The sequence below is a fragment of the Peribacillus sp. Hz7 genome (assembly GCF_042136355.1).
In the GTDB taxonomy this organism is placed as follows: Bacteria; Bacillota; Bacilli; order Bacillales; family DSM-1321; genus Peribacillus; species Peribacillus asahii_A.
Genome location: NZ_JBHHJV010000008.1, coordinates 1 through 115,343 on the forward strand (window position 1 = coordinate 1; position 115,343 = coordinate 115,343).

At 39.1% G+C, this 115,343-nt stretch carries 113 protein-coding genes, 12 tRNA genes, 2 pseudogenes and 3 riboswitches (1 of these 130 running past the window's edge); of the genes and pseudogenes, 95 read left to right on the forward strand and 32 right to left on the reverse strand.

Annotated elements, in window-relative coordinates; genetic code table 11:
- Positions 1–31 precede the first annotated feature (31 nt).
- The 13 genes from ACE199_RS12365 (at position 32) to ACE199_RS12425 (ending at position 2,410) form a co-directional block, all read left to right on the forward strand.
- Positions 32–105, forward strand: a tRNA-Met gene (locus tag ACE199_RS12365).
- 3 nt (positions 106–108) lie between these two features.
- Positions 109–185: transfer RNA gene (locus ACE199_RS12370), tRNA-Asp, on the forward strand.
- Positions 186–207: 22 nt separating this feature from the next.
- Positions 208–280: transfer RNA gene (locus tag ACE199_RS12375), tRNA-Phe, on the forward strand.
- A gap of 34 nt (positions 281–314) precedes the next feature.
- Positions 315–398 (forward strand) — tRNA-Tyr (locus ACE199_RS12380).
- Between the two features lie 13 nt (positions 399–411).
- Positions 412–485, forward strand: a tRNA-Trp gene (locus tag ACE199_RS12385).
- A 12-nt stretch (positions 486–497) separates the two neighbouring features.
- Positions 498–573 (forward strand) — tRNA-His (locus ACE199_RS12390).
- A 14-nt stretch (positions 574–587) separates the two neighbouring features.
- Positions 588–659, forward strand: a tRNA-Gln gene (locus tag ACE199_RS12395).
- A 6-nt stretch (positions 660–665) separates the two neighbouring features.
- A tRNA-Cys gene (locus ACE199_RS12400) sits at positions 666–739 on the forward strand.
- Positions 740–748: 9 nt separating this feature from the next.
- Positions 749–822, forward strand: a tRNA-Gly gene (locus tag ACE199_RS12405).
- Between the two features lie 4 nt (positions 823–826).
- A tRNA-Ile gene (locus tag ACE199_RS12410) sits at positions 827–903 on the forward strand.
- 17 nt (positions 904–920) lie between these two features.
- Positions 921–995 (forward strand) — tRNA-Asn (locus tag ACE199_RS12415).
- A 189-nt stretch (positions 996–1,184) separates the two neighbouring features.
- Positions 1,185–1,940, forward strand: a complete 756-nt coding sequence (locus ACE199_RS12420; RefSeq protein ID WP_375350053.1) for a threonine/serine exporter family protein — start codon at positions 1,185–1,187, stop codon at positions 1,938–1,940.
- Between the two features lie 11 nt (positions 1,941–1,951).
- Positions 1,952–2,410, forward strand: coding sequence for a threonine/serine exporter family protein (locus tag ACE199_RS12425; protein ID WP_375350054.1), 459 nt, complete (start codon positions 1,952–1,954; stop codon positions 2,408–2,410).
- 102 nt (positions 2,411–2,512) lie between these two features.
- Here the strand turns inward: ACE199_RS12425 and ACE199_RS12430 are convergent.
- A pseudogene (locus tag ACE199_RS12430) lies at positions 2,513–2,668 on the reverse strand (sodium:solute symporter family transporter); the annotation flags it as partial.
- A 132-nt stretch (positions 2,669–2,800) separates the two neighbouring features.
- Here ACE199_RS12430 and ACE199_RS12435 point away from each other — a divergent pair.
- The 5 genes from ACE199_RS12435 to ACE199_RS12455 all read left to right on the forward strand — a co-directional run bounded on the left by ACE199_RS12435 (position 2,801) and on the right by ACE199_RS12455 (position 7,688).
- Positions 2,801–3,781, forward strand: a complete 981-nt coding sequence (locus tag ACE199_RS12435) for an efflux RND transporter periplasmic adaptor subunit (RefSeq protein WP_375350055.1) — start codon at positions 2,801–2,803, stop codon at positions 3,779–3,781.
- 1 nt (position 3,782) lies between these two features.
- On the forward strand, positions 3,783–4,520 hold the full coding sequence (locus ACE199_RS12440) for an ABC transporter ATP-binding protein (RefSeq protein WP_375350056.1): 738 nt from the start codon (positions 3,783–3,785) through the stop codon (positions 4,518–4,520).
- Positions 4,462–5,640: an ABC transporter permease gene (locus tag ACE199_RS12445; protein WP_375350198.1), complete on the forward strand. Its 1,179-nt coding sequence runs from the start codon at positions 4,462–4,464 to the stop codon at positions 5,638–5,640. The genes ACE199_RS12440 and ACE199_RS12445 overlap by 59 nt, the downstream gene beginning before the upstream one ends.
- Positions 5,641–5,782: 142 nt before the next feature.
- Positions 5,783–6,454, forward strand: coding sequence for a response regulator transcription factor (locus ACE199_RS12450; RefSeq protein WP_127762710.1), 672 nt, complete (start codon positions 5,783–5,785; stop codon positions 6,452–6,454).
- Between the two features lie 10 nt (positions 6,455–6,464).
- On the forward strand, positions 6,465–7,688 hold the full coding sequence (locus tag ACE199_RS12455) for a sensor histidine kinase (RefSeq protein ID WP_375350057.1): 1,224 nt from the start codon (positions 6,465–6,467) through the stop codon (positions 7,686–7,688).
- A gap of 37 nt (positions 7,689–7,725) precedes the next feature.
- On the opposite strand, the gene ACE199_RS12460 is transcribed toward ACE199_RS12455, so the two are convergent.
- On the reverse strand, positions 7,726–9,384 hold the full coding sequence (locus ACE199_RS12460) for a glutamine--tRNA ligase/YqeY domain fusion protein (RefSeq protein ID WP_375350058.1): 1,659 nt from the start codon (positions 9,382–9,384) through the stop codon (positions 7,726–7,728).
- Between the two features lie 297 nt (positions 9,385–9,681).
- Here ACE199_RS12460 and purU point away from each other — a divergent pair, with 297 nt between their 5' ends.
- Entirely contained in the window at positions 9,682–10,581 is a 900-nt protein-coding gene (gene purU, locus ACE199_RS12465; protein ID WP_375350199.1) for a formyltetrahydrofolate deformylase, read from the forward strand.
- On the opposite strand, the gene ACE199_RS12470 is transcribed toward purU, so the two are convergent.
- From ACE199_RS12470 to ACE199_RS12480, 3 genes are all read right to left on the reverse strand, one after another.
- Positions 10,578–11,240, reverse strand: a complete 663-nt coding sequence (locus ACE199_RS12470; RefSeq protein WP_375350059.1) for an SIMPL domain-containing protein — start codon at positions 11,238–11,240, stop codon at positions 10,578–10,580. The genes purU and ACE199_RS12470 overlap by 4 nt on opposite strands.
- Before the next feature lie 125 nt (positions 11,241–11,365).
- A complete protein-coding gene (locus tag ACE199_RS12475) occupies positions 11,366–11,560 on the reverse strand; it encodes a YwbE family protein (protein WP_375350060.1) in 195 nt (64 codons plus the stop codon).
- Positions 11,561–11,638: 78 nt separating this feature from the next.
- Positions 11,639–13,162 carry an FAD-dependent oxidoreductase gene (locus tag ACE199_RS12480; RefSeq protein ID WP_375350061.1) on the reverse strand — a complete coding sequence of 508 codons (1,524 nt, stop codon included), beginning with the start codon at positions 13,160–13,162 and terminating at the stop codon, positions 11,639–11,641.
- 306 nt (positions 13,163–13,468) lie between these two features.
- Here ACE199_RS12480 and ACE199_RS12485 point away from each other — a divergent pair, with 306 nt between their 5' ends.
- Positions 13,469–14,638, forward strand: coding sequence for an Alp7A family actin-like protein (locus ACE199_RS12485; RefSeq protein WP_375350062.1), 1,170 nt, complete (start codon positions 13,469–13,471; stop codon positions 14,636–14,638).
- 8 nt (positions 14,639–14,646) lie between these two features.
- Positions 14,647–15,192: a hypothetical protein gene (locus ACE199_RS12490; protein WP_375350063.1), complete on the forward strand. Its 546-nt coding sequence runs from the start codon at positions 14,647–14,649 to the stop codon at positions 15,190–15,192.
- 50 nt (positions 15,193–15,242) lie between these two features.
- Here ACE199_RS12490 and ACE199_RS12495 read toward each other — a convergent pair whose 3' ends face one another.
- A complete protein-coding gene (locus ACE199_RS12495) occupies positions 15,243–16,538 on the reverse strand; it encodes an NCS2 family permease (protein WP_375350064.1) in 1,296 nt (431 codons plus the stop codon).
- 275 nt (positions 16,539–16,813) lie between these two features.
- Between ACE199_RS12495 and ACE199_RS12500 the strand changes: the two genes are divergently transcribed.
- The 8 genes from ACE199_RS12500 (at position 16,814) to ACE199_RS12535 (ending at position 24,084) form a co-directional block, all read left to right on the forward strand.
- Positions 16,814–18,298 carry a DEAD/DEAH box helicase gene (locus ACE199_RS12500; RefSeq protein ID WP_375350065.1) on the forward strand — a complete coding sequence of 495 codons (1,485 nt, stop codon included), beginning with the start codon at positions 16,814–16,816 and terminating at the stop codon, positions 18,296–18,298.
- A 17-nt stretch (positions 18,299–18,315) separates the two neighbouring features.
- Positions 18,316–19,221 carry a phosphotransferase gene (locus ACE199_RS12505; RefSeq protein ID WP_375350066.1) on the forward strand — a complete coding sequence of 302 codons (906 nt, stop codon included), beginning with the start codon at positions 18,316–18,318 and terminating at the stop codon, positions 19,219–19,221.
- A gap of 159 nt (positions 19,222–19,380) precedes the next feature.
- Positions 19,381–19,725 (forward strand): lmo0954 family membrane protein, encoded by a 345-nt coding sequence (locus ACE199_RS12510; protein WP_127762302.1) that lies wholly within the window; start codon positions 19,381–19,383, stop codon positions 19,723–19,725.
- A gap of 20 nt (positions 19,726–19,745) precedes the next feature.
- Entirely contained in the window at positions 19,746–20,369 is a 624-nt protein-coding gene (locus ACE199_RS12515; protein WP_375350067.1) for a PspA/IM30 family protein, read from the forward strand.
- Between the two features lie 96 nt (positions 20,370–20,465).
- A complete protein-coding gene (gene liaF, locus ACE199_RS12520) occupies positions 20,466–21,203 on the forward strand; it encodes a cell wall-active antibiotics response protein LiaF (protein ID WP_375350068.1) in 738 nt (245 codons plus the stop codon).
- Positions 21,200–22,246, forward strand: a complete 1,047-nt coding sequence (locus tag ACE199_RS12525; RefSeq protein WP_375350070.1) for a histidine kinase — start codon at positions 21,200–21,202, stop codon at positions 22,244–22,246. Before liaF ends, ACE199_RS12525 begins: the two co-directional genes overlap by 4 nt.
- The gene (locus ACE199_RS12530) at positions 22,239–22,871 is read left to right on the forward strand and encodes a response regulator transcription factor (protein WP_375350071.1); all 633 of its coding nucleotides are present in this window, start codon (positions 22,239–22,241) and stop codon (positions 22,869–22,871) included. The genes ACE199_RS12525 and ACE199_RS12530 overlap by 8 nt, the downstream gene beginning before the upstream one ends.
- 25 nt (positions 22,872–22,896) lie before the next feature.
- Positions 22,897–24,084 carry a class I SAM-dependent methyltransferase gene (locus ACE199_RS12535; RefSeq protein ID WP_375350073.1) on the forward strand — a complete coding sequence of 396 codons (1,188 nt, stop codon included), beginning with the start codon at positions 22,897–22,899 and terminating at the stop codon, positions 24,082–24,084.
- Between the two features lie 139 nt (positions 24,085–24,223).
- On the opposite strand, the gene ACE199_RS12540 is transcribed toward ACE199_RS12535, so the two are convergent.
- Positions 24,224–25,771 (reverse strand): ABC-F family ATP-binding cassette domain-containing protein, encoded by a 1,548-nt coding sequence (locus ACE199_RS12540; protein WP_375350074.1) that lies wholly within the window; start codon positions 25,769–25,771, stop codon positions 24,224–24,226.
- 243 nt (positions 25,772–26,014) lie between these two features.
- On the opposite strand from ACE199_RS12540, the gene ACE199_RS12545 reads away from it, so the two are divergent.
- The 5 genes from ACE199_RS12545 (at position 26,015) to ACE199_RS12565 (ending at position 31,089) form a co-directional block, all read left to right on the forward strand.
- On the forward strand, positions 26,015–27,019 hold the full coding sequence (locus ACE199_RS12545; RefSeq protein ID WP_375350075.1) for a DctP family TRAP transporter solute-binding subunit: 1,005 nt from the start codon (positions 26,015–26,017) through the stop codon (positions 27,017–27,019).
- A 97-nt stretch (positions 27,020–27,116) separates the two neighbouring features.
- Positions 27,117–27,593 carry a TRAP transporter small permease gene (locus ACE199_RS12550; RefSeq protein ID WP_375350076.1) on the forward strand — a complete coding sequence of 159 codons (477 nt, stop codon included), beginning with the start codon at positions 27,117–27,119 and terminating at the stop codon, positions 27,591–27,593.
- On the forward strand, positions 27,590–28,870 hold the full coding sequence (locus ACE199_RS12555; protein ID WP_375350077.1) for a TRAP transporter large permease: 1,281 nt from the start codon (positions 27,590–27,592) through the stop codon (positions 28,868–28,870). The genes ACE199_RS12550 and ACE199_RS12555 overlap by 4 nt, the downstream gene beginning before the upstream one ends.
- Before the next feature lie 18 nt (positions 28,871–28,888).
- On the forward strand, positions 28,889–30,331 hold the full coding sequence (pdxR, locus tag ACE199_RS12560; protein WP_375350078.1) for a MocR-like pyridoxine biosynthesis transcription factor PdxR: 1,443 nt from the start codon (positions 28,889–28,891) through the stop codon (positions 30,329–30,331).
- A gap of 143 nt (positions 30,332–30,474) precedes the next feature.
- Entirely contained in the window at positions 30,475–31,089 is a 615-nt protein-coding gene (locus ACE199_RS12565) for a PH domain-containing protein (protein ID WP_375350079.1), read from the forward strand.
- A 144-nt stretch (positions 31,090–31,233) separates the two neighbouring features.
- On the opposite strand, the gene ACE199_RS12570 is transcribed toward ACE199_RS12565, so the two are convergent.
- Complete coding sequence (locus ACE199_RS12570) at positions 31,234–31,776, reverse strand: recombinase family protein (protein WP_375350080.1); 543 nt, start codon at positions 31,774–31,776, stop codon at positions 31,234–31,236.
- 184 nt (positions 31,777–31,960) lie between these two features.
- On the opposite strand from ACE199_RS12570, the gene ACE199_RS12575 reads away from it, so the two are divergent.
- From ACE199_RS12575 to ACE199_RS12590, 4 genes are all read left to right on the forward strand, one after another.
- Positions 31,961–33,424 (forward strand): SulP family inorganic anion transporter, encoded by a 1,464-nt coding sequence (locus tag ACE199_RS12575; RefSeq protein WP_375350081.1) that lies wholly within the window; start codon positions 31,961–31,963, stop codon positions 33,422–33,424.
- Positions 33,425–33,600: 176 nt separating this feature from the next.
- Positions 33,601–34,326 carry an ABC transporter ATP-binding protein gene (locus ACE199_RS12580; protein ID WP_252287790.1) on the forward strand — a complete coding sequence of 242 codons (726 nt, stop codon included), beginning with the start codon at positions 33,601–33,603 and terminating at the stop codon, positions 34,324–34,326.
- Positions 34,323–35,375, forward strand: coding sequence for an ABC transporter permease (locus ACE199_RS12585; RefSeq protein ID WP_375350082.1), 1,053 nt, complete (start codon positions 34,323–34,325; stop codon positions 35,373–35,375). The genes ACE199_RS12580 and ACE199_RS12585 overlap by 4 nt, the downstream gene beginning before the upstream one ends.
- Positions 35,376–35,407: 32 nt before the next feature.
- Positions 35,408–36,076 (forward strand): TetR/AcrR family transcriptional regulator, encoded by a 669-nt coding sequence (locus tag ACE199_RS12590; protein ID WP_375350083.1) that lies wholly within the window; start codon positions 35,408–35,410, stop codon positions 36,074–36,076.
- An 80-nt stretch (positions 36,077–36,156) separates the two neighbouring features.
- On the opposite strand, the gene ACE199_RS12595 is transcribed toward ACE199_RS12590, so the two are convergent.
- Both ACE199_RS12595 and ACE199_RS12600 read right to left on the reverse strand, forming a co-directional pair.
- On the reverse strand, positions 36,157–37,164 hold the full coding sequence (locus ACE199_RS12595) for a bile acid:sodium symporter family protein (RefSeq protein ID WP_375350084.1): 1,008 nt from the start codon (positions 37,162–37,164) through the stop codon (positions 36,157–36,159).
- Positions 37,165–37,307: 143 nt separating this feature from the next.
- The gene (locus ACE199_RS12600) at positions 37,308–37,724 is read right to left on the reverse strand and encodes a DUF6306 domain-containing protein (RefSeq protein ID WP_375350085.1); all 417 of its coding nucleotides are present in this window, start codon (positions 37,722–37,724) and stop codon (positions 37,308–37,310) included.
- Between the two features lie 119 nt (positions 37,725–37,843).
- Here ACE199_RS12600 and ACE199_RS12605 point away from each other — a divergent pair, with 119 nt between their 5' ends.
- From ACE199_RS12605 to ACE199_RS12615, 3 genes are all read left to right on the forward strand, one after another.
- The gene (locus tag ACE199_RS12605; protein ID WP_375350086.1) at positions 37,844–38,551 is read left to right on the forward strand and encodes a Crp/Fnr family transcriptional regulator; all 708 of its coding nucleotides are present in this window, start codon (positions 37,844–37,846) and stop codon (positions 38,549–38,551) included.
- A gap of 48 nt (positions 38,552–38,599) precedes the next feature.
- Positions 38,600–40,792, forward strand: a complete 2,193-nt coding sequence (locus ACE199_RS12610) for a DNA topoisomerase III (protein ID WP_375350088.1) — start codon at positions 38,600–38,602, stop codon at positions 40,790–40,792.
- Between the two features lie 165 nt (positions 40,793–40,957).
- Positions 40,958–42,937 (forward strand): methyl-accepting chemotaxis protein, encoded by a 1,980-nt coding sequence (locus ACE199_RS12615; protein WP_375350089.1) that lies wholly within the window; start codon positions 40,958–40,960, stop codon positions 42,935–42,937.
- A 151-nt stretch (positions 42,938–43,088) separates the two neighbouring features.
- On the opposite strand, the pseudogene istB reads toward ACE199_RS12615, so the two are convergent.
- Both istB and ACE199_RS12625 read right to left on the reverse strand, forming a co-directional pair.
- Positions 43,089–43,835: pseudogene (gene istB, locus ACE199_RS12620) on the reverse strand (IS21-like element helper ATPase IstB).
- 155 nt (positions 43,836–43,990) lie between these two features.
- Positions 43,991–44,353: a winged helix-turn-helix transcriptional regulator gene (locus tag ACE199_RS12625; RefSeq protein WP_119116290.1), complete on the reverse strand. Its 363-nt coding sequence runs from the start codon at positions 44,351–44,353 to the stop codon at positions 43,991–43,993.
- Positions 44,354–44,476: 123 nt separating this feature from the next.
- Here ACE199_RS12625 and ACE199_RS12630 point away from each other — a divergent pair, with 123 nt between their 5' ends.
- From ACE199_RS12630 to ACE199_RS12655, 6 genes are all read left to right on the forward strand, one after another.
- Positions 44,477–45,592 (forward strand): S-(hydroxymethyl)glutathione dehydrogenase/class III alcohol dehydrogenase, encoded by a 1,116-nt coding sequence (locus ACE199_RS12630; protein WP_119116289.1) that lies wholly within the window; start codon positions 44,477–44,479, stop codon positions 45,590–45,592.
- Positions 45,593–45,596: 4 nt separating this feature from the next.
- Entirely contained in the window at positions 45,597–46,430 is an 834-nt protein-coding gene (gene fghA, locus ACE199_RS12635) for an S-formylglutathione hydrolase (protein WP_375350200.1), read from the forward strand.
- 156 nt (positions 46,431–46,586) lie between these two features.
- Positions 46,587–48,845, forward strand: coding sequence for a bifunctional glutamate--cysteine ligase GshA/glutathione synthetase GshB (gene gshAB, locus ACE199_RS12640; RefSeq protein WP_375350201.1), 2,259 nt, complete (start codon positions 46,587–46,589; stop codon positions 48,843–48,845).
- A gap of 387 nt (positions 48,846–49,232) precedes the next feature.
- Positions 49,233–49,583, forward strand: a complete 351-nt coding sequence (locus ACE199_RS12645; protein ID WP_375350090.1) for a DUF6568 family protein — start codon at positions 49,233–49,235, stop codon at positions 49,581–49,583.
- A 590-nt stretch (positions 49,584–50,173) separates the two neighbouring features.
- Entirely contained in the window at positions 50,174–50,806 is a 633-nt protein-coding gene (locus ACE199_RS12650; RefSeq protein WP_375350091.1) for a TetR/AcrR family transcriptional regulator, read from the forward strand.
- A gap of 76 nt (positions 50,807–50,882) precedes the next feature.
- On the forward strand, positions 50,883–52,385 hold the full coding sequence (locus ACE199_RS12655; RefSeq protein WP_119116286.1) for a 4-hydroxyphenylacetate 3-hydroxylase family protein: 1,503 nt from the start codon (positions 50,883–50,885) through the stop codon (positions 52,383–52,385).
- A 439-nt stretch (positions 52,386–52,824) separates the two neighbouring features.
- On the opposite strand, the gene ACE199_RS12660 is transcribed toward ACE199_RS12655, so the two are convergent.
- Positions 52,825–52,898 (reverse strand) — tRNA-Arg (locus ACE199_RS12660).
- Between the two features lie 121 nt (positions 52,899–53,019).
- Here ACE199_RS12660 and ACE199_RS12665 point away from each other — a divergent pair.
- Entirely contained in the window at positions 53,020–53,205 is a 186-nt protein-coding gene (locus ACE199_RS12665) for a hypothetical protein (RefSeq protein ID WP_375350092.1), read from the forward strand.
- Between the two features lie 72 nt (positions 53,206–53,277).
- On the opposite strand, the gene ACE199_RS12670 is transcribed toward ACE199_RS12665, so the two are convergent.
- From ACE199_RS12670 to ACE199_RS12685, 4 genes are read right to left on the reverse strand one after another with little or no spacing between them, the layout of a single operon-like run.
- Positions 53,278–54,108, reverse strand: coding sequence for an energy-coupling factor ABC transporter ATP-binding protein (locus tag ACE199_RS12670; protein WP_375350093.1), 831 nt, complete (start codon positions 54,106–54,108; stop codon positions 53,278–53,280).
- On the reverse strand, positions 54,108–54,896 hold the full coding sequence (gene cbiQ / locus ACE199_RS12675; protein ID WP_375350094.1) for a cobalt ECF transporter T component CbiQ: 789 nt from the start codon (positions 54,894–54,896) through the stop codon (positions 54,108–54,110). The genes ACE199_RS12670 and cbiQ overlap by 1 nt, the downstream gene beginning before the upstream one ends.
- Complete coding sequence (locus ACE199_RS12680) at positions 54,880–55,188, reverse strand: energy-coupling factor ABC transporter substrate-binding protein (protein WP_375350095.1); 309 nt, start codon at positions 55,186–55,188, stop codon at positions 54,880–54,882. Before ACE199_RS12680 ends, cbiQ begins: the two co-directional genes overlap by 17 nt.
- A gap of 1 nt (position 55,189) precedes the next feature.
- On the reverse strand, positions 55,190–55,933 hold the full coding sequence (locus tag ACE199_RS12685; RefSeq protein WP_375350096.1) for an energy-coupling factor ABC transporter permease: 744 nt from the start codon (positions 55,931–55,933) through the stop codon (positions 55,190–55,192).
- Between the two features lie 257 nt (positions 55,934–56,190).
- A riboswitch (cobalamin riboswitch) is annotated at positions 56,191–56,385 on the reverse strand.
- A 260-nt stretch (positions 56,386–56,645) separates the two neighbouring features.
- A riboswitch (cobalamin riboswitch) is annotated at positions 56,646–56,831 on the forward strand.
- Positions 56,832–56,975: 144 nt separating this feature from the next.
- Between ACE199_RS12685 and ACE199_RS12690 the strand changes: the two genes are divergently transcribed.
- The 27 genes from ACE199_RS12690 (at position 56,976) to ybaK (ending at position 81,245) form a co-directional block, all read left to right on the forward strand.
- Positions 56,976–57,350 (forward strand): (2Fe-2S) ferredoxin domain-containing protein, encoded by a 375-nt coding sequence (locus ACE199_RS12690; protein ID WP_375350097.1) that lies wholly within the window; start codon positions 56,976–56,978, stop codon positions 57,348–57,350.
- Positions 57,351–57,378: 28 nt separating this feature from the next.
- On the forward strand, positions 57,379–59,037 hold the full coding sequence (gene cobJ / locus ACE199_RS12695) for a precorrin-3B C(17)-methyltransferase (RefSeq protein ID WP_375350098.1): 1,659 nt from the start codon (positions 57,379–57,381) through the stop codon (positions 59,035–59,037).
- A gap of 20 nt (positions 59,038–59,057) precedes the next feature.
- A complete protein-coding gene (locus ACE199_RS12700) occupies positions 59,058–59,990 on the forward strand; it encodes a sirohydrochlorin chelatase (RefSeq protein WP_375350100.1) in 933 nt (310 codons plus the stop codon).
- Positions 59,987–60,757, forward strand: a complete 771-nt coding sequence (cobK, locus tag ACE199_RS12705) for a precorrin-6A reductase (RefSeq protein WP_375350101.1) — start codon at positions 59,987–59,989, stop codon at positions 60,755–60,757. The genes ACE199_RS12700 and cobK overlap by 4 nt, the downstream gene beginning before the upstream one ends.
- Position 60,758: 1 nt before the next feature.
- Positions 60,759–61,409, forward strand: a complete 651-nt coding sequence (locus tag ACE199_RS12710) for a precorrin-8X methylmutase (RefSeq protein ID WP_127762271.1) — start codon at positions 60,759–60,761, stop codon at positions 61,407–61,409.
- Positions 61,410–61,411: 2 nt separating this feature from the next.
- Positions 61,412–62,545 carry a cobalt-precorrin-5B (C(1))-methyltransferase gene (locus ACE199_RS12715; RefSeq protein WP_375350102.1) on the forward strand — a complete coding sequence of 378 codons (1,134 nt, stop codon included), beginning with the start codon at positions 61,412–61,414 and terminating at the stop codon, positions 62,543–62,545.
- Entirely contained in the window at positions 62,508–63,722 is a 1,215-nt protein-coding gene (cbiE, locus tag ACE199_RS12720; RefSeq protein ID WP_375350203.1) for a precorrin-6y C5,15-methyltransferase (decarboxylating) subunit CbiE, read from the forward strand. The genes ACE199_RS12715 and cbiE overlap by 38 nt, the downstream gene beginning before the upstream one ends.
- A complete protein-coding gene (gene cobI / locus ACE199_RS12725) occupies positions 63,715–64,422 on the forward strand; it encodes a precorrin-2 C(20)-methyltransferase (protein ID WP_375350103.1) in 708 nt (235 codons plus the stop codon). The genes cbiE and cobI overlap by 8 nt, the downstream gene beginning before the upstream one ends.
- On the forward strand, positions 64,422–65,201 hold the full coding sequence (gene cobM / locus ACE199_RS12730; RefSeq protein WP_127762268.1) for a precorrin-4 C(11)-methyltransferase: 780 nt from the start codon (positions 64,422–64,424) through the stop codon (positions 65,199–65,201). The genes cobI and cobM overlap by 1 nt, the downstream gene beginning before the upstream one ends.
- Positions 65,198–66,322, forward strand: a complete 1,125-nt coding sequence (locus ACE199_RS12735; protein WP_375350104.1) for a cobalt-precorrin 5A hydrolase — start codon at positions 65,198–65,200, stop codon at positions 66,320–66,322. Before cobM ends, ACE199_RS12735 begins: the two co-directional genes overlap by 4 nt.
- Before the next feature lie 206 nt (positions 66,323–66,528).
- Complete coding sequence (locus ACE199_RS12740; RefSeq protein WP_375350105.1) at positions 66,529–67,908, forward strand: cobyrinic acid a,c-diamide synthase CobB; 1,380 nt, start codon at positions 66,529–66,531, stop codon at positions 67,906–67,908.
- Between the two features lie 3 nt (positions 67,909–67,911).
- Complete coding sequence (locus ACE199_RS12745) at positions 67,912–68,553, forward strand: NAD(P)-binding protein (RefSeq protein WP_375350106.1); 642 nt, start codon at positions 67,912–67,914, stop codon at positions 68,551–68,553.
- Positions 68,550–69,326, forward strand: a complete 777-nt coding sequence (gene cobA / locus ACE199_RS12750; RefSeq protein WP_375350107.1) for a uroporphyrinogen-III C-methyltransferase — start codon at positions 68,550–68,552, stop codon at positions 69,324–69,326. Before ACE199_RS12745 ends, cobA begins: the two co-directional genes overlap by 4 nt.
- Before the next feature lie 16 nt (positions 69,327–69,342).
- Positions 69,343–69,906, forward strand: coding sequence for a nitroreductase family protein (locus tag ACE199_RS12755; RefSeq protein WP_375350108.1), 564 nt, complete (start codon positions 69,343–69,345; stop codon positions 69,904–69,906).
- A 25-nt stretch (positions 69,907–69,931) separates the two neighbouring features.
- A complete protein-coding gene (locus tag ACE199_RS12760) occupies positions 69,932–70,468 on the forward strand; it encodes a cob(I)yrinic acid a,c-diamide adenosyltransferase (RefSeq protein ID WP_375350109.1) in 537 nt (178 codons plus the stop codon).
- Between the two features lie 17 nt (positions 70,469–70,485).
- Positions 70,486–72,009 carry a cobyric acid synthase gene (locus ACE199_RS12765; protein ID WP_375350110.1) on the forward strand — a complete coding sequence of 508 codons (1,524 nt, stop codon included), beginning with the start codon at positions 70,486–70,488 and terminating at the stop codon, positions 72,007–72,009.
- A gap of 51 nt (positions 72,010–72,060) precedes the next feature.
- A riboswitch (cobalamin riboswitch) is annotated at positions 72,061–72,233 on the forward strand.
- Positions 72,234–72,355: 122 nt separating this feature from the next.
- Positions 72,356–73,324 carry an ABC transporter substrate-binding protein gene (locus ACE199_RS12770; RefSeq protein WP_375350204.1) on the forward strand — a complete coding sequence of 323 codons (969 nt, stop codon included), beginning with the start codon at positions 72,356–72,358 and terminating at the stop codon, positions 73,322–73,324.
- The gene (locus ACE199_RS12775) at positions 73,290–74,351 is read left to right on the forward strand and encodes a FecCD family ABC transporter permease (protein WP_375350111.1); all 1,062 of its coding nucleotides are present in this window, start codon (positions 73,290–73,292) and stop codon (positions 74,349–74,351) included. The genes ACE199_RS12770 and ACE199_RS12775 overlap by 35 nt, the downstream gene beginning before the upstream one ends.
- A 1-nt stretch (position 74,352) precedes the next feature.
- The gene (locus tag ACE199_RS12780) at positions 74,353–75,822 is read left to right on the forward strand and encodes a heme ABC transporter ATP-binding protein (RefSeq protein WP_375350112.1); all 1,470 of its coding nucleotides are present in this window, start codon (positions 74,353–74,355) and stop codon (positions 75,820–75,822) included.
- Positions 75,819–76,787 carry an adenosylcobinamide-phosphate synthase CbiB gene (cbiB, locus tag ACE199_RS12785; protein ID WP_375350113.1) on the forward strand — a complete coding sequence of 323 codons (969 nt, stop codon included), beginning with the start codon at positions 75,819–75,821 and terminating at the stop codon, positions 76,785–76,787. Before ACE199_RS12780 ends, cbiB begins: the two co-directional genes overlap by 4 nt.
- Positions 76,762–77,847 carry a threonine-phosphate decarboxylase CobD gene (gene cobD, locus ACE199_RS12790; protein WP_375350114.1) on the forward strand — a complete coding sequence of 362 codons (1,086 nt, stop codon included), beginning with the start codon at positions 76,762–76,764 and terminating at the stop codon, positions 77,845–77,847. The genes cbiB and cobD overlap by 26 nt, the downstream gene beginning before the upstream one ends.
- Complete coding sequence (locus tag ACE199_RS12795) at positions 77,820–78,395, forward strand: bifunctional adenosylcobinamide kinase/adenosylcobinamide-phosphate guanylyltransferase (RefSeq protein WP_375350115.1); 576 nt, start codon at positions 77,820–77,822, stop codon at positions 78,393–78,395. Before cobD ends, ACE199_RS12795 begins: the two co-directional genes overlap by 28 nt.
- A complete protein-coding gene (cobS, locus tag ACE199_RS12800) occupies positions 78,392–79,183 on the forward strand; it encodes an adenosylcobinamide-GDP ribazoletransferase (RefSeq protein ID WP_375350116.1) in 792 nt (263 codons plus the stop codon). The genes ACE199_RS12795 and cobS overlap by 4 nt, the downstream gene beginning before the upstream one ends.
- Entirely contained in the window at positions 79,135–79,758 is a 624-nt protein-coding gene (locus ACE199_RS12805; protein WP_375350117.1) for a histidine phosphatase family protein, read from the forward strand. Before cobS ends, ACE199_RS12805 begins: the two co-directional genes overlap by 49 nt.
- Complete coding sequence (locus tag ACE199_RS12810) at positions 79,710–80,135, forward strand: bifunctional adenosylcobinamide kinase/adenosylcobinamide-phosphate guanylyltransferase (RefSeq protein ID WP_375350118.1); 426 nt, start codon at positions 79,710–79,712, stop codon at positions 80,133–80,135. The genes ACE199_RS12805 and ACE199_RS12810 overlap by 49 nt, the downstream gene beginning before the upstream one ends.
- Positions 80,136–80,150: 15 nt before the next feature.
- Positions 80,151–80,741, forward strand: a complete 591-nt coding sequence (locus tag ACE199_RS12815; protein WP_375350120.1) for a cob(I)yrinic acid a,c-diamide adenosyltransferase — start codon at positions 80,151–80,153, stop codon at positions 80,739–80,741.
- A gap of 30 nt (positions 80,742–80,771) precedes the next feature.
- Positions 80,772–81,245: a Cys-tRNA(Pro) deacylase gene (gene ybaK / locus ACE199_RS12820; RefSeq protein ID WP_375350121.1), complete on the forward strand. Its 474-nt coding sequence runs from the start codon at positions 80,772–80,774 to the stop codon at positions 81,243–81,245.
- A gap of 153 nt (positions 81,246–81,398) precedes the next feature.
- On the opposite strand, the gene tatC is transcribed toward ybaK, so the two are convergent.
- From tatC to ACE199_RS12840, 4 genes are read right to left on the reverse strand one after another with little or no spacing between them, the layout of a single operon-like run.
- The gene (gene tatC, locus ACE199_RS12825; protein WP_375350122.1) at positions 81,399–82,133 is read right to left on the reverse strand and encodes a twin-arginine translocase subunit TatC; all 735 of its coding nucleotides are present in this window, start codon (positions 82,131–82,133) and stop codon (positions 81,399–81,401) included.
- Positions 82,134–82,192: 59 nt separating this feature from the next.
- Entirely contained in the window at positions 82,193–82,417 is a 225-nt protein-coding gene (locus ACE199_RS12830; protein ID WP_375350123.1) for a twin-arginine translocase TatA/TatE family subunit, read from the reverse strand.
- Positions 82,418–82,447: 30 nt separating this feature from the next.
- A complete protein-coding gene (locus ACE199_RS12835) occupies positions 82,448–82,990 on the reverse strand; it encodes a RidA family protein (protein ID WP_375350124.1) in 543 nt (180 codons plus the stop codon).
- Positions 82,991–83,046: 56 nt separating this feature from the next.
- Positions 83,047–84,675, reverse strand: coding sequence for a flavin monoamine oxidase family protein (locus ACE199_RS12840; protein WP_375350125.1), 1,629 nt, complete (start codon positions 84,673–84,675; stop codon positions 83,047–83,049).
- Positions 84,676–84,992: 317 nt separating this feature from the next.
- On the opposite strand from ACE199_RS12840, the gene ACE199_RS12845 reads away from it, so the two are divergent.
- The 3 genes from ACE199_RS12845 (at position 84,993) to ACE199_RS12855 (ending at position 88,172) form a co-directional block, all read left to right on the forward strand.
- A complete protein-coding gene (locus tag ACE199_RS12845) occupies positions 84,993–86,111 on the forward strand; it encodes a PRK06851 family protein (protein WP_375350127.1) in 1,119 nt (372 codons plus the stop codon).
- Between the two features lie 169 nt (positions 86,112–86,280).
- The gene (locus tag ACE199_RS12850; protein WP_375350129.1) at positions 86,281–87,483 is read left to right on the forward strand and encodes an MFS transporter; all 1,203 of its coding nucleotides are present in this window, start codon (positions 86,281–86,283) and stop codon (positions 87,481–87,483) included.
- 260 nt (positions 87,484–87,743) lie between these two features.
- Entirely contained in the window at positions 87,744–88,172 is a 429-nt protein-coding gene (locus tag ACE199_RS12855; RefSeq protein WP_375350130.1) for a MarR family winged helix-turn-helix transcriptional regulator, read from the forward strand.
- Positions 88,173–88,198: 26 nt separating this feature from the next.
- Here ACE199_RS12855 and bshB2 read toward each other — a convergent pair whose 3' ends face one another.
- From bshB2 to pdxK, 3 genes are all read right to left on the reverse strand, one after another.
- Positions 88,199–88,867, reverse strand: a complete 669-nt coding sequence (bshB2, locus tag ACE199_RS12860; RefSeq protein WP_375350131.1) for a bacillithiol biosynthesis deacetylase BshB2 — start codon at positions 88,865–88,867, stop codon at positions 88,199–88,201.
- A gap of 18 nt (positions 88,868–88,885) precedes the next feature.
- Positions 88,886–89,233 carry a YojF family protein gene (locus ACE199_RS12865; protein ID WP_375350133.1) on the reverse strand — a complete coding sequence of 116 codons (348 nt, stop codon included), beginning with the start codon at positions 89,231–89,233 and terminating at the stop codon, positions 88,886–88,888.
- 79 nt (positions 89,234–89,312) lie between these two features.
- Positions 89,313–90,140, reverse strand: coding sequence for a pyridoxine/pyridoxal/pyridoxamine kinase (gene pdxK / locus ACE199_RS12870; RefSeq protein WP_180319805.1), 828 nt, complete (start codon positions 90,138–90,140; stop codon positions 89,313–89,315).
- A gap of 157 nt (positions 90,141–90,297) precedes the next feature.
- On the opposite strand from pdxK, the gene ACE199_RS12875 reads away from it, so the two are divergent.
- The 3 genes from ACE199_RS12875 to ACE199_RS12885 all read left to right on the forward strand — a co-directional run bounded on the left by ACE199_RS12875 (position 90,298) and on the right by ACE199_RS12885 (position 91,914).
- A complete protein-coding gene (locus tag ACE199_RS12875; protein ID WP_375350134.1) occupies positions 90,298–90,978 on the forward strand; it encodes a uracil-DNA glycosylase in 681 nt (226 codons plus the stop codon).
- A 272-nt stretch (positions 90,979–91,250) separates the two neighbouring features.
- Positions 91,251–91,529, forward strand: coding sequence for a YwdI family protein (locus tag ACE199_RS12880; protein WP_375350135.1), 279 nt, complete (start codon positions 91,251–91,253; stop codon positions 91,527–91,529).
- A 19-nt stretch (positions 91,530–91,548) separates the two neighbouring features.
- Complete coding sequence (locus ACE199_RS12885; RefSeq protein ID WP_375350136.1) at positions 91,549–91,914, forward strand: DUF423 domain-containing protein; 366 nt, start codon at positions 91,549–91,551, stop codon at positions 91,912–91,914.
- Positions 91,915–91,959: 45 nt separating this feature from the next.
- Here ACE199_RS12885 and gerQ read toward each other — a convergent pair whose 3' ends face one another.
- Entirely contained in the window at positions 91,960–92,517 is a 558-nt protein-coding gene (gene gerQ / locus ACE199_RS12890; protein WP_375350137.1) for a spore coat protein GerQ, read from the reverse strand.
- Between the two features lie 301 nt (positions 92,518–92,818).
- Positions 92,819–93,568, reverse strand: a complete 750-nt coding sequence (gene hemQ, locus ACE199_RS12895; protein ID WP_375350138.1) for a hydrogen peroxide-dependent heme synthase — start codon at positions 93,566–93,568, stop codon at positions 92,819–92,821.
- 285 nt (positions 93,569–93,853) lie between these two features.
- Here hemQ and pta point away from each other — a divergent pair, with 285 nt between their 5' ends.
- Together pta and lipL are read left to right on the forward strand one after the other, a co-directional pair.
- The gene (gene pta / locus ACE199_RS12900) at positions 93,854–94,825 is read left to right on the forward strand and encodes a phosphate acetyltransferase (RefSeq protein WP_127762247.1); all 972 of its coding nucleotides are present in this window, start codon (positions 93,854–93,856) and stop codon (positions 94,823–94,825) included.
- 45 nt (positions 94,826–94,870) lie between these two features.
- Positions 94,871–95,710 (forward strand): octanoyl-[GcvH]:protein N-octanoyltransferase, encoded by an 840-nt coding sequence (gene lipL / locus ACE199_RS12905; protein ID WP_375350139.1) that lies wholly within the window; start codon positions 94,871–94,873, stop codon positions 95,708–95,710.
- A 413-nt stretch (positions 95,711–96,123) separates the two neighbouring features.
- Here the strand turns inward: lipL and ACE199_RS12910 are convergent, their stop codons facing one another.
- A complete protein-coding gene (locus ACE199_RS12910; protein WP_127762245.1) occupies positions 96,124–96,447 on the reverse strand; it encodes a hypothetical protein in 324 nt (107 codons plus the stop codon).
- Positions 96,448–97,062: 615 nt separating this feature from the next.
- Positions 97,063–97,779 (reverse strand): RsfA family transcriptional regulator, encoded by a 717-nt coding sequence (locus ACE199_RS12915; protein ID WP_375350140.1) that lies wholly within the window; start codon positions 97,777–97,779, stop codon positions 97,063–97,065.
- 324 nt (positions 97,780–98,103) lie between these two features.
- On the opposite strand from ACE199_RS12915, the gene ACE199_RS12920 reads away from it, so the two are divergent.
- The 3 genes from ACE199_RS12920 to ACE199_RS12930 all read left to right on the forward strand — a co-directional run bounded on the left by ACE199_RS12920 (position 98,104) and on the right by ACE199_RS12930 (position 100,373).
- Positions 98,104–98,325 (forward strand): YuzB family protein, encoded by a 222-nt coding sequence (locus ACE199_RS12920; RefSeq protein WP_127762243.1) that lies wholly within the window; start codon positions 98,104–98,106, stop codon positions 98,323–98,325.
- 197 nt (positions 98,326–98,522) lie between these two features.
- Entirely contained in the window at positions 98,523–99,836 is a 1,314-nt protein-coding gene (locus ACE199_RS12925) for an HD domain-containing protein (protein ID WP_375350141.1), read from the forward strand.
- 27 nt (positions 99,837–99,863) lie between these two features.
- Positions 99,864–100,373: a YwgA family protein gene (locus tag ACE199_RS12930; protein WP_127762241.1), complete on the forward strand. Its 510-nt coding sequence runs from the start codon at positions 99,864–99,866 to the stop codon at positions 100,371–100,373.
- Between the two features lie 141 nt (positions 100,374–100,514).
- On the opposite strand, the gene ACE199_RS12935 is transcribed toward ACE199_RS12930, so the two are convergent.
- Entirely contained in the window at positions 100,515–100,700 is a 186-nt protein-coding gene (locus ACE199_RS12935) for a 2-hydroxymuconate tautomerase (RefSeq protein WP_119116240.1), read from the reverse strand.
- Positions 100,701–100,821: 121 nt separating this feature from the next.
- Here ACE199_RS12935 and ACE199_RS12940 point away from each other — a divergent pair, with 121 nt between their 5' ends.
- A complete protein-coding gene (locus ACE199_RS12940; protein ID WP_252292115.1) occupies positions 100,822–101,487 on the forward strand; it encodes a site-2 protease family protein in 666 nt (221 codons plus the stop codon).
- 29 nt (positions 101,488–101,516) lie between these two features.
- Positions 101,517–102,029 carry a YwhD family protein gene (locus ACE199_RS12945; RefSeq protein ID WP_375350142.1) on the forward strand — a complete coding sequence of 171 codons (513 nt, stop codon included), beginning with the start codon at positions 101,517–101,519 and terminating at the stop codon, positions 102,027–102,029.
- Between the two features lie 217 nt (positions 102,030–102,246).
- Here ACE199_RS12945 and ACE199_RS12950 read toward each other — a convergent pair whose 3' ends face one another.
- Positions 102,247–104,304: a transglycosylase domain-containing protein gene (locus ACE199_RS12950; RefSeq protein WP_375350143.1), complete on the reverse strand. Its 2,058-nt coding sequence runs from the start codon at positions 104,302–104,304 to the stop codon at positions 102,247–102,249.
- Positions 104,305–104,513: 209 nt separating this feature from the next.
- Between ACE199_RS12950 and speE the strand changes: the two genes are divergently transcribed.
- The 4 genes from speE to argS all read left to right on the forward strand — a co-directional run bounded on the left by speE (position 104,514) and on the right by argS (position 108,662).
- The gene (gene speE, locus ACE199_RS12955) at positions 104,514–105,341 is read left to right on the forward strand and encodes a spermidine synthase (RefSeq protein WP_127762238.1); all 828 of its coding nucleotides are present in this window, start codon (positions 104,514–104,516) and stop codon (positions 105,339–105,341) included.
- A 172-nt stretch (positions 105,342–105,513) separates the two neighbouring features.
- Complete coding sequence (speB, locus tag ACE199_RS12960) at positions 105,514–106,392, forward strand: agmatinase (protein ID WP_252292106.1); 879 nt, start codon at positions 105,514–105,516, stop codon at positions 106,390–106,392.
- A gap of 156 nt (positions 106,393–106,548) precedes the next feature.
- Positions 106,549–106,995, forward strand: coding sequence for a YwiB family protein (locus ACE199_RS12965; protein ID WP_119116236.1), 447 nt, complete (start codon positions 106,549–106,551; stop codon positions 106,993–106,995).
- A complete protein-coding gene (argS, locus tag ACE199_RS12970; RefSeq protein WP_375350144.1) occupies positions 106,992–108,662 on the forward strand; it encodes an arginine--tRNA ligase in 1,671 nt (556 codons plus the stop codon). The genes ACE199_RS12965 and argS overlap by 4 nt, the downstream gene beginning before the upstream one ends.
- A 107-nt stretch (positions 108,663–108,769) precedes the next feature.
- Here argS and uvsE read toward each other — a convergent pair whose 3' ends face one another.
- Together uvsE and cls are read right to left on the reverse strand one after the other, a co-directional pair.
- Positions 108,770–109,726 carry a UV DNA damage repair endonuclease UvsE gene (uvsE, locus tag ACE199_RS12975; RefSeq protein WP_375350145.1) on the reverse strand — a complete coding sequence of 319 codons (957 nt, stop codon included), beginning with the start codon at positions 109,724–109,726 and terminating at the stop codon, positions 108,770–108,772.
- Between the two features lie 463 nt (positions 109,727–110,189).
- Positions 110,190–111,392, reverse strand: a complete 1,203-nt coding sequence (cls, locus tag ACE199_RS12980; protein WP_375350146.1) for a cardiolipin synthase — start codon at positions 111,390–111,392, stop codon at positions 110,190–110,192.
- 293 nt (positions 111,393–111,685) lie between these two features.
- Here cls and ACE199_RS12985 point away from each other — a divergent pair, with 293 nt between their 5' ends.
- The 3 genes from ACE199_RS12985 to ACE199_RS12995 all read left to right on the forward strand — a co-directional run.
- The gene (locus ACE199_RS12985; RefSeq protein WP_127762234.1) at positions 111,686–113,818 is read left to right on the forward strand and encodes a heterodisulfide reductase-related iron-sulfur binding cluster; all 2,133 of its coding nucleotides are present in this window, start codon (positions 111,686–111,688) and stop codon (positions 113,816–113,818) included.
- A 193-nt stretch (positions 113,819–114,011) separates the two neighbouring features.
- Positions 114,012–115,202 carry an acetyl-CoA C-acetyltransferase gene (locus ACE199_RS12990; protein ID WP_375350148.1) on the forward strand — a complete coding sequence of 397 codons (1,191 nt, stop codon included), beginning with the start codon at positions 114,012–114,014 and terminating at the stop codon, positions 115,200–115,202.
- A gap of 29 nt (positions 115,203–115,231) precedes the next feature.
- Positions 115,232–115,343, forward strand: the start of a protein-coding gene (locus ACE199_RS12995) for a 3-hydroxybutyryl-CoA dehydrogenase (protein ID WP_375350149.1). The gene runs 740 nt beyond the window's last position; only the first 112 of its 852 coding nucleotides appear in the window; the start codon lies at positions 115,232–115,234; the stop codon falls past the right edge of the window.

A 115,343-nucleotide genomic window follows, 5' to 3' on the forward strand; every position in this document is an offset into this window, starting at 1 on the left:
AGCATAAACTAAATAGAATCATTTTTACTGTCGCGGGGTGGAGCAGTCCGGTAGCTCGTCGGGCTCATAACCCGAAGGTCGCAGGTTCAAATCCTGTCCCCGCAATATGGTCCGGTAGTTCAGCTGGTTAGAATGCCTGCCTGTCACGCAGGAGGTCGCGGGTTCGAGTCCCGTCCGGACCGCCATATTATTTATCTTAAATGTTTTGGCTCAGTAGCTCAGTCGGTAGAGCAAAGGACTGAAAATCCTTGTGTCGGCGGTTCGATTCCGTCCTGAGCCATCTTCTTATTTACCCTTATCTTATAAGGCAATATGGAGGGGTAGCGAAGTGGCTAAACGCGGCGGACTGTAAATCCGCTCCTTCGGGTTCGGCAGTTCGAATCTGCCCCCCTCCACCATTTTATTGTTTATAGGGGTATAGTTTAAAGGTAGAACTAAGGTCTCCAAAACCTTCAGTGTGGGTTCGATTCCTACTACCCCTGCCAATTATAATTATGGCGATTGTGGCGAAGTGGTTAACGCATCGGATTGTGGTTCCGACATTCGTGGGTTCGATTCCCATCAGTCGCCCCATTTCATTTTACTGTTGGGCTATAGCCAAGCGGTAAGGCAGCGGATTTTGATTCCGTCATGCGAAGGTTCGAATCCTTCTAGCCCAGTCAAACGGCAGCATAGCCAAGTGGTAAGGCAGAGGTCTGCAAAACCTTTATCCCCGGTTCAAATCCGGGTGTTGCCTCCAATTTCATATGCGGGTGTAGTTTAGTGGTAAAACCTCAGCCTTCCAAGCTGATGATGAGGGTTCGATTCCCTTCACCCGCTCCAATATGGGCCTATAGCTCAGCTGGTTAGAGCGCACGCCTGATAAGCGTGAGGTCGGTGGTTCGAGTCCACTTAGGCCCACCATTTATATTTTTTATTGTTCCGCAGTAGCTCAGTGGTAGAGCATTCGGCTGTTAACCGAACGGTCGTAGGTTCGAGTCCTACCTGCGGAGCCATTTTTATATTTAATAAGTAATTAATCCTAGTAAGGATTATTTTTTTTGCTTAATGCATAGTAGGGAATCGGCCTTTTTAAAGAAGTGCTGATTCCTTTTTTGTTTTATAATTTTATGAATTGTAAATATACGTTATGATGTAGAGAGGTTTGTATATAATAATTGGTAATTATATAATGGAGAGATTAGATGGAAAATCGAAGAAGTTTAAACAGCATTATAGATGTATGTTTACTAGCAGGGAAGATTATGTTGGAGAATGGGGCAGAGACAAATCGGGTGGAGGATACGATGATTCGGATGGCGACTGCATTTGGATGTAAGGAGTCTCAAAGCTTTTCAACACCAACAGGGATTATTTTTTCATTAGATGGCGATTACCCTATTTCTAAGGTAATTCGAATCTCTCAACGATCCACGGACTTACATAAGGTAACGCTGGTGAATAGCATTTCGAGAAGTATTACGAATAAAGAGTTAACAGTAAGAGAAGCATATATCAAACTGAAAGAATTAGAAAAGGCTAATGTGGCTTACCCTCTTTGGATTCAAATTTTTGCAGCGTTTATTTCAAGTGGCTGCTTTACTATTATGTTTAATGGACAGTGGAATGATTTTATTTGGGCTTGCATAGCTGGCGGCTTAGGATTTGCGTGTTTACTTCATTTACATCGACTATTGGAAGTAAGGTTTTTTGCTGAATTTATTGCTTCTTTTGTAATTGGTGTATTAGCGTTTTGGTTTATGTACATAGGCCTTGGTAGTGAGTTAGATAAAATTATTATCGGCGCTGTGATGCCGCTTGTACCAGGGCTGTTAATTACAAATGCTGCTCGAGATTTAATTGCCGGGCATTTAGTTTCAGGTTTAGCGAAGGGAGCCGATGCAGGCTTAACTGCTTTAGCAATTGGAGCAGGAATTGCCGTTGCTTTCGTTATTCTATGAGGAGGGAAAGGGTGTTTGAACAGGTTGTAACTAGTTTTATTGCCTCGGCTGCTTTTGGCGTTCTCTTTAATGCCCCAAAGCAGTCTTTAATAAAATGCGGGCTTGTTGGTATGATCGGATGGGTTTTATATTATGGGCTGGTTGAGATAGAATATGATAGTATTTTTGCTACTTTAGTGGCAGCTTTTGTTGTTGGGATTATTAGTCAGTTTTTTGCAAAAAGATATAAAATGCCCATTATTATTTTTACCATTGCAGGCATTATTCCGCTTGTGCCGGGCGGCTTGTCCTATGATGCGATGAAGCATTTTGTTGAAAATGATTACAATGTGGCTGTTCAATTGGCTGCGAAAGTATGTATGCTGGCTGGAGCAATTGCGATGGGGATTATTTTTGCAGAAGTAATGAATCAATTAATGATTAAATATAATAGAAGAAAACAAAGTGAGAAAGGGGCTCCGTTGAAATAACGGACCCCTTTCTCTATTACAGTGTATGGATACTCAATACTTAGTAATAATTTTATAAGTGTGCCTGTACTAACAAGCTAGGCAATCATGTACAAATAGAAATACAATATACCGAACAAGATAGGCAACTAAGTAACTAATGCTGTAGAAGAATCCATCAAAATCTAAAGGCGCTATTATTTCTGCGATACCTAAAAATGAAGCAGCCGATATGTAATCCCCAGCAATGGCTTAACCATTTTGTGCACTTGTTAATCCAGCACTATCTCTAGGTTTCTACTACATAATCATATGATAAAAATGATTAATATAAAGTAATTCCTTTAAGGAAAACTTAAGGATTTTAAGAGATACTCTGTTCAACGAGGGAATGTTGAAAGGAGCTTATCTATGAGAAAGTGGATAATACTAGGTTTGATTTTAATTCTAATAATAGGTGGAAGCACTTGGTTTCTTATAGGGAGAGATAGTGAGCCTACAGTGGCAAAAGCGATAACGACCACGGTTCAAAAAGGTGATTTACAAGTTAGCATTGATGGTTCAGGCTCAGTAGAAGCGGCGAATAGTGAAGATGTAATAGCTTCTGTAAGCAGCGAAGTAGATGAAGTATTAGTGGAGAGAAATGAAATTGTCGAAAAAGGGGATGAGTTGATTACTTTCACCGATGGAAGTGATCCAATTACTGCACCGTTTGCTGGAACAGTTACAACAATCGATGTAGAGGCAGGAGATCGAGTGGCAAGTCAGGATGTAGTTGCCCATGTGACAAATTATAAAAAATTGCAAACGGTAATTAGTGTAGATGAATTAGATGTTTCGAGTGTTAAAAAAGGACAACAAGTTGAATTAACAGCTAGTGCATTTGAAGATGAAAAATATACTGGACAAGTAGAAACGGTAGCCAAAGAAGGAACATATGAAAATGGTGTATCATCTTTTGATGTAACGATTTCAATTGATAAACCAGGTGATTTAAGAGTAGGAATGTCTACCGAAGCAAAAGTTTTAACAAAGAGTGCAGAAGATGCTCTGTATGTACCAATTGAAGCTGTTCAATTAGATGGAGAGGAACGATATGTGAATCTAGCAACATCAGACTCTGAAGATGCATCGACTACAAAGCAGGTAGTGGAAACAGGTATGAACAACGAGAAATATATTGAAATAACTTCTGGACTTAAAGAAGGAGACATAGTGTCTTTACCTATCACGATTTCAAATGATAGTAGTACTAGTGGAAAAGACGGTATGAAAGGTATACCTGGAGGAGGAATGCCGAGCGGTGGTATGCCAAGTGGAGGTCCAAGTGGAGGAGGAATGCCAAGTGGCGGTTCCGGTGGCCCAAGTGGTGGTTTAGGAGGAGAGAGATAATATGAAGAATCCTCTCATTGAAATCAAAAACATGTGTAAATTCTACGAATTAGGAGGAGAAACAGTTCATGCCTTACAAGAGGTTTCCTTGACAATTCATAAGGGTGATTTTGTTTCCATTATTGGTCCATCTGGGTCCGGGAAATCTACGTTTATGAATATGATAGGCTGTCTAGATCAGCCTGATTCTGGACAATACTTACTGGATGGAAAAGATGTAAGTGATATGAAAGATCATGAACTGGCTGCAATTCGCAATATAAAGATAGGCTTTATTTTTCAAAACTTTAATCTCTTGCCGAAATTAACGGCTGTAGAAAATACAGAGCTTGCCCTTGTTTATCGTGGCGTAGTTGTAAAAGAACGAAGACAAAAAGCAGAAGCATGCTTAGAAAAGGTTGGTTTATTAGAACGAATGCATCACCTGCCTTCTCAGTTATCAGGCGGGCAACAGCAAAGGGTCGCGATTGCTCGTGCCCTTGCTGGCGATCCGCCCGTATTGCTTGCCGATGAACCGACGGGTGCATTGGATAGTAAAACAAGTAAAGAAGTGCTTCAAATGTTAAAAGACTTAAATCAAAAAGGGCAAACGATTATTTTGATTACACATGATTTGGAAGTAGCAAAAGAAGCAACTAGAGTTGTTCGAATCCATGATGGACAGTTATTTGAAAATGGAGGTGAGTGGCTTGAATCTAGTAGAAGCAATGAAGATGGCGATGCGAAGTATCAAAACTAGTAAAGTTCGTTCCTTTTTAACGATGCTGGGGATTATTATTGGTGTTGCCTCCGTCATTATTTTAGTTTCAATTGGTCAAGGTTCCTCACAATCTGTTAAAGATCAAATTGGCAGCTTAGGTACGAATTTATTGACAGTCAGTGTAACGGACACCGATGCGGTAGAGTTAACCGATCAGACAGTAGCTTCATTTAAAGAATTAAGCGGCATTGAGGATGTTGCTCCGGTTATTACGGGGCGAGTATCGGCGAAAAATGGAGAGAATTCTACGCAGGTCTCGATGACAGGAACGAATTCAGCTTATTTGTCTGTTCGGGATTTAGAACTTAGTCAAGGGAGATTCCTGGCTGATATGGATGTTGAGTTACGGCAAAAAGTGGTTGTACTTGGATCTGATACAGCGGAAACCTTATTTCAGAATCAGAATCCAATAGATCAGGCCATTCAAATTGGAGGCACATCTTATCGTGTAATTGGTGTATTGAAATCGGTTGGGACATCGATGGGAACAAGTGGTGATGATGTGATTATTACTCCAATTTCCACAGCAAAGCGAACAACGGGCAGTACAACAATTAGTACGGTATATTTGAAAGCAAAAAGTGAGGATGCAGTAGAGCGGGCTATGTATCAGGTACAGGGGACAATGACGACAACATTTCCTAATCAAAGTGATAACTATTCTGTATCCAATCAAGAAGATTTAATGGAAACGATGAGTTCCGTTTCAGACACAATGACTTTGATGCTTGGAGGGATTGCGAGTATTTCATTGCTTGTTGGTGGAATTGGCATTATGAATATCATGCTTGTGTCAGTTTCGGAGCGGACAAAGGAAATTGGAATTAGAAAAGCGATTGGTGCGAATCGCACATCGATTTTGCTTCAATTTTTAATTGAATCTGTTGTGTTAAGCTGTTTAGGTGGATTGATTGGCATTGGCCTAGGATTGGGTATTGTTAAATTGATTGCTATTTTCTCCAGTTTGACGATTCATTTTTCTTTCACTATCACCCTGCTTAGCTTTCTATTTTCTCTATGTATTGGTGTCATCTTCGGCGTATTTCCAGCGAACAAGGCATCTAAGCTCCGCCCAATTGAAGCACTTCGCCATGAGTAATAAGAAAAGGGAAAGCGCCTTGGTCAGTTTTACTTTATTAATCAGTAAGCAGGCTTTAGCTAGTCTGCTTTCTTTTGTATAGGGGAAGAGCTACAATAATGTCACAGCATCTGTTGGAAAATTTGTGAGGAGGGGAGTTATGTTGAAGGTATTAGTTGTAGAAGATAATGCTGCACTGCTACAATCAATTAAACAAATTTTAGCCGATGAGTATGAAGTAGATGCAGCGGACAATGGTGATGATGGTTTATTTATGGCACAGCAAAATATTTACGATGTGATTCTTTTAGATGTGATGCTGCCGGGGATGGACGGATTTGAAATTGTTCAACGAATGAGGAAAGAGAAGATTAATACGAGTGTTCTTTTTTTAACAGCAAAGGATGGATTGGAAGATCGCGTACGAGGATTAGAAATGGGCGGCGATGATTATTTAGTGAAGCCATTCCAAGCACCTGAATTAAAAGCGAGGATTCGCGCTCTTTTAAGGAGAAGTGGTATTCTATCATTAGAAGCGAACATCACATATCGCGGCATCGAACTACAGGGAAAAGAAAAGGACATTCTCGTAGATGGCGATTCGATTAAGTTGACGATGAAACAGTATGAATTACTTGAATATTTAATTCAAAACAAAGGGAAAATTTTGACTCGTGAACAAATTTTTGATCGTATTTGGGGGTTTGACTCGGATACGACCATTGCCATCGTCGAAGTGTTTGTACATCATTTACGGAAAAAACTTGAACCATACCAGTATCATAAAGATATTCAAACGGTTCGAGGAGTCGGTTATATGCTAAACCAAGCTTAAGGGGACGAATATGTTTCAAAAGACACGGCTTCGTTTAACGATTTTAAATTCGATTGTTTTTATTATTATTATTATTCTACTAAGCAGGATTATTTATTTTTATACGGAAACACAAGTATATCGTGAGGTTGATGAATCGCTTCTGCAGCAAATGGATCGAGGAAGGTTAAAGTTGCCTCCAGGAGAATTTTTATTAGGGCCTGGCCCGAGTGTGATTATTTGGAGTCCTGAACAGACGATTTTAGAGCCGCGATTAAGTGATGATAACTTCTTTAAAGTAAATGAGAATCAGTTTTATCCAGCCCAATTTGATGAAATTGAAGAGATTCGGGTTCAAGGAGCAACGTATCGGGCCTTGTCTACAAAGGTAGATACAGAATATGGGAAGATGACCATTCAATTTATTCGAAATGTGGATGCGGAGCGGGTAATGTTGGATCAGTTATTCATGATTTTGTTAGTGGGCGGTGGTTTAGGCAGTTTAGTCGCTATTGCAGCAGGTTACTTTTTGGCAGGAAGGGCACTTATCCCCATTAAAAAATCATGGGAACAACAACAACGCTTTGTTTCTGATGCTTCACATGAAATTCGTACACCACTTGCCGTTATCCAATCAAGAACCGATTTGCTCTTTCAATCACCAAATGCCACGATTCAAGAAAAAGCGGTCGATGTTTCAATCATTTCAAAAGAAGTACGCCGCTTAAATAAATTAGTGAACGGATTACTGACATTGACGAGAACAGACTCTAATCAAATGGAAGTGAAAAAAGCCAATTTCTTTTTAGACGAGTTGATTGCAGAAATTGTAGAACATTATGCAGATATTGCATCTTTTCAGGAAAAAATGATGACGAAATATATACCAGAGCAGATTGTTTTTCTAGGTGATAAAGAACGTATTCATCAATTGCTCGTTATCCTAATTGATAATGCGTTAAAGTTTACTCATGAAGGCTGTGAAATTCATCTTTCTTGTACGAAGAATGCTTCTTTCATTCAGCTTGTAGTTGAAGATAATGGGCAAGGCATTCCGCAAGCTGACATTTCAAAGATTTTTGATCGTTTTTATCAAGTGGAGCAATCGCGTACAGCTAATGAAGGCTCTGGACTGGGTCTATCGATTGCGAAATGGATTGTAGAGACTCATCAAGGAACAATTAAAGTAACGAGTGAAGAAAATAAAAAAACGCGGTTTGAAATAAACTTCCCGCGAAATCAGAAGAATAAATAAGGAACCTGCTGACAAACAGGTTCCTTTTCTTATGCACTTAGATTTTAAATGAGCTTTTTAATTCAACAATTTGGTTAAAGACGATGTGGTCAGCTGTTGAAAGCTTCGGATCGACATTATAGTAACCATGACGGAAGAATTGATATTTAGCTTGTGGTTGAACGTCTTTCATATTTGGCTCCACAAATCCTTGGAAAACTTCTAATGACTTTGGATTGACTAGCTCTAAGAATGTTTTTTCTTCTTGCTCTTCATCCTCACCATTTTCATCTAAAATTAATGGTTGATAGTTACGGAATTCAGCTGGTACAGCATGAGTAGCATCTACCCAGTGTAATGTCCCTTTTACTTTACGGCCTGTAAAGCCTGATCCGCTCTTTGTTTCTGGATCATATGTGCAATGAAGTTCTACTACATTGCCATCTTGGTCTTTAATCACTTCTTCACATTTAATGAAGTAAGCGTGCTTTAAACGCACCTCATTTCCTGGGAAAAGGCGGAAGTATTTCTTTGGTGGATTTTCCATAAAGTCATCTTGTTCAATATAAATTTCACGAGAAAACGGAATTTGACGAGTCCCCATTTCTGGAACTTCTGGATTGATTTCTGCTTCTAACCATTCCACTTCTCCCTCAGGATAGTTCGTAATCACCACTTTAAGTGGTTTGATAATCCCCATTGTTCTCGGTGCTTTTAATTTTAAATCTTCACGGACAAAGTGGTCGAGCATTCGGCTATCCACCGTTCCCGATGTTTTGGCTACACCGATTTCATGACAAAATGCACGGATCGCTTCCGGTGTATAGCCACGTCTTCTTAACCCTGAAATGGTTGGCATACGAGGGTCATCCCAGCCATCCACGAATTTTTCATCGACAAGTTGCTTTAACTTACGTTTACTCATAACGGTATTTGTTAAGTTGAGGCGCCCGAACTCATATTGACGCGGCACGCTCGGCATTTCACAATTTTCAACTACCCAGTCATAGAAAGGACGTTGATCCTCAAATTCTAACGTACAAATAGAGTGAGTAACACCTTCAATAGCATCTTCAAGAGGGTGAGCAAATGCATACATTGGGTAAATGCACCACTTGTTACCTGTATTATGATGTTCTGTATGGCTAATACGGTAAATAACAGGGTCACGTAAGTTAATATTCGGTGAAGCCATATCAATTTTTGCACGAAGGGCTTTTTCACCGTTCGCAAATTCTCCGCTGCGCATTCTTTCAAATAGTTCAAGGTTTTCTTCGATTGTACGAGTACGATAAGGGCTATCTTTTCCCGGCTCTGTTAGCGTTCCGCGATATTCACGGATTTCATCTGCATTTAAGTCATCGACGTAGGCTAAGCCTTTTTTTATAAGTAAAATGGCTCTTTCATACATTTCGTCAAAGTAATTAGATGCAAAGAATAAGTTATCCCAATCATAGCCGAGCCATTTAACATCTTCTTTGATAGAGTTTACATATTCGATGTCTTCTTTTACTGGATTGGTATCATCAAATCGTAGATTCGTTTTGCCGTTAAACTCATCTGCAACACCGAAGTTTAAAATAATAGATTTAGCATGACCGATATGTAAATAGCCGTTCGGTTCTGGAGGGAATCGTGTGATGATATGATTATGTTTTCCAGATTCTAAATCTTCTTTAATGATATTTCTGATAAAATTCGAAGAGTTATGTTCCAACTAATTCGACCTCTTTCATTTATATACTTCTTTTAATTTTACCTGTATATGTACCATAAATACAGACTTTTTTCCACGTTTGACTGTTGAAGGAGCAATTTGGCCATGATTTTGTCGTATGGTAGACATTCCTTTCTCTGTCTCTATTTTACCCATTTTTAGTGGTGTTAAAATTAAGAAAAATCTAAAATTTCACTCCCTATAAACAAGCAGTAAAGAACGATGTATAGTTACTTTCCCTCTATGACCATATTGAAGTATAATGTATCAATAACAAGAGAAGGGTAGTTGGGGAAAGTGAGTAACTTTGTGCAAGAACAATTACGAGCATATCGTGAAAAAAATGAAAATATCGGTCGTTTAATTATAAAGTGTCCAGATCGACCAGGCATTGTCGCGACGGTCACAGCGTTTCTAAAAGAGCATGATGCAAATATTGTTGAACTAAGTCAGTATTCCATGAATCCTGAAGGCGGCACATTCTTTACGAGAATTGAATTTGAATGTCCCGATTTGAAGAAGCAGGCGGAAAAGTTGGAACAGGAATTCCAAGAAGTAGCTGACCAATTTTCAATGGATTGGAAGTTTAATTATGTAAGTGATTTAAAGCGGGCAGCCATTTTTGTATCAAAAGAACCGCATTGCCTGCTGGAGTTGCTTTGGGAGTGGCAAAGCGGCGATTTAATGCTGGATATTGCGCTGGTTATTAGCAATCATGAAGATGCAAGAGAAACGGTTGAAGCGCTGCAAATCCCTTATTATTATATTCCAGCTAATAAAGACATTCGTAAAGAAGTAGAAGAGAAGCAGTTGAAATTATTACAAGTGTTTGAAGTTGATTTAATTATTTTAGCTCGCTATATGCAAATTCTAACACCAGATTTCGTGGCGGCTCATCCAAATAAAATTATTAATATTCATCATTCATTCTTGCCTGCTTTCATCGGTGCAAGACCGTATGAGCGTGCTTACGATCGTGGTGTGAAGCTAATTGGAGCGACTTCTCATTACGTAACCAATGATTTAGATGAAGGTCCAATTATTGAACAAGATATCGGCCGTGTGAATCACCGTGATTCAGCTGAAGATATGAAAAAAGCAGGGCGTACAATCGAACGCCGAGTGCTTGCTCGTGCTGTTAAATGGCATATTGAAGACCGTGTGATTGTTCACGGTAATAAAACGGTTGTCTTCTAATAACTATATTCAACTCGCAAGGTTGCTGTAATAGTGAGCTCTCCTGGTTTAAAAGGTGTTGATATGGTACTTTCCTTTGCATAGGTGCTTGCTTGCAAAACTATAGGTGGGCGAGCCGCTGATAGTTCTTCAATCTGAACGGGGAGCGGATGTAAGGACGTTCCTAATGTCTCAGTTAATGTAAGAGCTTTTTTATGGGCATTTTTTAAGGCTAATGATAGTGCTTGGTTATAATAGGCGTCTGGATTGGACAAGGAAAAATGGACACTAGAAACAGAATTGGCTCCTTGTTTGACAGCCGTATCGACAATTGTACCAACATGTTCAATATCATTTGTTTTGATTTGAATCATATGGAGAACTTTGTACTTATGAAAGATCTCTTTACCGTCTACGTAATTGTATTGAGGGTCGATTCGATAGTCACTCGTTTTGATGTTGTTTTCAGGGATGCCCATCTTACTCAAAGCATCTAGAATTTGTGCAATCGTTTGAGAATTTTCTTGCTGTGCAATTTTCGGATCTACATTTTCAGTCACAACGCCAAGTGTAATAATGGCTTGGTCCGGGGCTATTTGTAATGTTTCTTCACCCGTTACTTTGACTATTTGCTGATTGGAACGATTTGGAGTAGGGGAAAAGGGATTGATAGGATTCATTCTTGTCACCAACCTTTTTAAAAATGCTATTAAACATTGTACGAAACGGTTGCAGAAAACATGACCTAATAAAAAGTAAAAAGGATGAATGCGTGTAGAATGATGCATTCATCCTTTTTTGTTTTTTAATGGTGAATCACTTGCACGCGTCCGACCTGTCCATCTGCTAGCCTGACTTTAATTCCATGCGGGTGGGTGCTTGATTTTGTTAAAATGTCCTTTACGATTCCCTTTGTTCGTTTGCCAGTGCGTTGGTCAGCTTTTAAAACGATTTCAACGGATAGCCCAGGGGTGATGTCTTTTCGATTTTGTCCGTTCATGTTTAATCCTATCTTTCCTCTTGTTTTCTGCTTTAATTAGGCAGTACCTTAAGTATAAACGAAAAAAATCGGATTGCATTATTCATTCTGTAACTTCTTCAATGGCTCGACAGCAGGTCCATTTAATACTTCTCCCTCAATTGAATAGCGTGAACCATGACAAGGGCAATCCCAAGTGCGTTCCCCACTGTTCCAACTTACTTCACAGCCCATATGGGTGCATGTTGAATCGACGATATGAAGCTTGCCGTCGGGGTCCCGATAGCAGCCTGCCTTCCGCCCGTTAAAATTGATAATTGCTCCTTCATCATTCATTAAATCCTCTGAAGTTGTATAGGCATAAGTGAGTTTTCCGCCAATGAGATGTTTTGCGACATCTAGATTGTCTTTTATCATATTACCCCAGCCTTTTCCACGGGAAGGGCTATATAATTCTGCATATCGATTTGGTTGCTCTAAAACGTAATCGGCTAGTATTTTTGCAGCAATTGTTCCATTGGTCATCCCCCATTTTGCATAGCCGGTTGCAATAAGCACATATGGATATCCATCGGTTACGGGACCAACAAATGGCAGATTATCAGGTGTAACAATATCTTGTGCTGACCAACGATATGGAATTTCTTTTACACTTAAATACTGCTCACTGAAGTCTTGGAGAGCAGCATAATGTTGATAGGTTGGCATGCCTTGCCCCGTTTTATGACTTTCGCCGCCAACTAAAATCAGCTTTTCCCCGTTCATTTCTGTATAGCGAAGCGACCGAGCAGGACTGTCAGCACTATAGTACATTCCATTCGGGAAGTCTTCTTCTAATTTAATACCGAGTATATAGGAACGTTCTACATGCACTCGGGCAAAGTATAATCCTTTTTCATCATTAAATGGAAAATGAGAAGCAACAATGATTTTATTCGCCGATAACTTATGTCCATTTCTTAATAAAATGGTTATTTTGCCATAATCGACAATTTTCATGGCAGTTGTTTGTTCATATAACGCACCTCCGTTTTCTAAAATAGAAGGGATGAGCGCCGTTAAGTATTTTAATGGATGAAATTGAGCTTGATCTTTCATGATGAGTGCAGCTTGACAAGGGATGGAGAAGGGGATGGAATCTACATACTCCCCATCAATACCAAGCTCTTCATAAGCTGACAGTTCACTTTTGATTTGTTGAACAGATTGCTCTGTGTTGCCATATACATAGGCATCCTGTGAGCTGAAATCGCAATCTATTGAATGCTTTTCAACTAACTCCTTTATGTAATCGATTGCTTCGCGATTTGCCTCATAATAGAGTTTTGCTTGATCGACGCCGTGCTGTTGAATTAATTGATGATAAATTAGACCATGTTGAGCGGTGATTTTTGCCGTCGTATGTCCAGTTGTTCCAGTGAGAATATTACCTGCCTCAATGAGTGTTACTTTCTTACCCTGTTGAGTCAGTAAATAAGCCGTAGTAATCCCTGTAATACCACCTCCGACAATTGCGATATCGGTTTCTAAGTCTTCTTCTAGTTTTTCAAATGTTGGAATTGTAGTTGAATCAAGCCAGTATGGTTCCGGGGTTTTCGGTAATTGTTGTTCAGAATCAGCCATCAAAATATTCCTCCATTGTTCGTAATATAGTCATGTATTATTCTTTCCAAATGATTCATTTTTAATCGATGTATACTTTTTTGTATACATGTATACGAGTGTTGTAAACATGTGTACAAAAACGTAAACATGTAAACGAAATTTGTAAACTTGTAAACATGTATACAGACTTCGTTTACAAGTTGATATGGCGCGATGTGTACATAAAAGTATACAAATCGGTCTAATGTTCCATAGACAATATGTAAAATATTACCTATAATAATAGTAGTTTGATTATATTTTCATAGAAGGGAATGTTTACGAATGAGTACTAGAGTTGCCGCAATAGATGTAGGAAATGATGCCGTTAAAGCGCTTTTTGGAAAGCTAGACTCTGAATTGTATATCCCAAATGTGATTGCTAGAGATATTGAAGACCGTCCGATTATTGGGATTGAAGACCTCAATGAAAATAACCCGTTAGATGGACTTCATATCAGACTCCATTCTCCAGCACTCCAAGCAAATAATGTGATTTATCGTGTTGGCTATTTAGCGACGAAAAGTGATAATCCAACTGAGCTGGATATTGGAAGTAGTAAATCTGAAGAAGATCAGACATTAGTTATGCTGTTTTCTGCTCTTGCATTAGATGCTGTTCAGCAAGCGAATACAGGTGTATTTAAAGTAAACAAATCCGTAGTAGAAGCCAATTATACGCTCGGAACAGGCTTGCCCCTTCGTGAGGTAAAGGAAGGAAAAGACGTTGGCTATCGTTCGAAGCTGTTAGGTTCTGTTCATCAAGTTGAATTTTTAGTGACACCTAAATATCAGGGGATGAAGGTAAACCTTAAATTTGACGAGGTAAAAGTGTATCCGGAAGGCTTTGCTGCTTATATTAATCTAGTTATGGATAATGAATTAAAGGTTATTAACCGTGATTTAATTGATAAACAAATTTTGATTCAGGATATCGGTGGACTATCTACAGATATTGCTGTAATCAAAAACCGAAAAGTAGATGATGATAAAGCAAGAGGTTTTAACTTAGGAGTTGCCGAGGCATTAGAAGCTATTCGTGAAGAGATTCGTAAAAAACATGGCGTAGAATTAGATAGCCGTCGTGATGTCGTTGAAATTATTACAAAGAAAAACGATCGCAATCATATTATGGTGCGTGGTAGCCGAACAAGTGTGCATGATATTGTCGATCGTATTTTAGGAGAACTAGCTAAGAAGCAGTACCGCCATCTGCGTAATGTTTGGCAGAAGAATTCGCAAACGGAAATTTGCTATTTTGTCGGTGGTGGTTCCCTTGTATTAAAAGAGTATTTGAAAACGTTGAATAATAGTTTTGATGGGTATAATATTGATTTCTTTGAAGATGAAAAGGAAAGCGTTTGGATGATGGCTAACGCTTACTATAAGCTTATAGCTGATTTTCATCGTCGTGAAGAAGCTAATAAGAAAAAAGTCGTTACAAATAATAAATAGGTGGCCATATGAGAAAACTAACCTCTGCCGAAATTAAGAGGGGACAAGCGATTACTTTTCGTATTCCTTCAGATACGCCAGATTATGCATTAAAACAGTTACAAAGATTAAAAGAAACAGAGGGGCGTAATTTTTCAAGTAAAGTGGCTCAATTTGTTTTATCTGGGGTGGGGAATAGCCCGCATCAAGATAAGGAGTTCGTTACGCTGCCGTTGCCGCAACGCCTAAGTAAGGCGCAGCGGGATTGGCTAAAGCACGCTCATTCAGAAGCATTGCTCGGTAATATTCTTTACGAGCTTTTGGAGAATCCAATGCGTACGACGGCCTTGCTTTCAGCCTTAAATGGCGGCGAAATGGATGTTCCTGAGCCTCCTATCACTCCTATACGGCGTGAAGCAGAGCGTGAATTGGCGGTTGCAGAGATGCCGGATATCGTCATTGCTCCAACCGTTGAAAATGTGCAAGAGAATGAACCGGAGCAACCGGAGCATCTGGATGTAGAAGAAGGTTTGGATGATCTTCTAGGTGACTTTTTAGCGCAAATGAATAGATGAAAAAAGCTGTGATTTAGCTTAGGGATAACTAATCTAGATCACGGCTTTTATTATGCTAGGAAAATAAGATGATATAAAAATAACACTGCGAAAAGATAGAGGAGCGGATGGACATTACGAGCTTGTCCCTTTGCGATTTTCATAATCGGATAAGCGATAAAGCCAAGTGCAATCCCGTTTGCAATGCTAGAAGTAAGCGGCATAGCTACGACAATTAAGAAGGCAGGGAATGCTTCATCAAACTCTTTCCAATCGATTTCTGAAATGCTTCTAATCATTAAGCTACCGACAATAATTAAGCTTGGCGATGTAATGGCAGCAACATTGGAAACGGCGCCAACGAGCGGACTGAAAAAGGCAGCAACGGCAAATAATATAGCTACCACTAATGCTGTTAACCCTGTTTTGCCACCAGCTCCAACACCAGCCGAAGATTCAACAGAAGCAGCGGTTGGGCTCGTACCAAACATTGAGCCAACGGTTGCACCGATTGAATCAGCAAAGAAGGCACTACCTGGTTTTTCTAACTTTCCTTTTTTCAGTAGCCCTGCTTGACCGATAATGCCGAGTAGAGCGCCTGTTGTATCAAATAACATGACAAGTAAAAAGGAGAAAATAACTCCGTATAAGCCAAACTCAATCACATCACTAATGGATTGAATCGGATTGTAAACGAGTACGCCCTCAGGCAAGCTAGGTAAAGACATAAAACCATTTGTAAACTTTAGTTGACCTGTGAAAAACGCAATAATAGCGGTAATAATCATTCCGATAAAAAGAGCACCTTGTACATTGAGTGTCATTAAAACGAGAGCAATGACAAGTCCAATTAACGTTAGGGCAACACCAGGATCACTAAAATTTCCGATTGTTACTAAGTTAGAGTCGTGACTTGTTACGATACCAGATAATCGCAAGCCGATGAACGTAATGAATAAGCCAATACCGGCACTAATAGCATGTTTTAAATTATTGGGAATCGCTTCAATTAATCTAGTACGGAAAGAGGTCAGAGAAATTAGTAAGAAGATAATTCCTGTCACAAAAACAGCTGAAAAGGCAATCATGTAAGAAATATGATGTGTCCCAAGCACAGAATAAGCAAAGTAAGCATTTAATCCCATGGCCGGGGCAATAACGATTGGATAATTAGCTAAGAAAGCCATGCATAAGGTTCCAACCAAAGTTGCAATAATCGTTGCGGTAAAGGCTTGATTAAAAGGAACACCAGCATCTGCGAGAATCATCGGATTGACGATAATAATGTATGCCAACGTAAGGAAGGTTGTGATTCCAGCAAGCACTTCCGTTTTGACATTTGTGTTGCGTTCTTGAAGTTTAAACATGCTTTCGCTCCTTTTTATATACAGAAAACTCCTTGCTTTTGGGCAAGGAGGAGGTCACTACTCTCACTTAGAGTAAACACTCGGTATGTATGGATTGTTCGTGATACAAAACATAATAAATTATAGTAGAAAAACAAAGAAAGAACAATAGTTGATTTCATAAAGAAGCTAGCGAAAATATTGGATGAGGAACGTTTTTTAACAAAGGAGAAATGATATACTAACAAAAACAGCTTTCGATGAAGTGAAAATTAAAGAGAGTAGGCATTTATACAATGAAATCATTTAACGAACTTGGCATGAGTTCAGCAGTTGAATACATATTACAAAAACAAGGAATTGAACGGCCGACACCGATTCAGGAACGAGCAATTCCAGAAGTGATGGAAGGAAGAGACGTCATTGCAAAGGCTCAAACTGGAACAGGTAAGACGTTGGCTTTTTTACTTCCGATTATCGAACAGTTAGATGTGCAGGCAGAGAATATTCAAGCATTGATTGTTACCCCAACAAGAGAGCTTGCATTGCAAATTACGGCAGAAGTTCAGAAATTTGCTGCGGATATTGAGCATCTTACGGCGTTAGCGGTGTATGGAGGACAAGATGTCGAGCAGCAATTGAAAAAGCTAAAGCGAACGATTTCCATTGTGGTTGCAACACCAGGACGACTGTTAGATCATGTGCGAAGAAGAACGATTGATTTATCGCAAGTCAAAACACTTGTATTGGATGAGGCTGATCAAATGCTTCATATTGGCTTCTTACCAGAAGTCGAGGATATTATAGAAAATCTTCCAGCAGAGCGGCAGACGCTTCTTTTTTCAGCAACGATGCCAGAGCAGGTGCAATATTTAGCGAAACGATTCATGAAATCACCTCTTACTGTTGCGGTTCAAACAGAGCAAGTGACAGTTAAACAAATTCGTCAGCTTGTAATTGAGACGACAGACCGAGCTAAGCAAGCTACTTTAATAAAAGTAATGCGAGAAGAGCAGCCTTTTTTAGCTATGATTTTTTGCCGAACAAAGCGCCGCGTATCGAAGCTGAATGAGGCTTTAAAAGAAGCTGGTTTTCTTTCAGATGAACTTCATGGTGATATTTCACAGGCTAAACGTGAGCGTGTGATGAAGAGCTTCCGTGAAGCGAAATTGCAATATTTGGTGGCGACAGATGTAGCAGCACGGGGTCTGGATGTAGAAGGTGTCACACATGTATTTAATTATGATATTCCAGAGGATGCAGAGAGTTATATCCACCGAATTGGACGAACAGGACGAGCTGGGGAACACGGCTTAGCCATCACATTTATTGCAACAAAGGACGTGAAGCAATTAGAGGAAATTGAATCTGCCATTTCTATGAAAATTGACCGGAGAAAAATAGAAGGTGTGACGATGTTCCAACCAACTGAAGTCGAGGAAAAAAGGAGTCGCAGAAGCGGGCGCTCTTCAGAAAGCCGCGGTCATTCTAGACAAGAGGACAGAGAACGAACTCGACGCAGTTCAAGAAGGGAAGGAGCACGAGATGAACGAGGGCGTGATCCGCGAAGAGTCGATACAGGGGAAAATCGTGGGGAAGACTCAAGAAGTGGAAGAGGACGCGACTCGAGACGAATGGACACAACGGGTGAAAGAAGTCGTACGGCTAGAAGCGGCGGCTCAAGAAGAAGTGACAGCGGCCGCCGTTCGACGGGGCAGTTAGGTTCTCGCAGTGATTCCTCTTCTCGTGCATCCAGAGGAAGGAACGATCGTAGAAGGTAAGTAAGGAGGGGGAATCAATGGAAAAGCCGTGGTTGGCGGATTATCCAATATCATTAGAGAAAGCGAAACGATTAATTAATCAGCAATTTCCTGAGGTGCATATTCGTGATATCCGACTTTTAGGAGAAGGGTTTGACAATACAGTTGTTCAAGTGAATGAGTATGTATTTCGCTTTCCGCGTCGTGAGTTAGCGATGCAATTAATTGAAGTTGAAAATCAACTGTTGCCATTGATTGTTGGGCGAGTACCTTTAGAGATTCCAGAGCCGCTTTTTTTCGGAAAACCGAGTGAGAGCTTTCCTTATTCTTTTACAGGATACAAAATGATAGGCGGAAGGACACCATACCGAGAGTCTTTGGAGGATAAGGTTGCCTCTGCACAGAAATTGGCTTGTTTTCTTAAAGTATTACACGATGTGCCAGTCACTCAAGCAGCGAAATGCGGCGTAACCTTTGATCAGAGAAGAAGATTAGATCTTCCATTCCAAAAGGTTAAGTTGTTGGAAAATGCTAAGCTTGTTAAGCGTTTAGGATATGCAGAGCAAGCTAATCTAGTATTCAATTATGCGGCTTCTGTACAAGGTATGAAACAGACCAGACATATATCGTTTGTTCATGGGGATATTCATATTCGGAATGTTTTACTAGATCATAGCGGTGTTCTAACAGGTATTATTGATTGGGGAGATGTCCATCTCGGTCATCCAGCGGTCGACCTTTCTTTTATATACAGTTATTTCCCTAAGCAAGCACGCGAAGCCTTTTTTGATATATATGGTGAGATTGATGATGAAACGGAGAAACTAGCAAGATTTCGAGCTATATTTATGCTTGTTACTTTATTTATATATGCAATTGATCGTCATGATAAGCCGTTGATAGAGTTAATTACAGAGGGGCTGCGGCTTGCTATTGAAGACTAAGAAGTGTCTGATTCTTTTATAAGGAATCAGACATTTTTTTATGATTGAACTAGTCTTATGACAAGCTAAGCCTCAAGTCTTATTCCAAAATATAGCTTAGGCTCATTATGAACTCTTCGAAAACTAGATAAGATAGAGACAAGAAAGGAGGACGTGAAAATGAAAAAATTTGGTTTATTCCTTGTAGGCTTAATTGCTTTGATGGTGGTGTTAGCGCATGTCGGACCGCTTATTAGCTTAGCGCTTTGCTTGGTCATTTTATACTTTGGCTTCAAGCAATATGTGAAGGCTGAGTCAAAAGGAGCAAAGATTTCCTGGGCAATACTTTCAATTATTATGCTTATGGTGTCCATTTCTCACTTCCCAGCAGTAATAGGGCTTGTAGCAGCATACATTTTGTATCTTGTGTATAAGAAGTGGAAGGAAGAGGATGAAGTAGTGGTTGAGCAAGCAGATCCGTTTATGAATTTTGAAAGACAATGGCAAGAATTAAATAAAAAATAATAGAGAAGGAGCGAATAAATATGGGCTTATTTTCAAGAATCAAGGCAACGGTTGAGGCAGATTTTCATGAGTTATTAGATAAAAAGGAGCAGAAGAATCCGATTGCGATGTTGAATCAATACTTGCGTCAATGTGAGCAGGAAACGGAGAAGGTTCGCAAGCTTATCGAACGTCAATCGCTTTTACAAGCAGAGTTTACGAGGGAATATAAGGAGGCGCAAAACCTAGCTGAAAAGCGTAAGCGCCAGGCTGAGATTGCAAAACAAGCGGGTGAGGCAGAGTTAACGGAATTTGCGACGCAGGAAAGTCTTCAATATGAACAGCGTGCGCTGCATTTACAAGAAGCATTGCGACAAGCAGCGCAGCAATTGACGGAACTTGAGAGAAAATATGAAGAAATGAAACATAAGCTAAAGGACATGCATATTAAGAGAATGGAATTAATGGGGCGGGAGAATATCGCTCGAGCTAATCATCGAATAAACCAGGTCTTATCTGCCGACGATCGTTATACACAACCGATAGCTAAATTTGAAGAAATGGAACTTTATTTAGAGCGCATTGAGCAGCAGGTAAACACTAATTATCATCGTCACACGATTGATGCTCGCATTGCTCAGCTTGAAAAGGAAAATAAACAATAAGAAAGCCATTCAATTTCTTATTGTTCTCGTGGTATTCTTAAAAGGCGTAGGTTTCTACGCCTTTTAACATCTGATGAAATGAAGGAGGGAAGGCCAATGTTTCATAAAATGAAAACAGATTATATGAGTTGGATTTTTCTGATTGGACTAGTGTTATTGATTGTCGAGATTTCATTTTTTGGCGGCGGCTTACTATATTCCCTCGCTTTTTCAATTGGATGCATCTTCGTTGGTAAGAAGTTCTTCAAACGGACATTAGGGAAAATTGTGTTTATCCTTGGAATGATTATGACGGTCGCAACCGTTTTAAATATGATGGTATTTCGTTTCTTTCTCATGGTGCTTCTGATTTATTGGTTACGTATGTATTATAAATCGAAAAAAAATCCGCAGTGGATGAAGCCAGCTTTTAATGAAATGAATGAGGGAATGACGAAAGAGAATCTCGTGAAAGTAGATTTTCTTTTTCAAAATAAATGGTTTGGTCATCAACAAACACCTGATACGGTATATGAATGGAATCCTGTGAATATCCAAACGGGTTTTGGGGATACGGTAATTGATTTAAGCCAAACACTTCTTCCGAAAGGGGATGCGGTTATTTCGATTCGCTGTTTGGTAGGGAATATGCAAATCCTTGTTCCATATGGAGTAGAAGTGCGTGTTCATCATTCTGTTATGGCTGGAAGGGCAACCATCTTTAATCAAGCTTATGGGGAGCGAATTTTTAACCAAATTGTCTCTTATCAAACGGAAGAGTTTACCGAGGCTAAACAAAAAGTGCATATTACGACAGCAGTCATCGTCGGCGATTTAGAGGTGAGACGCGTATGAGTATGATGACACGCCAAATTTTATCTGCTTTAGGTGTCTCTTTCGTATTGTCGATTGTCGTACCAGCGCTCGTTTTTCTCGTTTTTCCTTTAGATCATTGGCAATTACTGTGGGAGAGACGGGTAATGGATCTTCCTTTTGTTATCTTTGTCCCTATTATGATGATGGGAGCAGGCATTATATATGGTGTTTTTTCCGGTTTGTATTGGAAGCGCCAATGGAAGGAGCTAGATGAACAACTTTATTTACTCCAGCAAGGCCGAGCATCGCAAAAAACTCCAGTCTTTTCTCTTCAAGAACTGAGGCGGATGGCTGAGCGAATTGGGCATGTGCAGAAGCAAATGAATGAACAAGTGAAGCTCTCACAAAAAATGGCCAATGAAAAAGCGGTGGATCAGGAAAAACAAATTCAAGAAATTATCTCCCGAGAGAGAAATCGCTTAGCGAGAGAGCTCCATGATTCTGTTAGTCAGCAATTATTTGCAGCATCGATGCTGATGTCGGCCATTACAGAATCGCATGCTGATACCGAGTCGACAGAAAAGAAGCAGTTGAAATTAGTCGAAGGGATGATTCATCAATCTCAGCTTGAGATGCGTGCATTATTGTTACATTTACGCCCTGTTGCCTTACATAATAAAACATTGCAGGAAGGGGTTCAGGAATTGCTCGTTGAATTAACACAAAAAGTACCGATGGAGATTGCGTGGAAGCTGGACCCCGTTATCTTAGACAAAGGTATTGAAGATCACCTCTTTCGCATTGTTCAGGAATCTGTTTCCAATACATTACGTCATGCGAAAGCGAATTCACTTGAAGTGTTATTGATGAGTCGCGATGAGTTGCTTATTTTGCGTATTGTGGATGATGGAGTAGGCTTTTCTGTTGATGAAGCAAAAGCAGGGTCTTATGGTTTGCATAATATGTACGAGCGCGCCGTGGAGATTGGCGGAACGATGAAGATTGTGAGTGTGCCAAATCAAGGTACACGGCTGGAAGTGAAAATTCCATTTATGCATGTGGGAGATGAAGAAAATGATTAAAGTATTGTTTGTCGATGACCATGAGATGGTAAGAATAGGAGTAGCCGCCTATTTATCTGCACAAAGTGATATCGAAGTGGTAGGTGAGGCGGATAATGGACGCACAGCAGTGGATATGGCAATCGAATTGCGTCCTGATATTATCCTGATGGACTTGGTGATGCCGGAGATGGATGGGATTGAAGCGACAAAAGTTATTTTAGAAAAATGGCCGGAAGCGAAAATTATTATTGTAACAAGCTTTTTAGACGATGAAAAAGTGTATCCAGCCCTAGAGGCCGGAGCAACAAGCTATATGCTGAAAACATCGAAAGCAAGCGACATTGCCGATGCTGTTCGGGCTACGTATCAGGGGCAAAGCGTGCTGGAGCCGGAAGTCACCGGAAAAATGATGGAAAAGCTCCGTCGCCCTAAAGCTCAAGCATTGCATGAACAATTAACAGCACGAGAAATGGAGATCTTATTATTAATGACACAGGGAAAAACAAATCAAGAAATTGCAGATGAATTGTTTATCGCATTAAAGACAGCGAAAGTTCATGTGAGCAATATATTAAGTAAGCTTGAAGTACAAGATCGTACACAAGCTGTCATTTATGCATTTAAGCACTCGTTAGTTCAATAGATACGAGTGCTCTTTGGAGGTTTTTATGGAAATTTCATATGTACATACAGTGCAACAGATTGGACAAGCGCTTGAAGAAGCATCGATTCCTTATCAATTTATCGGTCAAGCCGCTTTAGTCGTTCAGCAAGTCCGCTTACATGATTATAGTGAGATTGAAGTAGCCGTTCAATGGGACTTGTTTAAAGAAGCGTGTGATACATTACACGCTTATTCATTGTCTAATATCGAAAAAACAGTGGAACGAGCCGTAGCTCACTTGGAGCAAGAGCATATTTCCATAAGGGTCAGTTGTTTATTTAATACAACCATTAAAACAGACCCGTACCGAATTTCGTATCGTTTCGATAATCAGGAGCTTTGGTGCCGTTCTCTATATAGTTATTTATATGATGAAGAAATGGCCGCTTATGAGAAAGAAATTCATGACTATTTAATGAAAGAACAGCAAGGATTTACAGCCAAAAATGAACAAGCGTGGAATCAGAATAATTACATCGCTTTAGTGAATCGATACGGCGAGCCAGCAGAGCTTGCTGAAAAGATTATGCAAAATCTAAAATGGCGCTTACATCCATTTTATAAATATTTGCATGACGTGCAGGGAAAGAAAATCACTCATTTAATGGGGTCAAATGGAGTCAAAGCTGTTGCGCTTTCTCTTTTAGGAGCAGATGTGAAGGTGGTTGACTTTTCAAAAGAAAATGCTACGTTTGCTAATGAATTAGCAACAGCTGCAAATGTCGATATAACGTATGTTGTTTCAGATATTTTATCTTTACAAGAAGAGCACCTTAACAGCAATCAAGATATTGTATTAATGGAACTTGGTGTTCTGCATTATTTAATTGACCTACATCCGTTATTTGAAAAAGTGAAAGCGATGTTAAAGCCGGGTGGTTTGTTTGTTCTGCATGAATTTCATCCAATTTCGACAAAACTGATTACGTCTACAGGTAAAAAACATAAAGTCACGGGGAATTACTTCACACCGACAATGGAGAAAAATCCTGTTGCGTTTACAAAACATATGCCAGATGATGCAAAAGAGACACTGGCACAAGTGGTACAAAGAAAATGGACAATTGGGGAATTAATTACAGCTGCCGCTCAGTCAGGGCTTGTCATTAAAGTGTTAGAAGAAGAACCGAATCATAAGCTGCATGATATTGGATTACCGAAAACCTATACACTAGTCGCTGAGCGTGCTTAAGATTGCGCTTTAATCGACGACTTTTTCTGATTTATCGACGCAAATTCCATTTTATCTACTGAAATCATTCATTTATCAATAACTTTTACAATTTATCCACGAAAGAGGGCTGTCCATCAAATGGACAGCCCCTTTTTACTTATTGATTTGACCATTCCTCTACATCCCATACTTTTGTGACCCAATCTTCATAGAAGTCAGGCTCGTGACAGACAAGGAGGATGGTTCCTTTATATTCTTTCATCGCCCGTTTTAATTCTTCTTTAGCAACAACATCTAAATGATTAGTCGGCTCGTCAAATAGAAGCCAGTTACTTTCTGTGAGCATTAATTTACAAATACGGACCTTCGCTTGCTCTCCACCGCTTAGTTGATTCATCGGACGCATAATATGTTCGTTTTTCAGACCAACACGAGCGAGAATAGCACGGACTTGCGGTTGATCTAAGTGTGGGAAGGCATTCCATACTTCATCAATCGGTGTTGTGCTGCCAGCTTTTACTTCTTGCTCGAAATAAGATGGGAATAAGAAGTCACCGAGTTGTCTTTTTCCGCTAAGCGGCTCAATTTTACCAAGAATCGTTTTTAATAATGTCGATTTACCAACACCATTACAGCCAACTACAGCAATTTTTTCCCCGCGTTCAATATTCATTGTCAGGTTTGGTAGAAGAGGGCGGTCATAGCCAATTTCTAAATTTTCCCCTTCAAATACATAGCGGCTGCTAGCACGTGATTCTTTAAAATCGAATGTTGGTTTCATCGCTGTTTCCGGGCGATCAATACGTTCGATTCGATCCAATTGCTTTTGACGGCTTTTTGCACGACCAGTTGTTGAGTAGCGCGCTTTATTTTTCGCGATGAAGTCTTCTTGCTTTTTAATAAACTCTTTTTGCTTTTCATAGGCATTAATATGTTGATTTTTGTTGATTTCTGCAAGCTCTAGGAATTTCTCATAAGTCGCAGTATAACGCGTTAATTTTGAAAATTCTAGATGGAAAATGACATCAACAACACCGTTCATAAACTCTGTATCATGCGAAATTAATAGAAACGCATGTGGATATTCTTTTAAATAGCTGCTTAGCCAACGAATATGTTCAACATCTAAGTAGTTCGTTGGTTCGTCCAATAGTAAAACTTCAGGTTGTTCTAGTAATAGTTTTGCCAATAAAACTTTCGTGCGCTGTCCGCCGCTTAGTGCAGAAACATCACGGTCAAGGCCAATAGCGTCTAGTCCTAAACCACGAGCGGCATCTTCAATTTTTATATCAAGATTATAAAAACCGCCAGCCTCTAGTTTATCTTGAATAATGCCCATTTCTTCAAGCAGTGTTTCCAATTCCTCAGGTGTAGCGGTCGCCATCTTTTCCGTTACTTCATTCAGCGCCTTTTCCTGCTCAAAAAGAGGAAGGAAAGCATCTCTTAATACGTCACGAATGGTTTTTCCTCTCGATAATACAGTATGTTGATCAAGGTAGCCATATTGTACGCCAGGTGTCCATTCAACGCGGCCTGTATCGTGAATTAATTGACCTGTAATAATATTCATCATCGTTGATTTTCCAACGCCATTTGCGCCAACTAATCCAACGTGTTCACCGGCTAACAGCCGAAAAGAAACATCTTTAAATAATGTACGATCGCCAAAGCTATGGCCTAATTTATCTATAGAAAGTAAGCTCATTCTGTTTGTGAACCTCCTAAATAATATGCAAAATCCCTACGAATTATCATACTAAAATATATAGTAGATTACTATCTAAACTAGGAAGTTATATATGGAAATAAAATTAAACTGTTATAGTACTGCGTTAGTAAACTGTAACTGTATAAGTCCAATTGAAAAATTGGTTATATCCAATGTTATTTTTTTATAATATTCTAAATATTAAGTGAAAGCGTATGCAAAAGAGGGGGAAACAAAAGAATGAAAAAGTATATGAAATGGGGAGCGGCTGCGTTGCTTGCACTTGGCCTTGCAGGTTGCTCTAACAGTAGCAGCGGAGAAAAGGATGATCAATTAAATGTGAAGGTAAGTATTTCTGTATCTGAGCAAGATACTTGGGGGCAAGGTGTTAATAAATGGGCCGAGCTTGCCAAAGAAGAATCTGATGGAAAAATTAACATTAAATTATATGCAAATGAATCTCTTTCGAATGGTAACCAACCTAAAGGTTTAGAGGCTGTTCAAAATGGTTCAACAGAAGCTTCTATTCACTCCATGATTATTTATAACGTACTAGATCCAAAATTTGCAGCACCTTCGTTACCTTGGTTAATTCCAAATTATGAGCAAGCAGATAAAGTAATGAATGGTGAAGGTGGAGAAAAATTAAAAGAGTTAATTCGCAGTAAAGGGATTGAGCCTTTAGCATTTGGTGAAAACGGATATCGTCAAATTACGAATAGTGAACATGCAATTGAAACACCCGAAGATTTAACAAAATTAAAAGTTCGAACACCTTCCATGGAGGCAATGGTTGATACATATAAGCAATTCGGTGCAGATCCAACGGTTATGAACTGGTCAGAAGTGTTTACTTCTCTTCAACAAGGTGTAATTGATGGACAAGAAAATCCACTGCCAATTATTCTGAATAATAAATTATCTGAGGTTCAAGAGTATTTAACAATTTGGAATTACATGTACGATCCGCTTGTATTTGGTATTAATAAAGAGCTGTATGATGGCTTAGATAAAGAAACACAAAAAATTCTAAAAGAAACAGCTGAAGAAGCTGCACAATACCAAATTCAATTAAATCGTGAAAAGGATAAAGAAATTCTAGCTGAGTTAAAAGAGCAAGGCATGAAGGTAACAGAATTAACACCGGAGCAAATTGCTGCTTTCCAAGAGAAATCTGCTCCAGTTATTGACCAATATGAGAAAGTAATCGGGAAAGAATTCTTAGATGCGTTCCGTGCTGAATAAGACCTTAGCAATGTAAGCAGCTTGTCGAAAAAGTACTCGGAAGGAAGCAAATTTCCTTTCGGGTCTTTTCTTATTTAACCAAGATGGGGGAAGTACAGTGAAAATCTTTGTTAGGCTAGAGGAGTGGTTGTTAGCTATTTTAATGATTGTCATTTCTGGGTTGACGATGGCTAACGTATTATCTAGATACTTTTTAAATACGTCGCTTTCAATGACAGAAGAGTTAACAACAAATTTATTTGCTTATGCAATCTTTATCGGAGCGTCTTTACTTGCCAGAGAAAAAGGGCATTTGGGTTTTAGTTTATTAACAGATTATTTGCCGCCAAAATTGCAAATAATTGTCGCTATCTTAATTGGTTGTTTAACAACTGTATTCTTTATTGTTCTGTTTTGGTTTGGACTAGAAATGGTGATGCAGCAATATGAATATCAGCAAAAAACGCCAGCTTTAGGATTAGATGAATGGATTATGGGTTTATCAGTTCCACTCGGTTCCTTTCTATGCGTTCTTCGTTTCTGGGAAGGGTGTATCTTGGAAATTAAAACGATTAGAGGGAGAATGAAGTCATGAGTGCAACAGCGATTTGTTTATTTGCCAGCTTTTTTATATTATTATTTTTAAATGTACCAATAGCGGTTGCTCTTGGGTTATCCACGGTTATTACAATGTTTGCGTTTGAATTACCGTTACCATCTTTACCGTCTACGATGTTTTCATCGATGACCAAATTTACATTACTTGCAATTCCTTTCTTCTTTTTAGCGGGATTGATTATGGAGAGAGCCGGAATTTCTAAACGTTTAATTGCCTTTGCTCAAGCAATGACGGGCCATTATCGAGGCGGCATGGCAATTGTGGCCGTTATTGCAGCTACTTTCTTTGCTTCCATGTCAGGTTCCGGTCCAGCAACAATGGCTGCTGTCGGTGCGATTGTCATTCCAGCTATGGTAAAGCAAGGATATCGACAAGACCAATCAGCAGGATTACTTGCAACGGCTGGTGGGATGGGGATTGTTCTTCCGCCAAGTATTGCTTATGTTGTTTATGGGGTCGTTGCAGAAGTTTCAATTGGTAAATTATTTATTGCAGGTATTGTTCCTGGTTTATTAATGGGTCTGTTTTTGGCGATTACTGGATATGTAATAGCGAGAAAGCATGATATTCCAACATTACCGAAGGCAAGCCGTCAAGAAAGATGGAAAGCGTTCAAAGAGGCTTCTTGGGGGTTAATGGCACCTTTAATTATCCTAGGTGGGATTTACTCGGGCTTATTTACACCTACTGAATCAGCGATTGTTGCTGTATTTTATGGTTTATTTGTTGGTTTATTTATTTATAAAGAATTTAATTTAAAACAAATTCCAGGTTTATTAATTGAGTCTGCGAAGAATACATCTATGATTATGCTAATCGTTGCAGCGGCTTCTTCTTTTGCTTGGTTGCTTACAGTAGAGGGAATTGCTGAAGAAATGGCTAACATGCTAATGGGATTTGCCGACAATAAATATACGATTCTATTAGTAATTACAATTATTTTACTGATTGCAGGGATGTTTGTTGATGCTATTTCTGCGTACTATATTTTCCTGCCAATCTTTTTACCGATTCTTGTAGCGATGGAAATCGACCCTATTCATTTTGGTGTGCTAATGACATTGAATTTAGCGATTGGTTTAGTAACGCCGCCTGTAGGATTAGATTTATATGTGGCCTGTGGATTGACAGGACTCTCCTTAAAACAGGTTTCAATAGGGGTTATTCCATTCCTTTTAGTTGCAATGGTCGTTTTACTTTTAGTTACTTATATTCCAGCTCTGTCATTATGGCTTCCAGGTTTAATGGGTTAAAACAGAAGGGAGGCTCTCATGACTGTATTTTGGCAAGATATTCAACTCAATAGTGAGCACAAGCTTCCGTTATATAAACAAATATCTGAGCAAGTTGAAAAAATGGTCTATCAAGGCAAGCTGAAGCCAGGTACTCGTTTGCCATCAGAAAGAAAATTGGCAGATTACTTGCAAGTGAGTCGAATGACGATTACATTGGCTAATGAAGATATGAAAACGAAGGGGATTATTCGCAGTCAACAGGGGAGCGGGACTTTTATTATGCGTGGGCCGCGCCGAGGGAGAATTAGCGCTAAGACTAAGTGGCAATCCAACTTCGTGTATGAAACAGATACGATGAATCACGGATTAGAAGCGATTATAAAGTTTGGACAAAACTCAGAATCTATTCAGTTAGCAAGGGCAGGTACTGCTCCTGAGATTCATCCTGGTATTGAGATAAGCGAGTGTTTAGCCGAATGTTTACGAGAACATCCAAAGCTTATACAACTCCCCTCTCCTACACAAGGATATGGACCGCTGCATTCCTATATGCTGGAATGGCTAAAAGAAAGCGGATTATATCCGAAAAAAAGTGAAATGATGATTGTTTCTGGAGCGATGCAAGGATTGGATCTTATCAGCAGACTGTTTTTAGGTCCAGGAGATTATGTCATCGTCGAAGAGCCGGGATTTCAGGTTGCTTCTGATGCCTTTACTGCAAGCGGAGCGGAAATTTTGAGAATAACGTTAGATAAGGAAGGAATTAAATTAGATAATTTAGAACAGTTACTAAGGAACTTTCCTGTGAAGTTTATCTATCTAAATCCTACTTTCCATAATCCGACTGGGATCGTGATGTCACAACAACGAAGAAAAGATTTATTAACTCTTGCTAAAAAGTATGATGTCCTACTAATAGAAGATGATCCAACAAGTTTACTTTATTACGGAAAAAAACCAGCTCCTCCGTTAAAGACGATGGATGAGGATGGCATGATTATTTATCTTCGATCATTCTCAAAATACTTATTTCCAGAACTTCGTGTAGCAGTGGTCGTTGCACCAGAGGGGATTATTGCAAACCTAACGAAAGTTAAGCAGCGTATTGATTTACATAGTAATGTTTTAACACAAGCAGCCGTGTATACATTCTTATCTGAAGGGCGTTTAGCTCCTCATTTACAACGCGTCAGAAAGGCGTATAAGATAAGGGTAGACATGGTTCAGGAGGCTTTTAGTAAATCAAAAGCGGTTAGTGTGCAAATACCGGAAGGCGGCATTTTTGCATGGTGCAAGTTAGAGCATGGACTTTCCTCGGAAAGGCTCCTCGACTTAGCTCTGCCTGATGTATCGCTTGTTCCAGGAAATTGGATGAGCGGGACAGGAATGTATGAAAATTACTTCCGTTTGGCGTTTACAAATCCATCGCTTGAGCAATTGAAACGTGGCTTGAACAAGATTGTGGACATTATAGATTGAGAAGATATGAAAACATGAGTCTGAATGAGGCTCATGTTTTTTTATCATTCATATAGAGCATAACCCTACTAAAACACCATATAAATGTATATGGGTTGTTGGTAAAATGAAGGAGATGAAAAGAATAAGGAGGCACTTATACAATGTTTAAAAAAATTGCTGCGGATGCGTTAGGTCTATCTGATATTGGTAAAATTATTTCCCCTTCTGATTACGATAAAACAGATGCTGATGATTATGTCATGCATGAAGATAACGAAAAAATCTACTTTTTAATTAAGACGAAAGCGGATGAATATTGCTTTACAAACTTAGCGCTTATTCATGTGGATGGAGCAAGTGCGGTTTCTTCGAAAAGAACATTGAAGCGCTACCCATATTCGCAATATGCCATTTCTAATGTGCTTCTTGAAACAGCCGGAAAAATTGATATGGATGTAGAGATTAAATTTACAATCGGCAATGTTCAATTTGATATCGATGTACGCAAAGATCAAATTGAACAGCTGAAGGATTTATATAAATCACTGCTGCGTATTGCTGAAATCACTTATGAGAATAAGATTTACTTAGAAATGGGTTCACGAAGCTTAGATAAAGCGGTGAGTATTCTTCAAAACTCAAGAACAGATGATAACAAATTAGCTGATACGTACAAAGAGTTAACCGACTTTGGCTTTACCTGGTTAACATCGGTTCATGAACAGTATCATTTAAAAGATTTTGGAGATGTGTTTGAGAAGTATATTAATAACTAATTGAAAAAAGACACCATTCGAGTGAGGTTATGAACTTCAACTCAACATGGTGTCTTTTTTATTCATCAATATCAACGAGAGGGAGCAGGTTATACTTTTTAGCTTTTGCTAAAGCTTTCGTTTGAGAAAGGAAGACAAATGATTTCAATTTTCTAGATAACGATATAGAGTTGACTTACTAATCCCTGTTTCAGCTTTAATCTCAGCCAGACTATATTTTTTACTTTGATACATAATAATAGCACGTGTTACATTTTCGTCAGGCTTTCTTGGTCTGCCTGGGGTAGCTCCTTTTTGCTTCGCTCTATCTATGCCTTGTTTAGTTCTTTCGCTAATTACGTCACTTTGAAATTCCAAGAGGTGCTTCGCGATTTCATTAAAACTGTATCCTGAAGTTCTGCTTGTATCGATTCCTTCTGAAATAGAGTGAAGGTGAGCTCCTTTAGCAGCGATTACATCTAATACTTCCACTAAATGACGTGTGGAATCAGCAATAGTGAAAAGCTTGGTAATGACTATTTTGTCACCTTGATTGAGATGATCTAGCATATGATGTAATTGCACTCTTTTTTTAGCTGAGGAATGCTCTTCTAAAATGATAGTTTGACAATTGATCTCTGTTAAATAGCTATGTTGCATTTCACAGTTTGGATCTTCTTGGGAAGGCCTCATATACCCGATTAACATTGTATATTCTCCTAACAATCCTTTGTTTAGTGTATCATATCATAAAAAATTTCTTTAATAAAAATTTCCCAAAATAGTTCCTTTTTGGGGCGTGTGGTGATAAACTCATTCTATCAATTATCGATTCTTGACTTTTAGGAGAAGTAAAAGTCGAAAAAATCTACGTGAGGTGTAAATAACTAACATGACAGAAAAGTTGAAAAAAGAATGGTTTTCAAATATTAGAGGAGATGTTCTTTCTGGGATTGTTGTGGCATTAGCATTAATTCCGGAAGCTATTGCCTTCTCCATTATCGCAGGAGTAGACCCCATGGTTGGGCTGTATGCTTCTTTTACTATGGCAGTTATTATTGCATTTGCTGGCGGAAGGCCGGGAATGATTTCAGCTGCAACCGGGGCCATGGCATTATTAATGCTCCCTTTAGTAAAGGAACATGGATTGAACTATTTGTTCGCAGCAACCCTTTTAACAGGAATTATTCAAATTATTTTTGGTGTATGTAAAATAGCTAAATTGATGAAATTTATTCCGAGAGCGGTCATGATTGGTTTTGTTAATGCCTTAGCTATTTTAATTTTCATGGCACAGGTGCCTCATTTTATTGGAGTTTCCACTATGACATATGTTTTTGTCGCCATTACATTAGTGATTGTATATGTAGTGCCTAAATTTATTAAGTCCATTCCGGCTCCGTTAATAGCGATTATTTTATTAACCATTATTGAGATTTATTCAGATGTGGAGCTGCGTACGGTTGGCGATTTAGGTACGATAACACAATCATTACCGACGTTTTTTATACCAGACGTACCGTTAACATTTGAAACGTTGAGCATTATTTTTCCGTATTCTATTGCTTTAGCTATTGTAGGTTTATTAGAGTCTTTACTGACGGCTTCAATCGTTGATGATATGACGGGGACGGAAAGTGACAAAAATAAAGAAGCTAGAGGACAAGGTATTGCGAATATCGTGACTGGTTTCTTTGGAGGAATGGCAGGTTGTGCGATGATTGGGCAGTCTGTCATTAATGTAAAATCAGGTGGACGCGGCCGTTTATCTACTTTTATTGCAGGTATATTTTTAATGTTTTTAATCATTGTATTAGGCGATGTAGTCGTGCAGATTCCAATGCCTGTTCTAGTTGGAATTATGATTATGGTCTGCATTGGAACATTTGATTGGTCTTCTTTCTCTTATTTAAGAAAAGCACCAAAAAGTGATGCAGTAGTCATGCTAGCTACGGTATCTATCGTAGTAGCCACGCATGATTTATCAAAAGGTGTCATTGCAGGTGTTATTTTAAGCGCTATTTTCTTTGCAGCTAAAATTTCTAAGATTAAAGTAACGAAACGTAACGTAAATCAAAACTTAGTATTTGATGTCGAAGGTCAATTATTCTTTGCTTCTGTTGAAGGCTTTGTAGACTCGTTTGACTTTACCGTTAAACAGTCCAATATCATTATTGACTTCTCAAACTCTCATATATGGGATGACTCGGCTGTAGGAGCGATTGATAAAGTCGTGATGAAATATCAAGAAAGCGGCAATGCAGTAACGATTAAGGGGCTAGATGCGATTAGTCAAAAGCTTGTAGATAAACTATCTATATATGATGATTCTCATGCAAATTTAGGTACACATTAATCTTTCATAGGGAACAAAGCGACAAAACCACCGATTAATTATCCGGTGGTTTTGTTTATGATTTGGATTATACTTAGTCATAAATAAAAGGAATTCATTGTTATTGATGCGAATAAAATACGTAGTAAAGTTAAGGTAAGTAATCAATCACTTTTTTGTGAATGGAGGTATGATATATGAGTATCAGCATTGCAATCGAACAAGTTAGTAAACGTTTCGGTAAAAAAGTGGTCTTACATGAGATTGATTTACAGATTGAGGAAGGTCGAATTTATGGATTTATTGGTCCCTCAGGTGCAGGGAAGACAACGTTAGTAAAAATGATTGTTGGCATGGATATGCCTGATTCTGGAACCATTCACGTATTAAATGAAAAAGTGCCTAATCTAGCACTGCTGCAAGAGATTGGCTATATGGCTCAAGCTGATGCCTTATATGCAGAGCTAACAGGGAAGGAAAACCTTACATTCTTTGCTTCTCTGTACAAATTGAATAAGACAGAAATGAAGAATCGAATCGCCTACGCAGCAGAATTAGTGAACTTAACAAATGAATTAAATAAAAAAGTATCTGCTTACTCAGGGGGAATGAAGCGTCGGCTATCTCTTGCCATCGCCTTGATTCAAGATCCAAAAATTCTTATCTTAGATGAACCAACGGTAGGAATTGACCCGGAGTTAAGATTAAGCATTTGGAATGAATTATTACGTTTGAAGGATGAAGAAGGGAAAACCATTATCGTGACTACACATGTTATGGATGAAGCGGAAAAATGTGATTTTGTAGCAATGGTAAGAGATGGTGTCATTTTAACAAGAGGTACACCGCAAGAATTAAAGACGTATTACGGAGCAGACAATTTAGATAAGGTATTCTTACAAGCGGGGAGGAGCCATTCATGAGAATAGCGGCGTTAGTCAAAAGAATTTGTCAACAAATGCTTCGAGACAAACGAACTTTAGCTTTGTTATTTGTTGCGCCATTAATCATTCTAACGCTTATGTATTTCTTATTTAATGGCAATACGGTTGACCCTAAATTAGCGGTAGTAAATGTAGATCATAGTCTTGTAAATGTATTAGAAGAAGCAGATATAAACGTGAAACAGTATGAGAAAGCTGATAAGGAAACAATCGTGGAAGACGAACTGGATGGTTTGCTGAAAATGAAAAATGGAAAACTAGAATTAACATTACTGAATCGTGATCCAACAACATCTAAAGCTTTACAAATGAAAGTGAACCAAGCCGTATTACATGCACAATCAAAGCAAATGGGTCAACATGCTGCATCAGTTAATTTGCCGCAAAACAGTATCGATACCAAGTATGTTTACGGGAACAGTGAAACGGAATTTTTTGATGTATTAAGTCCTGTTTTAGTGGGTTTCTTTGTATTCTTTTTTGTTTTTCTAATTTCCGGGATTGGATTGTTAAAAGAGAGAACAACTGGTACATTGGAACGGTTGATGTCAACTCCTATTCGAAGAGGGGAAATCGTAGCGGCATATTTGGTCGGTTATGGGATATTTGCGGTTATTCAAACCGTTATTGTCGTGCTATTTTCTATTCATGTATTAGATGTGGTTATGGCAGGGGCTGTTTGGAATGTCATCCTTATTAATTTATTGTTGGCACTAGTCGCTCTTTCTTTAGGAACGTTGCTATCTACCTTTGCTGCGTCTGAATTTCAAATGGTACAGTTTATTCCTATTGTTGTGATTCCACAAATCTTTTTTGCTGGTATTCTCCCGCTTGATGGCATGGCGGATTGGCTGCAAGCAGTAGGCAAAGTTATGCCTATCTACTATGCGGCAGGTGCTTTGAAGGGCGTCATGTATCAAGGACTAAGTTTAAGTGAAATTAGCGGGAATATATTTGCTCTAGTTATCTTTGCTGTCATCTTTATTATTCTCAATATATTCGCATTGAAAAAGTATCGTAGGTTATAATTAAGTCCAGAGGATAAAGGAAGTGGTCTTAATTGTCTAAAGAAAATCTATTAGATGCAATCATCGCCCAAACGAAATTGTCAAAGAAGCAAACTACTAAACAACGAAAAATCGTTGAAACCGCCGTTAAATTATTTGCTGAAAAAGGGTATGCCAATACGTCAACAAGCGAAATAGCAAAATCCGCTCAAGTAGCTGAGGGTACAATTTTCCGCCATTATGGAACGAAGGATAATTTATTGCTTTCGGTTATTCTCCCGTTTATCAAAGATGCACTGCCTACTATGGCAGAAGCGACTTTTAGCGAGATTATGATCAAAAATGCAGCTTGCTTTGAAGACTTTTTAAAAGCTTTGATCAAAAATCGACTCCTTTTTATTAAAGAAAATAAAGAAATATTTCAAGTGGTAGTTAAAGAGTTATTATATAATGATGAATTGAGAAAAGAGTTACAACCTTACTTTTTCGAAAATATTATGCAGCACATCAGCAAAGTTATTACGATGTTTAAAGAACGTGGTGAGCTCATTGACATACCAAGTGATACACTCTTAAACATGATATTCAATGTTGTCGGCAGTTACTTCGTATCACGTTTTGTATTACAGTTTGCTTATTCGGATATGGATGAAGAAGCAGAGGTCGAAAATCTAGTTCGATTTATTATGGATGGAATAAGAAAACCAAGCCAGGGGATGTAATTTCCTTTGGCTTGGTTTGTTTGGGATAAAAGTTAATAGTAAATGGCGAGTCTATCAAGCCCATTTGAAAAGGCTGTAACTTAGTCTATTCTTTTTTCTTTTTGTTCATTTCGATTTTTTAGAATGGCTCTTTTCCTGATTTGGTAGCTTTCCCACTTCTCTGATAATGGCTTCCACGCAATCGCAATAAGAGCTCCTAAAAATGTATTTGTAATCATATTTGCAACAGCTGGTACAGCGGCAATCGGACTAATATGGTGCATAGCAAGGATGGAAGCAAGCGCTGTATTACAGATTCCAAACTCATAAAACATCGAAATTCGGTCTGATTTTGGCATGTTGAAAAAGATTCCGTATATATATCCAAGAATCATTGGAATCATAATTTGCAAAAATACACAGAAAAAGATAAGTGGAAGTAGACTAATATTTTTCTCTAAGATGCCTTGTGCACTCGATACAATTGCTAAATTAATAATAATGATTGCAACAGATGAGAGATACGGTAAAATTGGTTTCACTTTTACGGTATAGTGCTCCCATTTGTATTGAATGAATAGTCCAAGTGCAATAGGAACTAATACGACAAGCACCATTTGTTTAAACATTGATAACGCATCAATCGGAATCGTACTATTGATAGTAACTTTCATAAGCAAGGGTGTTAAAAACGGTCCAATTAACGTATCAACCGCCGACATCATAATACTAAGCGCTAATGTTCCGCCTGCCATAAATGTGTATAAATTAGCAGTTGTCCCACTCGGAACCGCTCCTGCAAGCAACACGCCCGCTTTTAGTTCGGGATGATTGGCAAAAAACAATGTTGCTAACAGAAAAGAAATCCCGAGTGTGATGGTCCATTTCCCCAATACACCGAGAAATGCATTTTTCGGTTTGGATATTACTTTCTTCAGGCTATCAATGGACAGCGTTAGCCCCATTGTAAACAAAATAAAAGCTAAGGCAAAAGAAGGCCATTCTCGAATAGGAATAAAAGTATCAGGAAAGAAGTAGGCCGACACAGAACTACAAACAATCCATAATGGTAGAAGTGTAACAATTATAAAATGTAAAAAGCGTCTCATTATAACCTCTTGTTCCTCTTTTCTTCAGCTCGATAGGAACCGATAATTTACAATATTTCTCTTATTATCTCGTGATTAGAACAAAAAGGCTAGAGCCAATGTAAGATATTGGTCTATATAAATGACGCATGTTTAGTTAACGCTTATTTCCTTGTTAAATAGTTATCTAATTCATTAATATTTGTGTGGTGTTTCTCTTTCATTTCTTGTAAAAATAGTTCTGTATCAGGGTGGATATCATAAGCAAGGGCTTCATCAATTTTTCGTGCGACCCATGCTTGACCTTTGTTGAGGAGAGTTAGTTTTTCTTGTAGAGTCTCAAGAGCAATCACTTTATCAGCAAATGCGCCTGTTTGTTTGCTCGGAGTACCGCCTTCGCGTAAGATTGCTTGGTGGAGACCAGCACAACTCCAAGCTTCGTCTTTTTTTACTTGTTTATATTGAGCGTCCAGCTCTTCTGATTGGTGTTTTTCTAGAAGGTAATTGGCGGTCTGTACACCAGCTCGTTCAGCTTCGAGTAATGCATTTAAGAGATCAAATAATGCTTGCTTTTTGTTCATGATTCTTCCCCCTTACAATTTTTAGGATTAGTATGTTAAGTTAATTATAAGCTTTTATCATCGTTTTATAGTGATGTTTATCATTGCGAGCGGGTGGTAAGTTACAAGGAGAGATTACTATGCAGGCTAATATGAATAGAGGCGGCCTCCTTTCACAAGAACTATTTCAATTATTAGAAGAAATCGGGACAATTAAAAAAATTGAAAAAAATACATATTTATTTCAAGAAGGGATGGAGGCCAATGAATTGTATCTGATTAAATCCGGTATGGTTCATTTGCATCATCTAACAATGGAAGGAAGAGAATTGACACTACGAATATGTAAGCAACATGATCTGATAGGAGAACTCATTTTGTTCGCAGAACATGCAAAATATATATTAAGTGCCAAAGTAATAGCGGATGGCGAGGTACTGATGATTCAGAAAGATCAGCTTGAAAGAAAATTGAGTTTGGATGGGAAGTTAACATTTGAATTTATGAAATGGTATAGTGACCATGTAAGAAACATTCAATCGAAACAAAAGGATCTTTTGTTAAACGGCAGAAAGGGTGCTCTTTATTCGACATTGATCCGTTTGGCAAATAGTTACGGAGTCGAGCATCGTGATGGCATGTTAATCGATATGTTGTTAACAAATCAAAATTTGGCTGACTTTTGCGCGTGCACTCGCGAAAGCATGAATCGGATGTTAATTGAATTAAGAAAGCAGGGCATTCTTTCTTATAATAATTCTGGAAAAATTGTTATCCATGATATCAATTTTTTACGCGAAAGAAATGGATGCGACAGTTGCCCAATTGAGAAATGTAGTATTAATTGAAATATGAGATAATCAAGCCGTGAGCTTTAAATGGAAAGGATGTTTTGATTGAGTAAAACAGTTGTTCTAGCCGAGAAGCCATCGGTCGGAAGAGATATAGCAAAAGTCTTGAAGTGTGGGAAAAAAGGAAACGGTTATTTTGAAGGAGACAAGTATATCGTTACATGGGCGCTAGGTCATTTAGTGACTCATGCGGATCCGGAAACTTATGATGACAAGTATAAATCATGGCGTTTAGAAGATTTACCGATGCTTCCGTCACCTTTAAAATTAGTAGTCATTAAGCAAACAGGTAAGCAATATCAAGCAGTTAAAGCACAATTGAATCGAAAAGATGTAACTGAGGTAGTTATCGCAACCGATGCAGGACGTGAGGGAGAACTTGTAGCACGCTGGATTTTGGAAAAAGCAAATGTGAAGAAGCCGATTAAGCGTCTGTGGATTTCTTCTGTTACAGATAAGGCTATTAAAGAAGGATTTAATAAGCTAAAAAACGGCAAAGAATATGAGAATTTATATGCGTCTGCTGTTGCTCGTGCTGAGGCAGACTGGCTTGTTGGGATGAATGCTACACGTGCGTTAACGACGAAGCATAATGCTCAATTATCGTGCGGCCGTGTCCAAACGCCAACGCTTGCAATGATTGCTGCGCGAGAAGAGGAAATTAAGAAGTTCGAGCCGAAGCCGTATTATGGAATTACAGCAATGGCAGAGCCTAAGCTAAAACTAGTTTGGCAAGATGCTAAAACGAATGATTTTCGTACATTTGACCGAGAAAAGGCGAGTCAACTTGTCGCTCGTTTGCGAAACGAACAGGCGGAAGTTGTCGAGGTGAAAAAAACGCATAAAAAGAACTTTGCCCCGCAGCTCTATGATTTAACAGAACTGCAAAGAGAAGCGAATAAGAAATTTGGTTATTCAGCAAAAGAGACATTATCGATTATGCAGCGTTTATATGAAAGTCATAAAGTACTGACATATCCGCGAACTGATTCACGTTTCTTATCATCTGATATTGTTGATACATTAAAAGAAAGATTGCAAGCGGTGAGCATTAAGCCTTATGCGCCAGTCGCAACAAAAATTTTGCGCCAGCCCATTAAAGTAAATAAATCATTTGTTGATGATAGCAAAGTTTCGGATCACCATGCGATTATTCCAACAGAGCAGACACCGCTTCCGGGAAAATTAAGTGATAAAGAATCAAAAATTTATGATCTTGTGGTGAAACGATTTTTAGCTGTTCTTCTCCCTCCTTTTGAATATGAGCAAACGACAATTAAAGCAAAAATAGCGGATGAAATCTTTGTCGCAAAAGGAAAAGTTGTGTTGAAATCTGGTTGGAAGGAAGTATATGATCATCAATTTGAGGATGAAGAAACCAAGGATGATGTAGCTGAACAGTTGCTGCCTGCTCTGCAGCAAGGGGCTAAACTAACAATTACTTCAGTGAAACAAACAGAAGGTGCAACGCAACCACCAGAACCATTTAATGAAGGAACATTGCTATCGGCGATGGAAAATCCAGCACGTTTCATGGCAGGTGAGAGTAAGGATTTAATTAAAACACTTGGTGAAACAGGCGGGATTGGAACGGTTGCTACTCGTGCAGATATTATCGAAAAGTTATTTAAAAGCTTCTTAATTGAAAAACGAGGAAAAGGTCTTCATGTGACATCAAAAGGGAAGCAACTGCTTGAACTAGCACCAGAGGAATTGCGTTCGCCGGCACTTACCGCTCAATGGGAACAAAAATTGACGGCAATCGCTAAAGGAAAGCTGCCAAAACAGGCGTTTATTAGCGAAATGAGAACATATTCGAAAGAAATTGTGGATGAGATTAAAGGAAGCGACAAAAAATTCAAGCATGATAATGTAACCGGCAGCAAATGTCCAGAGTGTGGAAAGCTGTTACTTGAGGTCAACGGAAAGAAAGGAAAAATGCTTGTCTGCCAAGACCGCGAGTGTGGATATCGAAAAGGGGTTTCACGTGTAACCAACGCACGCTGCCCGCAATGTCACAAAAAAATGGAAATGCGGGGGCAAGGTGAAGCCCAGACGTTTACTTGTAAATGCGGCTTTCACGAGAAGTTATCGTCCTATCAAAAACGAAAAGGACAAAATAAAAATCAAAAAGTATCTAAACGTGAAGTATCGAATTATATGAAGAAACAAAATAAAGAGGAACCGCTAAACACAGCCTTGGCGGATGCGTTAGCAAAGTTAAAATTTGACGAATAGATAGAAAAAGGTGGAGCGTGTAGCTTCATCTTTTTTAGTGCAAACGACCTACTTTTTTGATGTAATTTCCCATGATTGAAGGTCATTTAATGTTATAATGATTCGCATGTAGTATTTTTTTAGAATACTTTTGTAATAACTAACATCAAGGTGGGACTTTACATAATGAAATTTGTGAATAAATGGTTTACTGTGTCCGTTCGGCGCCAAATACTTGTTCCATTTCTAAGTTTGCTAGTAATTAGCTGTGTTCTTATTTCCTTTTTTAGCTATCGAAATGTCATTAAAGTAGCGACAAGTGAACAAACAAGGGCTACGGCGGAACAAGTTCATGCATTAAATACTTCCTTTGAACTCTTTTTTGAGCATATGGAATCAACAGTTAATCGACTTGCTGCGAAAGATGAGTTAGATGATATTTCAAAAAAACGTTCTATTATATTGAAAGAATTAGAACAAACAACAGAGCACAATCATGCAATCGGTAGCTCATACTTTGGTATTGAACAATCTGGCAAGGTACTCATCTATCCTAAGGCAGATTTAGGGGCTGATTTTGATGTACGTACAAGAACGTGGTATCAATTAGCACAGAAAAATCCAAATCAGTTGGTCTGGACAGAGCCTTATAAGGATGCACGTACGGGAGATATGATAGTCACATTAGCCAAAAGTGTGGATGATGCAGGGGTTGTAGGGATTGATATCACACTGGCGACTTTAACGGAAATGATTAACGAAACAAAATTAGGTGAATCAGGATTTGCCTTTTTACTTGATCAAAATGGATATTATATGGCCCACCCTGATGCAGCTAAAGTGACAGAGGATTTTTCAAAAGATTCACTGTATGCAGCGATGGGTGAAAAAGAAGGATCGTTCATTGGAAACTATTATGATGAAGAGAAGTTAATTGGTTATGTGACAAATGAAACAACGGGATGGAAGATTGTTGGACTAGTAGATAAAAGCGAGATTGTTGGACGTGCCAATGTCATTCTTATACCAAACTTACTTGTACTGGGCATAATTATTTTAGTGGCTATTGCGCTTGCTAGTCTAGCTAGTCGCTTTATTACGCGGCCCATTAAGCAGCTTAGAAATACAGTAAGAAAAATGGCAGAAGGAGATTTTACCGTTAAAGTAGATGTACAACGCTCCGATGAAGTAGGGGACTTGGCCCGAAGCGTAAATACAATGAGTGAATCCGTTCATCAGGCACTTACTAGAGTAGAACAAATATCTGATCAAGTCGCTCATTCTTCAAAGGCTCTTGCCACAAGTGCAGAGGAAACTAGCGCAGCTTCTAATGAAGTAGCGGTAACAATGGAGGAAATTGCTTCAGGAGCAACGAATCAAACGGAGATTATTCAGGTGAATGAAGGGGCTATTCAACGTGTTACACGGCATATTACATCAATTGATCAATATGCACAGAAGGTAGCCGTTGATTCGAAAATGATGATCGAAGTGTCAGAAAGTGGAAGACAGACGGTACTTGAAATGAAGCAGCAGTTTGAGGAAACAACAAAAAATGCCGATACGATGAGCCAAGCTGTTCATTCATTGGATGCTCGTTCCCATGAAATTAGCAAAATTATTAATACAATTACGAATATTGCTAGTCAGACAAATTTATTGGCCTTAAATGCAGCCATTGAAGCTGCTCGGGCAGGGGAGCATGGCAGAGGCTTTGCTGTTGTAGCTGATGAGGTGAGGAAATTAGCAGAGCAGACTGACCAGTCGACAAAAGAAATTACCAATATTATTAGTACTATGCAGGCTGATACATCTCATACTGTACATCTAATTGATTTAACAAATACACAAATTCAACATCAAGGAAAAGCAGTAGCTGAAACAGAAGAAGCCTTTTATTCGATTGCAACGATGATTCAAGAAACATTTAGTAAATTCACGCATATGACTAGTTCCTTACGAGATATGATTGTTCAATTAGAAAAGACAATGGAAAACTCCGAACAATTAATTTCCATTAGTCAAGAAACAGCCGCTGGTACAGAAGAAGTGTCTGCGTCAATTGAACAAACAGCGGCTTCGATGGAGCAATTAAATCACTTAGCAAGTGATTTAGAGGACATGTCCCATCATCTTTATAATGAAATTAAAAAATTTAAGATATAAATCATCTTTGTGAGACATATGTTTATATGGAAACCCAGGATCAAAACAGCCCAAACCTTATGAATGAAAGGTTTGGGCTGTTTTTTAGCGTCCCAGATGTAACCGTCAAGCGAAAATAACAGTTTTGCTCGTTTGAAATGAACACTTTTGCTTAAAATACATGCTGTCTATTTTTCATTCGATAGCTATCACCGTTCATATGAACAATTTCTACTCGATGTAACAGACGATCTAGAATAGCCGTTGTTATCCCTTCATCGCCCATCAATTCACTCCATTGCTCAGGACTCTTATTCGAGGTTAATATAATTGAACTTCGTTCATATAGGTGATTAATCAGCTGAAAGAATAGATTTGCTTCGCGTTGATCCATCGCCATGTACATCAAATCATCGATGATCACTAAATCAGAAGCCTGTAATCGTTTTATCTGTACCTGTGACTTATGCGCAAATTCTTGTGTTTTCAATAGCTGAATTAGTTCTCCCATCGTTATGAAATACACTTGAAACCCTCTTTGAATTGCCTCTATGCCTAGCCCTACAGCTAGAAATGTTTTTCCTACACCAGGTGGTCCTAAAAATATTAAATTATATTGCTTTTCTAACCAGCTGAATTCTAGAAGCTGCGTTAATTGTCGTTCTGTTAGGGCTGTTTGTTCTTCTATATTAAAATCTTGAAGTGTTTTGATAAAAGGGAAACGAGCCCATTTCATCCGTCTCTCAATACTTTTAGCCTCTCGTTTATTTAATTCAAATGTTGTGATTGCTTCTAAAAACTCTAAATAAGTTCAGGATGTTTTTTCAGCTTCGCGAAGGAGCTGCGGAAGCTCCTCTGCCGTTTCAGCTAATCGTAGTTGACGGAAGTGTTCTTGTAACTCTTTAACGGTTTTATTCATTGGGTACGTCCTCCTAAAATACTTGTATACGTACTAAGAGAGCGCGTCGTTACCTTAAGTTTCATGTTAGAGGTTGGCACAACCGTATTCTTTTTGGTATTCATTACAGAATTGGTGCTTGACTTCTTCAAATTCAGAATCGTTTGTGCAGTTTGTTATTCAACTGATGTTTTATCAGCATTTTCTTTCAAAAATTCTCTAAAATTATCTCCCCAATCACAAATGGAAGTTACAACGGGTTCTAGGAGTAAACCAATTTCACTTAGTTGATACTCCACTTTAGGAGGTACAACCGGGTATACAACTCTAGTAATTATTTTATCTTCTTCTAATTCCCTTAATTGTCTAATTAACATACGTTGATTGACATCGGGAAGGTATTTTTGTATTTCACTTAACCTTAATGGAGACTGTTGGAGTAAACACCATATAATCGCTATTTTCCAGCGTCCACCTATAACTGATAAAGCCAAATCTTTGCTAGTGAAAAAAGTTTTTTCTTTATGATGAATTACCATATATTACTACCGCTTTCTATTGATATTTTGTTTATAGTGACAAAAACGTCAGTATTGTTCAATGAATTATAGTATGTAATTATGGAAAAGTAAATTAGAAAACAAAAGAAAGAAGGGGTTCATTTGAAAAGTAAAGCTGCTGTTGCATTTAAACCAGGAGAACCACTTAAAATTGTAGAGATAGATGTAGAAGAACCAAAGGCAAAAGAGGTATTAGTAAAAATACTGTATACATCAGTCTGTCATACAGATGCTTTTACATTATCAGGCGATGATCCGGAAGGCGTATTTCCTGCTGTACTAGGTCATGAAGGTGCTGGTGTTGTCGTTGCTGTAGGGGATGAAGTGACTTCAGTAAAACCAGGGGACCATGTTATTCCGCTGTACACGGCTGAATGTGGAGAATGTAAATTCTGTCGTTCTGGTAAAACAAACTTATGTAGTGCCGTACGAGAAACTCAAGGAAAAGGTTTAATGCCTGATGGAACAACTCGCTTCTCTTATAATGGAGAGCCTATTTATCATTACATGGGAACAAGTACATTTAGTGAATATACAGTCGTTCCTGAAATCTCTTTGGCAAAAATTGACCCAGAAGCGCCACTTGATAAAGTTTGTCTATTTGGATGCGGTGTTACTACAGGGATTGGCGCTGTACACAACACAGCAAAAGTGGAAGAAGGGGCTGTAACAGCCGTATTTGGTCTTGGAGCTATTGGATTAGCTGTTATTCAAGGATTGGTCCAAGCAAAAGCAAGCCGAATTATTGCTGTAGATTTAAATGAGGATAAGTTTGAATTAGCTAAAAAAATGGGAGCAACTGATTTTGTAAATCCTTCTAAATTTGATAAACCAATTCAAGAAGTCATCATTGAAATGACGGATGGAGGAGTAGATTATAGCTTCGAGTGTATTGGAAATGTTGAAGTAATGAAGTCTGCTCTTGAATGTTGTCATAAAGGTTGGGGTGAAAGTACTATTATCGGTGTAGCAGGCGCAGGTAAAGAGATTCATACTCGTCCATTCCAATTAGTAACGGGTCGGGTATGGCGTGGATCAGCCTTTGGAGGAGTTAAAGGAAGAACCCAGTTGCCAGGAATGGTTGAAGATTATATGAATGGTGAAATCGATTTAGATTCGTTTATCACACACCACTTAAACTTTAAAGACATCAATGAGGCATTTGATTTGCTTCATAAGGGAGAGTCAATCCGTACGATTTTAACATATGGAGAGTGAAAAAGTGAGTCTTAAACTTATTGAAAAACATCGCTCTTTCGGTGGAGAACAATGTAAGTACAGCCATTATTCAGAAGTCTTACATTGTGATATGACATTTAGTATCTACTTGCCGTCAAATAAAGAAATGAAAAAGATCCCTCTTATTTGGTGGCTATCTGGTTTAACTTGCACAGATGATAATTTTAGTCAAAAAAGCGGATTTCAGAGATTGGCTGAAAAATATCAAGTGGCAGTCATAATTCCAGATACTTCACCACGTGGAGAAAATGTTGCTGATGATGAATCGTGGGATCTTGGACAAGGTGCAGGTTTTTATTTAAATGCCACACAAGATCCATGGGCAAAGCACTATAACATGTACACGTATATAGTAGATGAATTAACAGCCATTGCGTCCACTTTAGTACCTCATTTTTCAGGAGCAGAAAGTATAATGGGTCACTCCATGGGAGGTCATGGTGCTTTAGTGATTGGTATGAAAAATACTGCCAGATTCAAAGCGATTTCTGCCTTTTCTCCTATTTCAAGTCCGAGTCAAGTCCCATGGGGAATAAAAGCTTTCTCAACTTATTTAGGTGAAGATAAAGCTTCTTGGAAAGAATGGGATGCTTCAGAACTGGTCAAAGAAGCATGTCTTCCACCTATTCTCATTACGCAAGGAACTCAAGATGATTTTTATCCAAAACAATTAGATGAAACTTATTTTTTAAAGAATGCTCAGGAAAATAATGGAGTAGTTAACTACAATAAGGTTGAAGGATATGATCACAGCTATTTCTTTATTGCTACTTTCTTAGAGGAACATTTCGCTTTTCATATGGAGTACTTAAGATAATTCTTTTGTACGAAAAATATCCACATTGTAATTGAATGTGGATATTTTTGATAACTGCATGTTGTTGTATTTTAAAGTTTATTATCTAAAAATAAGAAATGGTTTGAAGAAGGGGTGAGCTAATTGGGGGTTATCGTTAAAACGGATTTTAAAAAAATGTTAGTCAATGACCGTGTTAAACGATACTTATTAAAAGCCCGTTATGGGATTGAAAAAGAAAGTAAACGAGTTGACTTATCAGGAAATTTAGCTAAAACAGATCATCCTAAAAGTATTTCGCTGCGAGATGATCATCCGTATATTCAGCGGGATTTTTCAGAATTACAGATGGAAATAATCACACCTGTTACTGAGACATTAGAGGAACTGTTTGATTACTTAGCAGCGATCCATGATGTTGCTTATCGTTCTATGGGTGAGAATGAAATGCTTTGGCCATTAAGCATGCCGCCACAGTTACCAGAAAAAGACGAAGATATTGTGATTGCGAAATTGAAAAATGCTGAAAATGTTCGATATCGTCAATCTTTATCGAATTCTTATGGCCGTCGTAAACAAATGCTTTGTGGTGTTCATTTTAACTTTGAATTTGGCGATGAGTTCATTCAAGCGTTATTTAACACACAATCGGAGATTAAAGATTATCAGCATTTTAAAACAGAGATTTATCTAAAAGCCACAAGAAACTATTTACACTATCGATGGTTCGTCACTTATTTTTATGGAGCTTCTCCTAGTAGTGAAAAGAATTTTTTTGAAGAAGATTCGTTGAATGAGGCAGTAAGAAGCATTAGAAGCAGTAAATATGGTTATACGAATTCGGATGATGTTCAAGTGTCATATAGCAGTATACAGAATTATGTATCAGATCTTTCTTTGATGGTTAAAAGAGGGCTTCTATCAGCAGAAAGAGAATTTTATTCACCTGTCCGTTTAAGAGGCGGACATCATGTTTCAGATCTAGAGGATCACGGTATTAGTTATATTGAATTGCGAAATATAGATTTAAATCCTTTTGAAAATTATGGAATTAGCTATGAACAAGCAGAATTTCTCCATCTTTTCTTACTTTATTTACTATGGAAAGATGAAGGGGAAAATTGTGATGAGTGGGTAAAAATGGGGGACTTTTACAATGATATCGTGGCTCTTGAGCATCCATTAGAGCCTACACAATTTGAAATAGAAGCTAAAAATATGATTGATGAGATGGAACAGTTAGCAGCAATTTTAAATTTGACGATTTCAGATACGTTATTTGTTCATCTGAGAGAAATGCTAATGGACCCAAGCAAGACTTTAGCTGGAAGACTATATAAAGAAAGTGAAAAAAGCAGTCAAGGTCAATTGGCTACGTCGATTGCTAAAGAAAATTATAAAAAATCATGGGATAAGCCATATCAATTAGCAGGATTTACGGACATGGAGTTGTCCACTCAGATTTTAATGTTTGATGCGATTCAACAAGGAATCCAAGTAGAAATCTTGGATCGACAAGATCAATTTTTGAAGCTGAAATTAAAAGATCATGTTGAATATGTGAAAAATGGGAATATGACAAGTAAAGATAATTATGTATCCACTTTAATTATGGAAAATAAAACAGTAACAAAGAAAATTCTTCAGCAACATGGATTCCGTGTGCCAAAAGGTGAGGAATTTCAGACGATTGAACAGGCTTTACGTTCCTATGATCTCTTTTCCACCAAACCTTTTGTTGTGAAGCCGAAAACAACAAACTATGGATTAGGAATATCGATCTTCAAAGAAGGCGCCAATTACGAAGATTATCAAAAAGCCATTACACTAGCATTTAAAGAAGACCCTTCTATATTAGTAGAAGAATTTCTTAATGGAACAGAATATCGATTTTTTGTATTAAATGATCGAGTTTATGCTGTTTTATTAAGAGTTCCTGCGAATGTTAAAGGTGATGGTAAACATACAATCGAAGAGTTAGTCATGCAAAAGAATCGTGACCCGTTAAGAGGAAGAGACCATAGGACACCTTTAGAAAGTATACAATTAGGTGAATTGGAGAATCTTATGCTTAAAGCTCAAGGATATCGAACGGATTCAATTCCAGAGAATGATGAAATCATCTATTTGCGTGAAAACTCTAATATTAGTACAGGTGGAGACTCGATTGATGTGACAGATCAAATTCCTGATGATTATAAAAAAATAGCAGTGGATGCGGTATCCGCACTTGGAGTTAAAATTTGTGGTATCGATTTGATTATTGAAAATACCGAAGTTCCTGCTGCTAATAAAAATGCTTACGGAATTATTGAAGCGAACTTTAATCCATCCATGTATATGCATATCTATCCATATAAAGGAGAGTCTCGACGTTTAACTATGCATATCATACATTATTTATTCCCTGAACTATTGCAAAGTCAGTCAAATTAGGGGTACCACTAGCAAAATGTGGATTTACAACGTTAAGCTGTTGAGTAACAATAAAGTTATTTAATGTTCAAATCTCAAATATGCATAACCCCGTTCTGAGTAAGGTCGGGGTTAAAATAATATTGTTTAAATACTGTGTATCATACTTTCTGACACTTAAAAATATAACAATGAAATCGTTTAAATATATATTACTCCACAATAAGCGATTCTTTTAGAAAGAATTTATATTTTTACGTTTCAGTCTCTTAATATTTTGATTGAGATTAATTTTTGTGTTTTACATCAATTTTTGATAAGGTTCGACATTCAAACATGTAAGCATAATTTATTTGAGCATTTACACATTGTTGTATAATAATGACATTAGAGAAAGGAGATTGAGCGATGATTGCTACTTATGAAGAAAATGTAGCTAGTTTTGATAAAATTGATTCCGAAAAAGCACAGAAATTGGTAAAAGGGGAAGGCGAAGCTGTTATCTATATTGGTAAGGCTGTATGTCCTTATTGTCAAAAATTCATTAAAAAACTAAAAAAAGTTGCTGAAGAAACTGATACTCATATCTATTATGTCAATAGTGTGGAAAAATCTGATATGGAAGGTATTACGGCCTTCCGTAATGAATACGACATTCCAACGGTTCCTGGTTTCATCTTTACTAATGGTGACACAGTAAACGTGAAATGCGATTCATCCATGCCAGAAGAAGAAATCAAAGCTTTTATGAATAAATAATTCAATTGCAAAGCGACAAGTGTCTGGCACTTGTCGCTATCAGCTTAGGAGGCACTGTTGATTTTCAGATTCCGGTATGTAGAAACTGTTTATAAATTCTGTTAAAAGGGTAATTTCGATACTTTAACCGGGTGTTAAGTGTAAAAGTCCCTAATATTTTCCCGTAAAATGCTTTAGACTTCTATATTTTAGTCTTTTCTTTTCTTGTCCCTCTTTTTCTATTTAGTAAAGTAAGGATAATAAAACAACAAATTACGTTATTTTTTATTTGAAAGTATAAATAGCCTGAGGGATTTATGAAGAAGAAAAAATAATTATTAGTAGTATTATCATTTTTTAATAGGCATTGGCTATGCTTTATTTGAAATATCAAATTCACCAATGTTTTAGTCTTTTGGAGGTCTTGTAGGAAAAGTTGAGACTACAGAAAAGTGTTGCATTACCCAAGATAGGATAGTATATTTCATTTAATAATCTAGTTTTTCTGTAAATTTATTGACAAAAAATAGAAAAGGTATATATAATTTAAAAAACTGACTAATCAGTTAGTTTGGCTGAAAGGCTCCAATTCACAGCAAAGAGGGAATAAAATGAGCGAAACACAGACAGAGGAATACATCGTAGCAACTTCAGTAAAAAATCCGAAACGAGTTGAGAAGAGAAGAGCTGAAATTATCGATGCAGCTGTAAAGATTTTTTCAGAAAAAGGCTATCATGCAACAACGACAAAGGAAATAGCAGAAGCAGCAGGAATGAATGTTGGGACGATGTTTCAATATGTAAAAACCAAACAAGATATTTTGTATCTTGTGTGCTGCCATATTCATTCATTGATTGAAAAAGCTTTATATGCTGCTACTTCAGAGAACTCTAATCCGCTAGAAGCGATTAAGAAAGATATGACTGCTCTATTTGAGATTGTCGATCAAGTTTCGGATTATGTTGTCTTAATGTATCAGGAAACAGCATCTTTAGATAAAGAGGCAAGAAGGTCGTTCCTTCAAAGGGAGCAAAGGCTGCGCAATCATCTTGAGAAACAAATTCAAAGGGGAATCGATTCAGGCGTTTTTAAGGTTTCACAGGAATCAGTATTTCTAATAGCAGATGATATTCTTGTTCAATCACAAATGTGGGCATTCAGAAGATGGTCATTAACAAACAAGTTCACCATAGAAAAATATATAGCGACCAGAAGTGAACTATTAGAAACTCTTTTAACATAAAGAGTTCTTTTACACACAAAAAACGACCAACTAGTCAGTTTTATTTTTAATAAAATCGAGAGGGGAATTTTAAATTATGAAACTAATGAATGGAATGGAGTATGTTGAGAGTTTAAGAGAGTATAATCCTGATATACAGGTGAAGGGGAAAAAGGTGACAAGTGTAGCGGATGAGCCATTATTTAAACCAGGAATTAACGCAGTAGCCGTAACATATGAACTAGCTCATATAGATAAACACAAAGATATCATGCTTGCAACGTTACCAGATGGTACGAAGATTAACCGTATGAATGCACTCGATTTCAGTACAGACGATTTATTAAAAAAGCTTGAAGCGACACGATTAATCTGTAAATGGACAGGGTGTGGGCAGCGTTATCTTATGCATGACGCCCTAGGTGCTTTAGCTGAAATTACAGCGATGATGGATGCTGAAAAGAAAACAGATTATTTTTCTGTATTAAAAGGTTATCTCCACCATGTTCAAAAATATGATTTAACCTGTGGAACGGCTGTTACAGATCCAAAAGGAGACCGTAGCAAACGACCTCACGAACAAGAGAATCCGGATTTATATGTACGTGTTGTTGAAAAAAATCATAAAGGTATTGTGGTGCGCGGGGCAAAAGCGAACATCACAGGAGCACCGTATATGCATGAATTTATCGTGCTTCCAACCCGTGCTATGAAAAAAGAAGATGTAGATTATGCCGTATCTTTTGCTGTACCTGTTGATGCGCCAGGTCTTCGAATGATTGCTAAACCAGCAGGAAGACCGGATGACGCAGAAGCGCCTTTTAGCTCAAATTACGGTCAATCAACCGCACTTATTATATTTAATGATGTATTCATTCCATGGGATAAAGTTTTCTTATGTGGTGAATGGGAATACACAGGTAAATTAGCGGAAGCCTTTGCAAATCACCATCGTCAATCCTGTATTGGAGCTCGCGCCGGGCTTGGAGATATGATTATTGGTGCCTCTGCCTTAATGTCAGAGTATAACGGTGCTCCTCATAATGAAGTCAGTCACATTCGTAGAAGCATGGGAGAACTCATTCGCATTACAGAAGGATTTTATGCAACAGGGGTAGCCGCAGCTGTTTATGGTCATAAAACGATGGCGGGAAATTATGTACCTGACTCAGTTCAATCCAATATCGGTAAATGGATGCTAGCTGAGCAAGTTTATGATATTTTCAGAATCGCACATGAGATTAGTGGTGGAATCGTAGTAACAGCACCAACAGCAGAGGATATGGCGTTACCAGAGTCGGGAGATTTAATTAACCGTTACTTAGGCGGTAAGCACGGTGTTACAGGAAATGAACGTATCCAAATGGCACGCTTTATTGAGGATTTAACGGCGTCTAAAGAAGGTGGCTTCTATTCTGTCATAAGTCTTCATGGCGGTGGTTCACCAGAGGCTATGCGTATGTCAACCGTTCGTAATTATGATTTTGAAAGTCAAAAAGAGCATATCCTTCATAAGCTGAAGTGTTTTGCGAAATTAGAAGGAACGTGTAAGGATTGTGTAACATGTGTCAATGACGAGCTCTGTGAACAGGAATGTTAGTCAGAAATCGTAATTGAGAGGCATTGACATACAAAGGGGAAAAACAGACGGTATTGTGCGGGTTGATGTGCAGGGGAAACTGGTGTATGTAAATAATGGTTAACTTACGCTTGTTTAATACTTATTTTAGGTAACTAAACTAATAAGGATGGTTCATCCTCAACTAATGGGGCTTAAGTTAAACAATAAATGATAGAGAATGTCGTAAATTTCCAGTTCTTTATTTAGTTTCAATTAGAATACTATTTCTTGCGTGAATTGACCTAATATTTACGATTTTTTTGCACATCAAAACGTACTCCCTTTTTAGTTGAAGCATCCCTTTTTATATTTTCAGCAAGTTCTCGGCAATATGCCTGTTATCCATTTATCATGATTTTTATATACAACAGAAACCCCTTAATTAATTAAATTAATTAAGGGGTTTCTGTTGTATGAGCGTCCCAGATAGGAATTGAACCTACGACCTACAGCTTAGGAGGCTGTCGCTCTATCCTGCTGAGCTACTGGGACATATAAAAGAGTCAATGTATTCATTATATTCCTAAGGTGAAAAATTATCAATTGAACGACTGCTCCAATTGTAAAGATAGATTATAATAATAGAAATTAAATATTGAATAGGATGGTTGAAATGACATTTCGAGAGCGAAAGGGGAAGCATAAGCATAAGCAGAAGCGAGCTGCTAAAAAGAAATCGAGTGAAGGCTCTTGGTGGGATATTGTAGTTGAAGTGTTGTTCTATGTACCAGAATTATTGTTAGTACCTTTTCGATTAGTGTGGTGGGGAATCCGAGGCTTGATTAGATGGATTTGGTAGATAGGTAAGGTTTCTTCTCTATGTAAGAATATTCTTCATTCCAAAGAAAAAGAGACTGTTAAAACAGCCCCTTCATTTCAGTAACTGGAACAATTCTTCTTTGCTGCGGGGCATCGGTCCTTCATCCCGAAGCAGCTGTTTTGTCAGCAATTGTTGTGCCGTTTCAAATACCCACGGTTTTTCTAAATGAGCTTGATTCAGTAATGCTTCGTTATGAAAAACGGTTACAGGGTCGCCGTGATACAAAATTTCACCATCGCTCATGACAATGATTTCATCTGCCCATTCATAAGCAAAGTGAACATCATGAGTGGAAAGAATAATCGTTTTGTCTCCTTGATGAATATCGCGGAGAATGTGCATGATTTGCTTTGAATAATAGGCATCTAAGCCTGCGGAAGGTTCGTCTAAAATGAAAACTTCCGGATTCATCGCTAATACCCCGGCAATAGCGACACGTTTTTTTTGTCCTAAGCTTAAAAAATGAATGGGGCGATCTTGCAGAGCGGTCACCTCTGTTTGCTCCATTGCCCATTCTACTTGCTTGTGTACTTTTTCCTGTGACCAGCCTAAATTCATTGGTCCAAAGGAAATATCTTGTCGTACATTGCCGGAAAACAGCTGTGAATCAGGGTCCTGGAACACAATACCTACTTGCTTTCTTAATGTCATCAAGAACTTTCGATTATACCGCACCTGTTCTCCCTTAAATAAAATAGAACCTGTTGTGGGCTGTAAGATTCCGTTTAAATGCTGAAATAAGGTGGATTTACCGGCTCCGTTGTTCCCTAATAGAGCAATTTTCTTCCCTTTTTTAATGGTGAGAGAAAGATTTTTTAACGCTGTTGTGCCATCGACATAGCGATGGGTGAGCTGGTCGATTTTGAAAAAAAGCTCGTCCATTATAAAGTCCCTCCAAATAATAGATAGACCGCCACGATACTAGCGATAAGGGTCGTAATAATTAGCCAATTTACAGCTGAGTACTGATAGTTGTCGTCTATATACATAATGTCCTCTGTGTATCCACGTGAATCCATTGCGATTGTCAGCTCTTTCGCTCGTTTAAAGACGTGAATAAACAAAGAAGAAATTAACAACCCAATCGAATGCAGCCATTTTTTCGTTGTCATATAGCCAAGTCTAGAATTTTGGGCTTGATAAATATGTATGGCCGTTTCTAAAAACACGAAAATAAAGCGATACGTAATTTCTATTATTTCAATGAGTAATTGCGGTATCTTCAGTTTACGCAGCACTTGAAGAATCGCATTAACGGGTGTTGTTAGCGTCAAAAAGTATAAACAGCTTATACTGCTCAATACAACAAGAATGAGCTTTGTTGCTATTTTAATATTATTTTCCGTTATGAATAATTTCCAGTAGCCAAATTCTACAGACCATAGTACATGAGGCGTTGTAGTTTCGATACTAGCAAAGGAAATGACAATTGTTAATATTCCTGATAAAAGGAAGAACCCTGGAAGAAGCAGCAATTTAATATAATAACGAAGCGGGATTTTTGCCCCAAAAATGATAAAAGCACTCATCACAGTGAAGGTGATGAGTGAAACAATCGTGTCTTTTACAGTTAAAGCAAACAGGAGAAGGAATAGCGCGAATGTCATCTTCTCTACTGGGTGAATATGCTTTAGACGATTGAAATAGGCATATTTATCGATTAACAACATGTTTAGATGGACTTTCTTCTTTTTTTGATTTATGTTTTCCTCTTGCATACCCTATAAAGTAGCCGATGAATCCAGCTCCAATTGCTGCTTGAAGAACGAATAATAAGCTTTCAATTTCCCCGCTTGGCGGCTCCCAGATGTTAGAGAACCAAGGTTCATAGCTTGAATTGATTTCGCCAATGGCTTCTTCTGCTTCGCCATCAGCTCCGCCAAACTCAGCTCCTTTTTGAATAAACAGAGGGAAAATCGCTAGGATGACTACTAATCCGAGCAGTAATAGATTTTTTTTCATCTTAACGGGCCTCCTTCGTTAGAACGCGCAGTGCTTTCAATTCGCTTACATTATATTTTTTTAAGAAGTTCATAACAATAACAGTTAATAGACCTTCACTGATTGCTAATGGAATTTGTGTTAACGCAAAGATTCCAGCGAATTTAGTGAAAGAAGCCATGAAACCGCCAACTTCAGAAGGGAATGCTAAAGCAAGTTGAACAGACGTCATGACGTATGTTCCTAAATCGCCAAGTGCTGCTGCTAAGAAAACAGCCACGGAAAAAGACCAGCCAGCTTTTGTTGCGCCTTTATATACAAGATAGGCGATAATCGGTCCAACAACGGCCATGGAAAAAGCGTTCGCTCCAAGCGTTGTTAATCCTCCATGAGCAAGTAATAAAGCTTGAAATAATAAGACGATTGATCCGACGATACTCATTGCAAATGGTCCAAACAGCACCGTACCTAAGCCAACTCCAGTAGGGTGAGAACAGCTTCCGGTAACGGATGGAATTTTCAGTGCGGATAGAACAAAGGCAAAAGCCCCTGACAAACCAAGCATCATTTTTGTTTCAGGGTTTTCTTTGATGCTTTTACGAATAGAACGGAAACCAAGAATTAAAAATGGGAGGGTAACCGCCCACCAGAAGATCGCCCATTCAATAGGGAGGAATCCCTCCATAATATGCATAGCGGAGGCTTTATTAGGAACGAAAAGCAATAATGCGATAAAATAAAGAACTTTCCAATTCAATGTTTTCATACATGTCTCCTTTTTAATCTTTGTTATTTTAGAAAAACAATCGGCAGCGTTTTACGTACTTTTTTGCCGCTGCCATCACCTCCTCATTTGTTATCCGCGAAGAACGTGAGAGTGTGTCTGAGCTTTGTAAAATTATGTACAAAACAAAAAAGCACTTCTTTCATCCTTGAAAGAAGTGCATAACTGAATAGTAGCAGGACTGTGAGTAAAAAACACTCACTAGCTATATATCCGTATCCCCATCCTCGTAGGTTGAAACAGTTTTCCCCTTTATGGCAGGTCTCCTGGCTCTGGATCATGACATCATTACAACCTTCCCATCTTAGAGTAGACAGTGGTTCTTACGTGAGTAATGATGCTCCCCATTACAGTGGCGGGACCGCGCCGGACTTACACCGACTTCCCTTTTAAGCCAAATATCAAAATTTAGCACCGTAAAGTTTATAAAATTTTAAGATTTCTAGCATAGTGTACCATGAGAAAATCGCTTCTTCTAGAAAAAAATTTTTTATGATTGTATTTCATAAGTAAAATATAGAAAAATATTGATTTTTTTAGAAAAAATGGAACAATAAGCGGAAAATCCTTGCTGGATTATTTCCCCTATACAGGTTAGATTTATACGTAAGTTGTAATTATCTATTTAAAATTTTAAAAAGATGGTATATGATAGGTACAGTTTTACGAATTGAGAGAATATTGTTATTAAACAATTGAATATAAATTTAAAAGTGCCCAAAGTGTCATGCTAGGGATAATAGGGAAATCGGTGAGAATCCGATGCAGCCCCCGCTACTGTAACGCTGATGAAATTGTCAACACCACTGGTGCAAACTGGGAAGGGACAAGAGTAAAGAGAAGCGTAAGCCAGGAAACCTGCTTTTAAGTGAAAAAGTAATACTTTTCGGAGGGAAGGGTAGAGGCTGTTGAATATAGAGCGGCATGTTTATGCTAGTTCATTTTATTTTTTAGCTTTTTAAAAAACCTTAACTCAAGAGAGTTAAGGTTTTTTTATTCTCTTCTGCCTAATAGGAGGAACTATATGACAACTTGGAATTTGAAAGGTACAAAGTCTCATCTGCTGATCTGTAATGGAAGTAGTTGTATGAGAAAGGGCGGCGAAGAAGTGACACAAGCCGTTCGTGACGAAATTAGTTTACTAGGATTGGATGAAGAGATTCATACGACAAGAACTCGTTGCAATGGACGATGCAAAGATGCTTGTATCGTCATTGCCTATCCAGAGGGTAATTGGTATCGAGTTGATTCCCCTGAAATTGGCCGCCAAATTGTTCGGGATATGCATGAACCAAGCCTTGAAACGCACAAAGTATATCAATTTGTGAACGGAGAAATGTCACCTAATCCAGCATCTGCTGCTATCGTAGGAGTTTCAAAGAAAAAAGTAGAATCCTAGATTACGGATTACGAAGGGGGATATTTGTATGGAGCAAAAAGGGAAATTATTTGTTGTTGGATTTGGTCCAGGGGATTTTAAACATATTACAACACGAGCTGTGGAAGCACTTCAAGAAAGTGATTTTATCATCGGTTACAAAACATATGTGGAATTGATTCAAGATTTATTAACCGATCAAGCGATTATTAGTACCGGAATGACAGAAGAAGTATCGCGTGCACAAGAAGCGGTAAAACAAGCGGAAAACGGCAAGAAAGTAGCCGTTATTTCAAGCGGTGATGCAGGGGTTTATGGAATGGCAGGCCTTGTTTATGAGGTCTTGATTGAAAAGGGATGGAAAGAAGCAACAGGTGTTGAAATTGAAATTATTCCTGGGATTTCAGCGATTAATTCCTGTGCATCATTACTTGGGGCACCTGTTATGCATGACTCTTGTACGATTAGTTTGAGTGACCACTTAACACCGTGGGAGCTGATTGCGAAACGAGTTGAAGCAGCGGCACAGGCGGATTTTGTTATTGCGCTTTATAATCCGCGCAGTGGTCGTCGAACAAGACAAATTGTTGAAACACAGCGGATTTTACTGAAATATCGTTCGCCAGATACACCAGTAGGGCTAGTGAAAAGCGCGTATCGCGAGCGTCAGGAGATTACCATTACGAATTTAGCAGAAATGTTGAATCATGATATTGGAATGCTGACAACCGTTGTAATCGGGAATTCATCGACATTCTTATATGACAATAAAATCATTACGCCTCGCGGCTATCAAAGAAAGTATACATTGGGTTCAGAAAAGCAGCCGTTAAAACCGCATCAACGCTTGAAAAAAGAAGCAGAGCCATGGGCGATGGATCAAGAAACAGGACTTACGCAAGGCTCTTATGGAGAAGCCGCTGTTGGGTTGCTGACGAAAGCGCCTGAGAAGAAGAGTACGAGCACTTCTTACGAGGTAGCGTTGGAAGCTTTATCGAGAGTATCTGATCAAAGTGTGGCTAAGCCAAGAACTTCATCGTTCGTTCAACAAAACATAGAATCCATATTTGAACTAGCGGTTAGCCCGGGTGTTGCGAATAAGCAATTTACACCGCAGCAAATGATGACACTAGCACAAGTTGTTGGTGAAAAAGGAACGATGGAATATACGCCGAATCATAAAATCGTATTAAAAATCCCGACGACTGAACCAGATTTAATTACAGAGAAACTGCAATCCGTTGGCTTTTTACTGTCTCCAATTGGCGATGTTGTGACGTTAAAAGCGTGTGATTTCTGTGATGGAGAAAAAGAAGAACCAATTCCTTATGCGGATGAATTGCAGCGTGTACTTGGTGGAATGGAGATGCCGAAAGAATTAAACATCGGGTTTAATGGATGCGGGATGGCTTGTTATAGTGCGGTCATGGATGATATCGGAATCGTCTTCCGCAGAGGGAAATTTGACTTATTTGTAGGCGCCAAACCAGTTGGACGAACAGCTCATCCAGGTCAACCCGTTGCGGAGGGAATTGAGCCAGATCGCCTTGTTGAATTAATTACGAATATTGTGGAAGAGTACAAGCAGAACGCACATCCTAATGAACGATTATTTAAATACTTCAAGCGTGCGAAAAAGATTCAAGGTTTTCAATATCAAGACATTGCACCAAAGATTCACATAGAGCCAGCACCATGTGAGGATTAATGAATAGGGGGAAATAGTGAATGAAAGCAGTATTGTTTGTTGGACATGGAAGCCGATTAGAGGCTGGAAATGAAGAGGTTCGTATTTTTGTAGACAAGATGATTCCAACAATGGATGAAGGCTTAATCATTGAAACATGTTTCCTGGAATTCGCATCACCTAATATTTCACAAGGGATCGACAATTGTGTGAAAAGAGGAGCGACAGAAGTTGCTGTTATTCCAATTATTTTGCTGCATGCGGGTCACTCGAAGCTGCATATCCCTGCGGAAATTGAGGATGGAAAGACTAAGTATCCAGAAGTGAAATTTACATATGGACAAACGATTGATGTTCATCCAGCAGCATTAGAGATCTTAACCGATCGTTTGGAAGGCATCGGCTTTGATACAAATGCGGAACATCATGACACAGCTGTTTTATTAATTGGCCGCGGTGGCAGTGATGCCGATGCGAATAGTGATTTTTATAAAATTACTCGTTTGCTTTGGGAGAAATTGAATGTGAAATGGGTGGAAAGTGCTTTCATGGGTGTTACGACACCACTTGTCGATGAAGGGATTGAACGCTGTATCAAGCTTGGTGCCAAAAAAGTGGTTATGCTGCCATACTTCTTGTTTACAGGTATCTTAATGGAGCGAATGGCTAAGATGCTAGAAGGCTACCAGGAGCAGTATCCAAATCATGAGTTTGTGTTAGCGGATTACTTTGGTTATCATCCGAAGCTTCAAACGATTTTAAAAGAGCGTGTAGCAGAAGCATTGGAAGGAACATCAAGAGGAACTCAAGATTTAGAAAACTATCGTTTGTATGTGGAGGAGCATGGTGACGCGCATCATCACCACCACCATCATGACCATGATCATCATCATCATCATGACCACGATCACGATCACGACCATGACCACGACCACGACCATGATCATGCACACGAGGTGGAGGCATCAAAATGATTTTGTTCTTGGCGGGCACAAGTGATGCAAGAGAATTAGCTATTGAGATACAGAAAGCTGGTTTTCCGGTTCTAGCAACAGTCGTGACAGAATCAGCAGCGAAAAGTTTGCAAGATGCAGGGATTGATACTCAAATTGGACGATTAACAGGCGCGGATATGGCGGCGTTAATTACAGAAAAAGGATTTCAAGCGGTCGTCGATGCGAGTCATCCATTTGCAGAAGAGGCTTCAAAAAATGCGCTTCAAGCAGCAAAAGAGGCAAACGTTCCTTACATTCGCTATGAACGAGAAAGCCAACGATTCCATGATGACCAATTAACGGTTGTTAGTGATTATGCGGAGGCGGCTAAGCTTGCTGCAGAGAAGCGAGGCGTGATTATGCTAACGACAGGTAGTAAAACATTAGAGATTTTTGCAAAAGAATTAATAGGTTTAGAGAATACTAGATTAATTGCAAGAATGCTGCCGCGTATCGACAATATGGAAAAATGCGCAGAGTTAGGTGTCGAGCAAAAAAATATTGTTGCGATACAAGGGCCGTTTTCAAAGGAGTTAAATAAAGCACTATATGATCAATACGGTGTCACGTTAATGATTACGAAAGAAAGCGGAAAAGTTGGCTCGGTCGATGAGAAGCTGGAGGCCGCTTTGGAGTGTGGCATTGAAACGATTATGATTGCTCGTCCAAATGTGAATTATCAAAATGTGTATTCGAACTTTGAAGATGTGATTAACAATTTGAATAAACAATTAGGGGGAAAATAAAATGGACTTTAAAACAGATTTCAAACCGTTAACAGTTGATCCTGACAAAATTTATGATTATAGCTTTGCCATGATTGCAGAAGAAATGGGACCACATAATTTCTCAGAAGACGAGTGGAAAATTGTTCGACGTATTATTCATGCATCAGCAGACTTCGAATTAGGAAGAAGCGTTATTATTCATCCTGATGCGATCCGTGCAGGAATCGAAGCGATTCGCAAAGGACGTCATGTTATTGCGGACGTACAAATGATTGAAAGTGGTACAGGGAAAAAACGTTTTCAAAAATATGGCGGAGACCTGCATTGCTATATTGCAGACGAAGATGTCACAATTGAAGCCAAAAAACAAAATACAACACGCGCGATTATTTCGACGCAAAAAGCAGTACGTGAAAATGAAGGCGGCATTTATGCAATCGGAAATGCGCCAACTGCTTTATTAGAACTAATTCGTTTAATTAAAGAAGGAATCGCAAAGCCAGATTTAATTATTGGAATGCCTGTAGGTTTCGTTTCCGCTGCAGAATCAAAAGAGGAGTTAGCTAAAATTACTGAAGTTCCTTTTATTACGAACGTTGGTCGGAAAGGCGGAAGTACGGTTACGGTTGCGGCATTGAATGCGATTTCTCTTTTAGCTGATCAGGTATAATCATGCAAAAGAAGGCGAAAAAAGATCCATCGGAAATGAGACATGGCTATACGACAGGAGCTTGCTCAACAGCAGTAACGAAGGCGGCATTAACCGCTTTAATTACTGGTGAGGCGCAGGAAACTGCAACGATTCATTTACCGATTGGACGGAATGCGACTTTCACGATAGAAAAATGTGAAATGGGCAAAGACTCCGTGAGCTGTGAAACGATTAAAGATGCAGGCGATGACCCAGATGCGACTCATCAAGCACTGATTGTTTCAACCGTGAGCTGGACGGATACACCGGGCATCATTTTGGACGGAGGAGTCGGGGTTGGTCGGGTGACGAAGCCTGGTCTTCCTGTTCCAGTCGGTGAAGCGGCGATTAATCCAGTGCCGCGCAAAATGATTTTAACGACTGTAGAGCAGACGTTAGACGAATTTCAGATTAATAGAGGTGTGAAAGTTGTGATTTCTGTTCCGGCCGGTGAAGAAATTGCGAAGAAAACATTAAACGGCCGACTAGGAATTATCGGTGGCATCTCGATTTTAGGGACAAGAGGCACCGTAGTTCCTTTTTCTAGTTCTGCCTATATGGCGAGTATTGTGCAAGCTATTAGTGTGGCCAAAATGGCAGGCTGTGAGCATCTCGTTTTAACGACAGGCGGACGCAGTGAGAAATATGCAATGGGACTGCTATCTGAGTTACCAGAGGAAGCTTTCATTGAAATGGGTGACTTTGTCGGCTTCTCTCTAAAGCAATGTAAAAAACAAGGAATTAAGAAGGTCACGCTCGTTGGGATGATGGGAAAATTCTCAAAAGTGGCGCAAGGTGTGATGATGGTTCACTCAAAAAGTGCACCGATTAATTTTGAATTCCTTTCGAAGCTGGCACGTGATGTTGGGGCTAGTGAAGAGCTTGTGGCAGAAGTAGCAAGCGCGAATACTGCTTCTCAAGTCGGTGAGCTAATGGCTGAGACAGGCCATGATGCCTTTTTTGATCATCTTTGTGAAGCGTGCTGTTACTCGTCATTACACCATATTAAAGGTGGAATAGAACTGGGAACAGCGATTTATTCGATGAAAGGACAATTACTAGGAAGGGCTGTTGGCATTGACTCAATCGATGAAATTAATTGGAATCGGGGATAACGGACAAGAAAGCTTACTGCCGCAATATGCACAATGGATTGAAGAAAGCGAAGTGCTTGTTGGCGGTGAGAGAGTACTATCTTTCTTCCCGAATTATCAAGGAGAGAAAGTTGTCGTTAAAGGCGGTTTGAAAGCGCTTGTAGAGAGATTACAAGAAGAAACGCGTCCAACGGTTGTGCTAGCTTCAGGTGATCCGCTTTATTACGGAATTGGCGGTTATCTTTCTAGCAAAATAAATATAGAAGTATATCCATATGTAAGCTCTGTGCAACTTGCTTTTTCAAAAATGGGTGAAAGTTGGCAAGATGCTTATGTAACAAGTGTTCATGGTCGGAGTATGAAAGGACTGGCACAGCGAATCGATGGCAAGGCAAAGGTAGCGTTGCTGACAGATGCTGAGAATAGTCCGAATCGTCTTGCCGAATATCTCCTCTCGTTCGGGATGACCGAGTATCGTGCATTTGTTGCCGAAAACCTGCAAGGGGAAAATGAAAAAGTAGGCTGGTATGAACTCCAAGACATGGTGAATCACGAGTTTTCGCCATTAAATGTTGTGATTTTGAAAAAAGTGGCGGATGGTCCAAGCTGGTCGCTAGGTATTGACGATGAAGAGTTTTCACAACGGAAGCCAGATAAAGGGCTGATTACAAAAAAGGAAATTCGCGTATTAAGTTTATATGCGTTAAACCTCAAGAAAGATAGCATTGTTTGGGATGTTGGAACATGTACTGGTTCAATGGCGATTGAAGCAGCAAGACTAGCTCCAGAAGGGCAAGTATTTGCTGTTGAAAAAAATGAACCGGATTTAGAAAATTGTTTGCAAAATCAACGCAAGTTTCGTACCGATTTAACAGCCATTCATGGAAAAGCACCGCAAGGGCTTGAAACTTTTCCGGATCCGGATGCGATTTTTATTGGGGGAACGGGCGGCGAAATGGTTGATTTAATCCAAACATGTTGTCAGCGCTTGAAAGAAGGCGGAAGGATTGTTCTCAATGCCGCGACCATTGAGAATTTATACCGAGCGAATGAAGCTTTCGTACAATCGGGCTTTCAAACATCCATTATGCATGCACAAATTTCCCGGAGCAAGCCAATCCTAGGCATGAATCGTTTTGTTCCGCTGAATCCAATTTATATTATTACGGCACAAAGAAAGGAAGAAACGAATGAATAATCTCGGCACATTATATGGTCTTGGCGTTGGTCCAGGAGATCCAGAATTAATTACAGTTAAAGCGTTTCGTGTAATTCAAGAGTCACCGGTTATCGCTTATCCACGGAAACGTAAAGGCAGCAAAAGCTATGCACATCGAATTGTTGAAGTATATATTCGCCCTGAAGAAAAAGAAATGCTTGGCCTTGTTTTCCCAATGACAAAAGACCAAACGATCTTAGATCGTGAATGGAATGCAACGGTTGAGAAGGTTTGGGAGAAGCTGCAGGAAGGGAAAGATGTGGCTTTTGTAACGGAAGGCGATCCACTTTTATATAGTACGTTTATTCATATGATGAAATTGATGCAGGAATTGCACCCTGAAGTAGACATTAAAACCGTGCCAGGCATTTCATCCTTTAACGGTTCTGCTTCAAGATTAGGGATTGCTTTAGCTGACGGCGATGATCATGTGGCAATTGTTCCTGCTCGTGATGATTATGAAGCGATGAAAAAAGCGCTTGAAGATCATGACGCGGTTGTATTTATTAAAGTGGCGAAAGTAATAGATTTAATGATTACGGTTTTAAAAGATTTAGACCTTTTAGAGAAAGCCTCTGTTGTAACAAAGGTAACATCTGATGAAGAAGTGATTTGGAAGGTTAGTGAGCTAGAAGGCGTTGAGCTTGAATACTTAACATTAATGGTGGTGAGAAAATAATGAAGAAGATTTATATTGTAGGAGCAGGCCCGGGAGATCCAGATTTAATTACAGTAAAAGGCTTAAACATTCTTCAAACAGCAGATGTTGTTTTATATACGGATTCGTTAGTCAATGACGAATTAATTGCCAAGGCAAAGCCAGAAGCAGAAGTATTAAAAACAGCTGGCATGCACTTAGAAGAAATCGTTGATGTAATGGTAGACCGTGTGAATGCAGGTAAAATGGTTGCTCGTATTCATACAGGAGATCCAGCTATGTATGGAGCGATTATGGAACAAATTGCGCTTTTGAAGAAAGAAGAAATCGGATATGAAGTGATTCCAGGTGTGAGTTCGGTATTTGCTTCTGCTGCGGCAATCGGTGCGGAGTTGACGATTCCCGATTTAACACAGACGCTTATTTTAACAAGAGCGGAAGGACGTACGCCGGTTCCTGAGTTTGAGAAGCTAAAAGATTTAGCAAGTCACCATTGTACAATTGCGCTTTTCTTAAGTGCCACGTTAACAAAGAAAATTGTCAAAGAACTGCAATCGGCTGGTTGGAAAGATGAAACACCAGTTGCTGTGATTCAGCGTGCCTCATGGCCAGACCAAAAAATTGTTCGTACGACATTAGTGAATCTAGATGAAGATATGCGCAAAAACGGAATTCGTAAACATGCGATGATCCTAGCGGGATGGGCATTGGATCCACATATTCACGAGAAAGATGAATATCGTTCAAAACTATACGATGCGAGCTTTACACATGGATTCCGTAAAGGAATTAAATCATGATTATCGAATTGCAAGAAGGAATTCAGCCTGTTGTTGTCCAAAAGAATTCTTATGCGATTGTAGCGATTACGAAGCACGGTGTTGAAATATCTCGACGTTTACATACGATGTTTGCTAATTCAGATTTGTACTATATGAGCAAATTCGAAAAAGGGGATGAGGAGCAGAGGCATATCCAACTGTTTTCAGGCAGTGTGCGGATGCTGCTCCCTACGCTTTTCAAACAATATAAAGGCATTATTATGATTATTTCCCTCGGTGCCGTTGTCAGAATGATTGCACCGATTTTACAAGATAAAAAAACAGATCCAGCTGTTGTGGTCATTGATGATCGAGGAGAAAATGTTATTAGTGTTTTATCCGGTCATCTTGGCGGCGCTAATGAACTAACGCGAGAAGTGGCTGCTGCTTTAGATGCAAGAGCAATTATTACGACTGCTTCTGATGTGCAAAAAACGATTCCTGTTGATTTATTCGGCTCCCGATTTGGTTGGGTATGGGATTCGGCCGAAAAACTAACGCCTGTAAGCGCATCTGTTGTAAATGAAGAGCATGTTGCGATTGTCCAAGAATCAGGTGAGCGTAATTGGTGGATGCACGATACCCCTATTCCAGAATCTATTATTAGCTATCCTTCTATTGCTGAGGCAATCGAAGCGAAACCGAAAGCTGCGTTAATCGTGACTCATCGTTTGTTAACGAAAGAAGAGGAAGTCATTTTAGAAAACGGGATTGTCTTTCGACCAAAAACAGTTGTAATTGGTATGGGGTGCAATCGCGGAACGTCAGCAGAAGAAATTGAGCAAGTGATTGTGGATACGCTAGTAGAACTTCATATTTCTATTAAAAGCGTGAAGGCGCTTTGTACCATTGATTTGAAAAAAGATGAAGCGGGCTTACTGGAAGTTGTAGAGAAATATGGCTGGGAGTTTGTGTATTATCCACCAGTTGAATTAAATACAGTGACGATTGAAGCACCGTCTGATACTGTATTTAAATATACAGGTGCTTATGGAGTGAGTGAACCAGCCGTTCGCTTATATTCAGGAGCAGAGCAATTAGAGCTTGTAAAGAAAAAGTCAGGCAATGTCACGATTTCTGTCGGAGTTATTTCTTTTTAAAAAAAGCTATGTTAATGAATATTGTTGATAAAGCGATTTTTGACTTATTTCGTGTGAGACCTTGGTCTCACACGTCTTTCAGCTACAACAGGGTTATGTAATAAAGTCTTAAAATAAGAAATGATAAACTTTCAAGGCGTTTTGTGTCTTATACTTGTTGCTGATTATGGGCACCTTGCGCTTTTCTTAAATGGAGGGACCTTTGTATGAGTACAAGAAGATTAGTCATTGCTGGGACTGGCAGTGGAGTTGGTAAAACGACATGTACAATCGGCATCATGGCTGCTTTGCAACAAAAAGGCTATACTGTGCAAGGGTTTAAATGCGGACCGGATTATATTGATCCTTCTTATCATACTGCGGTTACAGGCAGAATCTCACGAAATTTGGATAGTTGGATGTTTGAACATGATACGGTACGTGAAATGGTAGCACGAGCAAGCAAAGGAGCCGATATTTCTATTATTGAAGGAGTCATGGGCTTCTATGATGGGAAAAGCCCGTTAGAGAATACAGGCTCAACGGCTGAGATTAGCATGATTACAGAAAGCCCAGTCCTGCTTATTGTAAACTGTGCTAGTATGGCGCGTAGTGCAGCGGCGATTGTAAAAGGTTTTCAAACGTTAGCGACTGGCCCGAATATTGTCGGTGTGATTGCCAATCAAGTTGGCAGCGTTGGACATTACAATATTGTAAAAGCTGCCATCGAGCAAGAGTGCAATGTCCCTGTACTTGGCTACATGAAGAGGGAGCAGGATATCGATATTCCTAGTCGTCATTTAGGGTTAATTCCAGCCATTGAACGAGGCGAGTTAAACCCGTTTTTTGAAAAGCTGGCAAACCTTATTTCGGAAACAATTGATGTGGATCGTCTATATGAATTAGCGGAAACGACGGAAATTGTAGAAGAGCCAACAGGTTTATTTGAGCAGCGTGAAGATCAAGGGGTTTGTATTGCAGTTGCTAAAGATGCAGCATTCAATTTCTATTATCAAGAAAACCTTGAATTATTAGAAGCTCATGGAGCAAAATTGACGTATTTCTCTCCATTAAAGAATGAGGAAGTTCCTGCTGAAGCGGATGGTTTGTATCTTGGGGGAGGTTTCCCGGAAGAGTTTGCAGCTGAGTTAGCTCATCATGAACGTGCAAAAGCATCGATTCAAGAAGCTGTTACGAGCGGTATCCCAACGCTCGCTGAATGTGGCGGCTTTATGTATTTAACAGAATCGATTGCGAGTACTGAAGGTATGGAGTATCCAATGGTTGGACTTATTCCAGGGAAAATTACGATGCAGAAGAAGCTAGCGGCGTTAGGCTATCGGGAAATATTCGGAACAGAAGGGAATTTCTTAATTGACCCGAATCAACAAGCAAAAGGTCATGAATTTCATTACTCTACGTATGAACGAACGGAAGGTTTGCCATATGCGTATGAAACAAAGGGTCGTTTTGGCAAGAAACAAGAAGGCTATTTAAAAGAAAACCTTGTCGCGGGCTATACACACTTCCACTTTGCTTCCAATCCAGAAATTGTTGAGCGTTGGATTCAGGCGTGTGTCCATCATAAGCGTAAGGTAGTGAAGTAGAACATGGTGAATTACTATCCAGCCATGTTGAATCTTTCAGGAAAAAAAGCAGTTGTGATTGGTGGTGGAGCGGTCGCAGCTCGAAAGATTTTGACGTTGTTAGAAGCGGATGCTGAAGTCACGGTTATCAGTCCGAACCTCCATGAAAGCATTATGGAAGTGTTTATAGCAAAAAAAATCATCTGGAAGCAAAAGCGATTTGAGCCGGATGATTTGCAAGGTTTCTTCTTAATTATTGCGGCTACTAATCAATCGGCGATTAATGTGCAAGTGTATGAGTCTACGAACGATCATCAATTAATAAACCTTGTTGACCGTCCTGATTTAAGTAACTTTATCGTACCCGCTTCGCTTCGAAGAGGGGCGCTGACGATTTCGGTCTCTACTTCTGGAGCAAGTCCAGGATTAGCCCGAAAAATTAAGCAAGATCTTGCGAAGGAGTATGATGAAGTATACGAAGAATATCTGCTGTTTCTCGAACAATCGCGAAAAAGAGTGATAGAAGAAGTTGCGGATAGTACAATAAGAAGACACATATTACAGGGTTTGCTTGAATCACAATTTTTGGAGTTGACGAGGCAAGCCAATTACAAAGAACGAGAAGCGCGTTTACTACAATTATTGACAGGAGAGATTGCGCCATGAGTCAAGGGAAAGTCTATTTAGTTGGTGCAGGCCCGGGTGATCCAAAGCTGCTTACAGTTTATGGGCTTGAATGTATTCAAACTTCGGATGTAATTGCTTATGACAGGCTTGTTAATCCGAAATTATTAGAATATGCAAAAGAGGGAGCTGAGCTAATCTTTTGCGGAAAATCACCAGGGAGACATCATTTTATTCAAGATGAAATTCATACCCTTTTAGTGAATAAAGCGCTAGAAGGAAAAACGGTGACCCGTTTAAAAGGGGGAGATCCGTGCGTGTTTGGGCGAGGTGCTGAAGAGGCAGAAGTATTGGCTGAGCATGGAATCGAATATGAAATTGTCCCTGGTATAACAGCAGGCATTGCGGCTCCTGCCTATGCGGGCATTCCTGTCACACATCGCGAGCATGCATCAAGCTTTGCAATTGTAACCGGGCACGGTCGTGATAGTAAAGGCCAAGACCATCTGAATTGGTCAGCGCTTGCAACAGGTATCGATACAGTGGCCTTTTATATGGGTGTTGGCAACTTAGCGTATATTTGTAAACAATTAATTGACCATGGAAGATCAGCTCAAACACCTGTTGCTGTCATTGAATGGGGAACGACGGACAAACAAAGAACGGTTACTGGAAACCTCGAAACGATTCATGATTTAGTCGTACAGGAGAATATTCAAAACCCAGCGATGGTTCTTGTCGGTGAGGTTGTTCAATTACGTGACAAAATTAAATGGTACGAAAAAATAATAGAAACAGAAACGGTTACACCTTAAAAAGGAGAGATACGACTTGTCGATTATTCAAGCACTGAAAGAGCGGCGCGCGATTCGTAATTATGAGGACATTCCAGTCGAAGAGGAGAAAATTCAGCAGTTATTAGAAGCTGCGACATATGCACCGAATGATCGTCTGCGTGAGCCTTGGAATTTTTATGTGATTAAAGATGAAGCGAAAAAGCGTTATGAAGCATTAGCACAAGAATATTTGCAAGAACGCTTTCCGACTAAGCCTCATTTAGTAGAAAGCTCGCTAAAAGTCGTGACATCGACACCGGTCGTCATTGTTGTAACGGCAGATCAGGTTCCGGATGATTCAGATGCCTCTCACGATAATGTATTTGCAGTATGTTGTGCGATTCAATCGATGTGGCTTGCAGCTGGAGAGCTTGGTCTAGGGTTTGTTTGGCGTACAAGAGGAGTCGGTCTTGTTCATGACGAAAGAATGCATCGGTTTATTGGGTCGCCAGAAAATCAAAAGGTAGTAGGGACAATTTTTATCGGGTATCCAAAAGCCGATCAAGAAGTGCCAGCGACGAAACGAACTCCTTATACCGAAAAAACCGTTTGGCTCTAAATCATAAGGAAAAGAGGAGATTGAGATGGCACGCCAAGGACTGTTCTTGATTTATACAGGTGAGGGAAAAGGAAAAACAACGGCCTCACTTGGTGTGACGCTTCGGGCCATTGGCCGAGGAATGAACGTGAAATACTTGCAGTTTATTAAATCGCCAGAGCGCACATATGGCGAGGCATTGGCACTTCGGAAATTAGGTGTTGAAATGGAGCAATTAGGCATCGGGTTTACATGGACGAAAACACCAGAAGAACATCGAGCAGCTCTAAAGCAGGCTTGGGCAAAAGCGAAAGAAGCGCTTCAAAATCCTGAAACGGATTTGCTTGTATTAGATGAACTCAACAATGCATTAGCGATTTCTACATTTCCAATCGGGGATGTCCTACCGCTTGCAGAAGTGGTGGAAGCGATTCGTAACCGCCCCTCTCATATGCATCTCGTTGTAACAGGGAGAAGTGCAGCGAATGAATTAATCGAACTTGCTGATCTTGTGTCTACGATTGATGCGACGAAACATTACTATGAAAGCGGAATTCCTGCTGTAAAAGGATTAGAATTTTAAAGAAGCGAGGTATGTTTATGACTGCAAAAGCAATTATGATTCAAGGAACATCCTCTGATGTAGGGAAAAGTGTCATTTGTACAGCCTTCTGCCGAATTTTTTCTAATGATGGATTACGTGTTGTGCCCTTTAAATCACAAAACATGGCGCTGAATTCATTCGTGACATCAGATGGCGGTGAGATTGGACGAGCGCAAGGCGTTCAAGCGGAAGCAGCACGTGTCGTTGCGACAACCGATATGAATCCCATTTTATTAAAACCAAAGCAAGATATGGTGTCAGAAGTGATTGTTCATGGTAGACACTTTTTAGATATGGATGCGAGAAGCTATCGTAACAACTTTGTCCAAGAAGCGATGCCAATCGTGGAACAATCCGTTCGTAAGCTGCAACAATCCTATGATGTAATCGTTTTAGAAGGGGCAGGCAGTCCAGCAGAAATTAATTTGAAAGATCGAGATATTGCTAATATGCGAATGGCTCATTTGGCAGATGCAGCGGTTATTTTAGTTGCTGATATCGACCGCGGAGGCGTATTTGCTTCTATTGTCGGAACGCTAGCACTCTTAGATGAAGCGGAAAGAAAGCGTGTTAAGGGCATTATTATTAATAAATTCCGTGGTATGCGTGAACTGCTGGATGACGGAATCCGTTGGGTTGAGCAGGAAACAGGCATCCCGGTCCTCGGTGTTGTTCCATATATTGATGTCAATATTGAAGCGGAAGATTCCCTTGCCCTTTCTTCATTACGTTTTAAAAAACCAAAGCAAAATGAATTTGCGATTGATGTAGCGATGATTCGTCTACCTCGTATTTCTAACTTTACGGATGTGGATCCACTTTTTGATGAACCGGATGTTGGTGTGCGCCTCGTTAGTTTAGTAAAAGAGCTTGGCGAGCCAGATCTATTAATTATTCCGGGTACGAAAAATACAATCGGTGACTTAGCGTGGTTGAAAGAGGAAGGATTTGACCGGGCCATTTGTGAACTTCATGCAAAAGGAAAGCGAGTTATCGGTATATGTGGCGGTTTTCAAATGCTAGGATGTGAATTACTAGACCCTGATGCAGTAGAAGGCAGTGGTGAAAGTGCGATTGGCCTTTCTTTGCTTCCAGTGAAGACCGTTTTTAATAAAGAAAAGAAAACAAAGCAAATGACAGGTCGTCTTGTTCAAGCAATCGGATTAAGTGAGATGACACTTTCAGGTTTTGAAATTCACCTTGGAAGAACAAAAATTGATGCTGCCAAAGCAAGTCCTTTTTTATTATTAGAAGATGGCCGCGAGGATGGTGCCATATCGAATGATGGGCGTGTCATCGGCACGTATTTTCACGGTGTGTTTCATAATCGTCAATTTACGAGAGAACTAGTTAATCAAATTCGTAAACAAAAAGGGTTGCCGGAAGTGCAGGAAACGGTTAAATCGGATGCCGAGAGACGAGAAGAGGCTTATAATTTGCTTGCGAATCATGTAAAGCAACATATTGATATGGAACGCGTGTATCAGCTAATAAATCCTGAATTTTCCTTCGAATCATAAAAAAGATTATCTCCTATCCATCTTTAGTGTATAATCAAGCATAATGAACTATACATATGAAACGGATAAGGTGTCTACATTGACTTAAAAGGGAAGTTGGTGAAAATCCAACGCGGTCCCGCCACTGTTATTAGAAGTTTACAGCGAATGCCACTGTAGGTTTATGGGAAGGTGTTGTAAACGGTTTCTAAAAGCCAGGAGACCTGCCTATCCGAACACTTATAATACCTACGCGGATAGGAAAGTGTATGGCGGATATCCATTTATACATAATAGCCATGCAAACATCTCTTATCCTGTAGGAGGTGTTTTTTCTATGTTCAAAAAAGCAAAATGGGGGATAAGCATGAAAAAATTATCTAGTTTGTCAGCTTTGTTAGTACTTTCGGTAGGTCTTATGGCAGGATGTGGTGATTCTTCTAAAGAAGAAAATGCTTCAACTTCTAAAGGGAATGAGCCAACTGCTACTCAAGCTTTTCCGGTGACAATTAAGGATGCTGCGGGTGAAGAAGTGACAATTGAAAAAGAGCCGAAAAAAATTGTTTCCCTTATTCCGAGCAACACAGAAATTGTTTTTGAACTAGGGGCAGGTGACAATGTTGTCGGTGTTTCAGATAACGATAATTATCCAAAAGAGGTAGAGAAGATTGAGAAAATCGGCGGCATGGAGATGAATACGGAGAAGGTGATTGCAATGGAGCCGGATTTAGTGCTGGCTCATGCCTCTAATGCTCATAATGGAAGCGAAGGAATTAAACAATTAAAAGAAGTAGGTATTCCAGTACTAGTCGTTAATGATTCACAAAACTTTGAACAGGTCTATGAATCCATTGAAATGATTGGTCAAGCAACAGGTGAAAACGAAGCAGCAGAGGAACTTGTTCAAGATATGCAGGAAGATTTAAAAGAGATTGAAGAAAAGGCGAAGGCTGTGACAGAGCAGGACCGTAAGAAAGTGTTGATTGAAGTATCGCCAGCACCTGAAATTTATTCTCCGGGTAAAAATACATTTATGAATGAAATGCTGCAAATGATTGGAGCAGATAATGTAGCAGGAGATCTTGAAGGATGGGCTAAAATTGATGAAGAATCAATGATTGCTGCTAATCCAGATGTAATCGTTACGACTTATGGATACTACACAGAAGATCCAGTTGCCCAAGTGAAAAGCCGCAGCGGGTGGGAAGATGTTACAGCGATTAAACAGGAACAAATCTATGATGTGCATTCTGATTTAGTTACTCGTTCTGGCCCACGTTTAGTAGAGGGAGTAGAGGAACTTGCTGAAGCAATCTATCCGGAAATCTTTAACTAATAATAAACCTTTAGCTTATATTATTGCCGTTAGTTTTCTACTATTCTCGATGATGGTAGGGATTTCAATTGGTTCAGTTTCAGTTCCTTTTCTCACATTATTTCAGATATTAGGTAAGGAAGTATTTCATTTACCCATTGCAGCACAACCAGATACGATGTTTACGAATATTGTCATGAATATTCGCTTGCCGCGTGTGTTGTTAGCGGGCTTAGTAGGGGCATCTCTCGCTATTGCGGGAGCTGCCTTTCAAGGTTTGTTGCGCAACCCGCTTGCGGATCCATATACATTAGGGGTCTCTTCAGGCGCATCTGTTGGAGCCGTTGCGACGATTTTTCTTGGACTTTCTATACCTGTTTTAGGTAGCTTTACACTTCCGATATTGAGCGTAATCTTTTCGGTCGTCACGATTTTTTGTGTACTTCTTTTTGCTAAAAAAATGGATCGATCGATGAAGGTTGAAACGATTATTTTAACAGGGATTATTTTTAGTTCATTTTTAAGTGCGTTCATTTCGCTCATGATTGCGTTAACAGGTGAGGAATTACGTCAAATTATCGGCTGGCTCATGGGGAGTGTGTCGATGCGCGGTTGGAACTATATTGTAATTATCCTGCCGTTTTTCGTTATCGGTTCACTGATTTTAATGATGAATACTCAGGAACTAAATGCCATGACATTTGGGGAAAATCGGGCGAAGCATTTAGGTGTGAATGTACAAAGACGGAAGTTAACCATTTTAATAGCAGGTTCTGTTTTAACCGGAGCTGCTGTTGCTGTATCAGGGACGATTGGCTTCGTGGGTCTCGTTATTCCTCATATTATTCGGCAAATTTGGGGACCAGATCATAAACATTTATTGCCGTTATCGTTACTCATCGGCAGTGGTTTTTTAATATTAGCTGATTTGGTCGCAAGGATGATTATATCACCATCTGAATTGCCAATTGGTGTTATTACGTCTTTAATTGGTGCGCCAGCATTTGCTTTAATTTTACTAAAAAGAAGAAGGCAAGGGGAGAGATAAGATGCTTGAAGTAACGGGGTTATCGGGTGGGTATTATAATCACCCTGTCTTAGATTCGGTTTCTTTTACGGTAAATAAAGGGGAGTTGTTTGGAATACTCGGCCCAAATGGAAGCGGAAAAACAACACTTCTAAGCATGTTAAGCGGCGTGTTAGCTTATGAAGCCGGTACAATTAAAATTAAAGGCAAAAGTCTAAAGGAATATTCAGCAAAGCAATTAGCACAAGTGATTGCCGTTTTACCACAGCATTCTTCGCTTGCGTTTTCTTATACGGTGAAAGAAACCGTTTCACTCGGTCGATATGCCCATCAAAAAGGCCTATTTCATTCATGGTCAGACGAAGATGAAGCCGTTGTTCAGAAAGTAATGGAACAGACAGGGGTAGCTGATTTTAGCGATTATCAGTTTGAACAGTTATCTGGGGGAGAACGACAACGTGTATTGTTAGCTCAAGCACTTGCTCAAGAACCAGAAATTTTATTTCTAGATGAACCAACGAATCATCTCGATCTTTCCTATCAAAAAGGGTTGCTCGATTTAATGAAAAAGATGGCGCTGGAGTATGAGCTAACGGTCATTGCTATTTTTCATGATTTAAATTTAGCTGGTTTATATTGTGATCGTTTAATGCTGCTTGAAAAAGGCCAAGTAAGGGTAAACGACATTCCAAATGAGGTGCTAAAGCAAGAACGAATTCAGCAAGTATATCGAACAGAGATTGAAAAGCACCCACACCCAGCGATTCCAAGACCGCAAATGTTTATTGTCCCCGATCAGCATGATTCAGAGAAAGAATCGTGTGTGATTAATGGGGAATATTTAAAGGTTTCAGATGAAATGATTCAATTGCATGCCCCAATTCCACTGCGAACGATGTCTTCAGGAGTGACCGGTTCTGGAACAGGATGGCATCAGGCATTTGTGAATCGTCATGTGTCTCATACATATAGCTGTGAGAATCATGTAGAAGAAATGACGGATTATTTACGAAGTTATGGATTTGAACCGAGTGAAACAGTTGGCATGATGACAGCTGTTTTTTTAGAAGCGGTGTCTTATCGGTTTTTACAGGGAGAAAACTTCTCAATCTTTGTCGTTGTGACGGCGGGAGTCGGGAACGCAGTTGATGCTTCGCTTGCTGATCAACATTCAGATGCGCCAAGGCCAGGAACGATTAATACGTGGATATTTATCAACGGTCACGTAGCTGAAGAAGCATTCATTCATAGCATTGTCACGGCAACAGAAGCGAAAGTAAAAGCCTTACATGAACTTGGCGTGAAAGATCCAGTTACAAATACCTGGGCAACAGGAACATCAACAGATAGTATATTAATCGCCGCTACACAGCGAGGAGAGAGGCTTCAATATGCGGGTACAATTACGCCGCTCGGAAAGCTGATTAGTCGAGGTGTATACGATTGTACGGTTGAAGCAATTGAAAGAAATGAGCGGGTGAAGCGAACATGATACTAACTCATCTATATGCTATTACATTGGCGTTTTTCCTCGATGTATTGATTGGGGATCCTCCTAAGTGGCCGCATCCAGTCAAATGGATAGGGACGCTTATTAGCCGATTAGATCAAAAGTTAAATACAGGTCATTATAAGAAACAAAAAGGCATGGTCATGCTAGTGATTGTTTTGCTGCTAGCATTTGGATTAACGGTTGCGATTACCTATTTGGCTTATCAATTACATATGATTGCAGGAATCATTGTGGAAGCGATTTTAATTTTCACAACGATTGCTCAAAAAAGTCTTCGTCAGGCAGGGATGGACGTATTTCGTCCGCTTGTAGAGGGAGATATGTCAGAAGCTCGTTTAAAGCTTTCTTATATTGTTGGTCGTGATACGGATCAGCTGGATGAAGGTGAAATTGTTCGCGGAACGGTTGAAACAGTCGCCGAAAATACGAGTGACGGTATTACAGCTCCCTTATTTTGGGCTCTTATTGGCGGGGCTCCGCTAGCGATGGTGTACCGAGCGATTAATACATGCGATTCGATGGTTGGTTATCGCAATGATAAATACGGAGAGTTCGGCTGGGCATCTGCTAAGTTAGATGATGTTGTGAACTGGATACCGAGTCGACTAACAGGTTTTTTAATGTTGCTGGGTTATCCGTCACGCTATCATCAGTGGAAAAGGCGCTGGTTGATATTATGGACAGATGCAAAGCGTCATCCAAGTCCAAATAGCGGATGGACAGAAGCGGCAGTGGCTTCTCTTTTAGGTATTCAATTGGGCGGTCGTAATGTGTATAAAGGCGTGGTTTCTTATCGTGCAAAAATGGGGCAGCCTCTTGTTCCATTAAAAGCCATTCATATTCGTAAGACAATCTCTATTATGCATTTCGCGTCGGTGCTTTTCTTAATACTGCTTTGGTTAGGGGGCTTGATTTATTATGGCATTACCAACTCATGGAGCTAATCCGCATTACTTATATGAAGCGCTTGGAATGGACATGCCTTCATCCTATGTCGACTTTAGCGCGAACATTAATCCTCTAGGCCCTCCTTCTAGCTTACAAGAGCATTGGTCTCGTCTGTTTAACAGCATAATTCACTATCCAGATCCGCATGCTGTGGAGTTGACAAAACTTTTAGCTTATAAAGAGCAGCTTTCGGAACATTCTATTCTGGTTGGGAATGGCGGTGCAGAAATGATTACCCTTGTTGCGCGTTTGTTAGCGGGCAAGAAGGTGCTGATTATTCAGCCTGCTTTTGCTGAATATGCAGAAAGCTGTTACGCTGCGGGCTGTGATGTGAGTTTTTATCAGCTGCAAGAACCGAATTGGGAGTTACATATCGAGTCATTGCGTCCGTATTTGCAAAAAAATGATGCTGTTTTTTTATGTACACCAAATAATCCTACAGGTATTTCCTTCGCGAGAGAATCGGTTCGTGAACTCATTGTGGAATGTGAACAAGCGAACTGTATGGTTGTCATTGATGAGGCATTTTATGATTTTACAGAAGATTCTTTTACCTATGCACCACTTCTTGCTCAATATAAGCATGTTATGATTTTACGTTCGTTAACGAAAATTTTTGCCATTCCAGGTTTACGTTTAGGCTATTTATTAGCAGATGCAGAAATGATTCAGCAATTAAAACCGTATAAACCGCATTGGAGTGTTAATGCTATTGCACTAGAGGCAGGGAAGCTCTGTCTTGCTGAAGAGATATATGTAGAGAAAGCAAGGGCGTATATCCATGAGCAAAAACAGAAACTATTTTCGTTTTTTGAAGAATATCAGTTTGATGTTTCTGATAGTTCCATTAACTTTTACCTATTAAAAGATTCAAAAGTTAAAGATTCAACGGCGATGTTGAAATTTTTATTAAGCCGGGGGATTATCCCGCGCCACACGTATAATTTTCCAGGATTAGATGGGAGATGGCTTCGTTTCGCGATTAAAAGTAAACGGGATAATGAAGTATTGATGGAGGGATTACGTGAATGGCGAAAGCAGCACTCTACTTTATAACAGGTGGCGTCAGAAGTGGAAAGAGCCGCTTTGCCGAACAAACTGCGCAGGAATGGGCTATAGAGCAACATGCCGCTCTTCATTATTTGGCATGCGGACGAGTATTTGATGCTGAAATGGCAGAGCGTGTAAATAGACATCAAGAGGATCGTGAGAACAGTCCGATTCCATGGAAAACATGGGAATTACCTACTGATATTGAGAGAATAGTAGAGGGAATCAATCAAGATTCTGTCGTTTTATTAGATTGTTTAACAACGCTTGTGGATAATGAATTATTTACACCGCAAAAGCCGCTTGAAGCGGAGTTTTTAGAAGAGACTTTCATAAAAATTATGAAGGGTATTGAAGAAATTCAGCGTCATGCTGCTTGTTTGATTATTGTAAGCAATGAAGTGATTCAAGAACCAATTTTCCACAACGAATTTTTGCATACATATGCGAAAATGTTAGGCTTGCTTCATCAAGGCATTGTAGAACGTGCTGATGCAGCGTACATGGTTGAATGGGGGATACCGGTCATGAAAAAAGGAGGCACACGAATATGAGTGCAATGATTGGGTTTCTAATCAACCTGCAATTTTTTACGGTTATTCCGCTGAAAAAAGCACTGCCAATGGAGAAACCATTTATCCATCGCGCAATTCAAACATTTCCTTTAGTAGGGGTGTTACTCGGCCTGGTGATGGGAGCTGTTTTATATGCAATGGTTGAATGGACTCCGTTTTCAACGCTTTCAATCGCTTTTGTTCTTTGGTTATTAACGATTGTGTTAACCGGTGGTCTGCATCTGGACGGCTGGATTGATACGAGCGATGCGTTTTTTTCCTATCAGGATAAAGAACGACGTTTAGAGATTATGAAAGATTCGCGTACAGGTGCTTTCGGTGTCATTTCGGTTATTGTGCTGCTCGCTATGCGTTTCTTATTTATTTATGAGATTGTTGACCGCCTAACGATTTGGAGTTATTTTCTCATCATTATTATGCCGTTTTTAAGCAAGTGTGTGATGGGCTATTTGCTTTGTAAAATGCCGCTGGCTAAACAAGAAGGCCTAGGGGCTTTTTTTCAAAGTGCTGCCCGCAAAAATAGTCTGTACGTTTATTGGTTATATTTACTGGCAAGTGCTGTAATAGCCTTTGTATTAGGAACGAAACTCGGTATTTTATTAATGATTCTTATGATAGCAACCGGTTTATTTTTGCTATTTCTTAAGAAGAAAATTGTGCAATGGTATGGCGGAATCACTGGGGATGTATTAGGTGCATCAGTGGAAGGAGTGGAATTATGGTTATGGTTCATTCTATGGCTATTACATTACTTCGTCACGGGCTAACAGAGGCTAACGAGCGAAAGGCCTATCTCGGTTGGACAGATTCTCCTTTGAGTGAAGGCGGCAAGGCAGACATTCAGGCACTAGCCGGCTGTTTTGATACATATGAACATGTCATTTCCAGCGATTTGCCTCGTTGTGTAACAACTGCACAGCTTCTATTTCCGACTGCCTCTATTATATCAGACTCCGCTTTTCGTGAAATGAATTGGGGGCTTTGGGAAGGAAAAACGTATGAACAATTGAAGGAAGATTCATACTATCAAACTTGGTTGGAAAACCCGATGAAAGCGGATGTTCCAGAGGGAGAAAGTTACCCTGTTTTTTCGGAAAGAATCAGGGAAGGTTGGCGAAATCTTAACATTGGAAAAGTAGAGAATATCGTGATTATGACACATGGCGGCGTTGTTCGCGAATTGTTAACCCGTTATGCTCCTGAAGAAAAGTCATTTTGGGATTGGCAAATTCCGCATGCGGGCGGTTATGAATTATTTTGGAATGATAAAGAAGCATGGAGGAGGGGAGAGCGATGCACTTCGTTACGGGTGGTGCCTATAATGGAAAAGCAAAATGGGTAAGAAACTATTACTCTGAGGAGGCACCGGTGCAATGGATATCTGCTTATCGAGGTGAAGCACTTCCCTTTGATTTCGATGAAGATTTTGTTGTATTGCAAGGAGTCGAGATGTGGCTTCGAAACGAAGTACAACAGCAAACGGCAACGGCAATTCGCATGAAATGGCAGGAAATCATCAAACGATGGCGAATATGGGAAGAGGAGAAAAACACGCGTTGTTGTATTATCATTGGAGCGGATATTACAAAAGGGATTGTCCCCATTGAAGCGTATGATCGAACTTGGCGCGATGCTTCCGGCTGGGTTTTTCAAGATATAGCTGCTGCTTCTAGCCGTGTCGATATCATTTGGTATGGAATAGCTCAACAAGTAAAGTAGAGGAGGAATTTTTTTATGAAGATTTACACACGTACAGGTGATAAAGGACAAACAAGTGTGATTGGCGGTCGTTTAGATAAAGACGATATTCGAGTGGAGTCTTATGGTACAGTTGACGAAGTGAATAGTTATATTGGGCTTGCGGTGACGGAGTTAGACCCTGCTATTTTCGCTGATGTATTAGCAGATCTTGAAAAAATTCAACATGAGCTATTTGACTGTGGCGGCGACCTAGCAACCATTTCTGAAAAAGCACCGAAAAAATTAACGGATGAAGCGATTACATATTTAGAAGAGAGAATTGATGCATTTATCGTAGAAGCTCCAGCATTAGAGCGATTTATTCTGCCAGGAGGATCAAAGGCAGCGGCAACAATTCACCTTGCTCGTACAGTGACTCGTCGTGCAGAACGATTAGTTGTTGCCCTTGTGAAAACGGGAGCTGCCGTGTCTCCTTTAGCACTTCAATATTTAAATCGCTTATCAGATTATCTATTTGCAGTTGCCCGTGTTATTAACTTCCGTTTAGGTGTGAGCGATGTAGAATATGCGCGTAGTGCGAATGTATTCCGCGGCGGAAAAAGAAAGGAACGCGAGACAGAATAAGCGTTTAGATTAAAGGAGTTCTTGTTTTCTATGGCTAGTAAAACAAATGCGATGCGTCTTCTTGATGCAAAGAAAATCGACTATCAGATGATGGGATACGACAATCAAGATGGTAAAATTGACGGCTTATCGGTTGCTGAGAAAATTGGCAAAAGCCCTGAGTCAGTGTTTAAAACGTTAGTCGCTCATGGTGCCCCGCAGCATGTATATGTCTTTGTCATTCCAGTAGGAGAAGAACTAGATTTGAAAAAAGCAGCTAAAGCAGCGGGCGAGAAGAAGATTGAAATGCTTCATGTCAAAGACCTTTTAAAATGGACTGGCTATATCCGCGGCGGCTGCTCTCCAATTGGGATGAAGAAGCTATATCCAACCTTTGTGGATGCGAGTGCCAAAAATCTAGATACCATTATCGTCAGCGGTGGCAAAATTGGTACGCAAATTGAACTAACTGTTGAAAATTTACTCGCTGCGACCGAGGCGAAAGTTGAAGCATTAACGAAATAATTGATTAGTAAACGAACTTTACTTTTGCGGGAAAGGCTTGTAAGTACATAGACGAAGAACGCCACGTCTTGCGGCTTCGTCTATGTGACCCGCTTTCTGCGTGCCTCAATTACGAAAAATATTATATCTCAGTTGCGGAACAGGCAACCTTAGTTATGAAGCTTCAAGGTTAGGTTCCATGGTTGCAAGTCTCTTCTTATAAACAATCTTGGAAATGGAGACACTCAATTCGTAAAGAAGCAATAAAGGAACAATGACCAGGATATCTGAGATAAAATCGGGTGGCGTAATTAGGATGGACACGACGACGAGAACAAAATAGGAGAGTTTCCTTGCTTTAGCCAACCTCATTGGATTGAGAATTCCAAGTCTTGTTAAAAACATTACCACTAACGGCATTTCAAATAGAAAACCGAATGGTAAACTCAAGTTAATCATGAACCCGAAGTATTTATCTGCCGTAAACATCGTTTCAAACTGCCCCGCGGACATCTTCATTAAAAACCCTAACACAATTGGAAACAACACAAAATATCCAAAGGAGATTCCGATAATAAACAAAATGAATAATCCCGGGATGAACCTTAAAGTGACTTTACTCTCATCTTTTGTCAGTGCAGGAGCTATAAACTTCCATGTTTGATATGCAACTACTGGAATCGTCGCTGCGATGGCAAATACACCTGAGAGCATCATATATACCCATAAAATATCACTTGGCCCTAGGACGGCCAATTTTCCATCAAGATCTCTAATTAGCCAATGATAAATATCCTGGACAAAAATAAACGCACCAACGAAAAAGATACTGAATGCTAATAAAATTTTGATAATTCGTTGGCGAAGTTCCTCTAAATGTTCAATGAGATGTAGATCCTTGTTTTCCATGACAGATGCCTCCTATTATCAAAAAAAGAAATAGACGAGTTGCCCCGCCTACATATTGATTATGAAACTATCGATTTATCCTGTTTCTTTTCGATAGCTGTTAAATCAGGTTTTTTCACTTCCTCTTTATCCTCATCCGATACTAACCCCTTAGTCGCAGTTTTGAATTCAGATAAAGTACGTCCAAAGGCTCGTCCGATTTCAGGTAATTTAGAAGGTCCGAAGATGACAAGTGCAATAATTAGAATTAAAATCAAGCCTGGAACACCGATATTTTGTAACAATGCTATCCACTCCTATCAAGTAATCACTAATTACTTGTTTTTATTTTTATATGCTACTTCTGCTTCAATCTCAATTAGCCAATCTGAGTTTACTAAGCTATCGACGCCGACAGTGGAACGAGCTGTCTTAACTGGATTTTCTTTTGTATTAAAGAACTTGGCATAAGCATTAAACCATCCTTGATAGTCTTGTTTATTCCCTTTGTTTGGATCAGGTGTAAGATACACTCTTAAATATGTTATATCTGACATAGAGAGGCCTTTTGCTTTAAGATCTGCTTCTAAAGTCTTTAAAATTCCAATTGCTTGAGTTTCTGTATCACCATATCTTTCATAAGTCGTCTTTCCATCTTTATTTAAAAGGGGAGGGACTGTTCCACTAAACGATAACCGATTATAATTTTGGGGTACAGAAACGGAACTAGAAATTGAAGAAGTTGGGGACCCAAAAAAGGCTATTTTATTTGATTTCAGTTCTGACTTTTCACTACCTGCAGAAGCCAAAGAGATTCCCGTGATTAAACTTGTCCCAAGTACTGTAGTAGCAATTATTGATTTAATAGATTTTTTCATGAAATCATCTCCTTTTATCTGTAAAGATGAAAAATTAACTCAATTTAATTTGCTTTTTATCCTACTTTAGAATTAACCTTGCTTTCTTTTAAAACGTCTTTATGAATTCTACTAACGACAATTCTTGCTGACTCAAATGACCCTGCCATCCATCCAGTTAAATAACTAAGATGTTCACCAGCAAGGTGGATTCGACCCTGCGGTTCATTTAAAATAGGGTAGTAGTTTTTACGGTCAGATGCGGAGTACTCAGCCCATCCGCCTTCATTATATTTAATTTTGTGCCATGCAACAGAGAAGGAATTTTCAAATTCCTTGGCATATTGAGGGTGGATTTTTCCTCCTTGAGATAGAGCACGAGCTTGTCTCTGTGAAAGAGATAGATTTCCATAATCTACTGCACTTTTCCCAAAATTATAATAGCCAATTAACACACCTTTTTGTGTTAAATAGTCATGAGATGGATACCAAATTTGCGAAATATCCATATTCGTTGTTGTAATTCCACCAAGAATACGATCATCTTGCTCCCAGAATCTATTTTTAAATTGAAAACCAATTTTTCCGGTTGTTGCATAATTTATACTTTTAATAGCATTTTTCATTGGTGCTGTAAAATCAGCCGGGATATTTTTCAATACGGATAGCGGGATTGTACAAATGCAATAATCCCCTGTTATTTCTTTTGTTTTTCCATTCGACTTTGTTTTGTATACAATCCGAACTCCATTGGCTGATTGTCTAATCTCTTGAACTTCGGCTCCGAATGTTATGATTCCTGGTAATCGTTTTTCAAGGGCCTTTGGAATTTGGTCCATTCCTCCAACCGGTTGGAACATCATAGGCTGTTGAGTAAAGCTATAGTCTCCGCTAATACTATTCATCATTCCTGATTGAAGAAGATCGCTAAAGTTATATGGTTTATCTATTGTGCCAGGTTGAAGACCTCCACCAGGCAATTCCTTATATCCACGACGACTTGACCCGTTGTATGTAAAATCTGCAGATAAATCACCTTCTCTTATTAGATAATCTTTTAATCTATCAATATCATCTTTTGAAAGAGGGGCATCTAGCGCTGCTTTATCAGCAACTTTTGCTAATAATTCCGCTACATAGCCTCGAGTATCAGCTTTTACCGTACCCTTTCGTATTTTTTGATTGGAAAGAGACCCGGCATTTTCCTGATAGTAGTATGAGAATTCATTTGAATTAGCGAATACTTCAAGCTTGACACCTAGCTCCTTACAATAATCCATTGTTACATGATTTTGTGGAATACGGGCAGGCCCAGCATTCATGTATTGTCCCTTATCAAATTTAGCTGTTTGCTTTATCCCATTAATTTCTGTTTGTGTAGTTCCTCCTCTTACTGTCCAGTTTCGGCCCCCAGTACGATTTCTTGCTTCAAGTATTTTGCAATCATAACCGGCTTTTCCTAATTCATAAGCTGCGGCCATTCCCGCAATACCTGCTCCTAAAATGATAACTTTTTTACCGTTTTTATTTGCCATCGCTAAATCACTTTTCTTCGGAGCGTCGAAATCTTTTGCACTTGCCATTAAGGGATTACCTAATAGACCTAAAGATTCCATCGCACCCCACACTGCAACTGCCCCGCCGACTTTACCAACTTGATCGAGAAAATCTCTCCTTGTCATACTTTTATCTTGCTTACTTTCCATGATTTACTCACCCTCTTTTCTTTTGGATGAGTTCATAATATACCAATAATTTACATTATTATGTTTTTTTGTAAGATAATCTTACGTATTTTTTGTTCATAGAAATTAGATTATGTTAATTTATTTGCTTTTTTGTCAGAATTTCTCACATTGAGGTCTTATGAAAAAATCTATTAAACATGGACTACCAAGACTTCTTTTCTATTCACAATATTGCTCAACAGAATTTTTAGGGAGTAGGCACTCACCCATTTACTCTTTTTCGCATACTCTATCCCGAAGAAACACATTTGTTCAAAGAGGAGAGTGTGTTCAAGGTGACAGGAAAAGCATTGCATTACTTTGCCGGGGGAAATACAGCACGAGGCTATTTCAGCTTATACGAATCTAATTTCGCTGAGTTAGAGAAGATTTTTATTTTAAAAGGCGGCCCAGGGATGGGGAAATCAACGCTAATGAAAAAATTGGCGAATGAATGGCTAGAAAAAGGCTATGATGTAGAATATATCCACTGTTCTTCTGATCCAGATTCGATTGATGGTGTTATTTTTCCGGCTTTAAAAATAGGGATTGTGGATGGAACAGAGCCGCATGTTGTAGAACCGAAAGCACCGGGGGCTATTGAAGAGTATGTGAACTTAGGTCATGCATGGAATTCACAGCAGTTAGTTGCGGAAAAAGCGGATATTCTTCGTTTAATGAAAGAACGGCAGGAAGCTTATGAGAGGGCTTACAAACATTATGCTGAAGCGCTGGCCGTTCATGATGAATGGGAAGAAATATATATTGCTAATATGGATTTTGAAAAGTTAAATGCATTAACAGGGAAATTAAAAACAAAGTTCTTCGGCGATATTTTCTTGAATAAAAAGGCAGATGTCCGGCATCGTTTTCTAGGAGCTGCTACACCGATTGGCGCTGTGGACTATGTTCCTAACTTAACGGAAGGTTTGCCGAAACGTTATTTCTTAAAAGGAAGACCAGGTTCGGGAAAATCGACGTTGTTGAAAAAGCTTGCCACGACGGCGGAGAATAGAGGATTTGATGTTGAAATCTATCATTGTGGATTTGATCCAAATAGTTTGGATATGGTGATTGTTCGGGAGCTTGGGATGGCGATTTTTGATAGTACAGCTCCTCATGAATATTTTCCAAGTCGTGCAGGCGATGAAATTATCGATTTATATAAGGTCGCTATTTTACCTGGAACGGACGAAATTTATAGTGACCAAATTAAAGATGTTTCAGCTAGATATCGTGCAAAGATGAATGATGGAACAGCTAGTTTAGCTGAAGCCAAGAAGCTGCACGATGAGATAGAAAAGATTTATCAAAGAGCGATTGATTTTACAATTATTGATGATATTCAAAAAGATATGGAAACGGATATCCTCGATTTAGCAAAAGGAAATACAAGTAAATCGATTTTACATTAATAGAGAATGCCGTATTCTTTTATAGAGTACGGCATTTTTCATTAAGTTATGGTTAATTGCCACTAGACAATTACAAAAAACAGGAGTATAGTTACCTAGGTAACTATTTATCGGATGAACTTAGTATATTATTTAATTATGTAAAAGGAAGAGAGGGCATAGTAAATTTATGAGTCACAAACCGAAATTGTGGACGAAAGATTTCATTATCCTTTCGTCGACAAACTTTTTTATTTTTTTAACGTTTTATTTATTAATGGTTACATTGACCGCTTATACAATTGATCAATTCCATACTTCCCCGAGTCAAGCGGGGCTTGCTGCTAGTATCTTTGTACTTGGAGCTGTTCTCGTTCGTCCGATTGCCGGAAAGACAATTAATCGCATCGGTCAGAAGAAGATGTTAATCATTTCACTTGCTCTATTTATGATTGCTTGTATGCTTTATTTTTTTACAAATAGTTTAGCTTTTTTATTCTTGAACCGTATTATTCATGGAATGGCCTTTGGTATCGCAACAACGGCTACAGCAACGATTGCTGCGGGAATTATTCCAGCAGAAAGACGTGGTGAAGGAACGGGTTATTTCTCGATGAGTATGAATATCGCGATGGCTATTGGGCCGTTTATCGGGTTAATGATTACTCAATATTTAAGCTATACATTCGTATTTGTAGCTACGATTATTTTCTCGATTGCGGGATTATTGGCGACGGTATTTATTCGTATCCCTTCAATGGAGTTTACAGAAGGAACAACGAAAAAAGGGATGAAATGGAGCGATTTCTTCGAGAAAAGTGCCGTTCCCATTTCAATATTAGTAGCGTTGATTGGGTTTATTTATTCGAGTGTTTTATCGTTTTTAACAAGTTACGCACAGGAAATTCATTTAGTAAGTGCAGCTAGCTTTTTCTTTGTGATGTTTGCCATCTTCTTGTTAGTATCACGTCCATTTACAGGGCAGTGGTTTGATAAATATGGAGAAAATAGAATCATTTATCCATCCATTCTATTATTTGCAATCGGATTGCTTATATTGAGTCAGGCTCATATAGGTGCGATGTTATTGATTGCTGGTGCGATTATTGGGGTTGGCTATGGAACCTATCAATCAAGTACTCAAGCGATTGTGGTGAAAGAAGCTCCGTCTCATCGAATAGGGTTAGCGACATCCACTTATTTTCTGTTTACGGATCTAGGGATTGGGGTTGGTCCATTCCTGTTAGGCTTTGTGATTCCTTATATAGGATTCCGGGGTTTATATGTAACGATGTCAATTGCTGCCTTTGCTTGTATTATTGTGTATTACCTCGTTCATGGAAAAAAAGCATCGAACCGAACAGGCAAACCGTTACATGCTGAAAATTTTTAAAAAGAGTATAAAAGATATCATAAAGGACATACTATTGATGTAATTGAATTTTTCCAAAAGTATTCCCCCTTTTCTCCGCCTGTAATCATATTACAGGCGTTTTTTTCGATTGAAAAATGTACGTTGTAGGTAGTTGAGATAGCTGACAAATTGATGAGGATAGTATAATGTGGTAACTAGGCCTTTGTCTGAAAATGGAGTCAAAGGCCAATTTTCTAATGCGAAAATAGTAGGTAACTATATATCTGGAGGTAGGGCAAATGCCTTTTTATAATAAGTTTTTTCATCATTATCTACAAGTATCTCGATTCTTTACGAAGAAATTAAATGAACATCTTTCTAAAATAGATTTGCATCAAGCTCAATGGTCAATTATTTATTATTTACATGAGTTTGGTACAGCAACTCTTGTTGAAATTAGCACTTATTTGAATGTGGAAAAACCAACTATAACAAGAACTGTTAATCGCTTAGAAGAGAGAGGATTCATTGAACAAATTCCGGGGAAAGACAAGAGGGAACGCCGCATTCAGTTGACGGATTTAGGCATGCATACATATGAGGAAGGTAAAAAAATAGTCGATAAATTTGAACAAAATATTATGAAGGATATTCCTGAAGCTGATCGTGAAGTAACAAGGCGAACTTTAAGAAGCTTACAGAGAAACTTAAAGGAAAGTAGTAAATAAAGACAACCCACTAATAGTGGGTTGTCCTAAAATTTGTATGTCCACATACGTTCTTCTTGAAGTTGGGAAATGAATTCTACCTCTTTGTTGGCGACTTGTTCTTCCCAATTTGCTAGAAGTGCCTCTGTTTGAGAACGATGTGCTTTCATGGCAGCTAGTTTTTTATTTTGAACAGAACGAATATCGTGCACAATATCTGGATTTCCTAATTCATCTAGGCAGTTGTTTGAAAAAGCTACACAATGGAGCTTTGGACGTTCAGCTTCCGGCATTCTTGCAACAGCTCGTACAACGGCTCTTCCTGTTGCTTCATGGTCAGGATGCACGCTGTAACCTGGATAGAATGTAATAACTAACGAAGGGTGAAGTTCATCGATAGCTTTTGCAATCATGTTTGTTAACTTTTCATCATCTTCGAATTCAATGGTTTTATCGCGCAGTCCCATCATTCGTAAATCCTGAATCCCGACGGCTTTAGCAGCATCAAGGAGCTCTTGCTTACGAATAACGGGAAGGGATTCTCTCGTTGCAAATGGCGGGTTGCCAAGGTTGCGTCCCATTTCACCTAACGTTAAACACATATATGTAACAGGTGTCCCAGCTTGAATGTGTAGAGCAAGTGTCCCGGCAACAGCAAATGATTCGTCATCAGGGTGCGGGAATACGACTAAAATATGTTTTTCCTTTTCCAACATGATCTCTCCTTTCATTCCTTATTCAAAAGGGCTGTAACTAAGCTGTAAGGCAACAGCTAGCTTGCCTGTATAATCAAGTCCAGCTAATAATAATCTACCTGATTGATCCACCTCAAAATGAGTTAAACCTTCTGCGTAAATCCAGCCGATAGAAAGTTTTAAGCCAACTCGGTATGGTCCTTCACCAATGATTTTTCCATGTTCATATTGAACAAGGGCATTTCTAATATAGGCACCTGCTGAGAAGAACGCTTCATCATGATGGCTGGCATATGCTCCATTTGTTGTTTCTAAATGAAGATAAACATCTTGCTTAGCAAAGGAGTCAATGACGGCTTGTACTTCTTTTAAATCAATAGATTTCATTGATTTTCCCCCCTTATATATGAAAGTGAAAAGGCCGCTCTATATGTTGGAGCAAGCCTTTTATGATGATTCAAATTTATTATTGAGTTACTTTGTTTGGCGTGCCATATTTATGATAAGCTCCGTGATTAACTGGACCTACATATTCATTCATTTTCCAAGAATGACGTACAGCTTCAGTAATGAAGTCTTTTGCCGTATAAATTGCTTCTTTTACTGATTTTCCTTCTGCAAGTTGAGCTGCGATTGCTGCTGAAGATGAGCAGCCAGCTCCATGTGTATTTGTTGTTTCAATTTTTTCAGATTCTAAAATTTCAAACTCTTTGCCATCGAATAAAAGATCGATTGCTTTATCGTGATCTAATTTGTTTCCACCTTTAATTAGGACATATTTTGCACCAAGCGCGTGAATTTTTTCTGCTGCTTGTTTCATGTCGTCAATTGTTTTAATTGGTGCTGTGCCAGCTAGTTGTGCCGCTTCAAAAAGATTTGGTGTTACAACAGTTGCTCGTGGTACAAGCACATCGCGAAGAGCAACAGCCGTTTCAGGGTGAAGTACTTCATCTTCTCCTTTACATACCATAACAGGGTCAATTACGACTCTATCTAATTTTAGCTCGTCTATTTTTCGAGCAACGAGTTCAATGATTTCTACTGAACCAAGCATACCTGTTTTCATTGCATCAATGCCAACAGACAAGATTGTTTCCATTTGTGCTTCTAGTACGTCGACAGGTGTTGGGAAAACGTTATGTGCCCAACCTTTTTTTGGATCCATTGTTACAATCGTTGTTAATGCAGACATTCCGTAAATACCGAATTCTTGGAATGTTTTTAAATCAGCTTGGAGACCTGCGCCGCCGCTAGAGTCTGATCCAGCTACTGTCATTGCTTTTTTCATAGTCATATTGTGTGACCCCCTTAGGAGAATTAAAATCTGTATAATATTATATCCAATATCCTTGTTTTAGAATATACCATTATTTCCATTCTGTAAAATGAAGAAGACCTTTGTTTTTGCTTATAATGATAGGTAATACTGAGAGATAAGAAGGAGGGTAAAAATGATAAACCACGTGTTAGCAAAAGATTGGCAAGTTCTTTTAGAAAAGGAATTTAGAAAACCATATTATATGGAGCTCCAACGTTTCTTGGAGCAAGAATATGAGCAGCATCATGTATATCCGAAGGCTGAGAACATTTATCAAGCTCTTCAATTAACTCCTTATGAAGAGGTGAAAGTTGTTATTCTCGGCCAAGACCCGTATCATGGTCCAAATCAAGCGCATGGTTTAAGCTTTTCCGTTCAACCTGAAGTGAAGGTTCCGCCATCTTTAAAGAATATCTATAAGGAGTTGCATCAAGATATAGGCTGTTCCATTCCGAATAACGGTTATCTGATTGAATGGGCTAAGCAAGGGGTGCTGCTGCTAAATACCGTTTTAACTGTACGAGAAGGAGAGGCGAATTCTCACCGTCGGAAGGGATGGGAGACATTTACGACGGAAGTTATTCGTTTGTTGAATGAACGAGAAAAGCCGATGGTGTTTATTCTATGGGGAAAACCAGCTCAAAGTAAAATGTCTCTAATTGATACAGCTCGTCATAAAGTTTTAACAGCTCCACACCCAAGTCCGCTCTCGGCTAATCGAGGATTCTTTGGGAGCAAGCCTTTTTCGGAGACAAACGCCTATTTAAAGCAATGGGGTATGCAAGAAATCGATTGGCAAATTTCAAATCGGTAAAGGGAAGGGAGGAGCCGGTTGATGAAACGGATAAATTGTATAGCATGTAAGCATTATTTTGTTACATGGGACATGAAATTTCCAAAGGGGTGTCGCGCTTTTCAATTTAAAACACCAAACTTACCATCTCTGGATGTCTTTCGCTCGTCAGGAGAAGTATGTCTAAAATTTGAAGATAAGCGAAAGAAGGGAAAAATCTAACGTGCACATTGTTTCTGTTGAAGGGGAATTTTTGATATGCTAAATAAGACCGATAGGCGAGGTGAATAGAATTGCAAATCTCATCGAAGCAAGTATTAGAAAAGATGGAGGAGCTTGTTGCAAGAGCAAAGCAGGCGGACTCTGAAGACGCATTAAAAGGATACATAATGGCTGTACAAGCACTGTGTGAGGTGATGGTGAATGAGCAGCCGCCAACTTCTTCACTGCATATAAGTCAACCCGTGAAGCAGATGACGACTATGCAGCCTATGCAACATACAACAACAGTCCCTATAACAGAGCGAGTAAAGACAGAAGGGGCTAACGGCAGTTCGTTATTGGATTTTTAAACATAGAGGAGAGAATACGATGAAGCTGTTTATTATTTTAGGAGCGATTAATGCATTTCTAGCGGTCGCTTTAGGAGCATTTGGAGCACATGGCTTAGAAGGGAAAATTCCGGATAAATATTTGAACACATGGGAAAAAGCTGTTCAATATCAAATGTTTCATGCAGGTGGTTTATTAGTCATCGGTTTACTTGCTGGAAAGGTTCCGGGTTCTCTTATTAATTGGTCTGGCTGGCTGATGTTTGCGGGGATTATTATTTTTTCAGGAAGTTTATATGTTTTATCTGTGACGCAAATTAAGATATTAGGTGCCATTACGCCAATTGGTGGAGTAGCTTTCTTGGCAGCGTGGGTTCTTATGATTATTGCGGTTTATAAATTGTAAAAATCAAAAAGCTGGTGAAAGGTTTATGCCTTTCACCAGCTTTTTTTATCTCGGTGGGAAGGAGGATAAATTAGGACCACCTGAAAATGGATATTCATATTCAATTTCTTCATCAAATGTAATGTAGTCTAAGTATACCATTGGAATTAAGTAACGTTTTCCACTTTGTGGATCACTAAGAATGAGATGGTCACGTCCAGCCGCTTCAATAATCCCTTTGAATACCTTTGCATTCCATTCTTTGTTATTCTCAAAAGTTGCATAAACGGTGGCAAGCTTTCCTTTATTTAAGCGGAGAATGTTTTCAATATAAGATTGTTCGACAGGGAGCATACCAGGGACTTCAGGTCCTCCTGGAGGCTGGCCTGTTGGTAAGGGAACTTGTGAACCTGCTTGTTGTTGTTGTTGTGGATAAGGCGCTTGTTGCTGTTGTTGCTGTGGATAAGGTGCCTGCTGTTGTGGAAAAGACATTTGCTGCTGTGGCGTATACCCTTGTTGAAATCCTTCCCCTTGTCTATACGCAGCATCTGGACTTTCAAAAGGCAGGTAAGGACTGCCATAAGGATACATTCCATAAGGATTTGGGTTATTATTTTGTGACATGGTATTCCCTCCTAATTAATCAATATTTAAAAGGTTTGAGAAACACTTGGGCATTCGGATTGTGTCGGTTGGGAAGGCAGTATGTTGTATAACGATTAGTAAGTGATAGGCTGATAAGCTGTTAAAATTATCACTATTTCAAATTTATGGAGGAAAGGGTTGGATTATGCTAGAAGAAATTTTAATTTCATATGGCATATGAAAAGCCCTCGAATAATCGAGAGCTTACTTAATGCATTTGCACGTTTCTTAATGTCTAGCTTCAAAGGCTGACTGGTCGAGCCGTTTCCGCTTTTCTTAATTAAACATATAGGAAGGATGGAATAGATTCTTCCGTTAAAATATTTCCAACGAAGAATGAACCAAACTCCCCGTAGCGAGCGCTTACTTCATCAAAGCGCATTTCGTATATTAATTTCTTAAATTGAAGTACATCATCCGCAAAAAGTGTAACACCCCATTCATAGTCATCGAAACCGACAGAACCCGAAATGATTTGTTTTACTTTTCCTGCATAGCTGCGGCCAATCATACCGTGAGAACGCATTAAGCTTTTGCGCTCATCCATACTAAGCATGTACCAGTTATCGTCTCCTTGACGACGCTTATCCATTGGATAGAAGCATACATGTTTAGCTTGTGGCAGGATTGGATATAGTCGAGCACGTACATGTGGATTTTGATACGGATCTTCACCGTCTCCACCTGCTAAGTAGTTGCTTAACTCAACGACAGAAACATAAGAATAGGCTGGAATTGTATATTCAGCCAGCTTTGTTTTATTGAATTCATTTTCAATCGCATTTAATTCTTCCATTGTAGGACGAGCAAACATAAGCATAAAGTCTGCTTTTTGACCAACGATCGAATAAAGAGCGTGACTTCCTTCATTACTGCTTTGTGTCGTATTCCATTTGTCTAGTAAACCTTGGAATTCTGAAATCGCTAATTGGCGTTCATCGCTCGAAAGCGTTTTCCAAGAAGCCCAATCAATTAAGCGAAAATCGTGTAAACAATACCAACCATCTAGAGTTTGTGCTGCTTCACTCATTACAATCACTCCTAAAGTGTTAAGATACTTTTAATATAACATAGTTTTCGTAATAGATTTGTCTTTAAACGATCGATTAATGATGTTCGAAAAAAGTTCATAAATAGAGTTTTCCCATTAAGGGAATCATTTAAAACCTTGAAAATAGTTTGAAAGCGGTTTAATAAGTATGGAATTTCAATACGTCCTAGAGTATTCTTAAGTTATACCAAAAACCATACGTTTCTCGCCATACATAATGAGCGAACAGAGAAGGGAATCGTATACATTAAGGAGGATGTAGCAATGAGTGATTTATTTAAGATTTTAGAAGAGAAGATCTCTAAAGAAAATGTAAAAATCGTCTTTCCAGAAGGATTAGATGAGCGTATCCTTGCCGCTGCAGCTCGACTTGCCAACGAGAAATTATTAACGCCAATTTTAATTGGAGACATCGAAGAGATTAGGCAGAAAGCGGATCAATTAAAGGTTTCTTTAGAATCGGTAGAATTATATGATCCGAAAAAATATCCAGACATGGATAAAATGATTGCAGCTTTTGTAGAAGTTCGAAAAGGAAAAGTGACAGAGGAGCAAGCGCGCCAAATCCTATTAGATGGAAACTATTTCGGCACGATGTTGGTTCATCTGAATGATGCACAAGGAATGGTGAGCGGTGCTGCGCATTCTACAGCTGATACAGTTCGTCCAGCTCTTCAAATTATTAAAACAAAGCCTGGTATCCAAAAAACTTCTGGTGTATTTATTATGGTGCGCGGGGAAGAGAAATACGTATTCGCTGACTGTGCCATCAATATTTCTCCAGATAGCCAAGATTTAGCTGAAATCGCGGTGGAAAGTGCGAAAACAGGTCAAATGTTTGATATTGAGCCACGTGTAGCTCTATTAAGCTTTTCAACAAAGGGATCTGCTGTTTCACCTGAAACAGAAAAAGTCGTTAAAGCTGTACAGCTAGTACATGAGATGGACCCGCAGCTTGTTGTTGATGGCGAAATTCAATTTGATGCTGCCTTTGTACCAGCTGTTGCCAAAAGTAAAGCACCGAATTCACCTCTTCGCGGAAACGCTAATGTATTCGTTTTTCCAAGTCTTGAAGCGGGTAATATCGGCTACAAAATGGTTCAACGCCTCGGTAACTTTGAAGCAGTCGGTCCAATTCTGCAAGGTCTTAATCGCCCAGTTAATGATCTATCACGCGGTTGCAGCGAAGAAGACGTTTATAAATTAGCGATTATTACAGCGGCCCAGTCACTTTAAGTGTTGGGGATAAACTGTGGGTAACTTATTAAAGGGGAGATCAATATGCGTGAGACAGATTCTTTGTTAGTGCAGCGAGAGTGGAGAGTGATTGATCAGTCATCTCTCGGTCCGAAGTTTCATGCGTTGGAGTCCTTTGCGATGGATGATACGCTTTGCGCTTTAGTTGGGGCAGGGCAAACGACTGCTGTTGCTAGAGCATGGGTTCACCATCAAACTGTCGTGTTAGGCATTCAAGATACAAAGCTTCCTTTTCTTAAACAAGGTATGGATGTGTTGAATAGACATGGTTTTCAAGCGATTGTTCGAAATTCAGGCGGGCTTGCTGTTGTATTAGATGAGGGTGTATTAAATCTATCATTAGTTTTTCCTGAAACAGAACATCGAATTGATATTAATCGTGGTTACGATACAATGTGGGACTTAATTAAGCTTATGTTTGCTGATTTTGCGGTGGAGATTGAAGCGAAAGAAATTGTTGGTTCTTATTGTCCTGGCAGCTATGATTTAAGTATTGCTGGTCAAAAATTCGCCGGTATTTCACAGCGCCGGATTCGAAATGGTGTTGCTGTTCAAATCTATCTTTGTGTTAGTGGAAGCGGCTCTAAACGAGCACAGCTAATCAAAGAGTTTTATCATGCAGCGCTTGCGGAGACAGAAACGAAATTTACATATCCGGATATTCAACCAGATGTGATGGCATCACTAGAAGAATTACTCAAAATCCGTCTTACGATATCTGATGTAATCAAGCGCTTTTTACAAGTACTCCAAACACATACTGGACAAGTTCAGACGATACCTCTAACCGTGGAAGAGCAACCATTATTTGAGTCTTATTTAACAAGAATTAAAGAGAGAAATGAAAAAGCGATGCCAAAATAAGAAAAGTAGAAGGCATCCGGAGCAAGATATCAAGAAAAGAGAAACTGGCTCGTTTAGATTAATCAAAGAGAAGAGTCACCCGGAGAAAATTTTTTCCACAGGGTGACTCTTCTCTTTTCTAAAGTGTAGTATTCGATAAGTAGATTTTAATGGCGCGGAATGGAATACTAACAGCCACCATAGCGAAGCAGAGTAAATAAAAAAGACGATCCCCCTTGAATAAATGCTGGAGAATCGCCCTAGAGTCAAATGAATTTAGATTATGAATTATTCTTTTTAAAGAAATCTAAAAATGCATGGGAAATTTCAATTCCTTGATAAAAAAGAAAGCTAAATGCTGTAAGTGAAAAGAACCCCATCATTAGAAAACGAATCCACATATATATTCCCCCTTGTAATTTTTTTAAAAAAAATCAAGGAGTACGTATTAGATAATTCGCCTGATAAAAAATGGGTGTAAAGAAAATAAGTTTATTGCGGGTTTGAGCTAACAAGACATTGAATGAGATAAAAACAAGAGATAAATAGATAAAGAATTGTAAAATATTTATGGGAGTGAAAGGATGTTTCTTATTATCATCTTTTAAAGGAAGGTCTTGGACGTCCCCGTTAAAGGCGGTGATTGCTTTGCTTTCATGCAAATTTAAAGCCTTCGTATTTTCGCTTGTATATTGAGTAACTAAGAAGGACAAAAAGACAAGCAGCAATACGCCATAAAAAACTTTTGTTTTTCTCATCTTTCCATCCCTCCTTAGAAAAGTATATGTTTATTATAGTGGCTTTTTATGCATTGGTAAACAGAAGATTCTGAAAAATTTGGCGTAAAATGGAATATGCCTAATTAACATGTCAAAAGCACGTTATCTCGAAAAAATAGAGATTATTCGTGAACTCTCTCTTATATAGTAGTCGTGTGTTCTTTGGGGATACACAAGTTTCAAGATTCATTTATATGATAAAAAAACTCTGTTTATTCTCTTCCATATTGTTAAGAAGATAAACAGAGTTTTAGTTATTTTAAACTGCTCATAGGCAGTAGTTTATGTTAGAAGGAAAAGACGTATCTTATTACCGCTACATGTTCAACTTGTTAAATGGGCATAAGAATGTTTATTTGAATACGCTGTTGATTTTTGGCCCCTGCTCGTGTGGGATTACGGCCCCACATGCCTTTCAGCTACGCTAAAAGGTAGCTCTAGCTCCATGAAACGAAAGAGAAAGCAGGGGCCAAAAATTATTTCACCAATTAGATAAGAGGATGTCGAAAACCAAATTGGCTTTATATATAACCTTTTTTCTATACTATCGTTCGTTTAGTATACATTCGGATAGTATAAGAAAATCTTGCTCTCTTATTCCGCCATTTTTTCTAAATTTCCATTGCGGTCCATCTTAAATTTCGTTGTTGGACGCTCATCTTCTTCTAATAAAACGAGCTTTCGTGCACGGTTCATAATCTTCATTAGAGTTTCATAATCTTCTTGAATTAAGCCCGTATTTTGTTCTAAATGATTAACTTTTCCTTCAAGCTCTTCATTCCGCTTTTTCAATTCTTTAATTTCAAGCTTTAAACGTTCGTTCTCTGTTTTTAACACTTCCGCTTGCAGCGTGCTTCCATTCATTGTTTCAAGGAATGAAATAACTGTATCGAGTGTTAGTGTTGTTTCTGTGAGCGCATAACTTTGAACGGTAGTTTCTGCTTTATTGACTTCATAGTTACTAGTTTCTAATGTTAGTTCAACTTCATTAGGTTCACTTGTTGGTACAGTAATATCTGCCATAGTAGGAGCGGGTGGCGTATATAGTAATTTCTTCTTGCCGCCTTGGTCTTTTCCTAAAATTCTTTGACGTTGCTTTCGTTGTTTTTTGGCGAGTGATAGAGCTTTATCATAGTTATGACGAACGACTGCATTCCAGCGAAAACCGCATGCAGCTGAAGTACGGTTTAATTTGTCGCCCACCTCTTCAAAAGCATTTAATTGTGTGCTTCCTTCACGAACATGACGTAGTACCGTCTCCGCTAATAATAAATCGTCTTCTTCTGTCCAAGCATCTTGCCGAATTTTCATAAGCGCATACTTCCTTTCTTGTACTATCTAAAAATGATAAATTGATGATATTGAAGTTTAGGAACATTGTTGTATTTTACTAATCAGTTTGGACAGGTTCGGGGAATTTTATTCATAAAAGTTAAAAGGATAGTAGTTTTTATTTGAATGCTTTAGATTGTTACTCTATATACGGTGTTTGTAAAAAGTAGGAAAAGGAGCGTATATTCGGTGTATGTTCACCTCTTGAAATAAACAAGTAGAAGCGGTAAAATACCATTTAGTTATTTAAATATAAATATAAAGAGTAGATTGTTTATATATAGAAAGGATGGTAAACGAAGGATGGCTAATGAATTCCGAGTGTGTGATGACTGCCAGGCAGTTAATATCAAAACTTTGGTACCTCGTTTACAAAAGCTAGATCCGGATGCAAAGATTGACGTGGGCTGCCAATCCTATTGTGGTCCAGGAAGAAAGAAATCTTTTGCTTTTGTGAATAATCGTCCAGTAGCAGCGCCAACAGAAGATGAGTTAATGGATAAGATAGATAAAAAGCTTAAATGATGCAGTGTATTATCATCACCTCGTAGTTGATTGGCGTGGTGATTTTTTATCGCGAATGAATAGATAGGATGCCTCTTTAATAGAAGATTTATTCCAGACTTCTTACAATTTTAGCCGTATTTCTTGCTGTACAGATAGGATTTTAAAGCGAAACAAGCTATAATTGATAGAAATGATTTTAAAAAAGAGGGGCGCTTATGAAGTATTCCCATGAAAAATTAATGGAAGAGAAAGTGTTTAAAGATCCAGTGCATCGCTATATTCACGTTCGTGATCGGGTGATTTGGGATTTAATAGGGACGAAGGAATTTCAACGATTGCGTCGAATTAAGCAGCTAGGTACAACTTATTTGACATTTCACGGAGCTGAACATAGTCGGTTTAATCATTCACTTGGTGTGTATGAAATTGTGCGTCGTATTGTAGATGATGTATTTGTGAATCGACAAGAATGGAAGCAGGAGGAACGGCTTCTTTCTTTATGTGCAGCTCTTTTGCATGATTTAGGGCATGGACCATTCTCTCATTCTTTTGAAAAAGTGTTTAATTTGGACCATGAGCAGTTTACTCGGCAAATTATTCTTGGTGATACAGAAGTGAATACTGTGTTAAAAAAAGTGGCGGAAGATTTCCCAAAAAAAGTCGCAGAAGTCATTGCAAAAACATATGCCAATAAGTTAGTTGTCAGTTTAATTTCAAGCCAAATTGATGCAGATCGTATGGATTACTTGCAGCGTGATGCGTATTTTACAGGTGTTAGCTACGGCCATTTTGATATGGAACGGATTCTGCGGGTTATGCGCCCTCGTGAAGAACAGGTTGTTATTAAGCAAAGCGGGATGCATGCTGTGGAAGATTACATCATGAGTCGTTATCAAATGTACTGGCAAGTCTACTTTCATCCGGTAACACGCAGTGCGGAAGTGATTTTAACAAAGATTTTGCATAGAGCGAAATACTTATCGGAGTCAGGCTATACGTTCGTCCAAGAGCCTGTCCATTTTTATTCGATGTTTAACGGACATGTGACGTTAGCGGATTATTTAAAAATGGATGAAGCCGTGATGCTCTATTATTTTCAATGCTGGGAAAATGAAGAGGATGCCATTTTAAAGGATTTATGTAGTCGGTTTGTAAATCGTAGATTGTTTAAGTATGTGGAATTTCACCCATCAAATGAACAGATGAATAAGTTAATGGAATTAAATACGTTATTTAAAAAAGCGGGCATTGATCCCGAATATTATCTCGTAGTCGATTCTTCATCCGATTTACCCTATGATTTCTATCGTCCAGGTGAGGAAGAAGAGCGTTTGCCGATTCATCTGTTGAAGAATAACGGAGAGATTCGTGAATTGTCTCGTGAATCACAAATTGTCGATGCTATTTCAGGTAAGCGCAGAACGGATCATAAGCTATATTTCCCTGAAGATTTATTGCGCGATGAATCGACAAAGAAAATTGTAAAAAGACAAATTCGAAGACTATTGGATTTGCCGGAATTAAGATAGGAACATTTGGGTAAGGAGTGATGAGCCTTGTTTAAGGATCATGCGAAAATTATAAATGCTATTTCTGTTGCAGGAGAGATTTCTGGCCGAAAAAAACTGCAAAAGATTGTATATATTGCGAAAAAGCTATCATTTCCCTTTCAAGAGAAATATCAGTTCCATTTCTATGGACCGTATTCGGAGGAACTAACATTACGAATTGAAGAGCTGTGCAATATGGGCTACTTAAATGAAGTAAGAGAAAAAAGAGCTGGGTATTACCAATACTGCTATTCCATTACAGAAGCGGGTCGTGGCTTTTTATCGATGCAGGAAGTGGAGATGCCGATGTTAGAAGAGTGCTTGCTAGATATGAACGAACAAAATGCACGCTTTTTAGAGCTTGTTTCTACCGTATTATTTTTTGATACGCTAGAAAAAGATGAAGTAATCGAGAAGATTTTCACATTAAAAAGCAAGCAAAAGTATACGCTCGAAGAAATTGATGAAGCATATGCATATATTGAACAGTTACAAGAGAAAGCTAAGCTGAGCTAACAGCTTAGCTTTTTCTCTATGTATAAAATAAAAAAGCGGAACTAGCTCGTTCAAATCACGTACCAAATAGGGCGCTGATGGCTCCTGTCTTTTTCACAGTGACCTAGCCAGTAGAGCTAGATTTTACACTTTTTTATCCTTTTATAAATCGCTTTTGCGAACGCCTGCGACAGCTAGATGGTTTTTAGACATTTCTTCGATAAAAATCGTTACAGCTTCTGCTGGTGCTCCTGTTGTTTCTGAAACAGCTGCAGTTACTTTTTCTACTAATGCTTTTTTTTGCTCGTCTGTACGGCCTTCTAGCATTTTAACAGTTACATATGGCATATAGTTTCCCTCCTTTCCCAATATGATTGTAGTGTTTCATATTATGGAAGAAATTGCAACGATCTGAAAACAGAGTTTTTTCCCTTCTCAGTGATTTCCTGTATACTAGGGGTATAAAATAATGGGGGAGAAACTATGGATGGATTTTTTAGCGTTTGACTTAGAGCAGTTGCCGTATGTCATCGTCGTTCTGTTAATTGCTTTTACCGTACATGAATTTGCCCATGCTTATGTGGCATATAAGTTTGGTGATTTAACAGCGAAAAATGAGGGCCGAGTGACGTTAAACCCGGTTTCGCATTTAGATCCAGTCGGTACGATTTTTATTTTGCTGTTTGGATTTGGATGGGCGCGACCGGTTCCTGTGAATCGTTTTTATTTTAAAAATCCACGTCTAGCAGGAATTTTAGTATCTTTTGCTGGTCCCTTTAGTAATTTAGTGGTCGCGAGTATAGGGTACTTTGTTTGGTACGGATTGCTTGCTGCAGGAGTAGAAATATCTCCATTGATTGTCCCGTTTTTTGAAATGCTTATTTGGCTGAATCTCGTGTTGTTTGTCTTTAATTTATTGCCGTTTCCTCCTTTGGATGGATATCGGATTATTGAAGACTTAGTTTCGGCAGATATGCGGGCTAAATTAACGCAATTTGAACAGTATGGCATGTTAGTATTTTTAATTATCGTTCTTACCCCGCTCAGTAACTATACGATTGATCCGCTATTTCAAACGGTATTGCCGTTCATTTCGGGTACATTAAGTCAATTTTTTAGCGGTATCTTTTTTTAAGATAAATATGGATGGAGGAGAATAGACGCATGGAAGAACAACAAAAGAAAAAGGTCGGTTTTAATATTATCAAAAACGATCCTACAGAGGGACACGGTGGATTTGGTGCAGGCGTATTAACGCTCGATAATATTTCGCCGGTCATTATTGATGTCGAAGCTGGAGAAGCAGAAGTGGATATTGGTGCGATGCATGCGCGCAGTGCGGTAGAACGCGGCATTAAGTTTTTAACTTCTAAAGAGGAAGTCCCAAATGCTAAACCATATTGGCTCGTCTGGGTGACGATTGAAGTAGGTCCAAATGGTCCGCTATATGCAGGTGTAACGGCTTGTGAAATGACGGTTGATCGCTCGATTCGCCGTGGATACAAGTCGTTGCCAGAGCATGTGAATAAAATGGATAAATCATTGAAACGTCATATTATGGTCGAGCATATGGACGATAAATCGAAAAAGATATTAGCCGATTATTTACAGAATCATGATACAGGTATGTGGGAACGTTCTGCAGAGCAATTAAAGCAGGATTTAACGGTTGAATAATATAATTGTGATAAATATAAGAACGAAAAAACCTCGCAGTCATTGAATTGCGAGGTTTTTATTAAGGAGAACTGATTAAGCCGTTTTCGCTTTTCTCAATGTCTAGCTCCAACGGCTAGCTCGCTGTGAAAAAGATGAAAGCCCTCGAAAGGCAAAGAACGCCTTCCGGGTCTTTCCCTATTTTCTTCACGAGCTGGTCAAGCCGTTTCCGCTTTTCTTAGCCCCAAGGTTTTAAAATCCATTTATACCAAGGTTTTTTCGCTGGTTGTTGTTCTTTTGGTGCATCACCTTTGAAATGCTCTGGACAGTATTCTTCTGGCTCTGTTCCTTTGACAAAGTAGGTTAAACGGGAATTGGAACAGCGCTCGGACGCGATCTTTCCGCTTTTTGGATCAATATGGAGACCGATGACGTTGCTTGTTTCTTTAAAATATTTTACTGGTTTATCTTTAAGACTTGCTTCCATGAAGGTAGCCCAAATTTTCTTGGCGTATACCTTTTCGGCTGGATTTTCAATTTTTTTTGCTTGATCATATCCTGTCCATACACCTGTAACAAGCTGTGGCGTGTAGCCAATCATCCAACTGTCTGTAGAAGTGGAACCGGATTTTCCGGCATACACGTGCGTTAATTGTTTACTAATCGTGCTGCCTGTTACTTTGGTATAACCGTTAAGCGTTTCATCAAAGACGCCTGTTAGCATCTGTGTCATGACAAAAGTTTGATCAGGGTCCAGCACTTGTTCGTTTTCTTTTTTATATTGAAATAAAACATCGCCTTGGTGATTCTCTACTTTTGTAATGAAAACGGGTTTTACCTTTTTCCCGCCATTAGCAAATAAGCTGTATGCATTGACCATTTCTATGATACGTGCTCCCGATGTTCCTAATGCAAGCGATGGTACGACCTCCATCTTTGATGTTAGTCCAAAACGTTTAGCGGTATCGCGAAGTACTTTTTGTCCAAGAAACAAATGTGTTTTCACTGCATAAATGTTGTCTGATAAGGCAATGGCTTGAGCAAGTGTAATTTCCGAGTCAGCGTACTGATGGTTGTAATTACTTGGTGAATACGAGGATTGGCCCTCGTCAAATTTAAATGTCGTTTTTTCACTCATTAAAGTAGTCGAAGGTGTGAATCCATTTTCTAATGCAGCATAGTAGAGAAGCGGCTTAATCGTAGAGCCCGGTTGACGAATCGCTTGTGTAGCTCGGTTGAAAGGTGATTGTTGATAATCTCTTCCTCCTACAAGCGCTGTTACTTCTCCCGTTTTTGGTTTCATCGCCACGAGCGCTCCTTGAATGTTGGAGGACTTGGTGATGATTTTCTCAAATGCTTCTTCTGCTAATGCTTGCTGTTTTTCATCCAATGTTGTATACACACGTAAACCGCCAAGCTCAATGGTTCGCTCATCGATTCCTAGCTCCTTTTGCAGCGTCTGCTTGACGGCGTCCTGAAAATACGGAGCCATTTTATTTGTAACAATTGTATGTTCACCTTTTAAGGATAAAGGAGCTTGGAGAGCTTGTTTTTGTTCTGCTTCAGAAATGTAGTTTTTTTGTACCATTGAATGTAAAACAATGTTTTGGCGAGTTTTTGCTTTCTCTAGATTTACAATCGGAGAGTAGCTGCTTGGCCCTTTTGGAATGCCAGCCAGAATACTAGCCTCAGCAAGAGTGAGTTCTTTTGCTGTTTTTCCAAAATAATATTGACTGGCTGCCTCGGCCCCGTAAGCCCCATGGCCATAATAAATTGTATTTAAGTAGCCTTCGAGAATTTCTTCTTTTGAATAATTCATTTCCAGCCGAATCGTATATAAAGCTTCATTCCATTTTCGCTTCCATGTTTTATCGTGATCGAGAAAAAGATTTCGAGCATATTGCTGAGTAATCGTACTTGCTCCCTGGACTTTTGCTTTTGCTTTTAAATCTGCTATAATGGCGCCGCCAATCCGCTTTACATCAAAGCCTTTATGCGTATAAAACTGTCGATCCTCCACGGCGATAGTCGCGTTAACAAGCTCTGGTGAAATGGCGTCAATCGATACCCAATAGCGTTTTTGGCCGTTATGGGTTTCTCCGATGACTGTCCCGCTTTCGCTGTAATAAAGGGTAGACTCCGGGACGGCCAATGGAGGCGGGCCAAGGATTTTTGCATAAATGAGCAGAGACAGAAGCATGATAAATAGAAGGATTATTCCGAGTGTTGCTAGGATTAGAAATGCTCGCACATACTTTCCAGCCCGTTTAAATCGCTGAAGTGGTATCACTTCCATTGCTTTGCCTCCTTATTAAAAAGTTTGCTAAGTAAGGTGAATCATCTATCTATTATTTATTATGGAAAAAAAAGTATTTTTTAAACATGGTAATTGTAAACAGCAAAGATTTATCTTGCAATTTTGCTAGATTCGTCTATACTTTTTCTAGCTAAAGCCAACAGCAACCGGTTCATTTCAATAAATAGATGCGGAAAGGAAGCGAATAAATGAGCATTTGGTTTACCGAGAAACAAACTGAGAACTTTGGTATTACGATGAAAGTGAATCGTACTTTACATACAGAACAAACCGATTTTCAAAAGTTAGACATGATTGAGACTGAAGAATGGGGCAACATGCTTTTGCTTGATGATATGGTTATGACTTCACAACGTGATGAGTTTGTGTACCATGAGATGGTAGCCCATGTGCCATTATTTACGCATCCAAACCCGGAAACCGTATTAGTTGTAGGAGGTGGAGACGGCGGGGTAATCCGCGAAGTATTAAAGCACCCAAGTGTGAAAGAAGCAACACTTGTGGATATTGACGGGAAAGTAATTGAATACTCTAAGAAGTATTTACCGGAAATCGCTGGCATGTTAGAGGATCCTCGTGTGGATGTACAAGTAGGGGACGGCTTTCTGCATATTGCCGAAAGTGAAAACGAATATGACGTTATTATGGTAGATTCTACTGAGCCTGTTGGACCAGCTGTAAACCTATTTACAAAAGGTTTCTATGCCGGTATTTCAAAAGCATTGAAAGAAGACGGTATTTTCGTGGCTCAGTCTGATAACCCCTGGTTTAAAGCGGACTTAATTCGTAACGTACAACATGACGTAAAAGGAATTTTTCCCATTACAAACTTGTACGTAGCGAACATCCCAACCTATCCAAGTGGTCTATGGGCATTTACAATCGGTTCGAAAAAATACAACCCGCTGGAAGTGGCGGATGAGCGTTTCCATGAAATTGAAACAAAATATTATACAAAAGAACTTCATAAAGCAGCTTTTGTATTACCTAAATTTGTTCAAGATTTAGTAAAATAAACGAGAGTTTTTTTAGAAACTTCTATAGATATCATATTTAAAGAACGAAGTCGGGGCGGACGAAGCAGAGCTTTGCTCATTTTTAAAGCTCAATCTGGTTTTTAGTAAATCCGATGTTCAGCTAGCTAACTTGGCAAAGTTCCGCCCTTTATTCGTTGAGGAGGCCGCAAAGATGCGTTTTGATGAAGCTTATTCAGGCAATGTATTTATTAAAAGTCACCCTAGTTATGAAGAATCGGAAGCAGTCCTTTATGGAATGCCAATGGACTGGACTGTTAGCTTTCGTCCTGGTTCTCGTTTTGGTCCAGCACGTATTCGTGAAGTATCAATCGGTTTAGAAGAATACAGCCCTTATCTAGATCGAGAATTAGAAGAAGTGAGATTTTTTGACGCAGGGGATATTCCGTTACCGTTTGGAAATCCGCAAAAAAGCATTGATATGATTGAAAGCTATATCGACGGATTACTTGAAGATGGTAAATTCCCGCTTGGAATGGGCGGTGAGCATCTTGTGTCTTGGCCGGTCATTAAAGCAATGCATAAAAAGTATCCGGACATGGCGGTTATTCATATGGATGCACATACGGATTTACGCGAAGATTATGAAGGTGAGCCGCTTTCACATGCAGCAATCATCCGTAAAGCAGCTGATTTAATCGGTCCAAAGAATGTGTATTCTTTCGGCATTCGTTCCGGCTTAAAGGAAGAGTTTGAATGGGCGAAAGAGCAAGGTATGCACATTTCGAAATTTGAAGTTCTAGAGCCATTGAAAGAAGTATTACCGAAGCTTGCAGGTCGTCCTGTCTATGTAACCATTGACATTGATGTATTAGACCCTGCACACGCGCCAGGTACAGGTACAGTTGATTGCGGCGGCATTACGTCGAAAGAATTATTAGCGGCGATTCACGCAATTGCTGGTTCAGACATTAAGGTGGTAGGCTGCGACTTAGTCGAAGTAGCACCTGTTTATGATCCCTCTGAGCAAACAGCTAACACAGCAAGTAAGCTGATTCGTGAAATGATTTTAGGATGGGTTCAAAAAAAATAATCATGATGTGTATCAAAACTCTACAAAGACTTTTGTTTCTCTGTAGAGTTTTTTTATATAAGGCTCGTTTATTTCACATGAAATCGAAGTTGAAACTTCGCTTCAGAATCTTTATACTTAAAAAGTTAAGGATGACGCCATGAAGGAAGTGTTTTTTTGTCTCTTCATCATATAAATAAACAAAAAGTTAAAGTAACTCTCCAAACGAAAATCACGTTTGGTCAAGATACAGAAACGTATGAACTCATTACCTTTGGGACAAGTGTGTACAAAGGAGATACGTTATACATTCAATATACCGAAGAAAACGAAGCGGGTTCGACAAATACAACGGTTAAGCATAAAGAAAATGAAACATTGCTGCTTAGAAGCGGTGTGTTTAAAATGCGTCAAGTATTTCGTTTAAACGAATTAACAGACGGCTACTATGAAAGTATATACGGCCGGCTTGGAACGCAGACGAAAACGAAAGTACGCAGTTATCATTGGGATGAACAAGCAAGAGAAGGGAAGCTTATGTTGCGTTATACATTACAGATGCAAGGAAGCGAGCCTGGGCAATATGAGATGAAGATTTCTTATAAGGAGGAAACAGCGAAATGAACGTTGTAGAACAAGTGCAAGCAAAGTTAAAAGAAGAAATTAAAGCAGCTGTCTTAAAAGCTGGCCTAGCAACAGAAGAACAACTACCAGATGTTATTTTAGAATTGCCAAAAGATAAAGCAAATGGTGATTATTCAACCAATATGGCGATGCGCCTAACAAAGACTGCAAAAAAGGCACCAAAAATGATTGCGGAAGAATTAATTGCGAACTTCGATCAATCTAAAGCATCGATTGAAAAAATTGAAATTGCGGGCCCAGGTTTTATTAACTTTTATATGAATAATTCATATTTAACGGAGCTTATTCCGGTTATTCTTGAAGCGAAGGATGCTTACGGTGCAACCGATTTTGGAAAGGGCGAGAAAATTCAGGTAGAATTTGTTTCGGCAAACCCAACTGGTGATCTACACCTAGGACATGCTCGCGGGGCAGCTGTAGGGGATTCATTATGTAATGTGTTAGCGAAAGCAGGCTATGATGTATCTCGTGAATACTACATTAATGATGCTGGGAATCAAATTAATAACTTAGCTCTTTCAGTAGAAGCGCGTTATTTCCAAGCGTTAGGCATCGATAAAGAAATGCCTGCCGATGGTTACCATGGGGAGGATATTATCGGGATTGGGAAAAAGCTTGCTGAGGAGTTTGGCGACAAGTATGTGAATGTGGATGAACAAGAACGTTTCGATTTCTTCCGTGAGTACGGTTTAAAATATGAAATGGCTAAATTAAAGCAGGACCTTGAAAACTTCCGTGTCGGTTTTGATGTATGGTATTCAGAAACATCTCTTTACCAAGATGGAAAAATCGATGCTGCACTAGCTGTCCTAAAAGAAAATGGTCATATTTATGAGCAAGACGGAGCAACTTGGTTCCGTTCAACGGAGCTTGGTGACGATAAAGACCGCGTGTTAATTAAACAAGATGGTTCTTATACGTATTTAACACCAGATATTGCTTACCACCGCAATAAATTAGAGCGCGGTTTTGAAACATTAATTAATATTTGGGGAGCGGACCATCACGGATATATCCCGCGTATGAAAGCGGCTATTGAAGCGCTAGGATACAATCGCGAGCAGCTTGAAGTGGAAATTATTCAGCTTGTACATTTATATAAAAACGGCGAGAAAATGAAAATGAGTAAACGTACAGGTAAAGCTGTGACGATGCGTGATTTAATTGATGAAGTCGGTTTAGATGCAACGCGCTACTTCTTTGCAATGAGAAGTGCCGATACGCATATGGATTTTGACTTGGATCTAGCTGTTTCTCAATCAAATGACAACCCAGTATACTATGCACAATATGCGCATGCTCGTATTTCAAGTATTTTGCGTTCAGGTGCTGAACAAGGCATTAGCTTTGAAGGAGTTACGGATTTCACTGCGGTTTCTTCTGAAAAAGAAATTGAACTGTTGAAAAAGCTAGGAGAATTCCCTCAAGCTATTGCAGAAGCAGCGGATAAACGGATGCCGCACCGCATCACGAACTATATTTTTGACTTAGCATCTACATTCCACAGTTTCTATAATGCGGAGAAAGTATTAGATGCAGATCAGTTGGACAGAAGTAAAGCACGCTTAGCGCTTGTTAAATCTGTTCAAATTACATTGAAAAATGCCCTAGCACTAATCGGCGTATCTGCACCAGAGAAGATGTAAAAAGAAAAGCGAGCTAGCCGCAGGAGCTGGACAAAAAGAAAAGCAGAAGCGGCTCGACCAGCTAGCAAAGAAAAACGGACAAACGATTTCGATGTTTGTCCGTTTTTCTATTTCCATATAACACTGCCGCCACTTACTCTTTTAACACCGCGAACTTTGGCTATATCTTCGATTAATTTTAGCATCGCTTGATCCTTCATTTTAGCCTCAATCATGAAATCCACATCTTGTCCAAGTTCTTGTAAAGCTTTGAATAAGGGTTTAAGAAACTCAATATCCACAAAATCAGCATGTGAGCGAAAGGTTGTTTCTGATTTTGGAGAAGAAATATGAATTTTCGGTACTACATTCGTATGCTTCCAAGTGCAAAAAACATCATAAAGTAAGTCTGTAAGCGGCACCTCACATAAATTGGCCATATGATGATGATAGTCAAATACAAGTGGAATTTGTTCCTTCTGACAAATATGGAACGTTTCGAGTGCGGTATATGTTTTATCGTCATTTTCTAATGTCATCTGCGCTTTTACTTGTTGGGGAAGCTGTTTTAGATTTTCATGAAAACGAGCAGTAGCTGCAATCTTATCCCCATAGGCGCCGCCGACATGAATATTGATATAGGACTGCTTTTCTATGCCCATTGCTTCAAGCATTCGATAATGAAAGGTCATATCTTTTACTGCATTTTTTGTTATGTGGGGCTGCGGGCTTGTAAATAGCGTAAATTGATTAGGGTGGAAGCTAACACGCAAAGCATGCTGTGTAATCCAATCGCCGAGCTCCTTCCATTCTTGTTCAAACGGAGTGACAAAATCCCACTCAATATCAGGATGTGTCGCTAATGGAACAATTGAACTCGAAAGACGATAGAGTTCGATTTGATGAGCGGTATTGTAATATAAAATACGCCGTGTATTTTCGATATTTTGCTTCGTCACGTTAAGCAGTTTTGCCAGCCCTTCTTCTTCACCTAGAGTTGTGAATCGCTTAAAGGTCAAAGTTTTAGCAGGGGAGGCCTCCCATAAACAAGTAGCATTAGCCACATAACCGAAGCGGATTTTCATCTATGGTTCTCTCCCTTTGTTAGGTTATGCTAAAAGGTGAGGCTGTTCCAAAGGTCATGAAAATGGCTTTCGGGACAGCCTTCCCGTTTAGTTGAATAATCATTCTTCTTATATAATTTTTTTACTGTTCTCAAAAAGTGTGTGTAAGGATAAAATTCTAGAAATCTGGCCAGGGAATGTCCTTCATAGGAGCCATGAAGGACAAAATTCAGGAATCTGGCCAGAAAAATGTCTTTCATCAAAGTCATGAAGGACAAAATTCGATAACTAGATCAGGGGAATGTCCTTCATCAGAGCCATGAAGAACAAAATCCAGCAATTAGACAAGGGAAGTGTCCTTCATCAGAGCCATGAAGAACAAAATCCGGCAATTAGACAAGGAAGATGTCCTTCATTAGAATCATAAAGGAACCCCCCACTGATGGAAGTTCCAATTTAGCGGAAAATTGTTTAATAAAGCGATTTATAAAAAGGGTGATAAGCAAAAAGCGATTGCTTCTTTTAACTTGTGAAGTGCATTAGGTTTTTTATAAGCTTTCTCGTTAATTGGAGCGGATTCAGTAATGTCGACTTCTACATACTTTTTGGTCTGTTCAATCGATATGGAATCGAATAGTAAAGCATTAATTTCACTATTTAAAAATAAACTTCGCTTATCGAAATTGGATGTTCCGATATCGCTGATTTGATCGTCAATCAGCATCACTTTTGCATGATAGAAACCTCTATGAAATTGTAAAATGGTCGCTCCTTCTTTTTCTAATACACGAAAATACCGATAGGAGGCTTCTTTAACCAAAATATGGTCCGATGTTTTCGGAACAATAATCGTTAAAGCAACGCCTTTATGAAGCGCTTGTCTTAGTTTATTAAATAATCTTTCACTTGGAATAAAGTAAGGTGTACCAATTACGATTTTTTCTTCTGCCTGGTCAATAAGATCCAGGAATGTTCCTTCTACTCCCCAGCCATCTGTTACGATTAGCTGCTGTTTTTGGGTACCAGGCGAAAGTGGCGGAAAATAATGTGGATGTATGCGTAAATCCTCTTTTGTAGCCATGTACCAATCGGTTAAAAATGTACTTTGCAAATCCTGAACAGCTTCACCTTTTATTTTTATATGATAATCTCGCCAAGGATTTAGCTTGTTATCTTGATTGACATATTCTTTTGCGATATTTAATCCACCTAGATATCCAATTTTTCCATCAATTATGGTAATTTTTCTATGGTTCCGTTTTTGTAATGTATAAAAAAAGAACGGAAACCGCGGTTTGAAGCAATAGGAAAAATGTACGCCGCTTTGTTTTAATTCCCGAATGAGTTGTTTAGACAGCTTATGGGCACCTACCCAGTCTACTAACAAACGAACTTCCACATTGCTTTCGGCCTTTTGTTTTAAAAGCGCAACGAATTGCTGACTGAACTGATCATTTTTAATAATATAAAACAAAATATGAATATGTTTTTGGGCATGTTCGATTTCTGTAAATAAGTCATAGAATAGCTTTGGTCCTGAATTGAAAATTTTGATATTGCTTCGACGTAGCGGATACGTCTTTTTCTTCGTTTTTTTTCGATGTTGTGCTTGGCCCCACTTATAATCAATCCACAATAGAATGAGTATGATGAAGATGATGAAGGCTATCGTTCTAGCGATTTCCAACGATATTTCCCCTTTTTAACCAATTTTTATGTGCCAGTAATCCTTTAAGTTAGGTGAAGTGCAAAGTATGAAGGGCACAGAGTAACTTTCTTATTTATTGATTTTTTCCAAAAAATCCATTTCATAACCAAAGAAGAAAATGTAAAAAATTCAAAAAAGTGATTGACTGAATGCTCATTCATTATATAATAGAGGTAACAGTTAATTTCTTGAAAATACCATTTATACAAAAAAACAGAATATATGGTATTTTTAAATTGTGTAAAATATGCAAAAGGGGGCGGAGTGTAGAAATGAATGGCTTACTGTGGATTAACTTAATTGCTACTCTACTTGTAACCGCTTACGGGGTAAGTTTGTTTGTCTACTTGTTAAAGACACGAACGGCTTATGTGAAGCTCGGTAAGAAAGTAGAATTTGACAATCGTGTAAAAGAACGACTCGAAAAAGTTAAAATCAACGTTTTCGGGCAAAAAAAGCTATTCAAGGATAAAAAGAGTGGTATCATTCATCTTTTTCTTTTCTATGGATTTATTCTTGTTCAATTTGGCGCGATTGATTTCATTATTAAAGGAATTAAGCCAGGGGCTCATTTGCCATTGGGGCCTGTGTATCCAATCTTCACTTTCTTTGAAGAGATTGTTACGCTAGCAGTGCTTATCGCTATTTTTGCTGCTTTTTATCGTCGTTATATTGAAAAGCTAGTTCGTTTAAAACGAGGGTTCAAATCAGGCTTAGTTGTTATTTTTATCATGGGGATTATGATTACAGTTTTACTAGGAAATGGAATGGCAATGATCTGGCATGGGCATGAAGCTGCATGGTCAGAACCTGTTGCTTCCAGTATTGCTTTTTTGTTTGGCTGGATGGGTGAAACGGCGGCTATTACAGTTTTCTACATAGCTTGGTGGTTGCATCTGCTTATTATTTTAACGTTCCTAGTATATATTCCACAATCTAAGCACTTCCATTTGATTGCTGGACCGTTGAATGTATATTTGAATCGTTTAGATAATCCAGGAAAGTTGAAAGCGATTAATTTTGAGGAAGAACCAGAAGATGAAGAAGCGGAAGTGTACTACGGTGCGAAACGCATTGAAGATTTTACGCAACTTCAACTTGTTGATTTATATGCTTGTGTAGAATGCGGGCGCTGTACAAATATGTGTCCAGCAACAGGAACAGGAAAAATGCTGTCTCCGATGGATATCATTGTTAAAATGCGTGATCATTTAACGAATACAGGAGCTGTTGTAACAGGTAAACAGCCGTGGGTTCCAACTTTTGTTTTTGGAAACGCGGAAGGAAACCAATTGGCTGCAGCAGCAGCAAATTCAATTGGTGCTCAAGAATCAGCTGCAGCAGCAGAAGTATATTCGAGGAGCTTAATTGGTGAGGTTATTACAGAAGAAGAGCTTTGGTCATGTACAACATGCCGAAACTGTGAGGACCAATGTCCTGTTATGAATGAGCATGTAGATAAAATCATTGATATGCGCCGTTATCTAGTGTTAACGGAAGGTAAGTTAGATCCAGATGCACAGCGTGCGATGACGAACATCGAGCGTCAAGGGAATCCGTGGGGCTTAAACCGTAAGGAAAAAGAAGACTGGAGAGAGCTGCGTGACGATGTTCATGTACCGACTGTGAAAGAAGCGAAGAAAGCTGGCGAAGAATTTGAGTATTTATTCTGGGTTGGCTCTATGGGCTCTTACGATAGCCGCAGTCAAAAGATTGCCCTTTCTTTTGCAAAACTACTAAATGAAGCGGGAGTAAAGTTTGCTATTTTAGGAAATAAAGAGAAAAACTCAGGTGATACTCCACGCCGTTTAGGAAACGAGTTCTTATTCCAAGAACTTGCAAGCAATAATATTGCTGAGTTTGAGAAGAATGAAGTGAAGAAAATCGTAACGATTGATCCTCACGCTTTTAATATTTTCAAAAATGAGTACCCGGATTTCGGTTTAGAGGCAGAAGTCTATCATCATACTGAACTATTAGCGAAGCTTGTTCAAGAAGGGAAACTTGTACCGAAGTATGAAGTAAACGAGAAGATTACATTCCATGATTCTTGTTACTTAGGTCGTTACAATGAGGTCTATGACCCGCCAAGGGAGATTTTAAAATCGATTCCAGGTGTTACGCTTGTTGAAATGGAGCGGAAACGTGAAACAGGTATGTGCTGTGGTGCAGGCGGCGGCTTAATGTGGATGGAAGAAGAAACAGGACACCGTATTAATGTTGCTCGTACTGAGCAGGCTTTAGCGGTTAATCCATCAGTTATTAGTTCTGGATGTCCATTCTGTTTAACAATGTTGTCTGATGGAACAAAAGCAAAAGAAGTCGAAGAAAATGTAAAAACGTATGATGTAGCAGAATTATTAGAAAAATCCATCATTGGTGAATCCACAACTTTAGTGTCTTAAACAGTGGAATACCTGCTTCAATGGTCTATTGAAGCAGGTATCCACCAACTACTAACAATCTATCAGATTGCAATGTATGTTGAAAGTGTAATGAAAAACGTATAGGCCCATTTTTTATGATGTCATTTTGAGCGAGCGTTCAGTCAGTTAATTTTTCGGAATCTTTATAATATTTCGGAGGGGAATGATTTTAATGGGTAAAACAGTCATTGTGAGTGGAGTTCGAACACCAATTGGAAAGTTTAACGGTGGATTAGGCAGTTTAAAAGCGTCAGAACTTGGCGGAATTGTAATTAAAGAAGCGCTTGAGAGATCAGGTGTACCGTTTGATCAAGTAGATGAAGTCATTATGGGAAATGTATTACAGGCAGGGCAAGGTCAAATTCCGTCCCGTCAAGCTGCTCGTGCTGCGGGCCTTCCTTGGGATATTAAAACAGAGACGATTAATAAAGTGTGTGCTTCGGGCCTTCGAAGTGTTACACTAGCCGATCAAATTATTCGCTCTGGGGATGAGGAAGTGATTGTGGCAGGTGGTATGGAATCGATGAGCAATGCTCCGTACTTTATTCCAAAAGCGAGATGGGGTTTACGCATGGGCGATGCTGAATTAAAAGATTCAATGACTCATGACGGATTAAGCTGCAGCTTTACGGGTGTATCTATGGGGACATATGGAGACCAATCGGCAGAGGAATTCAAGCTATCCCGCGAGGCGCAGGATGAATGGGCATATCGCAGCCATCAAAAATCGATTGAGGCTATAGAAGGCGGCATCTTTAGAGAAGAGATTGTACCTGTTGAAGTTCCGGTCCGCAAAGGCCAACCGATTTTGATTGAAAAGGATGAGTCACCTAGAAAGGATACTTCACTTGAAGTTTTAGCTAAATTAGCACCGGCGTTTAATAAAGAAGGAACGATTACAGCAGGGAACGCTCCAAGTGTGAATGATGGAGCAGGTGCTCTTGTATTGATGAGTGAAGAACGGGCAATGAAAGAAGGGAAAACGCCTTTTGCTTATATTGTTGGTCATGCTGAGTTATCAATGGAAGCGAAGGATTTCCCAAAAGCACCGGGCCTTGTCATCAATAAGTTGTTAGAGAAAACAGGAAAATCTTTAGAGGAAATTGACTTGTTTGAGATCAATGAAGCCTTTGCAGCAGTGGCACTTATTACTGAGGAGATTGCAAAGGTTGATCCAGAGAAAGTGAATGTCAATGGAGGGGCCGTTGCACTAGGTCATCCGATTGGAGCAAGTGGCGCCAGAATTATTATCACCCTGATGCATGAACTAAAGCGTCGTGGCGGCGGGTTAGGAATTGCAGCGATTTGTAGCGGTGGCGGTCAAGGGGATGCTGTTTTAATTGAAGTACCAAAACAAGATTAATAGATTATTAATAATGGAGGCATACAGTCATGGCAATTAAAAGAATAATGGTCATTGGAGCGGGGCAAATGGGTTCAGGTATTGCCCAAGTATGTGCAATGGGTGGCTATCAGGTTATTCTACACGACTTACAAGAAGCTT

Coding starts and splice junctions, on each gene's coding strand:
- ACE199_RS12420 (WP_375350053.1), top strand. CDS start 1,185: ATGGAAAATCGAAGAAGTTTAAACAGCATTATAGATGTATGTTTACTA.
- ACE199_RS12435 (WP_375350055.1), top strand. CDS start 2,801: ATGAGAAAGTGGATAATACTAGGTTTGATTTTAATTCTAATAATAGGT.
- ACE199_RS12440 (WP_375350056.1), top strand. CDS start 3,783: ATGAAGAATCCTCTCATTGAAATCAAAAACATGTGTAAATTCTACGAA.
- ACE199_RS12455 (WP_375350057.1), top strand. CDS start 6,465: ATGTTTCAAAAGACACGGCTTCGTTTAACGATTTTAAATTCGATTGTT.
- ACE199_RS12470 (WP_375350059.1), bottom strand. CDS start 11,240: ATGAATCCTATCAATCCCTTTTCCCCTACTCCAAATCGTTCCAATCAG.
- ACE199_RS12475 (WP_375350060.1), bottom strand. CDS start 11,560: ATGAACGGACAAAATCGAAAAGACATCACCCCTGGGCTATCCGTTGAA.
- ACE199_RS12480 (WP_375350061.1), bottom strand. CDS start 13,162: ATGGCTGATTCTGAACAACAATTACCGAAAACCCCGGAACCATACTGG.
- ACE199_RS12485 (WP_375350062.1), top strand. CDS start 13,469: ATGAGTACTAGAGTTGCCGCAATAGATGTAGGAAATGATGCCGTTAAA.
- ACE199_RS12490 (WP_375350063.1), top strand. CDS start 14,647: ATGAGAAAACTAACCTCTGCCGAAATTAAGAGGGGACAAGCGATTACT.
- ACE199_RS12495 (WP_375350064.1), bottom strand. CDS start 16,538: ATGTTTAAACTTCAAGAACGCAACACAAATGTCAAAACGGAAGTGCTT.
- ACE199_RS12500 (WP_375350065.1), top strand. CDS start 16,814: ATGAAATCATTTAACGAACTTGGCATGAGTTCAGCAGTTGAATACATA.
- ACE199_RS12505 (WP_375350066.1), top strand. CDS start 18,316: ATGGAAAAGCCGTGGTTGGCGGATTATCCAATATCATTAGAGAAAGCG.
- ACE199_RS12510 (WP_127762302.1), top strand. CDS start 19,381: ATGAAAAAATTTGGTTTATTCCTTGTAGGCTTAATTGCTTTGATGGTG.
- ACE199_RS12515 (WP_375350067.1), top strand. CDS start 19,746: ATGGGCTTATTTTCAAGAATCAAGGCAACGGTTGAGGCAGATTTTCAT.
- liaF (WP_375350068.1), top strand. CDS start 20,466: ATGTTTCATAAAATGAAAACAGATTATATGAGTTGGATTTTTCTGATT.
- ACE199_RS12525 (WP_375350070.1), top strand. CDS start 21,200: ATGAGTATGATGACACGCCAAATTTTATCTGCTTTAGGTGTCTCTTTC.
- ACE199_RS12530 (WP_375350071.1), top strand. CDS start 22,239: ATGATTAAAGTATTGTTTGTCGATGACCATGAGATGGTAAGAATAGGA.
- ACE199_RS12535 (WP_375350073.1), top strand. CDS start 22,897: ATGGAAATTTCATATGTACATACAGTGCAACAGATTGGACAAGCGCTT.
- ACE199_RS12540 (WP_375350074.1), bottom strand. CDS start 25,771: ATGAGCTTACTTTCTATAGATAAATTAGGCCATAGCTTTGGCGATCGT.
- ACE199_RS12545 (WP_375350075.1), top strand. CDS start 26,015: ATGAAAAAGTATATGAAATGGGGAGCGGCTGCGTTGCTTGCACTTGGC.
- ACE199_RS12555 (WP_375350077.1), top strand. CDS start 27,590: ATGAGTGCAACAGCGATTTGTTTATTTGCCAGCTTTTTTATATTATTA.
- pdxR (WP_375350078.1), top strand. CDS start 28,889: ATGACTGTATTTTGGCAAGATATTCAACTCAATAGTGAGCACAAGCTT.
- ACE199_RS12565 (WP_375350079.1), top strand. CDS start 30,475: ATGTTTAAAAAAATTGCTGCGGATGCGTTAGGTCTATCTGATATTGGT.
- ACE199_RS12570 (WP_375350080.1), bottom strand. CDS start 31,776: ATGTTAATCGGGTATATGAGGCCTTCCCAAGAAGATCCAAACTGTGAA.
- ACE199_RS12575 (WP_375350081.1), top strand. CDS start 31,961: ATGACAGAAAAGTTGAAAAAAGAATGGTTTTCAAATATTAGAGGAGAT.
- ACE199_RS12580 (WP_252287790.1), top strand. CDS start 33,601: ATGAGTATCAGCATTGCAATCGAACAAGTTAGTAAACGTTTCGGTAAA.
- ACE199_RS12585 (WP_375350082.1), top strand. CDS start 34,323: ATGAGAATAGCGGCGTTAGTCAAAAGAATTTGTCAACAAATGCTTCGA.
- ACE199_RS12595 (WP_375350084.1), bottom strand. CDS start 37,164: ATGAGACGCTTTTTACATTTTATAATTGTTACACTTCTACCATTATGG.
- ACE199_RS12600 (WP_375350085.1), bottom strand. CDS start 37,724: ATGAACAAAAAGCAAGCATTATTTGATCTCTTAAATGCATTACTCGAA.
- ACE199_RS12605 (WP_375350086.1), top strand. CDS start 37,844: ATGCAGGCTAATATGAATAGAGGCGGCCTCCTTTCACAAGAACTATTT.
- ACE199_RS12615 (WP_375350089.1), top strand. CDS start 40,958: ATGAAATTTGTGAATAAATGGTTTACTGTGTCCGTTCGGCGCCAAATA.
- ACE199_RS12625 (WP_119116290.1), bottom strand. CDS start 44,353: ATGGTAATTCATCATAAAGAAAAAACTTTTTTCACTAGCAAAGATTTG.
- gshAB (WP_375350201.1), top strand. CDS start 46,587: ATGTTAGTCAATGACCGTGTTAAACGATACTTATTAAAAGCCCGTTAT.
- ACE199_RS12645 (WP_375350090.1), top strand. CDS start 49,233: ATGATTGCTACTTATGAAGAAAATGTAGCTAGTTTTGATAAAATTGAT.
- ACE199_RS12650 (WP_375350091.1), top strand. CDS start 50,174: ATGAGCGAAACACAGACAGAGGAATACATCGTAGCAACTTCAGTAAAA.
- ACE199_RS12655 (WP_119116286.1), top strand. CDS start 50,883: ATGAAACTAATGAATGGAATGGAGTATGTTGAGAGTTTAAGAGAGTAT.
- ACE199_RS12665 (WP_375350092.1), top strand. CDS start 53,020: ATGACATTTCGAGAGCGAAAGGGGAAGCATAAGCATAAGCAGAAGCGA.
- ACE199_RS12670 (WP_375350093.1), bottom strand. CDS start 54,108: ATGGACGAGCTTTTTTTCAAAATCGACCAGCTCACCCATCGCTATGTC.
- cbiQ (WP_375350094.1), bottom strand. CDS start 54,896: ATGTTGTTAATCGATAAATATGCCTATTTCAATCGTCTAAAGCATATT.
- ACE199_RS12680 (WP_375350095.1), bottom strand. CDS start 55,188: ATGAAAAAAAATCTATTACTGCTCGGATTAGTAGTCATCCTAGCGATT.
- ACE199_RS12685 (WP_375350096.1), bottom strand. CDS start 55,933: ATGAAAACATTGAATTGGAAAGTTCTTTATTTTATCGCATTATTGCTT.
- ACE199_RS12690 (WP_375350097.1), top strand. CDS start 56,976: ATGACAACTTGGAATTTGAAAGGTACAAAGTCTCATCTGCTGATCTGT.
- cobJ (WP_375350098.1), top strand. CDS start 57,379: ATGGAGCAAAAAGGGAAATTATTTGTTGTTGGATTTGGTCCAGGGGAT.
- ACE199_RS12700 (WP_375350100.1), top strand. CDS start 59,058: ATGAAAGCAGTATTGTTTGTTGGACATGGAAGCCGATTAGAGGCTGGA.
- cobK (WP_375350101.1), top strand. CDS start 59,987: ATGATTTTGTTCTTGGCGGGCACAAGTGATGCAAGAGAATTAGCTATT.
- ACE199_RS12710 (WP_127762271.1), top strand. CDS start 60,759: ATGGACTTTAAAACAGATTTCAAACCGTTAACAGTTGATCCTGACAAA.
- ACE199_RS12715 (WP_375350102.1), top strand. CDS start 61,412: ATGCAAAAGAAGGCGAAAAAAGATCCATCGGAAATGAGACATGGCTAT.
- cobI (WP_375350103.1), top strand. CDS start 63,715: ATGAATAATCTCGGCACATTATATGGTCTTGGCGTTGGTCCAGGAGAT.
- cobM (WP_127762268.1), top strand. CDS start 64,422: ATGAAGAAGATTTATATTGTAGGAGCAGGCCCGGGAGATCCAGATTTA.
- ACE199_RS12735 (WP_375350104.1), top strand. CDS start 65,198: ATGATTATCGAATTGCAAGAAGGAATTCAGCCTGTTGTTGTCCAAAAG.
- ACE199_RS12740 (WP_375350105.1), top strand. CDS start 66,529: ATGAGTACAAGAAGATTAGTCATTGCTGGGACTGGCAGTGGAGTTGGT.
- ACE199_RS12745 (WP_375350106.1), top strand. CDS start 67,912: ATGGTGAATTACTATCCAGCCATGTTGAATCTTTCAGGAAAAAAAGCA.
- cobA (WP_375350107.1), top strand. CDS start 68,550: ATGAGTCAAGGGAAAGTCTATTTAGTTGGTGCAGGCCCGGGTGATCCA.
- ACE199_RS12760 (WP_375350109.1), top strand. CDS start 69,932: ATGGCACGCCAAGGACTGTTCTTGATTTATACAGGTGAGGGAAAAGGA.
- ACE199_RS12765 (WP_375350110.1), top strand. CDS start 70,486: ATGACTGCAAAAGCAATTATGATTCAAGGAACATCCTCTGATGTAGGG.
- ACE199_RS12770 (WP_375350204.1), top strand. CDS start 72,356: ATGAAAAAATTATCTAGTTTGTCAGCTTTGTTAGTACTTTCGGTAGGT.
- ACE199_RS12780 (WP_375350112.1), top strand. CDS start 74,353: ATGCTTGAAGTAACGGGGTTATCGGGTGGGTATTATAATCACCCTGTC.
- cbiB (WP_375350113.1), top strand. CDS start 75,819: ATGATACTAACTCATCTATATGCTATTACATTGGCGTTTTTCCTCGAT.
- cobD (WP_375350114.1), top strand. CDS start 76,762: ATGGCATTACCAACTCATGGAGCTAATCCGCATTACTTATATGAAGCG.
- ACE199_RS12795 (WP_375350115.1), top strand. CDS start 77,820: ATGGCGAAAGCAGCACTCTACTTTATAACAGGTGGCGTCAGAAGTGGA.
- cobS (WP_375350116.1), top strand. CDS start 78,392: ATGAGTGCAATGATTGGGTTTCTAATCAACCTGCAATTTTTTACGGTT.
- ACE199_RS12805 (WP_375350117.1), top strand. CDS start 79,135: ATGGTTATGGTTCATTCTATGGCTATTACATTACTTCGTCACGGGCTA.
- ACE199_RS12810 (WP_375350118.1), top strand. CDS start 79,710: ATGCACTTCGTTACGGGTGGTGCCTATAATGGAAAAGCAAAATGGGTA.
- ACE199_RS12815 (WP_375350120.1), top strand. CDS start 80,151: ATGAAGATTTACACACGTACAGGTGATAAAGGACAAACAAGTGTGATT.
- ybaK (WP_375350121.1), top strand. CDS start 80,772: ATGGCTAGTAAAACAAATGCGATGCGTCTTCTTGATGCAAAGAAAATC.
- tatC (WP_375350122.1), bottom strand. CDS start 82,133: ATGGAAAACAAGGATCTACATCTCATTGAACATTTAGAGGAACTTCGC.
- ACE199_RS12835 (WP_375350124.1), bottom strand. CDS start 82,990: ATGAAAAAATCTATTAAATCAATAATTGCTACTACAGTACTTGGGACA.
- ACE199_RS12840 (WP_375350125.1), bottom strand. CDS start 84,675: ATGGAAAGTAAGCAAGATAAAAGTATGACAAGGAGAGATTTTCTCGAT.
- ACE199_RS12850 (WP_375350129.1), top strand. CDS start 86,281: ATGAGTCACAAACCGAAATTGTGGACGAAAGATTTCATTATCCTTTCG.
- ACE199_RS12855 (WP_375350130.1), top strand. CDS start 87,744: ATGCCTTTTTATAATAAGTTTTTTCATCATTATCTACAAGTATCTCGA.
- bshB2 (WP_375350131.1), bottom strand. CDS start 88,867: ATGTTGGAAAAGGAAAAACATATTTTAGTCGTATTCCCGCACCCTGAT.
- ACE199_RS12865 (WP_375350133.1), bottom strand. CDS start 89,233: ATGAAATCTATTGATTTAAAAGAAGTACAAGCCGTCATTGACTCCTTT.
- pdxK (WP_180319805.1), bottom strand. CDS start 90,140: ATGACTATGAAAAAAGCAATGACAGTAGCTGGATCAGACTCTAGCGGC.
- ACE199_RS12875 (WP_375350134.1), top strand. CDS start 90,298: ATGATAAACCACGTGTTAGCAAAAGATTGGCAAGTTCTTTTAGAAAAG.
- ACE199_RS12885 (WP_375350136.1), top strand. CDS start 91,549: ATGAAGCTGTTTATTATTTTAGGAGCGATTAATGCATTTCTAGCGGTC.
- gerQ (WP_375350137.1), bottom strand. CDS start 92,517: ATGTCACAAAATAATAACCCAAATCCTTATGGAATGTATCCTTATGGC.
- hemQ (WP_375350138.1), bottom strand. CDS start 93,568: ATGAGTGAAGCAGCACAAACTCTAGATGGTTGGTATTGTTTACACGAT.
- pta (WP_127762247.1), top strand. CDS start 93,854: ATGAGTGATTTATTTAAGATTTTAGAAGAGAAGATCTCTAAAGAAAAT.
- lipL (WP_375350139.1), top strand. CDS start 94,871: ATGCGTGAGACAGATTCTTTGTTAGTGCAGCGAGAGTGGAGAGTGATT.
- ACE199_RS12910 (WP_127762245.1), bottom strand. CDS start 96,447: ATGAGAAAAACAAAAGTTTTTTATGGCGTATTGCTGCTTGTCTTTTTG.
- ACE199_RS12915 (WP_375350140.1), bottom strand. CDS start 97,779: ATGAAAATTCGGCAAGATGCTTGGACAGAAGAAGACGATTTATTATTA.
- ACE199_RS12920 (WP_127762243.1), top strand. CDS start 98,104: ATGGCTAATGAATTCCGAGTGTGTGATGACTGCCAGGCAGTTAATATC.
- ACE199_RS12925 (WP_375350141.1), top strand. CDS start 98,523: ATGAAGTATTCCCATGAAAAATTAATGGAAGAGAAAGTGTTTAAAGAT.
- ACE199_RS12935 (WP_119116240.1), bottom strand. CDS start 100,700: ATGCCATATGTAACTGTTAAAATGCTAGAAGGCCGTACAGACGAGCAA.
- ACE199_RS12940 (WP_252292115.1), top strand. CDS start 100,822: ATGGGGGAGAAACTATGGATGGATTTTTTAGCGTTTGACTTAGAGCAG.
- ACE199_RS12945 (WP_375350142.1), top strand. CDS start 101,517: ATGGAAGAACAACAAAAGAAAAAGGTCGGTTTTAATATTATCAAAAAC.
- ACE199_RS12950 (WP_375350143.1), bottom strand. CDS start 104,304: ATGGAAGTGATACCACTTCAGCGATTTAAACGGGCTGGAAAGTATGTG.
- speE (WP_127762238.1), top strand. CDS start 104,514: ATGAGCATTTGGTTTACCGAGAAACAAACTGAGAACTTTGGTATTACG.
- speB (WP_252292106.1), top strand. CDS start 105,514: ATGCGTTTTGATGAAGCTTATTCAGGCAATGTATTTATTAAAAGTCAC.
- argS (WP_375350144.1), top strand. CDS start 106,992: ATGAACGTTGTAGAACAAGTGCAAGCAAAGTTAAAAGAAGAAATTAAA.
- uvsE (WP_375350145.1), bottom strand. CDS start 109,726: ATGAAAATCCGCTTCGGTTATGTGGCTAATGCTACTTGTTTATGGGAG.
- ACE199_RS12985 (WP_127762234.1), top strand. CDS start 111,686: ATGAATGGCTTACTGTGGATTAACTTAATTGCTACTCTACTTGTAACC.
- ACE199_RS12990 (WP_375350148.1), top strand. CDS start 114,012: ATGGGTAAAACAGTCATTGTGAGTGGAGTTCGAACACCAATTGGAAAG.